The organism is Azospirillum argentinense, assembly GCF_000632475.1.
GTDB classification, from domain to species: domain Bacteria; phylum Pseudomonadota; class Alphaproteobacteria; order Azospirillales; family Azospirillaceae; genus Azospirillum; species Azospirillum baldaniorum.
On sequence record NZ_CP007794.1, the window covers coordinates 756,203 to 868,178 of the forward strand.

Sequence of the window (111,976 nt, forward strand, 5' to 3'; positions counted from 1 at the left end):
TCTCCTCGCTGGGCATCGTCACCGACCGCATCGCGCGGTCCCGTCTGGCCGGCGAGCCGCCGGACGTGCACATCACGCCGCGGCTGGGGCACATCGGCCTGTCGGAGTTCGACCGGGCGGAGGACTGCATCCGCGAGGGGGAGGCGGCGGTCGAGCGCGTCCTCCCCGACCTTCAGGACGCGTTGAGGGTGTTCGGCTACGCGCCCCCTGTATGAGCGGTGTCAGGCGGTCAAGTCGACCGCCGCGCCGCGCCGGTCCTTCTCGCCGGACAACTGGCGCTTCAGCTCCTCGGCGATCTGCTTCTCGACCGCGGCGCGCTTCTCCGCCGGCATGGAGGCGAGGGACTCCTCGTCCAGCTTCATGCGGGCGAGAATCTGGTCCCGGATGCGTTGGGCCGGTGATTTACGCGCCTCCTTGAGGAAGGCGTCGGCGGCGCTGACGCCGCTCGCCTCCTTCTCCGGTTCGGTCTTCTCGTTCTGCGCCGTGAACTTGGCGACGACGCGGGAGACCTCGGTTAAATAGCTGCCGATTTGCATGACGGTTTCTCGTGACCGATGGGTTGGAGATCCAGCAAGCAAGTTTTGTGCAACTTTAAATATGCTTGGCAATCAACCGCATAAGTGGGATGCCTGGGGGCTCCGATGTGCCGGGCGGCAAAATTGACCGGCTCATGATCTGCCGGCTTCCGGTTCCGGCCCCTTCCGCTGAGACGACGCATGGACCCCATCACCACCGACCGCCTGATCCTGAGGCCCTTCCGGGAGGGGGATGCGCCCGACCTGTTCGCCTATCTGCGTCACCCCCGGGCAAGCTGCTTCCTCTCGCTCAAGCTGGACGACCTCGACGCGGCCGCCGCCGAGGTGGAAACGCGCAGCCGAAGCGACGAGCACATCGCCGTGTGCCTGCGCAGCACCGGCCGGGTGATCGGCGACGTGTTCCAGGTGCCCGAACCGCCGGACACCCACACCGTCGGCTGGAACTTCAACGCGGATTTTGCCGGGGCCGGATACGCCGCGGAGGCCGCGCGCGCCCTCTTCGACCATCTGTTCACGGTGAAGCAGGCCCGCCGCCTCTACGCCTATGTCGAGGAGACCAACGTCGCGTCGCAGCGCCTGTGCGAACGGCTTGGCATGAGGAAGGAAGGGCTGTTCGTGGAATTCATATCCTTCAAGACGGATGGCGACGGACATCCCGTCTTCGAGAACACGATGCAGTACGCCATCCTGCGCAAGGAATGGCGCGCCTGAAAAAACGAAAGCGCGCCGCGCCCGGTCGGCGCGACGCGCTTGTCGCAATCGGCAACGGATGTACCCGTTGCGTCCGGTCAGCGATCCAGAGCCGTGCCCAGCGCGGCGCCGCCCAGGCCACCGATGATGGCGCCACGCTTGCCGTCCACCGCGTAGCCGCCCGCGGCGCCAGCCGTGCCGCCAACCACCCCGCCGGTCGAACAGGCCGCGAGCGTCAACAGCGCAATGGCGGTCCCGATCAGGCGCAAACGAGACATATCCAAACCCTCCTTGTGGTGCTTCTCGCCCCTATAAACAGGCGAGAGGGCGATTTGCTTCCACGACATCGCGATTCCGTCGGGAATCCACCCTTGGATAAGGACGAAAGAGGGATACCAGGCCCGTTCGGGCACCGTTTCAGAACAGAACGCGGGTTCCGACGCGCAGCATCGTGCTGTCGGACGGGTCTCCGCTGTAGGTCATGGTGCCCAGATCGGCGGTGACGCTGACCTTCGGCGACATGCGGAACCGCAGGCCCGTGGACCAAGCCTCCTGCGGCGCCTCGGCGCCGACCTGGCTGTGGGCCAGCCGCCCCATCACCGTCCAGCCCCGAACCGGCGTGCCCTGCTCCAGATAAAGGCCGGCGTTGAGCGTCCGCCGCGCCGCGCCGTCGTCGGGTGACTGCTCGCGATAGCCGGCACCGACCGTGACGCCGGGCAGCGTGACCTGCCCGCCGACCACCCAGGACCGGCGGGGCGTGCCGCGGTCCTTGGCGACAGCGGCCTTGCCCGCCCCCGCGGTGATGCGCAGCCGGGCCTTGCCCAGCCGGCCGTCGTGCCGCACCACGCCTTCCACCACATGGCGGGCGAGCGGATCGGCCGCGCCCAGTTCCGTGCGGACAGGGGTGTAGCCGAGGCCGATGTTGAAGCCGTGCAGGCGCGGCGAATAATAAGTCGCCCGCGCGTCCGGCCCGCCGAAGGCGCCGTCGTTCATGAAAACCGGGTCGGAGAACCATTGGTCGCGCACCGGCGTGGTCACCACCATCCGGCGCGACGCGCTTTCCGTCTGGCCGACCTCCAGGGCGCCCCAACCGCCGAGATCGATCGCCTTCTTGTCGAACCGGATCGGCGTGGCACCGCCGCCCGCCGCCGTGCGGTCCAGGTCCGGCAAGGCTCCCGCCGTCGCCGTGGCGGAGGACAGGACAAGGATCAGGGCTGCGAGGGGTGGTGTCGGAATACGCCGTGTACGAAACATGAAATGCCCCTCGCCCGTTGCATTAACCCGGAAGGATTGTAGCCCGCCGCAATGCTGCATTGCGGGAGACATTTCTGTATTATTTTAGGAACATTGGGAAATTTTGGCCGCTGCGTTGCACTCGCGCCCAAGAATTGCCAAAATCGGATGACCGCAAAGGCGGCATCACTCCCTTCCCGGCGCGAGGACTATGGAGACAGCGAGCACCATCATCCTGATCGGGTCGTCGCTGCTGATCGTCAGCATCCTGACCAGCTATCTGGCGCTGCGGATCGGCACACCGCTGCTGCTGATCTTCCTGGGCGTCGGGCTGTTCGCCGGGATCGACGGCATCGGAGGCATCAGCTTCAACGACGCGGACAGCGCCTTTTTGATCGGCTCCATCGCGCTCGCCGTGATCCTCTTCGAAAGCGGCCTGGACACCAAGCTGTCGAGCTACCGCGCCGCCGCCTGGCCGGCGCTCAGCCTCGCCACCTTCGGGGTCGCCATCACCTCCGCGGTCATCGGCGTCGCCGCGCATTTTCTGCTGGGCCTGCCCTGGATTGAATCCTTCCTGGTCGGCGCGGCGGTCAGTTCCACCGACGCGGCGGCGGTGTTCTTCCTGCTGCGGGTCGGCGGCATCACCATCCGCGACCGCGTGCGCTCGACGCTGGAGATCGAGTCCGGCAGCAACGACCCGACGGCCATCCTGCTGACCGCGATGCTGGTGGAGGCGGCGCTGCACGGCTGGGGAACGCCGCTGGAGCTGGCTGGCTTCCTGGTCAAGCAGATCGCCGGCGGGGCGGTTCTGGGCGTGCTGGGCGGGGCCGGGCTGGCCGCCTTCATCAACAAGGCCCGTCTCGACCCCGGCCTCAACCCGGTGGTCACCCTGGCCTTCGCCCTGTTCCTGTTCGCCGGTACGAACGAGCTGGGGGGCAGCGGCTTCCTGGCGGTCTATGCCGCTGGCCTCGTCGCCGGCAACGTCAAGCTGCGCGGGGCGCTGGGCCTACGCCAGTTCCATTCGGGCCTGACCTGGCTCAGCCAGATCGTCATGTTCGTCATGCTGGGCCTGTTCGCCACCCCGCACGACTTCGGAGCGATCGCCCTGCCCGCCCTGGCCCTGGCCGTCCTGCTGATCCTGCTGGCGCGGCCACTGGCGGTGTGGTTGTGCCTGCTGCCCTTCCGCTTCTCGGCCAACGAGAAGACCTTCATGGCCTGGGTCGGGTTGCGCGGCGCGGTGTCGATGCTGCTGGCGCTGGTGCCGATCCTGGGCCAGTTGCCGGGCGGTCAGGTGATCTTCAACACGGCCTTCCTGGTGGTGATCGTGTCGCTGGCGGTGCAGGGCTGGACGATCGGCCCGATGGCGCGCTGGCTGAAGCTGATCGTCCCGCCGCGGCGCGGCCCGGTCGAACGGTTCGAGTTGGAACTGCCCGGCGGGGCCGACCAGGAGATGGTCGCCTACACCGTCCATCCCAAGAGCCCCGCCGCCCGCGGCCAGCGCACGCCACGCTTCGCCCGCCCCTCCCTGGTCATCCGCGACGGGCGCGTGGTGCCGCTGCACAAGGCGCGGACGCTCCAGGCCGGGGACATGGTCTACCTGTTCACCCCGCCCAGCCAACTGCCGCTGATCGACAAGCTGTTCGCCGAGAGCCGGCCGCTGGATCAGGACGACCGAGCCTTCTACGGCGATCTGGCGCTGAACCCCGACGCAACCGTGGAGCAGATCGCCGAGATGTACGGCCTGCCCCTGTCGCTGGCCAACGCCCAGCGGTCGCTGCGCGACCTGCTGCGCAACGAGTTCGGCGGCGCCTGCGAACTGGGCGATCGGATGCGGATGGGCGGGGTGGAGTTGATCGTCCGCGACATGCAGGACGGGCAGATCACCTCGGTCGGCCTCGCGCTGGAGCCGTCGGCGTTGGACAAGCCCCGCGTGCCGCTGTTCCAGGGGCCGGAACGGCTTTGGCAGACGATCCTGTCCTGGTGGTCGAAACGCTCCTTCCGCCGTTGGCAGCGTCGGGAAACCCGCCGCGAGCGCCTGCCCGCCCGCGCCATCGAGGCGCCCGCCTTGGCCGGAAAGGAGCCGGAACGGCTGGAAGGGTGAAACCCGTCCGGCCTCTTCCGCCGGACGCTCAGGCCATCGCGGGCTGCTGGGCGCGGACCATCGCCGCGAAGGCATCCGGGGCGGCCGGGCGGCCGAACAAGTAGCCTTGCAGGAGGTCGCAGCCAACGGAGACCAGGAAGTCCCGCTGCTCCTCCGTCTCGACCCCTTCGGCCACCGTGACGAGGCCGAGGCCGTGCGCCATGCCGACCGCGGCGCGGACCAGCGCCCCGTTCTTCAGGTTGTCCGGGATGTCTTCCATGAAGGCGCGGTCGATTTTCAGCTTCGACACCGGAAGCTGCTGCACATAGCTGAGCGACGAATAGCCCGACCCGAAATCGTCGATAGCCACCTGGACGTCAATGGCCTCCAACTCCGTCAGGGTCTGCACGGCGGCCTTCAGATCGCGCACCGCCGCCTGCTCGGTGATCTCCAGCCCCAGCCGTCCGCGCAACTCCGGATGGCAGCCCAGCAGATCCTCGAGACGGGAGCTGAGGTTGCCGCGCAGAAACTGCGGGCCGGAGATGTTGATGAAGATCTGGTTGGGCAGGGTACCCGCCTCCGCCCACACGGCCATCTGCTCGACGACCGCGGTCAGCACCCAGTCGGTGATGGGGACGATCAGGCCGCTTTCCTCGGCGACCGGAATGAACTCGCCGGGGGAGACCGGACCCAGCGTGTGCTGGTTCCAGCGCAGCAGCGCCTCCGCCCCCACGATCCGGCCGGAGCGGGCCTCCACGATGGGTTGGTAGGCCATGTGCAGCTCGTTCCGCTCGATGGCATGGGCGAGATGCATGGTCAGGAACATGCGCCGGGTCGCCGCCGCGGCCATCTCCGGCGTGTAGAAGCAGACGGTGTTGCCGCCGTTGTGCTGGGCCGCCTGAAGCGCCAGCTTGGCCTTGGCGTTCAGCTCCTCCAGCGTGCGGATATCGGCGTCCTGCACCGCGGCGCCGATGGACAGGCGCAGCCGCACCCAATGGCGGTCGGCGTAGATGGAGGCGGTCAGCCGGTCGTGCAGCAGATCGGCCATCGTCTCCGCCTGCTCCGCGCTCTCCACGCGGGACAGGGCGGCGAATTCGTCGGCGGCGATGCGGCAGACGTAGGTCTGCTGCGGCAGCACCTCGGTCACGCGGCTGACCATCGCCTTCAGCGCGGCGTCGCCGACATGGAAGCCGAACGCCTCGTTGATGTCGCTGAACTGATCGACGTCGAGCGCGTAGAGCGCAAACAGACCCCCTTCCTGACCGGGAAAGGGCGCGGCGAGCACGGCCTCGCACTCCTCTAGGAAGGCGGTGCGGGTCAGAACGCCGGTCAGCGGGTCGTGCCGGGCGAGATAGGTCGCCCGCTGCTCCGCCGCCAGCCGTTCGGAGATGTCGCGGATGATGCCGACGAACACGACCTCGCGCGCCAGCTGGGCCTGCCCGACGCTGAGATGGATCGGGAACACCGCGCCGTCCTTGCGGCGGCCGAGCGCGTCGCGCCCGATGCCGATGATCTTGGCGCGTTCCGTCTCCAGATAGCTGCCGATGTACTTGTCGTGATCGCGGGAAAAAGGCGACGGCATCAGGACGGAGACGTTCCGCCCGATCAACTCCTCCTCGTCATAGCCGAACAGGTCGCGGCAGGACCGGTTGACCGTGCGGATGATCCCATGGCGGTCCGCCACGACCACCCCGTCCACCGCCGCGTCGAGCAGCGTGGTCACGAAGGGATCGCGGCGCAGGACGAAATCGGCGATGCGGGCCGGATCGGTCACGTCCTGAAACAGCCCCAGGAAGCCTTGGCCCCCGTCCCCGGTGCGGTGGGGAAGGACGCAGCCGGTCAGCACGCCGCGCCCGCCGTCCGCCCGTTCGACCTCGCAATCCACCGGGGCGGCCTCTCCGGTCTGGCCGGAGCGGTCCAGCGCCTGCACGACCGCGCGCGCCAGCGGATGGTCGAACTCGGCCAGGGACCGCCCTGCCAAAGCTTCGGGTGACGTCCGCAAGGCGATGGCGAAGGCGGAATTGGCGAACAGGCAGCACCGCCCGGCGTCGGCGTAGACCAACGCGAAGGAGGCCTGATGCATGAGGCTGTCAGCCAGCGATGCCAGAAACGCCGATGTGGTCGGCATTGCCGGGGTGGGCGGGCTGTCAGGCCCCTGATGCTCTGCCGGAGACACGTTGGACAAAACCGTACCCGCTCACCAAGGCGCCCCGGATGATCGAGACGAGGCCCGATACCCAGGGGTGCATAGAAACCGAGTTGTCATTATGACGGCTTGCGGAGCATTTTCCAACAAATTGCGGCGAAATCACAACATCTGTTGCATCCACCACTCCCCGTACCACAACTCCAGGCAGGAGAACGCCGCCCCGTCTCACCCGGCGGAACGGCCCCGAGGACGGGAACCAACCCTCCAGGATATACGCCCTTCGATATACACCAGGGAGGATTGGGAGGCAATGTGCCTCCCTTCGCGCCGCCCCCTCAAGCCGCTGCGGCGAGTTCCCGCACCCGCTGCGACAGCTTCTGGAAGGCACGCTCCTCGATCTGGCGGATGCGTTCGCGGCTGACGCCGTAGATGGCGGCCAGATCCTCCAGCGTCTTCGGCGAGGGGCTGAGGCGGCGGGCGGTCAGGATGTCGCGCTCGCGGTCCTTCAACACCGCCATCGCGTCGCGCAGCATGGCGCTGCGGTGCATCGCCTCGTCACGCTCCAGCAGGCTGTCCTCGGCGTTCAGGCGCTCGTCGGGCAGGAAGTCCTGCATCTCCGCGGTCCCCTCCCCGGCGGAGAGCGGCGCGTTCAGCGAGGCGACCGGCTGAACGAAGCGGCGGTTCACCGCCACCACGTCGCTTTCCGGCACGTCGAGTTCCTGGGCGATCCGGGACACGCTTTCCGGCTTCAGGTCGCCGTTGCCGAACTCGCCCAGCTTGCGCTTCAGGCGGGACAGGCCGAAGAAGAGCTTCTTCTGGGCGCCGGTGGTGCCCAGCTTCACAAGGCTCCAGGAGCGCAGGATGTATTCCTGGATGGACGCCTTGATCCACCACATCGCGTAGGTGGACAGGCGGAAGCCGCGGTCCGGTTCGAATTTGCGGACGGCGGTCATCAGGCCGATGTTGCCCTCGCCGACCAGATCGGTCATCGGCAGGCCGTAGCCGCGGAAGCCGGTGGCGATCTTGACGACCAGACGCAGATGGCTGGTCACCAGCTTGCGGGCCGCCTCCATGTCGCCATGCTGGCGCCATGCGGTGGCCAACACATACTCCTCCTCCGCGCCCAGAACGGGGAAGCGGTGGACCTGCTCGATGTAGCGGGACAGCGACTCGCCGGGAAAGGGCGTGGTCAGTGCCAATGCGGTGCTCATGTCACATCCTCTTGAAAGCGATATGACCCAATCCGCCGGCCCCCGTGCTGGGCAACCGGCGCCTTCTCCGTGAAGGCGCCCCCAGTTTACGCGCACGGAACGCCAAGTCAACGCCGTGCGGGCGCGAGTGTAGGGTGCCGTGCCCGGGACGCATGGCCGCCCCTGCATAAACGGGGCATAAACCACCCCGGCCTTATTCAGATCGGCCAACCCCGAACCCAATCACCAATTCACGTGAGGGCAGACTCCGATGGCCGACATCCTTGTCGTCGATGACGACCCGGTATCCCTCAGCATCGTCACCAAGATTCTGGAGAAGGAAGGCAACACCGTGACCGGCTGCACCGACGCGCGGGCGGCCATCGAGTCATTGACCTTCCATGAGTTCGACCTTCTGGTCACCGACCTCATCATGCCGGAGCATGACGGCTTCGAGGTCATCCAAGTGGCCAAGAACCTGCGCCCGGACCTGCGGATCATCGTCCTGTCCGGAATCGACGAGCGGGTGCCGCCGGAACTGACCATGCAGGCGCTGACCAAGCTGGGCGTCGCCCGAATGGTCCGCAAACCGATCAAGCCAACGATCCTCGCCTCCGAAGTGCTCGCGGTGCTGATCGCCGGCTGATGGGCTCTGGCCGGCCGGCGTATGGCTTCCTCACGATTGCGTCGGAGCCGGGCTTCCCTCACCCTGCCCTGGCCGACCCGCCCCTCGTCCCAGGGAAGCCCGCATGATCCGCGCCGCGCTCGCCACCGCCTTCTCCGCAAGCCTCCTTATGGGCGCGCTGGCCTTCGCCGGCCCCGCCGCCGCGGCACCGCCGGCCTTCGGGTCGCCGATCGACTGCCGGATCGGAGAGACCTGCTTCGTCCAGAATTACGTCGATGAGGATCCCGGCCCCGGCTGGCGCGACCATGCCTGCGGACGGCTGAGCTACGACGGCCATGACGGCACGGATTTCCGCCTGCCCGACTACACGGCCATGGACAAGGGCGTCGCCGTGCTGGCCGCGGCCGCAGGAACCGTCCTGCGGGTGCGCGACGGCATGGAGGACGTGAACGTCAACGTCATCGGTCGCGACACGGTGATGAAGGTCGGGGGCGGCAACGCCGTCATCATCGAGCATGGCGACGGCTGGCAGACCGCCTACCTGCACATGAAGCGCGGCAGCGTCGCGGTCACCCCAGGCCAGCGTGTAGAGGCCGGGCAACGGCTGGGAGACGTCGGGCTGTCGGGCCTGACCGAGTTCCCCCATCTGCATTTCGGCGTGCGCCACAACGGCGCGGTCGTCGACCCCTTCGTCGGCCAGCAACCCTTCACCGCCTGCGGCCAGGCCATGAAGCCGCTGTGGGACGCCGCCACGGCCAAGGCGCTGGCCTACCGCCCGACCGCCGGCCTCAGCGCCGGCTTCGCCACCAGCCGCGTTCCGGAAGCCGAACCGGCCCGCCACGGCGAGTTCGCCGGGGAGACGCTGAAACCGGACTCGCCCCTGCTGGTTCTGTGGTCCGACATCATGGGCGTCCGCGACGGCGACACCCAGCGAATCCGCATCCTCGACGGCGACGGCCGGGCCCTGTTCGACAACAGCAAGGCCATCACCGGGGACAAGGCGGCGTGGTTCGCCTATCAGGGGCTGAAGCGCCCGGCGTCGGGATGGCCCAAGGGCCCGTACCAGGGCATCGTGACGCTGACCCGCGACGGCAAGACGGTGGTCACGCTGGAACGCCGGCTGGAGGTTCGCTGAGCCGGCAGCCGGCCGTTATTGGGTTGAGCCGTTACTGGGCTGAGCCGTTACTGGGCCGATCCCGTCTTCATGCGGTCGGGAACGCCCTGGGTCAGCAGCGTGGTCAGCCAGCGGAAGTTCGGCGCGCTTTCGGCCTGGAGCGCGCTCTGCACCACCTGCATGGCCTCCTCGGCGTTGGGCGCCGGCATGTCGGGGGTGTGGCCTTCGGCGCTTTGGCCGTTGGACGCCGCATCCCCTCCGCTCTGCGCGAAGACGCTGACGGCGCCGACACCCAGCCGGTGGGCGATCGCCGAGCCTCCGGTGACCGGGCCCGCCGCGGAAGACGCCATCAGGCCCGACGCACCATCCTCGCCGCCGACGCCGTTCAGCTGCTCCAGCATCGCGGCGAACTGACCGGCGAGTTCCCCCGCCTGCCGGGGCGCACCCGTGCCTTTGCGCTCCAGCAGCTCTTCAGCCCGGATGCGCATCAACTGGGAAGCGTCGGCGTTGGCCGGTATCGACATGGCGCGTGGACCCTGCGGCGTTCGGCTACCGGATCAGGGCAAGCAAGGGATGGGCCATCGTCGAGAGGGGCGGAGAAGCGGGCGGTGCGGCCTCCCCGCCGCCCGCGCGCCCGGCAAAAATTTCCGCCCCACCCGGCAAGAATGACCGCTCGCCCGGCAAGAACGGCCCTGCGGCGTGCCCTTGTCCGCCCTCAGTCCCGGAAGTTCAGATACTGCAGGGGCTGCTCGATCTTCAGCCCGCGCACCAGGGCGATGGCGTCCTGGAGGTCGTCGCGCTTCTTGCCGGTGACGCGCAGCTCGTCGCCCTGGATGGAGACCTGGACCTTCATCTTGGCGTCCTTGATCGCCTTGACGATGGTCTTGCCGAGGTCCTGGGCAATCCCCTGCTTGACGGTGACGACCTGACGCAGCGCATCGCCCGCCGCCCGCTCCGGCGGCTTGGAATAGTCCAGGGCGCCGGCGTCCAGCTTCCGGCGGGTGACGTAGACCCGCAGCAGTTCCTGCATCTGTTCCAGTTTGGGGGCGTCGTCGGCCAGAAGGGTGATGTCGTTCTCGGTGCGGTCCACGGTGCAGCGCGAGCCCTTGAAGTCGAAGCGGGTCTCGATCTCGCGGCGCATGCCGTTCAGCGCGTTGTCGATTTCGTGGATGTCGGTCTTGGACACGATGTCGAAGGACGGCATGGGACTCTCTTTGCTCAGGCGGACGGAATCGCGGAACCGTAGACGAGGCCGCACCCCGCCTTCAAGGGGCCTGCACGGAAGCCATGACGAAAGCGGCCGGCAAGCGCCCTCAGCCCGTCGGGTCTCAGGTCGGCTGGCCCGGGTGCTGGAACTCGATCCCCGGATTGCCGCCCGGCCCGCCGTTGCCGGGCGCGTTCTCATAGGGCTTGTCCGGCATCTTCGGCTGCGGCTGCGCGTAGAATCGCGGCTCCCGGTCATCCCAGGATCGCTCGAAGGGCAGCCGCATCATCGGGTTCGTGCCGTTGCGCTGGGCCTCGCGCTGGGCCTCCTGCAACTGCTCCGCCATGCGGCGGTCCCAAGGCAGGCGGTAGAGGTTGGGCGCCTGCTCCCAGAGAAGGGTGAGGTAGATCGCTTCGTTCTCCACCAGCGTGGCGCTCAGCACCTTCGCCTCTCGCACGTTGGCCCCCATCCATTCCAGCGTGACCGGCTTCGGGCGGCCCAGCAGCGCCGCCGGTGCCGCGTAGGCCGCCGGCAGCAGCAGGGCGAACAGCAGCAGGATCACCACGCGCGCCATCCGGCTGCGCGTCCAGCGCAGGGCCGACAGGACGAGCAGCAGGGCGACGACGGCGACGAAGCCGAAGATGACGGTCAGGCTTTCCATGGCGCACTCTCGATCCGACGGGTCAATTCTTCGCCGAGCGCAGCGGCTTGAACACGGCGTTCAGGGACCCCGGCACAAGCTCACCTCGTTCGTTCAGGTTGAAGCGGAAGGCTGTGATCTCCTGCCCCTCGTGGTCCAGCCGGACGCGTGTGGCGGCGATGGTGGCGGCCCCCGATTCATGCTCCGCCTTGACGCGCGCGACCACCCGGACCCAGATGGGAAACACATTCTCCAGGTTGCGGAACATATGCACGTTGACGGTGTACTCGCCCGGAGGAATGCCACGGGAGTAGGAGGTTTCGAAATTGATTTCCGTGGGATCGGCGTAGGCGCCCAGATCGTCGCGCAGCAGGTTGAAGATCAGTCCCGACTTGTTCGAATAGCCGACCGGCACATCGCCCGGCGCCTGCACCCAAAGATCGACGTCGCTGCGCAGCTTGTCGTCCCAGCGCGCCTCGATGATGACGTTTCCCGGCGGCTCCATCCCCGCCGCCGCGGACGAGGAGGACTCGTTCTGCTGGTTGGCTTCGGTCTTCTTGGCCTCGTTGATGAAGGGGACCGCCAGCACCGCGCAGGCCACGAAGCCGCACAGCAGCAGCGTCAGCAGGTCACGCGCGACGAGCACACCGGTTTGGTCCTCGCCCAGGAAGTCGTTCATGGTGTGGCCTCACCGCCCAGGGCGCCGTAGGGGGCCGTTTGCGGCGTGGTGAAGTCCGGCGTCCCCGTCCGCGGAGCCAGCCGCGAGCGGGCGTGGGCCTCGTCCATGATCAGGGCGCACAGCGACGCCGTGGCCCCGCGCAGAAGCTGCAGGTTGCAGGTGGTCCACAGGCACAGAGCGCCGCCGAGCATCGTGGCGTAGATCGCCACGCCCAGACCGCTCGCCAGCGTGGTCACCATGGCGCCGGCCGAGGCGGCGTTGCCCACCATGTCCGGCGTGATGTTCGCGGCGAACAGGCTGAAGCCCCAGGCGGTGCCGATCAGGCCGAGCATGCCCAGCGCGTTGGCGATGTGCTGAAGATGGGAGATCCGCGAGAACAGGCGGATTTCCAGGGCGCGCTCGCTTTCGACCTTCATCAGCCGCCCGCCGCCGAGCTTGGCCCGGTCCAGCTCACCCCCGATCTTCCACACCCGGTAGGCCGACATCACCAAGCCGACCACGAACACGATCCCGATGATCGCGGTCGCCACGGCGATGTGCCCGGTCAAGACCCGGTCCAGCCACCCCTGCACATAGAGGACGAAAACGAACGCCGAAATGGTCAGGTTGAAGGCAACGAATTTCGCCTTGAGGAGCCACTGTTCTTCCATGGTTTTGACCCTGTGACGGTTGCGTGTGTCTCCGGATCGTCATGTTCAGGCGGCGATGGCGCGTAACGGCGGCGCCTCGGGCAGCCGGGCGGCGGTGGCGGGATCAGGAGAGCGGGGGACGGATTGGCGGCGGCACGCGCCGGCGGCGCCAGCGCGGTTGTCCTGGGCGCTGGTGGCGGGACGGCTCCGTTTCGGCCATCGGTTCATCGGCGCACCTTCGCCGGAATTGCGCGATGACGGAGCCATTCAGGAGTCATCCGTCACGTCATGAACCCCGGCCCCGGCCAAGAGTTCCCGACACCCGGCGACGGCTGTGCCGGGTCGACGCGCGACGCCCTTGGGGGAAACCCCCACCATCGGAGAGAAAAAGCGAACGGTCAGGAACGTTCCGTCCCGTCGACCGGTGCCGGCGATCGGGCCGGTCTTCAGGTGTTTTGCGGCCCGCCCTGCCCGCTCACCGGAAGACGGGCGCGGCCACGGCCGTCCTTCGGGAAATGGCCCTTTACGCCACGCCCTTTTCCTTCAGGAAGGGGCCGTACTTCTTGTCGGTACCCTGGATGTGCTTGATCAGCCAGTTCTTCAGGAAGTTCATCACCTCCATGCTCAGCGTGGCGGTGGCGCCGGCGTGGTATTTGCGCTGCACCTCCAGCACCTGATTGGCCAGCGCGTCGTGTTCCGCCTTGTGGGCGTCGCGGTCCGGGTAGCCGAGGCGGGCGAAATGCTCCTCCTCATGGGTGAAGTGCGACTTGGTGTAGGCGACGAGGCTGTCGAGGATGCCGCCCAGCGCCTCCTTGCTGCGCCCCGCGTGGACGGCGTCGAACAGCTCGTTGACCAGGGCGACCAGTTGCTTGTGCTCCTCGTCGAACTGCGCGATCCCGACGCTCAGCTTGTCGTTCCACACCATCAGCGGCATTGCGCCAATTTCCTTCCCAAACGGACCTCGTTTCCCCCCAACGGCGCGGGCAATGACCACGGCCGGCGCGAGGGTATCCCTTTCCGCACGGCGGTTCAACGCCCGGTGAGCCCCGTGACGAGACGCGACGCTCCGATTTGCCCTCACAACCTCGCGTTCCGTGCGTCCTGCATGTCAAGAGGCGCGCCGCCTCGCCTGTCCACCCGGAGCACAGGACACGGAAGAATGCCCTACAAAAAGGTTCAGTTCGTCGCCCACCTCATCTTCACCGGCCCCGACGTCGTCATCGAGCGCGAGTTCGTGACGTCGTTGTTCGGCAAAAGCGTCAGGACGACGGCGAAGCAGCGCTACCTCGGCCTGGACAAGCCGGAGGACGACATCGCGGAGCGCGTGAAGCTGGTCGGCTGTGCGATCGACGCCGCCCGCGCCTCGACGCAGATCGACACGTCCGACGAGACCCTGAAGATATTCATGATGCCGGAGTTCTTCTTTCGGGGAAAAACCGGCGCCTACGAGATGGACGATGTGCAGACCCTCGTCGACAAGCTGCACGCTCTGGTCGCCGACGCCAAATGGAAGAACTGGCTGTTCGTCTTTGGCACCATCGTCGGCAAGTCGGAGCAGGTCATCGGGACGAGCTTGCTAGCGCAATTGATCGCCAAGCTTTTCCCACCGGACACGGAGGCTTACAATTACAGCCTGATCCAAAAGGGCGGCTTCGGCAACGACAAGGAACTGGGGCAGCGGACCGCCTTCGCCGTGCTCAAGGAAAAAAAGTCCGGAATCGACTTCATCCGGGCTGGAACCATGAAGGACGGCGGCATCGCCCTTGAGCGGGTCAAGCATCTGGCTCCGTCCAACACGACCCGAAGCGAAAGCCAGCGCCGCAATTACGACGGCTCGTCGGTCTTCACCCTGGACGGGCTGATCTTCGGATTTGAAATTTGCCTGGATCATCTGGTCGGCAGGCTGCGCAAGTCCCGAAACCTCGCGCCCATCGATGTCCAGCTCATCCCCTCTTGCGGTGCGGAAGTCGACCCGCTGAACATTGCCGTGAAACCCGGCGGCCTCGTCCTGCACTGCGACGGGCTGGGCTGGGGATGCGACGCGCAGGCGGTGACGCTGCCTCCGGTCGTGGCCGTCCCTGCTGAAATCCTGCCCGTGAACGCCGTCGGCGTCCGCGTAGCCGACATCTTCGCGCGGGGCGCCGGGGACCTCCACGTCTTTCCGGCGCTTGCGCTGCCCTGATCCATCCGCGCCGTCGTCAGCCCGTCCATACGAAAGGCCGTATCATGCCGAGAACAGTTCTGAACATCGCCGCGGGCTACATTCCACTCTTCGCGAGCGATTTCGATCGGTGCGGCGTCACCCGCCTGATCAATTTCGATCCACTCGACCAATCCGAAGCCACCCTCGCGCTCCAGGCAGCTCTCAACTGCCTTGTCGGCGATGTTCAGAACGTCCAAGGTCCGGCGGAGGTCGAGTACTTCACTGCCCGACAAGACACCATTCAAGCGATTGGAAACGATCGGATCGATCTCACGATGTCCGTGTCGCCTTACGGATTTGCGGTGGTGGACGAGTGGAACGACGCCCTCATGAATGTTGGAAGCTACGTGATGGTGTTCGGCAACCAAGCCAACACCTTCATCACCCAGGATCGCGCCTTCACCGTCGCCGTCCGCAACAAGTATCAGGAGCTTACCGAGGGGTTGGTGGATGGCTTGGAGGATTGGCTCGGGGAAATCGCGTCGCATGTTCTCTGGGGATACTCGTCCTACCGGACGGCCCTGAACGGCAACACAGCACTCCAACTCTGCAATATCTTCAAAAAGATCCAATAGGCCGATGCCGGGCTTCACGCCCGGCATCGGACTGGATTCATCCGATCGCCGACGCCCTGCCCTATGCCATCTCCTCGGCAAAGTGGCAGGCGACCAGCCGCTCGTCCACCGGACGCAGGGCGGGCACCTCCGCCGCGCAGCGTTCCGTGGCGTGGGGACAGCGCTTGTGGAACGGGCAGCCCGGCGGCGGGTTCAGCGGCGAGGGCAGCTCGCCCTTCGGGATCACCCGCTCCGCCCGCAGCGCCGGGTTCACCCGCGGCGTGGCGGCCATCAGGATGCGGGTGTAGGGGTGGCGCGGCCGGCTGTAGACCACGTCCTTCGGCCCATGCTCCACCGGTCGGCCGAGATACATCACCATCACCGCGTCGGCGATGTGCCGGACCACGCTGAGGTCGTGGGAGATGAACAGGTAGGCGAGGTTCAGCTCCTCCTGAAGATCCATCATCAGGTTCAGCACCTGCGCCTGGATCGACACGTCGAGCGCCGACACCGGCTCGTCCGCCACGACCACCCGCGGGTTCAGCATCAACGCACGGGCGATGGCGATGCGCTGGCGCTGACCGCCGGAGAACATGTGCGGGTAGCGGTCCACCTGATCAGGGCGCAGACCGACCTTCGCCATCATGGCGACGGCCCGCTCCCGGCGCTCCTGCTTGCCCATCGGGGTGTTGATGACCAGCGGCTCCGACAGGATCGAGCCCACGGTCTTGCGGGGATTCAGCGATCCATAGGGGTTCTGGAACACCATCTGGACGGTGCGCCGCAGCTCCTTCATCTCCGCGGCGGTGCGCCCAACCACGTCGCGACCGTCGTAGAGAAGCTGGCCCGAGGACGGCGGCTCGATCATCGTGACGGAGCGCGCCAGCGTCGACTTGCCGCAGCCGGACTCACCGACCACCGCCAGCGTCTTCCCGGCTTCGAGCTGGAAGGACACGCCGTCCAGCGCCTTGACGGTGGCCGCCGGCTTGAAGGCGCCGCGCTTCACCGCATAGTGCTTGCGCAGGTGGATGGCTTCCAGAACCACCGGACCGGTGGCCGGCATGACGTCGGTGAGGATGTCGGTCATCACAGAACCTCCCCGGCGCCGACCGGAGCGTCGGGACTCAAATTGTCGGATAGCGGATAGAAGCAGCGCGCCTTGCCGGCGTCCACGTCGAACAGGGCCGGCCGCTCGATGCGGCAGCGGTCGGTGGCGAAGCGGCAGCGCGGGTTGAACAGGCAGCCCTGCGGCCGGTCGCCGATGCCCGGCACCACGCCGGGGATGGTCGGCAGCCGGCGCTTGCCCAGCGCCCGCTCCGGCAGCGCGTCGAGCAGCGCGCCGGTGTAGGGATGGCGCGGCGCCTTGAACAAAGCGTCCACCGGACGCGTCTCGGCGACCTGCCCGGCGTACATGACGACCACCCGCTGCGCCGTCTCCGCCACCACGCCCATGTCGTGGGTGATCAGGATCAGCGCCATGCCCCGCTCCTTCTGGAGGCGGACCAGCAGGTCGAGGATCTGCTTCTGGATGGTCACGTCGAGCGCCGTCGTCGGCTCGTCCGCGACCAGCAGGCGCGGGTTGCAGGCGATGGCGATGGCGATCATCACGCGCTGGTTCATGCCGCCGGAGAGCTGGTGCGGGAAGGCCGACAGGCGGCTTTCCGGGGCCGGGATGCCAACCTGCTCCAGCAGTTCGATGGCGCGGTTGCGCAGCGCCTTGCCGGACAGCCCCTCATGCACCTTCAGCGTCTCCATGATCTGGAAACCGACGGTGAAGCAGGGGTTCAGGCTGGTCATCGGCTCCTGGAAGACCATGGCCACGTCCTTGCCGGTGATCTTCCGGCGCTGCGACGGGCTCATAGCCAGCAGGTCCTTGCCGCCGAACTGCATGCGGTCGGCGACCACCGTGCCGTTGGAGCCGAGCAGGCCCATCACGGCGAGCGAGGTCACGGACTTGCCGGACCCGGACTCGCCGACGATGCCCACCACCTCGCCCTCGTCCACGGTGAGGTCGATCCCGTCCACGGCGCGGAAGGTGCCGGCGCGCGTGGTGAACTCGACGGACAGGTTCTTGATATCGAGAAGAGGCATGGCAGCCCAGGAATAGAAGGGTTCAGCGTTTCAGCTTGGGATCGAGCGCGTCGCGCAGCCCGTCGCCCAGCAGGTTGAAGGCCAGCACCGTCACCAGGATGGCCACGCCGGGCCAGGTGACGACCCAGGGGGCGCGCTGGAGGAACTGGAGGGACGAGGCCAGCATGGTGCCCCACTCCGGCGTCGGCGGCTGCGCGCCGAGGCCGAGGAAGCCCAGCGCCGCAGCGTCGAGGATCGCCGTGGAGAAGCCCAGCGTCGCCTGGACGATCAGCGGCGCCACGCAGTTCGGCAGGATCACCACCAGCATCAGCCGCAGCGGCCCGGCCCCCGCCACGCGGGAGGCGACGACGTAGTCCTTGTTGGTCTCCGCCATCACCGCGGCGCGGGTCAGGCGGGCGTAGTGCGGGATGACCACGATGGACACGGCCAGCATGGCGTTGACCAGCCCCGGCCCGAGGATCGCCGCCACCACCACGGCCAGCAGCAGGCTGGGCAGCGACAGCAGGATGTCCATGAAGCGCATGACAAGCGCGTCGGTGACGCCGCCGAAGAATCCGGCAACCATGCCCAGCGCCAGCCCGACCGCCAGCGACAGCGTGACGACGATCAGGCCGATCATCATCGACAGCCGCGCGCCGAAGATCAGCCGCGACAGCATGTCGCGCCCGATGTCGTCGGTGCCGAGGAGGAAGGCCCAGCGCCCGCCCTCCTGCCAGACCGGCGGCACCAGGATGGCGTCGCGGTACTGGATGTTGGGGTCGTGCGGCGCCACCAGCTCGGCGAACACCGCCACCAGGGCGATCAGCAGGATCACGGCGAGGCCGGCCATGGCCCCCTTGTTCTGCCGGAAATGGTACCAGAACTCGACCAGCGGGTGCGGCGGCTGGGAAACCGGCGGAGAAGCGGCCGGAAGGGTCTCCGGAACGCCCGTCGTCGTAGGAGTCGTCATGGCTCACCTCACCGCGAATGGCGGATGCGGGGGTTCAGGACGCCGTAGAGAACGTCCACCAGCAGGTTCACGGTCATCACCGTCGTTGCGATCAGCAGCACCCCGCCCTGGAGCGCCGGATAGTCGCGGCGGTTGATGCTCTCGATCAGCCACTTGCCCACGCCGGGCCAGGAGAAGATGGTTTCGGTCAGGATCGCGCCGCCGAGCAGCGTGCCCACCTGAAGACCGATCACGGTGACCACGGGGATCAGCGCGTTGCGCAGGGCGTGCAGGCCGATCACCCGCTTGCCCGCCAGCCCCTTGGCCTTCGCGGTGCGGATGTAGTCCTCGCCCAGCACCTCCAGCATGGCGGAGCGCGTCATGCGCGCCACGACGGCCAGCGGAACGGTGCCGAGAACGATCATCGGCAGGATGAGGTGGTGCAGCGCCGACCAGAAGGCGCCGTATTCGCCGGCCATCAGCGTGTCGATCAGCATGAAGCCGGTCACCGGCTCCACGTAATAGAGCAGGTCGAGCCGCCCGGACACCGGCGTCCAGCCCAGCCCCACCGAGAAGAACAGGATCAGCAGCAGACCCCACCAGAAAATCGGCATGGAATAGCCGGTCAGGCTGATGCCCATCACGCCATGGTCGAAGATCGAGCCGCGCCGGACCGCCGCGATGATTCCCGCGGGCAGGCCGACCACCGTGGCGAACAGCATGGCGAGCGCCGCCAGTTCCAGCGTCGCCGGGAACAGCGTCACGAATTCACTGAACACCGAATTGCGCGTCACCAGCGACACACCGAGATCGCCCTGAAGCACCCCGCCGATGTAGTCGAGGAACTGATGCCACAGCGGGCGGTCCAGCCCCAGCTCGTGCCGCAGTTCGAGAAGCCGTTCGGGCGGGATCCCGCGCTCACCGACGCGCACCTCGATGGGGTCGCCGGGCACAAGGCGGATCAGAAGGAAGGTCAGGAAGGTGACGCCGAGAAAGGTCGGAATCACCAGGCTCACCCGCGTCAGGATGAAGCGTAGCATCGGATCGTCACCGGGGGCTCGAAACGAAAGCAAGGGGGCCGCGGCCCCCTTTTTTACCTCTGCATCCGCAAAGGGAAGCCGGGAGTTTAATGCCCCGGCCACCGCTTTGTAAAGCCGCTTGCTACGCTGAGTTTATTGTTTCAAATCGACGCCGTAGAAGCGATGGATGCCAAACGGGTCCATCTTGTAATCGACCACATTCTTGCTCAGCGCCATATGCACGACCGAGTGCGCGACGGTCAGCCACGGGGCCTCTTCCTTGAAGATGACCTGTGCCTGCTCGTACAGCTTGGTGCGGGCGGCGATGTCGGTGGTGCGCTTGGCCTGGACGACGAGGTCGTCGAACTCCTTGTAGCACCACTTGGCGATGTTCGACCCGCCCGGACGCGCGGCCTCGCAGCCGAGCAGGACGTGCAGGAAGTTGTCGGGGTCGCCGTTGTCGCCGGTCCAGCCCAGCATGCCCATCTGGTGCTCGCCGGCCTGGAGGCGCTTGCGGTACTCGCCCCACTCGTACTGCACGACCTTGGCCTTGATGCCGACCTTGGCGAGGTCCGCCTGCATCATCTCGGCCATGCGCTTGGCGTTGGGATTGTACGGGCGCTGCACCGGCATGGCCCACAGGTCGGTCTCGAAGCCGTCCGGGAAGCCGGCCTCGGCCAGCAGCTTCTTCGCGCGCTCCGGATCGTAGGGGTAGTCCTCGATCTCCTTGTTGTACGACCACATGGTCGGCGGGATCGGGTTCTTCGCCGGGACGCCGGCGCCCTGGTACACCGCATCGACCACGGCCTTCTTGTCGATGGCCATGTTCAGCGCGCGGCGGACGCGCACGTCGTCGAAGGGCTTCTTGGTGACGTTGAAGGCGAGATAGCCGACGTTCAGGCCTTCCTGCTCCATCAGGGTGATGGCGCTGTCCTTCTTCATCGCCTCCAGATCGGCCGGGTTCGGGTACGGCACGATGTGGCATTCGCCGGCCTTCAGCTTGGCGTAGCGGACGGCGGCGTCGGGCGTGATGGCGAAGACGAGGTTGTCGAGCTGCGCCTTGCCGCCCCAATACGGCTCGAACGCCTTGTAGCGGATGACCGCGTCCTTCTGGTAGGCGACGAACTGGAACGGGCCGGTGCCGATCGGCGCCTGATCGATCTTGTCGATCTGGTTCTTCTTCTGCAGGGTCTCGGCGTATTCGGCGGACTGGATGGGCGCGAAGGGCATCGCCAGATTGGCGATGAAGGGCGCCTCGACCTTGTTCAGCGTGAACTTGACCGTGTAGTCGTCGACCTTCTCGATCGACTTCAGCAGGTCCGGCATCGCCATGTCGTTGAAGTAGTCATAGGCGCCGCCGGACACCTTGTGGAAGGGGTGATCCTTCTTCCACTGACGGTTGAACGACCACAGAACGTCGTCCGCGTTGGCGTCGCGGGTCGGCTTGAAGTCGTTGTTGCTGTGCCACTTCACGCCCTTGCGCAGGTGGAACGTGTAGGTCAGCCCGTCCTCCGACACCTCCCACTTCTCGGCGAGGCCGGGGATCACCTTGGTGCCGCCGTACTCGAACTGCACGAGGTTGTTGTACACGGGCAGCGAGACGTCGAAGCTCGTTCCGGTCGTGTTAACCATCGGGTTGAAGTTTTCGGGGCTGCCCTCGGAGCAATAGACGAGGGTCTTGGCGGCCTGGGCCGGCGCAGCAAGCGCCAAGGTGGCGGCAACGCCGAGCCCGGCACCCAGCAGGATGCGCTTCATTCCTAACAACCTCCCGTGTTCGGTCGAATGGCCGCCGGTCTCTTTTGGCGGCCGGTGATGCGGGTTCATTTGGCGCGTGGCCGAATCGTCTGTCAACACGCAACCAAGCGGCATCCCGCAAGCTCCACGGCCGGTGTCAGGCCAAGCGGAATTTCAATCGCGGACCGATCTCCGTGAAGCCCTCGCGCTGGTAGAATCGCAGGGAATCCGGCCAGTCCGCGGCAGACGGAGCGCCCACCTCGACCCGCGTCCAGCGATGGGCGCGGCCATGGTCGAGAACGGCCCGGATCAGCCGCCGCCCCACCCCGGCGGAGCGCGACTCCGGCGTCACGTACAATTCCCGGATCGTCCCGAACCGACCCAACGTGGAGATGCAGGCCCCCTCCGACAGGGTCGCGACGCCGAGCGGACGCCCCGCCCCGTCCTCGGCCAGGAAGACCGTGCAGGACGGGCCGTCGCCGCTCAGCAGGGATTCGGCGACGGCCAGCATGACGGCCCGCGGCGTGTCGTTCTGCCCGGCGGAGAGTTCGGAGAGCAGCGCCGCCACGAGGCCGGTGACCGTGCCCGCATCGGAAAGCCCGGCCTTTCGCACATGAACGTCCCCCATCGCCGCCCCTCCCCGATCTTTTCTTGTGGTCAGCAAGCCTCCGCTTCGATGGTCAGGCTGTCCAGGAGAAAGCTGCCGTCCTCCAGGATGTCGAAGTGGCGGCGCACCTCGTCGGAGGCGAGGTCCTGGAGGGCCCGGATGGCCTGGGCGCGCAGCTCCGGGGTGGAGGTGCGGGCGGTCCAGACGGCGAACTCCATGCGCAGGCGGCGCGGCGTCAGGCCGGTCACCGCGAAGCCGGCGCGCGACAGGGCGGCCATCCATTCCGCGGCGCTGTAGTTGCGGACGTGGGAGGTGTCACGCAGCAATTCCACGGACTGGAGATGGGTGTCCAGCAGCGGGTGCCCTGGCGACACGATGTCCACGAAGACCGCCCGCCCGCCGGGGGCGAGCACCCGCCTCGCCTCGCGCAGGCCGGCCTCGGCGTTCAGCCAGTGATGGGCGCTGAAGCGGCTCAGCACCACGTCGAAATGGCCGTCCGCGAAGGGCAGGCACTCGGCGGGGGCCTGGGTGGTGGTGATGTTGGCCAGCCCTCGCTCCGCCGCGTTGCGGGCCACCGCCTCCAGCATCGGAGCGGTGACGTCCACGGCGACCACCTCGGCGGCGTGGGGTGCGGCGCGGTAGGCGACATGGCCGCCGCCGCAGCCGAGATCCAGCACGCGGGCGGCGTTCCTGCCGCGCAGCGTGTCCTCGATCTGGTCCAGGTCGGCGCCCGAGGCGTGGACGGCGCTGGTCACATAGGCGTCGGCGCGCTGGCCGTACTGCGCGGCGACGACGCCGTGGTGGCTGTTGGTCATGGTGGCGATTCCGTTCGTGTTTGTTGGGGCGTGTCCGTTGTGAGGCCCCAGCATCGGCCGTTCGGCAAACTGGTACAAGGCAAGCGCTTATCCTGGTATAAGCGCTGCCACCATGAGTTCCGACGACGATGCCCGGCACCGGCTGGGCGCCTTCCTGCGCGCCCACCGGGAGCGGCTGACCCCGGCGGAGGCCGGCATCCCGCAGACCGGCTCCGCCCGCCGCCGCACGCCCGGCCTGCGGCGGGAGGAGGCCGCCCAGCTCTGCGGCCTCAGCCCGACCTGGTACACCTGGCTGGAACAGGGGCGCGAGGTCTCCGTCTCGCCGCAGGCGCTGGCGCGCATCGCCGGGGCGCTGCGGCTGACCGCGGCGGAACGCGCCTATCTGTTCGAGCTGTCGCGCAAGCGCGATCCCGACGCCGACGCGAAAGACGGACCGGACCCTCGCCCGGCCACGCTGCTGGCCGCGCTGGAGGTTGTGGCGGCACCGGCCTACCTGCTCGACCGCGTCTGGACGGCGGTCGGCTGGAACGCCGCGGCGGCGCATCTCTTCTCCGGCTGGCTGGGCGGGGCGGAGCGGAACCTGCTGCGCTACGTCTTCCTCGACCCCACCGCGCGGGGCTTCATCGCCGACTGGGAGGACCGCGCCCGCCGGCTGCTCGCCGAGTTCCGTGCCGACACCGCCCGCCGCGCCGGGGATGCGGAGGTGACCGCCCTGGTCGACGGCCTGCGCGCCGCCTCCCCCCGCTTCGCCCGGCTGTGGGAGGACCAGGGCGTTCTGGAGCGGGAGGGCGGCACCCGCGGCTTCACCCATCTCCAGGACGGGACGCTGGTCTACGAACAAGTGACGTTGTGCCCCGCCGGACGATCCGACTACAAGCTGGTGATGCTGCTGGGGCCGCAGGCTCCGTAAGACGCCCACCGACCTTCCCCGGACGCCCCATGGACCGCCAGCCGCGCAACGCCGTCTTCATAGCCTACAGCCTTTATCTGCTCTCCTCGGCCTTCTTCGCCTCCAACGTGGTGATCGGGCGGGCCGCAGCGGCCATCGTGCCGCCGGTTGGGCTGGCCTTCTGGCGCTGGGTGCTGGCCTTCCTGATGATCCTGCCGCTGGCCCTGCCCGGCCTGATCCAGCACCGCCACGCCCTGCGCGCCTCGTGGAAGCGCTTTCTTCTGCTGGGCGCGCTGGCCCAGGGCGTGTGCGGCGCCGTCGTCTACATGGGGCTGGAGCGCACCAGCGCCACCAACGCCGCCCTCATCTACGCCACCAGCCCGGTCATCATCCTGATGATCGCCGCCCTGTGGCTGCGCGAAAAGGTGACGCCACGGCAGGCCGCGGGAATCGCTGTCGCGATGGCCGGCGTGCTGGTGATCCTGACCCGCGGCGACGCGCAGGCGCTGCTGCATCTGTCCTTCAACGCCGGCGACCTGCTGATCCTGGTGGGGTCGGCGACCTGGGCGGTCTACACGGTGCTGCTGCGCCAGACCCGCAGTTCGCTGCCGGTGGTGACGGTGTTCGCGGCGAACGCGCTGGCCGGTGTCGTCGTGCTCGCCCCCTTCTACGCGTGGGAGACGCTGGCCCTGCGCCCCGTCCCGCTGAGCCTGGACGCCGCCGTCCGCATCGCCGGGGTGGCGCTGTTCGCCTCGGTCCTGGCCTTTCTGACCTACCAGAAGACGATCAACCTGATGGGGCCGGCGCGAGCCGGCACCTCGCTCTACGTCATGCCGCTGTGGGCGGCGGTGGCGGCCTGGGCGCTGCTGGGCGAGCAGTTCCAGATGTTCCACCTGCTCGGCGTTCTGCTGGTGCTGCCGGGGGTGGCGCTGGCGACCCTGCCGCCGCGCGCCGCCCCCGCCAAGCCCGCCCCCGGCAAACCCGTCAGCGGATCATCGGAAGCGTGAGCCCCTGCTCCTTCGCGCAGTCCTTGGCGATGTCGTAGCCGGCGTCGGCGTGGCGCATCACGCCGGTGCCCGGATCGTTGGTCAGCACCCGCCCCAGCCGCCTGGCCGCGGCGTCCGTCCCGTCGGCGACGATGACCATGCCGGAATGCTGGCTGAAGCCCATGCCGACGCCGCCGCCATGGTGCAGCGACACCCAGGTCGCCCCCGAGGCGCAGTTCAGCAGCGCGTTCAGCAACGGCCAGTCGGACACCGCGTCGGAGCCGTCGATCATCCCCTCCGTCTCGCGGTTCGGGCTGGCGACGGAGCCGCTGTCCAGATGGTCGCGGCCGATGACGATGGGGGCCTGCAGCTCGCCCTTCGCCACCATCTCGTTGAAGGCGAGGCCGAGCCGCGCCCGGTCGCCCAGACCCACCCAGCAGATGCGCGCCGGCAGGCCCTGGAAGCGGATGCGCTCGCGCGCCATGTCCAGCCAGTTGTGCAGGTGCGGGTTGTCGGGAATCAGCTCCTTCACCTTGGCGTCGGTTCGGTAGATGTCCTCGGGGTCGCCGGACAGGGCGGCCCAGCGGAAGGGGCCGATGCCGCGGCAGAACAGCGGCCGGATGTAGGCCGGGACGAAGCCGGGGAAGGCGAAGGCGTCGGCCACCCCCTCGTCCTTGGCGACCTGCCGGATGTTGTTGCCGTAATCCAGCGTCGGCACGCCCATGGCGTGGAAGTCCAGCATGGCGCGGACATGGACCGCCATCGACGCCTTGGCCGCGGCGACCACCGCCGCCGGGTCGCTGCGGCGCTTTGTCTCGGCCTCCTCCATTGTCCAGCCGGCGGGCAGGTAGCCGTTCAGCGGGTCGTGGGCGCTGGTCTGGTCGGTCACCGCGTCGGGGCGGAAGCGCGGATCGGTCTTGGCACGGCGCACCAGTTCCGGGAACACCTCCGCTGCGTTGCCGAGCAGACCGACCGACACCGCCGTGCCGGCGGCCTGGGCCTCCCACAGGATCGCCATCGCCTCGTCGAGGCTGGTCGCCGAGCGGTCGAGATACTTGGTCTCCAGCCGCCGCTCGATGCTGCGGGCGGAGCATTCCACCGCCAGCATGGACGCCCCGGCCATGGTCGCGGCCAGCGGCTGCGCGCCGCCCATGCCGCCCAGCCCGCCGGTCAGGATCCAGCGGCCTTTCAAGTCACCGCCGTAATGCCGCCGCCCGACCTCCACGAAGGTCTCGTAGGTGCCCTGCACGATGCCCTGGCTACCGATGTAGATCCAGGACCCGGCGGTCATCTGGCCGTACATCATCAGGCCCTTGGCATCCAGCTCCCGGAAATGGTCCCAGGTCGCCCAGTGCGGCACGAGGTTGGAGTTGGCGATCAGCACGCGCGGCGCGTCGGCGTGGGTGCGGAAGACGCCGACCGGCTTGCCCGACTGGACCAGCAGCGTCTCGTCCTCGTTCAGGGTCTTCAGCGACGCGACGATGGCGTCGAAGCAGTCCCAGTTCCGCGCCGCCCGCCCGATGCCGCCATAGACCACCAGCTCGTCCGGGTTTTCCGCAACGTCGGGGTCGAGGTTGTTCATCAGCATGCGCAGCGGCGCCTCGGTCAGCCAGGACTTGGCGGACAGGTCGGTGCCGTGCGGCGCCCGGATGACGCGGCGGTTGACCGGCGGCTTGGTGTCGGACATGTGACTCGTCCCTCTCGAATTTTGCTTGATACGCTTGTTGTTTTCAGACGGCAACAGTGCCGCCGCCCAGGAGGACGGTCAACGTCTCCCAAGGGGTGGAGCGGGTGCGGGCGTGCAGACGCTTGTCCAGCGTGACGAGCGGCGCGCATCGCGCTTCGGCGAGCGCCAGATAAGCGCAGTCATACACGGGGTGATCCAGTTGGCGGGCAATGCGAAGCGCCTGTGACCACAAAACGTTTGGCGGCACCAGCTCGGTCAATGCGCGGGGAATACGCTCCACAATGCCTTCGGCCTGCTCTCCCTGGATGCCGCCGCGTCGCGCGATCTTCCAGACGGCGTTGGCAACCTCGATCAGGATAAAGTCCGGTGCGATCAAGGGCCGGGATGACAGAAGAAGGGCCTCCGCCGTTTCCGCCATTGGGTCCTCGACACCCCAGAGCACCGCGACACTGGCATCCACCACCAGAGTCATCGCTCGCGTCCCTCACGAATCACGGCCGCGACATCAATGGGTGCGCCGGGTGGCGTCAACGCGCGGATGCGCCGAAACTCCTCGACCAACGCCCTGCGGTCGGCAGGTGGCGCCGCCGTCGCTTCTTCGACAATCCTGCCAATTTCCTCTTCGACGGACCGACCGGCGATGCTGGCCCGCATCTTCAAGCGGTCGAGCACATCTTCCTCAATCCTGAGCGTGATCTCCCCCATCGCCGGCTCACCTCCGTCCGCGTTGTCCCGATGATAGCCTACGCTTGGAGCGATTTCACCAGCCGCCCGCTCCGCACCACCGCGCTGCAGGGGTTGGCGCCCAGCCAGTAGCACAGCTCCGCCGGGTCGCCGACGTCCCACACCGCCAGATCGGCAGCCTTGCCAAGCTCCAGCGTGCCGTGGGTGGCGGCCATGCCCAAGGCCTGGGCGGCGTTGCGGGTGACCCCGGCCAGCGCCTCCTGCGGGGTCAGGCGGAACAGGGTGCAGGCCATGTTCAACATCAGCAGGAGCGACACGGCGGGCGATGTGCCGGGGTTGCAGTCGGTGGAGACCGCCATCGGCACGCCATGGCGCCGGAACAGCTCGATGGGCGGCAGCTTGGTCTCGCGCAGCATATAGAAGGCACCGGGCAGCAGCACCGCCACCGTCCCCGCCGCGGCCATCGCCCGCGCGCCCTCCTCGTTTGTGTGCTCCACATGGTCGGCGGACAGCGCGTCGTAGCGCGCGGCCAGCGCGGCCCCGCCGCCGTCCGAGAGCTGATCGGCGTGCAGCTTCACCGGCAGGCCGAGCCGCCGCGCGGTGTCGAACACGCGGGCTGTCTGCTCCGGCGAGAAGGCGATCCGCTCGCAGAAGGCATCCACTGCATCCAGCAGCCCCTCCGCGGCCAGGGTGGGCAGGATGTCCTCGCAGACCAGCGCGATGTAGTCGTCCGCCCGCCCAGCGAACTCCGGAGGCAGGGCGTGCGCGGCCAGTCCGGTCGTCCGCACCGTGACGGGAAAGCGCTCACCCAACGCCCGCGCCGCCCGCAGCATCCGCCGCTCCGTGGCGAGGTCGAGACCGTAGCCGGACTTCACCTCCACCACCGTCACGCCCTCGGTCAGCAGCCGTTGCAGGCGCACGGCGGCGCTGACGATCAGGCTCTCCTCGTCGGCGGCGCGGGTCGCGGCGACGGTCGAGGCGATGCCGCCCCCGGCGCGCGCGATCTCCTCGTAGGTCGCGCCCTCCAGCCGCATCTCGAACTCGCGGGCGCGGTTGCCGCCGAAGACCAGATGGGTGTGACAGTCGATCAGCCCCGGCGTGACCCAGCGCCCTCCTAGGTCATGCTCCTCGGCGGCGCGACCGGCGGGGCGGTCCTTGGCGGCGCCGATCCAGGCGATCCGCCCGTCCTTCACGGCGATCACCGCGTCCCGCAGGACGCCTCCCGGAGCCATGGTGGCCGCATGACCGTTGAACCACAGGCTGTCCCACTCCATCATCCCCTCCCCGGCTTCCCGCCGCTGTCCGTCCCACCTTACATCGCCATGCCCGACACCGACACCACCCCAGCCCCGCGTTCCATGCATCCGGTCCTGCTCTGCGCCGATGACTACGGCCTTGCACCCGGCGTCAACGAGGCCATCCGCGACCTCATCGCCGCCGGACGCCTGACGGCGACCTCGGCCATGACGCTGTGCCCCTATTGGGCGGAGGGAGCGGCGCCGTTGAAGGAACTGGCCGACAAGGCGGACGTCGGGCTGCATTTCACCCTGACCGACCAGCCGCCGCTGGGTTCCCTGCCCAAGCTGGCGCCGGACGGGAAGCTGCCGCCGCTGGGGCGATTGATGAAACTGGCCTACACCAGCGGCCTCGATCCCAAGGAGATCCGGGAGGAGTTGGCCCGCCAGCTCGACGCCTTCGCCGCGGCATGGGGCGGCCCGCCCGCCTACATCGACGGCCACCAGCACGTCCACCAGCTTCCCACCGTGCGCGATGCGGTCGCCGACGCTCTGGCCACCCTGCCGGGCGCCTATGTCCGCCTGTGCGGGGAGCCGGTGGGGGCCGTCCTGCGCCGCGGCGTGGCGGTTCCGAAGACGCTGCTGATCGGCGGGCTCGGCGGCGGGCTGGCGCGGCTGGCACGGGCGCGCGGCATTCCCGCCAACGACCGCTTCGCCGGGGTCTACGACTTCTCCGGACGCCAGCCTTTCCCCGATCTGATGGCGCGCTTCCTCGACCGTCCCGCCGGGCGGCTGCTGGTGATGGTCCATCCCGGCATCCCGGACGAAGCCCTGCGCCGCGCCGACCCGCTGGTGGAGCAACGCCGGGTGGAGCACGACTATCTGAGGAGCCCGGCCTTCGCCGCCCTGCTCGCCGAGCGGAACATTCGGCTCGCCCGCTTCGCCGGGTTCCCGGCGCCCTGACACAACCTCCCGCTTCTCCGCCCCCTCCGGCGGCATAGTCCCGCCGGTCATTCTTGACCGCTGCGATTGTTCGCCCATACCATCATTACGACACGGTCGGATCGGGGGGCTCTTCCTGGCGAAGAGACGAACAACAAAATCCCCTCGGCAAGAAACGGCCCACAAAAAGGGATGCGGGACATGCAGAACAACAGGGTGTCGTCCGGTTCATCGGGCGGCCAGGGTTCCAGCGGCTGGGTCGACTTCTGGAACCGGCCCAACGCCATCTACGCGAACCAGCGCAATCTGGAGGCGCATTTCGCCTGCCTGCAGAACGATCTCGACGCCCATCTTCCGGAAGGGGGGACCGTCCTGGATTTCGGCTGCGGCGACGCGCTGGCGGCGGAGGCCATGGCCAAGCGCTGCCGGAACGTCTGGCTCTACGACGCCGCGCCCGCGGTGCGGCAACGCCTGCGCGACCGGCTGTCCGGCCATCCGGGTATCCGGATTCTCGACGACGACGATCTCGCCACCCTGCCGACGGGCAGCGTCGATCTGGTGCTGGCCGTCTCCGTGCTGCAATACATCCCGCGCGAGGAGCTGGAAGGCGTCCTTCACCGCTGGCGCCATCTGATCGGAACGCGGGGGCGCATCCTGATCGCCGACGTGGTGGAGCCCGACACGCCGATGCTGCGCGACATCGCCAGCCAGCTCAGCATGGCGCGCCGGCACGGCTTCCTGATGGCGGCGCTGATGGGGCTGGGGCGCATGGCCCTGTCCGACTACCGCCGCATCCGGCGCGAGGCCGGCTTTTCCACCTACACGCCGGCGGAGTTGCAGGCCCGGCTGTCCGCCGCCGGGTTGCGGGGTGATCGTCTGGCGAAGAACATCGGCCCGACGCCGCACCGCCATTCCTTCGTCGCCCAGCCCCTTCAGGCGGCCGGTGATCCGGCCTTGAAGGTCCAGTAGCGGTTCGCGCCGAAGCTCCACAGCATCACCAGCGCCGTGGCGGTGAGCTGGGCCAGCAGGTAATGCAGGCCCAGCTTCTGCGCCAGGGCCCACATGATGGCGCTGTTCACGCACAGCCCCACTGCCGCGACGGCCACGAATTTCGTGGCGGTGGGCAGATGATCCTGCTCGCTGCGGAAAACATGGCCGTAGTTCAGCAAATAGCTGATGACGCCGCCGACGAGGAATCCCGCCGCCGAGGCCAGGACCGGCGGGGCCGCCGCCAGCTCCGACAAGGCGATCAGCACGCCGTAATGGCCGACCGCCGCGGCGCAGCCGACCACCGCGAAGAGCAGGAACTGCACCAGCGGCGCGTGCGCCGCCCGGTCCCTGGCGAGTCTTTCCCCGGTCAATCCTCGTTCTCGACCCATTCCCTCTGCCGCAGCTTGTAGCGCTGGATCTTGCCCGTTTCCGTCCGCGGCAACTGCTCCAGGAACTCCACCGCGCGGGGGTACTTGTAGGGGGCGATCCGGTCCTTGACGTAGCATTGCAGCCGTTCCGCCAGATCGTCGCTGGGCCGCACGCCGTCGCGGGTGACGATGAAGGCCTTGGGGATGGAACCGCGCAGCGGGTCGGGCGCCGCGATCACCGCGCATTCCTCCACCGCTTCGTGGCCGAGCAGGACGTCCTCCACCTCCAGGCCGGAAATCTTGTAGCCGGCGGAGACGATCAGGTCGTCGGTCCGCGCGTGATACCAGAAATAGCCGTCCTCATCCATGCGGAAGGCGTCGCCGGTCAGGTTCCAGCCGCCCTGCACGTAATTCTCCTGGCGCGGGTCGTCCAGATAGATACAGCCAGTCGGCCCGCGCACGGCCAGCCGCCCGATCTGTCCGGGGGGCAGCGGGGTCAGGCTGTCGTCGACCACGCGGGCCTCGTATCCCGGAACCACCGTTCCGGTGGCGCCGGGCCGGACGGCGCCGGGCGGCGAATGGAGGACCGCGTTCAGCATCTCCGTGGTGCCGAAGCTGTCGAGGATCTCCATCCCCGTCACCGCCTGCCAGCCCTCCAGCGTGGTCGCGGGCAGCGGTTCCCCTGCCGAGACGCAGGCGCGCAACGTGCGCAGCCCCTCGGCCAGGGCCGGGTCCTCCTCGATCCGCGCGGTCATGGCGCGGTAGACGGTCGGCACGGTGAACATCACCGTCGCCTTGTGCTTCGCGGTCACCTCCAACAGCCGTTCCGGCGTCGCGCGGTCCAGCAGCACCACCGACGCCCCCACCCGCAGCGGGAACAGCAGCATCCCCCCCTGCCCATAGGCGAAGGCGAGCGACGGCGTTCCACAAAACACGTCGTCGCCGCCGGTTTTCAGCAGCGATTGCGGCGACAGGTCGGCCACCGCCAGAAGGTCACGGTGGAAATGCGCGGTCGCCTTGGGCTTGCCCGTGGTGCCGGAGGTGAAGGCGATCAGCGCCACGTCGTCGGCGGCGGTGTCCACCGCGGCGAAGCCGGTTTCGGTTTCCTCCAGCCGCCCTTCCAGGTCGCCGCCGTTGAAGGTCACGACGGGCATCCCCCCGCCCATCGATTCCGCCGCTGCGTTGAGATCCTTGGCGAAGCGCGCGTCGCACAGCGCCAGCGAGACGGCGGCGCGTTCGAGGATGCTTTCCAGCTCCGTCGCGCGCAGCAGCGGCATGGTCGGCACCACCACCGCGCCGGCCTTCAGCACCGCCAGCCAGCAGGCGGCGAGCATCGGCGTGTTGGTCCCGCGCACCAGAACTCGGTTGCCGGGAACGATGCTGAACCGCTCGGTCAGGAGGCGCGCGATGCGGTCCACCGTGTCGCGGAATCGGCCATAGCTCCACACGTCGCCGTTTCCGATGACGCAGGGGCGGTCGTCCCAGCCGCGCTCCCGCCAGACGTCCAGCAGGGCCGCGGCAGCGTTCAGGCGCTCGGGATAGGTGAGTTCGGGCCGGTCGTAGGAAAAGTCGGGCATCTGCTCCGGCGGCGGCAGCCGGTCGCGCGTGAAACTGTCGATATGACCGGACCGAATCATCCCCTGACGCCTCCGCCACGCACCGTGTTCTTGAGCTTTCCCAACAGCCCCATCAGCTGGACCACGTCGCCGTGGGGCATCCCCTCGATCAGCTCGGCCAGCCAACGGCGTTGCGCCGCCGCGATGGCCTGCGCCAGGGCGCTGCCTTCGGGGGTGATCCGGACGAACTGCATGCGCCGGTCGTTCGACGCCGCGGCGCGCGTGACCAGCCCGTCCGCGGACAGCCGTTCTACAATGCCGGTGACGTTGCCGTTGGTGACCATCATGCGCTTCGACAACTCGCCCATGGTCAACCCTTCCGGCTGGCGGTCGAGCAGGCACAGCAGGTCGAAACGCGGCTGGGTGGTGCTGAACTCGTCGCGCAAACGGCTGCGCAACCGGGCGCCGATCAGAACGGCGCACGCCGAAAGACGCAACCAGAGGCGCATCTCCGGGGAGGCGGCAAGGTCAGCCGCAGCCTCCACATCGACCGACACGTCCCCCTGCGCCTCGGCCGATGTCTCGGCCGCTGCGGTGGCGGGTCCCTTCACGGTCTGTCTCCACTCCCGGTGGGAGGCATCCGCCGCAGCGCCGCCTCCTCTTCGTTCGAAGGCTTACTGTAGTTGGACGCTCGGCCTTTGAGCCATGCAAGGAACGAATGCTTGGTGCACAAGCAATAATCATCTGCGCAGAGATCGGGCGCTTGTGCCCTTGAGAGCGGCACAGGCTATTCGGCGCTCAGATACAGGTCGATTTCGCCCTGCTCCATGACGTGGGCGGTGCCGTGAATGATGCCGTTGGCGACCTGGATGATTCGGTGGATCATCGCGACGGAGGTCTGGCAGTCCATCCGCAGCTTGTCGGCCGCCCCATCCTGGATGTCGACGGACACACGCTCCAGCGTGTGGCGGACCACCTGATGCGCCTGGGCGATGGTGTCCTCGAACGGCCGCTTGAACTTGGCGGGAACGTGGCCGTACGCCTCGATGGCCAGTTCCTTGTCCGAGAAGCCGCTGTCGCGGAAATGCTCCTGGTAGCTTTTGGGCTGCCAGATCAGGCATTCCTCCAGCATGTCCGGCATGTCCGGAATCATCTCGATCAGCATCACGATTTCGTTGAAGTGATTGAGATAATCGGTCGCCAGCAGGGTCTTGTCGGAAATGTTGGTGCCAACCACGCGCTGCCGCCAGGCATGGAAATCCGCAAGTTCATCCGGCGGCACGCCATCGGTCACCACCGGATCGGAATCTGGCGGATCCGGGTCCGACGGGTCGAAGTCTGATTCGGTCATACGCGACTCTGGCATGCGCGGCCCTGGCATACGCGGTTCGACAGGCACGGGTCTGGCGAGACGGTGCCGGGCGGCTTTGACGCCGTTCCGCCACCGGTGCGCGACGCCGGGGACAGTCAGTAATATCGCACTCATCCCTGCGCAAGCCCATGGGCGTGCTTTTTTTTCGGTGCTGCGCAAAAAAACGCCGCCGGCGCGTCCCGGAGGGACAGGCGCTGCGGCGGCAGTGACTGGCGGTTCAGGGAGGAATCACACCATTGGCAGTCCCAACAACCGCCGCTTGCCGATTGTTCCGTCAGATTCGCATGTGCAGCGGACTGAACGGCGGTGAGCGCCCGGAAGGACCCGGAGCCCAAGCGGACGAAGTATGACGTCGCCCGACCGGTTACCGGATTTAATCCGATCAAGCTATCCCGAATAACCCTTTCGTCGTCACTCCCGATACGGCGCGAACTGCGCCATATGAAATTAACTTTGTAAGGGATCGGACGGGAACATTCGGCACAGTCCGGAAAACGCGGCAGGCAAGCCAGCGCCCCTCGGCGGTCCGCACTGGCTGGAGGTACGGGGAAAAAGTCATGGATCAGAACACCCGCCACCTGATGGAACATCTGCCTTATCTGCGACGCTATGCGCGGGCCTTGACCGGTACGTCGACGCAGGGGGATGCCCTGGTGACGCGCACGTTGGAATGGTATCTGGACGGGCCGGGCGGGTCGGCGCCGGCGGTGGACCCGTCGCGCGGTTCGCTCTACCGCTACCTGAACCAGTTGCAGGACAGTTCCGGCGCCCGGGCCGGTGCGCCCGGCGCCCATCCGGTCGAGGCGGCGCTGCACAGCCTGGACGAGATGGATCGTCGGCTCTACCTGCTGGTCAACCTGGAGGATCTGCCGGTCGCCGACGCCGCCACCGTGCTGGGCATTGCCCCGGAAGACGCGGTGGAGCGTTTGAATTTCGCGCGCGAGCGGGTGCGCTCGAAGCTGACCGCGACGATCCTGATCGTCGAGGACGACGCCATCATCGCCTTCGATCTGGCGGAGACGGTGCGCGGTATGGGCCACACCGTCTGCGGCAACGCCGCCACCATGGACGAGGCGCTGTCGCTGGCTGGCCGCCATGCGCCGACGCTGGCGCTGATGGACATCCGTCTGGCCGAGGGTGACAACGGGATCGAGGTGGCGCGGGAACTGCGCCGTCAGCGCTTCCTGCCGGTGATCTTCGTCACCGCCTTCCCCAACGAGCTGGCCAAGCAGGGGCTGGAGCATCTGGGCCCGGTGATCCCCAAGCCCTTCACCCGCGAGCAGATCGAACAGGCGATCACCCGCGCCGTTTTCACCCCCCACCCCGAGGAAGCCTCGCTCGCCATGAAGCACTGAGGTTCCGCGGAGGGGTGGAGCAGGCCAGCCGGCCCTACTTGAAGACTGCCTTACTTGAACACGACGGTGCGTCCGCCGTTCAGCAGGACACGGTGCTCGACGTGGTAGCGGACCGCCCGAGCCAGCACGATGTTCTCGATGTCGCGCCCGATGGCTACCAGGTCGTCGGGCGTCATCGTGTGGTCGACGCGCTCCGCCTCCTGCTCGATGATCGGCCCCTCGTCGAGGTTCGAGGTGACGTAGTGGGCGGTGGCGCCGATCAGCTTCACGCCGCGGGCGTGCGCCTGATGGTACGGCTTGGCGCCCTTGAAGCTGGGCAGGAAGGAATGGTGGATGTTGATGACCCGCCCGGCCATCCGCTCGCACAGGGCCGGGGACAGCACCTGCATGTAGCGGGCGAGCACGACCAGGTCGATCTTCTCCTGCTCCGCGATCTCCAGCAGCCGAGCCTCCTGCTGGGCCTTGCTGTCGTTGTTCACCGGCAGGTAATGGAAGGGAATGTTGTGCCACGCCGCGAGCTGGTAGAAGTCGCGGTGGTTGGACACGATGGCCGGGATTTCGATCGGCAGATAGCCGGTGCGGTAGCGGTACAGCAGGTCGTTCAGGCAGTGCCCGAACTTTGACACCATGATCAGCACGCGCTGGCGCCGCCCGGCGTCGTGCAGCTTCCAGGTCATGCCGAAGCGCTCGGCCACCTGCTCGGCGAAGGCCGCCTGAAGCTCCGCCTGCGACGGCCCCGACGCCTCGGCGGAGAAATGGATGCGCAGGAAGAACAGATTGGTCCCGCGGTCGCCGAACTGCGCGCTGTCGATGATGTTGCACGACCGCTCGGCCAGGAAGCCCGACACGGCGTAGACGATGCCCACGGCATCGGGGCACGAGACGGTGAGGATGTATTCAGAAGCGGTGCCGGACATGCGCGCCTACCGTTGCGACCTGGAATCGAGGGCGGATTCCCTAGCACGATCGTCCGCGGGATGCATCGTGCAATGTGGGAATACCGGAACGCCCTTCCGGCAGCATTTGGTAAGGATTCCCATGCGATGATGAGCCGTTTCGGCATTGGGCCGACCGCAGGGGCGAGCTAGCGGAGGCGAACCATGGGCATGGGCGGCAAGATCATCGGCGAATACGCCAAGGGCAAGGTTGACAAGCTGCTGACGCCGGAAGCGGCGGAGAGCACGTCACGGCACCGGATTATGCACTTCCTGGAGAACATGGAAGCGGCGGTGCTGGAAGCGAACTGCGAGGTGATGGGGCGCGAGCTGCCCAACCTCGACCAGACCTCCTTCCTGCGCATGGCCGTGCGGGTGGCGGAGCTGCGGGCCGACTATCTGCGCGCCGGGCTGAAGGTGGCGGATCACCGGCACCCCAACGCCGCCGCCATCGAGGAGCTGGCCCGCGTCCGCCGCGCCTACGAGGAGATGCAGGCGGTCTTCGAAGCGGCGGAACGGGTGATCGAGCGGGGGTACGTGAAGCTGGGCTGAGGGGTCGCCTCCCCAGCGTCACGGCCCGGTCGATTCCAAAGCATCAGGCATCCATGCCGGGGTGGCGGTAGACCATCGGCCCCGGCCCGCCCTCCTCGCCATTCTTCTCCGGAAGCTGGGGCTGCGGCAGGGCGTAGAATTTGGGCTTGTCGGGGTCCAGCGTCTTCTCGAAGGGCAAGGTCATGGCCATGCCGGACCGGTTCCTCTCCGCCTCGCGCATCGCTTGCTGAAGCTGCTCGGCCAGCTTCTGGTCCCAGGCCAGCTTGTAGTAGCGCGGCTCGGCCCCGCCCTCCAGCTGGAGCCACAGGTAGATCCCCTGCCCCTCCTTGATCTGGGCGCCCAGAATGGTGGCCTGGGCGGTGGCGCTTTGCGCCCACTCCATGCGGACCGGCTTCGGCTTGCTCAGCAGATCGGCCATGCCGGCGTAGGCGACGGGCATGAAGCCGATGGAGACGGCGACAGCCGACACCTTCACCCACAGCCGTCGCGGCGCCCAGATGGCGATGGTGGCGAGCGTGGCGGCCAGCGCGACCGCGGCGACCTGGAAGTCGAGCAGTTGGGTCATGATTTCCTCCCGCTGCGCAGGGGCTTGTAGAGGCTGTGCACGCTGTCGCCGACCAGTTCGCCGGACTCCGTCAGCTTGAAGCGGAAGACGGTCAGTTCCTGCCCCTCCCGGTCCAGCTGGACGGTGGTGGCGAGGAGCTGGCGTGCGTTGTCGCCGTCCGGCCGCTTGGCGCTGACCACCACGGTGACCGGCACCGGGAAGACCATCGCCTTGTTCCGGTAGAGATGCAGGTTCACCGCGTATTCGCCGGGCGGGATACCGCGGCTGTAGCTGGCCTCGTAGTTCAGCTTCGTCGGGTCGGCGTTGCGGCCGAGGTCGTCGCGCAGCAGGTTAAAGATCACGCCGGACTTGTTGGAATAGCCGACCGGCACGTCGCCCGGGGCCTCCACCCAAAGATCGACGTCGGCATCCAGCTCGTCGGGCCAGCGGGCCTCGACCATCACGTTGCCGGGCGCTGCGACGCCCGCCGTGTCGGCCTGCTTGGCCTCCGGCCGGATGTGGGGAAGCAGCAGGATGACCACCGCCACGAAGCCGCAAAGCGCCAGCGTGATGACGTCGCGGAAGACGGTGCCGGCGTCGTCCTCCTCGAACTGGTCAAGGGCCTGCATGGCGTTCCCCCACGGCGACGATCTCGGTGATCAGGTTCACCGTGGCGCCGGACAGCAGGCCGATGTTGATGTTCAGCCAGATGTTCAGGACGCCGCCGACCAGCGTGGTGTAGAGCGCGACGGCCATGCCCTCGATCAGCTTCGACACCATCGGGCCGATGGCGGCGACATCGCCGGCCTTCTCCGGGTCGACGCCCGACAGGGCCATGATGAAGCCGATGACCGTACCGATCAGGCCGAGGATCACCAGGGTCGAGGAAATCTGACGCACCGTACCGATGCGCGCCGACAGCTTGAACTTCAGGGACGAGGCGGCGATCGACCGCGCCCCGGAATCCCGTCCGCGGACCTCCGCCAGATAGCGCGCGGCGCGCGACGGGACGGACGGGTCGAATTCCTTGGCGCGGTTCAGTTCGCGGCTGGTGCGCAGGATGCGCTGCGCCGACAGCCCCAGCCCGGCCAGGAAGACCAGAAAGATCAGCAGGCAGAGATGCGTGCTGTCGGTGGCGATGATGGGGTCGATCAGCCCCTCCGCCCAGGCGGCGGCGAGAAGGGTGAAGCCCGCGGCGTTGACGACCGCGAAGCGCAGAAGCAGCAGGTAGCGTTGCGACACCAGCGACAGGCCGGCGGTCAGTTGGCCGCCACGGCGGCGGCGCACGGTGGGCACGAGGGAATGAACGGGGACGTTCTGGGCGTCTTCGGCCATGGCGTCCGAAACAGCGTCCGACATCGGGCAGCCCTCCATACAGGGAGCAGGGAGCGTTCGGAATGGCACTCCGCAACCGGCGTGCCAGCGGTTCGTCGTCGGTCTCGCCCAATCCCGCAGCCCGCCGCTCCAGTCCGTTCATGTGCTTGGCCGGATAGGATAAATCGCCCCTGTGACAAACAGGCTACCCCGGAAGTCTGAACGGCATCGCCGCAGCCTCCATTGCTTTGGATCAACCGGTTCCACGATTTCGGTCGGCCCCGTGATTAAATTCTGGTCAAAGCTCAGGACCCGATCCATTTGCTGCTTACGAAATAAGCAAAATTATGCTGCATCGCAGCATTGGAATGTTGCATCGCCATAGGCGTCGAGAACACGCGCGCGAATACAGAAAACCCCTTTCCCGCCATTGCGGAAAAGGGGCTTGCGGATGGATTCGTTCGTATTCGTGCGATCAGGCGTCGCGGTAATGTTCCAGTTCGCGCCGCAGGTCGGTAACTTCGCGCTGCAATGCAACCACCCGGCCGACGTCGGGAGCCGTGCGGCGCTCTTCCTTTTCGAGTTCGTCTTCGACCTCGCGCTGCTCCTGCCGGATGATGTTGAACAAGGCTTTCCTCAACATCGCCACCTCCCGAGCTTATTTCTAAAATTTTAGCGCTTTCGACCATCATCATCAAGGAATTCTTGGAAAGAGTCGAATCTTCATAGGGTGGCGACGCCCTCCATGACGGCTTGGCCGCGACAATTGGCGGAGCTAACCCGCCCGGCCTTGACAACCCTTTTGCGCGTCCCCATTGGTTAACGCTCACACCTTGGGCTCAACCTCAGGCCTGTTCGGGCCGGACGCCGCCTTTCCGATCGCGCTCAGGACTTTTGGTTTCGGCGGCCCCAACTCCTTGCGGAATCAGGGGCGAATGGAACGCAGACGTCTTCTCCAGCTGGCGCTGACCGTCCCCCTCGCCGGGGCCGGCGCCTTGCTGTTCCCGCACGCCGCGGGCGCCCAGACCAAGCCCCGCCCGGCGGCGCGGCAACGCATGGTGGTGCTCGACCCCGGCCATGGCGGTATCGACCCTGGAGCCATCGGCGCCCGCGGCACCCAGGAAAAAGAGATCACCCTGCACATCGCGCAGGAGGTGGGACGCCTGCTGTCGCGGCAGCACAAGCTGGGAGTGACGCTGACCCGCGACGGCGACCGCTTCCTGGCCCTGGGCGAGCGGGTGGACGCCGCGCGCGCGGCGCGGGCCGACCTGTTCGTGTCCATCCACGCCGACAGCGCCCCCAACCGCGAGGCGCGCGGCCTGTCCGCCTACACCCTGTCCGAGAAAAGCTCCGACTCCTTCGCCGCGGCGCTGGCCCGCAAGGAGAACGCGGTGGACCGGCTGGGCGGCGTCGACGTGAAGGACGCTAAGAAGGCCGTGAAGGAGATCCTGCTCGACCTGACGGCGCGCCACACCAAGCACGCGGCGCTGGTGGCCCGCCACGCGATCGTGAAGGGGGCGGGGAAGGACATGCTGCTGCTCGACAACCCGATGCGCTCGGCCAACTTCGCGGTGCTCAAGGCGCCGGACATCCCGTCCGTTCTGCTGGAGACCGGCTTCCTGTCGAATCCAAAGGACGAGGCGATCCTGCGCGACCCCAAGGCGCGGCAGAAGATCGCCCGCGTTCTCGCGCGCGAAATCGCCGGGCTGGTGACGCGCGCGCCCTTTGCCTAGCCCGGATTCCTTCGCGCTCGCAGCGAGTGAAACATTCGTGCATCACCCCGGGACAAAACCACGATGAAGCCTGACACTCCCAAGATTCCCCATTGCCAACGCACCTGCGGCATGACTTTTTCCGCCCGCCCGTTCTTTCGGCGGGCCGGGGATCGGAGGCAGAGCGTGTCGGGGTTTGGCCGCCTTTGGGCGCTGGTCGGGATGGCCGCTGTCGCGGGTCTTGCGTCTGGCTGCGCGCCCGTCGTGCTGGGCGCCGCCGGGGGCACCGCCGTCGTCGCGGCCAGCGAGCACCGTGGCCTATCCGGCTTCGCCTCTGACACCGAAATCAAGGCCCGCATCAACCATCTGTGGTTCCAGCATTCGCTGGAGATGCACAGCCGCATCGGCCTGACCGTCGATCAGGGCCGCGTGCTGCTGACCGGCCGCGCCACCGACGCCCAGATGCGCCTCGACGCCGTGCGCCTGTGCTGGCAGGTGGAAGGCGTCAAGGAAGTCATCAACGAGATCCAGGTGGACACCGACTCGGGCATCATGGACAGCGCCCGCGACACCTGGATCACCACGCAGCTGCGCACCAAGCTGACCTTCGATTCGCAAATTCATAGCCAGAATTTCAGCATCGATACCGTCAACGGCGTCGTCTATCTCATGGGTCTGGCCACCCACCAGGGCGAGCTCGACCGCGTGATCGAGCACGCCCGCACGCTGCCGAACGTCCAGCGTGTCGTCAACTACGCCCGCGTCCTCTAGCGCACCAGGGTCTCCGCACCGCCATGGCCATCCTGCCCGCCCCCGCCCGCCGTCTTGCCGCCTCCGCCGCCATGAGCCTGTTCATGGCGCTGGCGGCGTTCACCGTGGCGGTGGGGGGAACCGGCACCCCGGCGGCGGCGCAGCAGCCGCTGCCCGACCAGGGTCCGGCCAACCGCCTGTTCGTCCAGGCGATGCAGATGATCCGGCAGGCGGACAACACCTATGACATCGCCGAGGAAAGCCGTTTCCTGAAGGAGGCAGACCGGCTGCTGAACGAAATCGTCGTCAAGTATCCGGACAGCGCGCTGGCCGTCCAGCTCGTCACCAACCAGTTCGTCGGCGATTTCGACTTCTTCGAGTTCCGCTCGCGCATCCGCTCGCTGGTCTGCAACGAGCCGATGACCTCGCTGTGCTTCCTGCACCGGGTGGCGGAGATGCTGCCCCCGGTGGAGACGCCGATCACCGCCGCCCGCTGGGACTGGCTGTCGCTGGCCGTCGCCTACAACACCATCGGCGACACCGCGCGGGCCAAGGAGATCATCGCCCCCTTCGTCAGCGCGGTGCGCCGTGGTGCCGCGTCCGACGGGGCCGGTCAGGATCTGTTCGTCGCCCGCGCGCTCGCCCTGATGGGGCAGAACCAGCTCGCGCTCGACATCACCCGGCAGATCCCGGAATGCTCGACCCGCATCTACAACCTTGCCGACATCGCCAAGGCGGCGGCGTGGCGCGGCGACATGGCGCTGGCCGGGCAGCTCGCCGAGGAGGCCAAGGCCTACGCCACCGCCCGCAACTGCAGCTGGGAGCTGGGTCTGGTCGCCCAGACTCTGCTGCGCGCCGGCAAGGAAGGGGCGGCCCGCACCCTGTTCCTGAACACGGTGGAGACGCAGTTCTCCAAGTTCCGCGAGACCAAGACCGACTGCTGCCCGCCGGAGCTGGCCGTCGCCGCGTCGGAGCTGGGCGACACCAATCTGGCGCTGGGCCTTCTGCGCACCGTGCAGGACGAGAACCCCTGGACGATCCCGGCGGTGCTGGGCCGCATCGCCCGCCGCTCCGACGCGTCGGTGGCGCTGTCCTACGCCGAGCAGGTGCAGGACCTCGACATCCGCGGCGAGGCCCTGGCCGAACTGATCGAGGCGGCGCTGAAGCGCGGCGACCCGACCAGCGCCAACGAGCTGATGAAGCGGCTGACCCGTCTGGTGGACGAATCCGCCGGCCGCCGCCCCGGCCTGCTCGCCCAGAAGGCCAAGGCGGAAAAGGTGATGTACGGCGACGACCGCTGGCGCAAGAGCTTCCAGGGCTCGCTCAACGCCGCGGACCGGGCGAGCAACTTCGTCCGACGCGACATCGGCGCGCCGCTGCTCGCCGCCCTGGTGCGGATCGAGACCGGCCTGCCGATGCTCGACTGAGGCTGGCTAACGGCCCCGTCAGGGCCGCGTAGCCAGCACCACCAGCCCGGCCACCGGCGCACCGCTCTCGTGGCGCAGGGTGTCCGGGGCGAGGCGCAGGGTGGTCAGCCCCGCGGCGCTCAGCCCGTCCCGCACATGGTCTTCCGTATGGGCGTAGCGGCCGTGCGGGCTGACCCGCCAGGGCGCCCCGCCCTCCTCCAGCCGCTCCACCGTGAAGGCCAGACGCCCACCGGGACGCAGCGCCGCGGCGGCCTGTGCCAGCACTCCGTCCAGAGCACCGAAGTAGCACAGCACGTCGGCGGCCACGATCAGGTCGAAGGCCGCCGGGCGTTCCGACAGGAAGGCGCCGAGTTCCGCCTCCTCCAGCGCGTCGTACAGGCCGCGGGCGGCGGCGCGCTCCAGCATGCCGGGGGAAAGGTCCACCCCGACCAGCCGGCGGGCCGGGCCGCGCAGGAAGGGGCCACACAGGCCGGTGCCGCAACCGGCGTCCAGCACGTCCAGGCTTGAGTCCTGCACGATTCCCACGTCGGCCAACGCCGCCGCGAGCAGCGTCGGCGCGCGGTAGCCCAGCTCGCCCAGCAGCTTGTCGTCGAACTCCCCAGCGAACAGGTCGAACACCTGCCGGACATAGGCATCGGACGCCCGGTCCCCGGCGTCCAGCCCGGCGACGGCGGCACCGATGTGGCGGGCCACTGGATGGTCGGGATGGTCGCGCAGCCACAGCCGGCCGAACCGCGCCGCCTCCTCGTGCCGTCCCTCCTCGTGAAGCAGGTAGAGGGCGCCGGACAGGTTGTCGTGCGCCTCGTCCCAGCCGGGCCGTAAGGCCAGCGCCCGGCGGTAGGCCATGGCGGATTCGGTCAGCCGGTCGCCGTCGCGCAGCAGGTTGGCGAGGTTGTTGAACGCCTCGGCGTAGGCCGGTTCCTCGACCAGCGCCCGGCGGAAATGCCGCTCCGCCGGCGCCACGTCGCCCGCCGCCTTCAGGGCCGAGGCCAGATTGTAATGGACCAGCGGATGGTCGAGGCCGCAGGCCAGCGCCTCGCGGTAGGCGGCGACCGCCTCCTCCGCGCGGTCCAGGGCGCGCAGGACGTTGCCCAGGTTGTTGTGCGCCTCCGCGAAACGCGGGTTCAGCGCCAGCGTGCGTCGATAGGCGGCCTCCGCCTCCGCGGCCAGCCCGTCCGAGGCCAGGGCGTTGGCCTCCGCATAGAGGCGCATGGCCTGAGCGGCCAGACCGCCGAGCCTCCCCGCGCCACGGGCGAGCAAGCCCGGACGCGGCGACGGGGGGCGGGGCGGGTCGCTCGGCTCGGACACGGATCGGCTCCTGAATGGGGCATGGGCTGACAGCATCTTTCTAACAGCATCTTTACCGGGAAGCGGTGAACATGGCACTCCCTTCCAGCAAAGGACCGGCGGCAACAGACCGGCGGGAGGCCCCGCAACCCGGGGCCGGATCGGGCAAACGGAAAAGGCGAACCCCATGAACCAGCCCCCCGACCAGGCTTCGCCGGCGACACCCGACGACGTCGCCGCCCGGCTCGGCCGCGCCGTCGCCCACCATCGGGCGGGGCGGCTGGCCGATGCGGAGCGCGACTACCGCGCTGTCCTGGCCGCCGCCCCGCGCCACCCCGACGCGCTGCACCTGCTGGGCGTGCTGGCGCTCCAGGCCGGGCATCCCGGCCCCGCCGTCGAGCTGATCGAAGAGGCCATCCGGCAGGCCGGCGGCGTCGCCGATTACCACGACAATCTGGGAAGCGCGCTCGCCGCGCTGAACCGTCACGCCGAGGCGGTGGACGCGCACCGCATGGCCGCCGCCCTGAATCCCCTGTCCGCCCAGCCGCGCTACAATCTGGGCAACGCCTTCCAGGCGCAGGCGCTTCCGGGGTTGGCGGCGCTGGCCTTCACCGCGGCGGTGGAGCTTGAGCCCGGCTACGCCAAGGCCTGGTACAATCTCGGCAACGCGCTCCGCGCCCAGAACCGCCTCGCCGACGCCCTGCGCGCCTTCGCCCGTGCCACGGTGCTCACGCCCGCGATGGTCGAGGCCCACATCAACCTCAGCGACGCGCTGTCCACCGCCGGACGGCTGGACGAGGCGCTGGCCCAGGCCCGCGCCGCGTTGCGTCTGCGGCCCGACGATCCCAAGGCCCATCACACGCTTGGCGCCGTCCTGCAGCGCAAGGGCGCCTTCGAGAGCGCGGAGATCGCCTACCGTGAAGCGCTGAAGCGCGCGCCCGACAGCCTGACGACGCTGAACAATCTGGGCAGCGTTCTCCTGAAGCTGGGACGCCCCTCCCAGGCCGAGCGGTGCTTCCGTGAGGTGCTTGGCCGGAACCCGCACGCTGTCGAAGCCATCCACAATCTCGGCAACGCGCTTCGGGCGCAGGGGCAGTTCACCAAGGCGGAAGCCTGCTACGAGGAGGCGCTGGCCCACGACCCGAACCTTGCCAGCGCCAGCGACAACCTCGCCGTCATCGCCCTTCTGCACGGACGGCTGGAGCGCGGCTGGGAGGGCTACGAACGGCGTTTCGCCGCCGGCCGGGTCCGGCCCGACCGGCGCATCGACGCGCCGCGCTGGCGCGGCGAAGGGCTGCGCCGGCGCCGTCTGCTGATCTGGCGGGAACAGGGGATGGGCGACGAGATCCTGTTCGCCTCCTGCTATGGCGATGCAATCGCCTGGGGCGGCGGGCCTGTGACCATCGAGACCGACCCGCGGATGGTCAGCCTGTTCGCCCGCTCCTTCCCGCGCGCGACGGTGCGGGCGGAGACGCTGGACGCCGAAGGGCAGGAGACGGTTGCTCCTCCGGATGCCGACCTCCAGGTGCCGGCGGGCAGCCTGCCCAGCCTGTTGCGAGGGACCCTGGACGCCTTCGACCAGTTCGTCCCCTGGCTGAAGCCCGATCCAGCCCGCACCGCCCTGTGGCGGGAGCGGCTGGACGCGCTGGGGCCGGGCCTGAAGATCGGTGTTGCCTGGCGCAGCCATCTGGCAACGCCCGAGCACAAGGGCGCCTACACCACACTCGACCAGTGGGGGCCGTTGCTCGCGTTGCCGGGGGTGGTTTTCGTCAATCTGCAATATGGCGACTGCGCGGCGGAGATCGCCGCGGCGGAGGCGCGGTTCGGCGTAACCATTCGCCGCTGGGACGATCTCGACCTGAAGGATGATGTCGAGGGGGCGGCGGCGCTGACCGGCAACCTGGATCTCGTCATCACACCGGCGACGGCGGCGGGCGAACTGGCCGGCGCCCTCGGCGTGCCGGTCTGGCGCTTCGGACACCGCGACTGGACGCAGCTCGGCACCGGGGTCCGTCCCTGGTTCCCGTCGATGCGCCTGTTCCAGCCGCGCCCCGGCGAAACCTTCGACGACGTGTTGGCGGGCATGGCGCGCCGCCTCGCCGCGATGCGGCCCGCTCCCGCCCCCGAGCGCGTGGCCGCTCCGCCTCCACCATCGGCGCCCCCCGCCGATCCGGAAGCCTTGCTGAATCACGCCATCCTCTCGCACCGGTCCGGGCGGCTGGGCGACGCCATGGCGGCCTACCGCGCGGTCCTCGATCTGGCGCCGACGCACGGCGACGCCCTTCATCTTCTCGGCCTGACCCAGCATCAGGCGGGCCACCACGCGGAGGCGGAGCACCACATCGCGGCGGCGCTGCGGACCGATCCGGACTTCCCCACGGCCTGGAACCATCTCGGCCTCGTCCGGCAGGCCCTGGACCGTCCGGATCAAGCCCTCGCCTGCTTCCGCCGCGCCATCGCCCTGCGCCCGGACTTCCCCGAGGCGATGACCCATATGGGGCTGAGCATGAACCGGCCGGACCAGCGGGCCGAGGCCAAGCGCTGGCACCGCCGGTCCATCCATCTCGCACCGGCCAACCCGGCCGCCCACACCAACCTGGGCTACGCCTGCGAGGTCGAAGGACAGTTCGACGCCGCCGCGCGGCATTACCGGCGCGCGCTGACCCTGCGGCCGGACTCCGCCGACACCCTGAACAACCTGGGCACTCTCGCCAAGTTGGCGGATCGGCCGGCCCTCTGCCGACGCTTCCTTGACCGTGCCCTGCGGGTGGCCCCAGGCTTGGCGCTCGCCGCCTGGAACGTCGGGCTGCTGGCCTTGGCCGACGGCGACCTCGCCACCGGCTGGGCCGGTTACGGCCGCCGCTTCTCCGCCCGCCAGCTTCAGCGGGCGCGCCGCATCGCGCTGCCGGTCTGGGCCGGCGACGCACTGCGGGGGCGCCGCCTGCTCGTCTGGCCGGAACAGGGCTTGGGCGACGAGATCCTGTTCGCCTCCGTCTTCGAAGACCTGAAGGACAGCGGCGGGCCCGTGGTTCTCGAATGCGACGCGCGTCTGGTGTCCCTCTACGCCCGCGCCTTCCCCTGGGCGACGGTGCGGGCGGAGTCCGTCACCGCCGACGGAAGCGAACGCCTTGACCCGCCGGACTGCGACCTGCAGATCGCCGCCGGCTCCCTGCCCGCCCTGTGGCGCGACCGGCTGGAGCGCTTCCCGGTTCGCCCATCCTTCCTGACGCCCGACCCCGAGCGGGCCGCCTTCTGGCGGAGACGGGTGGACGCGCTCGGCCCCGGCCTGAAGGTGGGCATCAGCTGGCGCAGCCAGATCGTCACGGCCCATCGCGAAGGCGCCTACACCCGCATCGCCGACTGGCTGCCGTTGCTGGAGGTGCCGGGCGTCCGCGTCGTCAACCTGCAATATGGCGACTGCACCGCCGAATTGGCGTCCATCGAGCCCAACGGCGTGCGGCGGGTCCATCGCTGGGACGATCTGGACCTGAAGAACGACCTGGAGGGGGTGGCCGCCCTGATGGCGGCGCTCGACCTCGTCATTCTGCCGGCCACCGCCGCGGGGGAACTGGCGGGTGCCCTGGGGGTGCCGGTCTGGCGCCTGGGCGGCCGGGACTGGACATGGTTGGGCAGCGGCGCGCGGCCCTGGTTCCCCACCCAAAGGCTGATCGCCCCATACCCCGGCGAGACCTCCGCCGACGTGGTCCATCGGATCGCCCGGATGCTGACCCGGATGGCTGGGAACACCCTCCCCAACGAGGTATGACGACGCGAGGACGTCCAACCGTTCGATATAATCCCGCAACGAACGGAAAAAGGCAGGCATATGCGGCGAATTGTCCTACCCTCCATCGTAAGGGGCGGTCACTCCCCGTCTTTGGAGTACTAGGACAAAAGTTTGGGGTTGTTTGGCGGCACGGATGAGTGAACACTATGGTTTCCGGCCTGCCGGACTTGGCAGGAGCCGGTTCGATCTGACGGAGAGCAGCCCATGCACACTGATGCTCGCCTATCTTCCTTGCAGGAAAAGCACCTGCGTCTCGACCGCGCCATCCTCGACGAGGAGAAGCGTTCGTGGCCTGACGATAGTGCCATCAAGCGGATGAAGCTTGAGAAGTTGCACCTCAAGGAGGAAATTGATCGTTTGGCAAGAACCAGTCACAGGGTGAATTAACACCCTTCCGGATCGATCCGATTCGTAAAGTCGGGGGCGACAGACGGCTCGCTCCCGGCTTTCTTTATCCGCTTGGCTTGGTGGACGGTGCAGGCGCCGGTCCGGATGTGGGGCGAAGCGCAGCCAATCGGCGCGCGATCGCCGGCAAGGCGCCGGAGGCCGGCTCTCCCGGTGGCGCGGAAATCAGCGCCATGGTCGGAAACCAGGGCCGCACCCCGGTGCCGAGCGCCGTCCAGTCCCCCCGCGGCCCGAACCGCCACACCGGCACGCCCAGCGCCCCCGCCAACTCCCCCACCGAACTCGCCGGGGTGATGACGAGGTCGAGCGCCGTCATCAGGGCCGCCACGCCGTCCAGATCGTTCTTCAGGTCCAGATCGTCCCAGCGGTGGATGGTCACGCCGAACCGGTGCTCCGCCGCGGCGATCTCGGCGATGCAGTCCCCATATTGGAGGGTGACGAAGACGACCCCCGGCAACGCGAAGACCGGCCCCCACGCGTCGAGCGGTGCGTAGGCCCCGCGACGCTCCGCCGTCATCAGCCCGCTGCGCCACGCGATTCCCACCCTCAGGCCGGGACCGAGCGCGTCCACCCTTTTCCGCCATTGGACGGCGCGCTCGGGGTCGGCGGTCAGGAAGGACGGACGCGATGGAAAGCGGTCGAAGCGGGACCGCAGCCAGCGCGGCAACGATCCCATGGCGACGTGACGGTCGATTCCGGCGCAGGGCGCGTCCGGGTCCGCCGGGGCCGGGCGCCACTGCGCGCGGGGAAAGGACCGCGCGAACAGCGGCACCAGCCGCCGGTCACACTCCACCACCACGGCGGCGGCCCGCGCGATCAATTCGTCCAGGCAGCCGGCGAACAGGATCTCGTCACCCAGCCCCTGCTCGGCCCAGACCAGCAGGCGCAGGCCGGAAGGGTCCTCCCCCTCCCAGGCGGGGACGGGGACGGCACGGGCGGCACCGGACAGCTCACGGCCGCGGAAGCGGGCGTCATAGCCGAGCCAACCCGCTTCCAAGCGGCCACGGGCCAGATCCAGCAGGCCGAGATTGAACGCCGCCGCGGGGTGCCCCGGCTCCACCGACAGGGCCCGGCGGCACCAGCGCTCCGCCGCCGCGGATTCGCCGCGGTCGCGCAGCAGGCGCCCCAGATTGGCCAGCCCATCCCCTTGCGCCGGCGCCAGGGCCAGCGCGCGGACCAGCGCGCGCCGCGCCTCGTCCAGCCGTCCCGCCCGGCGCAGCGCCACCCCCAGATTCAGCCAGCCACCCTCGCGGTCCGGAGCCAGACGCAGGGCGCGGCGATGGCATCCTTCGGCCGCCTCCAACGCGCCGAGGCGGGTCAGCACGGCGCCCCAATTGTCGTGCGCCTCCGCCAGCGCCGGATCGGCCAAGGTCGCCCGGCGGTGGGCCTGCGCGGCGGCGGGCAGATCGTGCGCCGCCTCCAACGCGTTGCCGAGGTTGGTCAGAGCCGCCGCGGCGGCGGGTTGCAGGGCGAGCGCCAGCCGGAACCGGCGCACCGCTTCAGGCGCCTTCCCAAGCGCCAGCAGCACGCTTCCCAGGCTCGATTGGGCGGCACCGTACGCGGGCAGCACGTCCAGGGCGCGGCGAATGCGCGCCGCCCCCGCGACGGAGTCGCCCGACTGGTGCGCCAGCAATCCCGACAGGTGGAGAGCGACCGGATGGTCCGCCCGCGCCTTGAGCACGCGCTCGTACAGAGGAGCCGCTTCGGCCAGCCGGCCATCCCGGTGATGGGCGGCGGCGGTCTCCAGCAGCGTGTCAGGGTCTTCCGCCCCACCCTGCGGGCGTCCGCCGGACGGTGGTTCCTCGTCGGCGGGCATGAGCTGGCGCAGCGCGGACGCCATCCGCTCCACGACGGCGGAAAGCCCTTCGCCGGAGCGCGGCTGGAAGAGCCGCATCGACGGGAACCAGGGGCGGACATCGGTGCCGAGCTGCGTCCAGTCGCGGTGCCCGAGCCGCCAGACCGGCACGCCCAGGGCGCCGGCCAGCTCCCCGGTGGAGACGGCGGGCGTGACGACGAGATCCAGGTTGGCGGTCAGCGCCGCCGCCCCCTCGAAATCGTCCTTCAGGTTCAGGTCGTCCCAGCGGTGGATGGTCACGCCGAACCGCGCCTCCGCCGCCGCGATCTCCGCTGCGCAGTCGCCATATTGCAAATTGACGAACACCACCCCGGGGACGGCGAACAGCGGCGCGAAGGCGTCCAGAGTGACGTAGGCGGCCCGGCGCTCCCCATCCATGATCTGGCTGCGCCACGCGATGCCGACCCGCAGCCCCGGCCCCAAAGCGGCCAGCTGCCCCCGCCAGCGCTCCAGCCGTCCGGGTTCGGGCACCAGCCATGGCTGGGCCGGGAACCGTTTCCAGTCGGACCGCAGCAGCCGCGGCAGGGACGCGGCGGCGACCTGCACGTCCACGTCGCGCGGCTCCACGGTCGGCGGTCGGACCGTCGCACCGGGGAGGGAGCGCGCGAAGAGCGACACCAGACGACGGTCGCACTCGATCACCACATGACCGGCGCGGCGCAGCAGATCGGGATAGCAGGACGCGAAGAGAATTTCGTCGCCCACACCCTGCTCCCGCCAGACCAGCAGGCGGGCGGAGGCGATGTTCTCACCCCGCCAGGGTCTCGCGGCGAAGCGCCGCTTCTGGTCGCGGAACTGAGGGGTGTCGAATCGCCATTCATGCTCCGCCCACCCGGAGCGAAGCTCGCCCTGTTCCAGGAGAAGGAGCGACAGGTTGTAGTGGGCGGTCGCCAGCGCCGGATTGATTCGGACGGCTTGGCGATAGGCGACGATGGCTTCGGCCGGGCGCTGCCGCCGCGCCCAGTGCATGGCGACATTCGCCTGAACCTCCGCTATCTCCGGCGCGCGGTCGACGGCCCGGCTGTGGCAGGAGAACGCCTCTTCGACGCGCCCGAGCCGGTCGAGCGCGCTGCCCCGATGGCTCCAGGCGGTCGCGGCGGCCGGTGCGATCACGGTGGCACGGCGCAGCAGCCGCTCCGCCTCCCCGGGCTGATCGGCCTTCAGGCGGAAAGCGCCGAGATTGACCAGCGCGTCCACCTCCGACGGCGTCAGGGCAAGCGTCCGCCGGTGGCTCCGTTCTGCCCCCGCACGGTCCCCGCGCTCGGCGAGCAGGTGGCCCAGATGGCTGTGCGCCAGGGCGAGCGAGGAGCGGACCCGCAGGGCGCGCCGCGCGCAGGCCTCCGCCTCTTCCCCCTCGCCCCGTCCCCGCAGGAGAACGGTGCGGTTGAGCCAATGCTCCGCCCCGTCCGGACGGAGCAGGACAGCGTTGCGTTGCGCCTCCAGAGCCGCATCACGCCGGCCCATCGCCTGGCAGGCGTCGGCAAGGGCGGCGTGCACGGCGTCGTTGCCGGGGGCGGCCCTCACGGCGAGGGACAGAACCGTTGCCGCCTCCCCGGCGTCGCCTTGGCGAAGCCGCAGGATTCCCAGCAGGTGGAGGGCCACCGGATGGTCCGGCGCGGAGTCCAGGGCCGACCGGCAGAGGTCTTCCGCCTCCCTCAGCGCCCCGGCGCGGTAGCGCGCGACGGCCTCGGCGATCTGCGGCGCGACATCCACGGAGGCCACGGGCGCCACGGGTGGACAGCTCGGCCCGGCCTCGACCGGCCGCGCCAGATCGCACAGGGTTCGGGCGATGCGCGCCATGACGTCGTCCAGCGTCTCGCCGGGGCGGGGCTGCAACAGGCGCATCGTCGGATACCAGGGGCGGACCTCGGTGCCGAGTTGGGTCCAGTCGCGGGCGCCGATGCGCCAAGCCGGCACGCCCAGGGCCCCGGCCAATTCGCCGGTGGAGACGGCGGGTGCGATGACCAGATCGAGCGAGGCGGTCAAGGCGGCCGCGCCTTCGAAATCGTCCTTGAGGTTCAGGTCGGCCCAGCGGTGGATGGGCACGCCGAACCGCGCTTCCGCCGCGTCGATCTCCGCCGCGCAGTCGCCATACTGAAGATTGATGAGAACCACCCCGGGGACGGCGAACAGCGGCGCGAAGGCGTCCAGAGTGATGTAGGCGGCCCGTCGTTCGGTCGTCATCAACTGGCTGCGCCAAGCGATGCCGATCTTCAGGCCCGGCCCGAGGGCGGCCAGCCGCTCCCGCCAGGTCGCGAGGCGTGCCGGGTCGGGCACCAGCCAGGGACGGGCTGGAAAGCTCTCCAAATCCGGACGCAGAAGGCGCGGGAGGGCGCCCGCGGCGATCTGGGCGTCGCAATCCGCCGGGACCAGCGTTTCCGTCCCGTCGGCGGCGGTGGTTTCCGCCCGCACCATCGCCCAGGGAAAGGAGCGGCTGAACAGGCTGACCAGCCGACGGTCGCATTCCAGGATGACCTGACCGATCCGGCCCGCCGTCACGCGATCCTCCAGAGTGGGATAGCAGGATGCGAACATCAGCTCGTCCCCCACCCCCTGCTCGCGCCACACCAGAAGGCGTGAAACGGCCGCTCCGTCATCGCGCCAGAGCGGTGCCGCAATGGATCGCTCCCGATACTCCTTGGCCTTGAAACGGTCCTGATAGGCGTCCCAGCCTTCCCGCAGGTTGCCTGTGGCGAGGCTGACCAGGGCGAAGTTCAGCCGGGCCGCAGCCAGGACCGGGTCGATGCGCAGGGCGCGACGCAGGGTTCGCTCCGCCTCCACCACGCCCGCCGATTGCCATTGCAGCAGACCGAGGTTAGCGTAGGCCTCCGCATGCCCAGCATCGATGGACAGGGCGCGCCGGTGCGCGGCCTCCGCTTGCGCGTTCTGCCCCAGCACATTCAAGGCAAGGCCGAGGGTGGTCAGCGCGATGGCGCTCTGCGGCGCCAGACGCACCGCGTGCCGGTGCAGGCGCAGCGCACCCTGCCAGTCGTCCCAGTCCTTTAGGACGTTGCCGAGGTTGGTGTAGCTGTCGGGATAGTCCGGCTGGACGATCAGCGCCCGCCGGTACAGCGCCGCGGCGGTCACGGCCCGGCGGGCGACCCGGTGGGAGTTGCCGAGATTGTTCAACGCCTTGCCGTAGTCCGGCTGGATCGTCAGGGCACGCTGGAAGACGCGCGCGGCCTCCCCCGGCCGGTCCACGCCGTCAAGGCCGGTGCCCAGGTTGTTGAAGGCCACCGCATCGGCGGGACGTAGCGTGATGCACCGCCGCAGCGCCCTCACCGCGGCGGCATGGTCGCCCAGGTCGAGCAACGCCACGCCCAGATTGTTCCACGCCCCCGCCACCAGCGGGTCCCGAAGAAGCGCGTCGCGATAGCGGGCAACCGCCTCCGCCAGCCGCCCGTCCCCCTGAAGCGCGCTGCCCAAATGAAAGAGCAGCCGCGCGTCCCGCTCGGTGTCGGCATCCACCGCCGGAGCCAGAACCGCCGCCGCCTCGGCAAAGGCGCCACGCTCGTTCAGGAGCGCCCCCAGGTCGCGCGCCACCTCGCGGTCGGTCGGGTCATCGGACAAGGCGCGGCGCAGGCACAACTCCGCGTCGGCATGGCCCAGGGCGCGCAGCACGAGCGCCAGGCTGCGCCACGCCTGCGCATGGTCCGGCTGCGTCTGGACGACCCGGTAGAAGGCCATCGCCGCCTCGTCGAGACGGCCATGGCGTCGATACAGAACCGCCAGATCGAAGCGGGTCGCCGTGCGTCCGGGATCGGCGCGCAGCGCCTCCTCATAAACCGCGATGGCGTCGCCGATCCGCTCTTGCGTCTGCAGAAGCAGACCGAGATTGCCGAGCGCCTCGGCATAGCCGTCCTGAAGCGCGATGGCGCGGCGGTAGGCGCGTGCCGCGCCCTCCGGATCGCTCCGGTCGGCGAGAACATTGCCCAGACTGTTGTAGGCAGGGGCGAAGGCAGGGTCGGCCGCGAGGACCATCCGGAAGCACGCCGCCGCCTGCTCGCCTTGACCGGCCTGATAGGCCGCGATGCCAAAGAGGTGCCGGGCATCGGTGTGGGCCGGATCGGCGGAGAGGATGCGGCGGTAAAGTTGCCGCGCCTCATCCAGATCACCCGCCCGGTGCCGGGCGATGGCGTCGCTCAAAAGCGCGGCCGCCACTTGGTCGTCCCACCCCTCAACGACCCTGTCGATCACGGCGCCGGATCGGTCGCCGGGCTTTCCGCCGCCCCATCGGAGGTGCCGGACGGACCCTCGGAGCCGCCCTTGAACATCTTCCGGCAGATTTTCAGCGCACGGTAATAATTGCGGGCTTCGACCAGCCGCTCGATCTCGTCGAGGTCGTCGCCGCAATCCGGACGGGCATCGCGCGTCTCGGCCAGGATCGAGGCGAAGCGTTGCAAATTAAGAACCGCGTCTTCCGGAAAAATGTAGATGAGCTGGATGACGAAGTAGAGCTTCTTCTCGATGCAGTCGATCTGCTCTTCCTTCAACACCTCACGCCCGCGAAGGAAGTTGGCGGTGTTGTAAAGAAAGAACGAGCCGGGACGGTCACCAGCCCCGATGACCGCGCCGTTGATGATGACCTTTTCATTGGGGCGGAGAACGAACTTCAGAGGCATGAAACGGACCCGGTCCTTGTATCGGCAGCGCGCGGAAGCGGAAGTCCCCATCCGGATGGCGCCGCACCAAATGGAACGGGCGGCGGCTTGCGCCGCCGCCCGCCGGGCGTGATCCTACCCGAAGTCTCAGGCTTAGAACAGACGCAGGATCGACTGCTGCGACTGGTTGGCCAGCGAGAGGGCGATGGTGCCGAGCTGCTGACGGGTCTGCAGCATCAGCAGGTTGGCGCCTTCCTCGTTCTGGTCGGCCAGCGTCAGCTTGCTCGCGCCTTCCGTCAGCACGTCGCTGAACTCCTTGGTGAAGTTCTCACGGGTCGTGATGACGTTCAGGTTGGTCGACAGCGTCTGCGAAGACGACCGCAGGGTCTGCTTCGCGTAGTCGATGCTGGCGACCGCCTTGTCGATGTCGGCGCGGTCCGTCCAGTCGTTCTGCGCGTAGTCCAGACGCAGGCCCTGGCCGCTGGTGGTCAGGTTCTGGGCCTGCACCGTGATCGCGTTGGTGTTGCGCTCGTTGAGCTGCACCGTCAGATCGTTCGCGGTGTTGGCGTCGGTCACCTGCACCGAGACCAGGTTGGCCGCCGAGTTGGCCGCCGCCGCCTGCTTGATGCTCTTCTGGTCGACGTTGAAGCGCACCGTGCCGGTGTCGAACGCGAAGGCGTTCTCGCCTTCCGACAGCTTGCCCTCGCCGCGCTTGGACATGCCGTCGCGGGTCACCGTGGCGCCGCTCAGGTTGCTGACCTGGATCTGGATGTCGACCTTCTTCTCGATGGTCGAGATGCCGTTGCCGTTGTTGGCGGCCTGCTCCAGAAGATTGCGGTCCACCGTGAAGGACACCACGGTGCCCGACGCGAAGCTTTCGGAGATGCGCTTGGTCAGGGCGTTCTCGGCGGAGGCCTTGACGGTCATCTCGCGGGCGGCGTTGGTCGTCGTCGCGCCCGACAGGGTGATCGTGCCGGTGCCGTTGACCGTGACGGTATCGACGTCCTTGCCGCTGAGGCGGCCGTTGGCGCCCAGCGCGTTGTTGATCGACGCCGTAAGCTGATTGGCAATGTTGACGCGGGCGGTCTGGCCCGTCGCCACGTCACCGGCGGTGGCGGTGTAGGTGAAGGTCTGGTCTTCGACGGTGATGGTGAAGCTGTCGCCCGCCTCGATCGTGCCGCCCAGCGTCACCTGGGTGAGCTGCGCGGTGCCCGACTTGGCCGGCGTCGTCGTGTTGGCGGCGATGGTCTGGCTGTTGTCGAAGTAGGAGACCGTGCGCGACTCGTTGCCGTCCGTGACGATGAAGGACCGCTCGCGGCCCTTCGCGCCGCGGACCTCGATCTGCACGTCGGAGAAGCTGCCCGCCGTCGTCGTCATCGTGCCGGACAGCTTCAGGCCGACCAGGCCGTGGGCCATTTCGGCGCTGTTGATCTCGCCGGCCGCGCCCTCGATGGAGCCGTCGCCCTTGACGCGCACCGTGTAGGTGTCGGTCGACACCACGTTGGTGACGCTGGCGTTCTCGATGCCCTGGATGGTGTTGACGGCGCGGCGCGAGTCGCTGGTGGAGTCCAGGCGCAGGCCGTTGCCCGCCAGCAGGTTCTTGCCACCGTAGGCCGAATCACCGGCCAGCTTGTCGATCTGGTCCTTCAGCCCGTTGAACTGCTTGGCCAGCGACTTGCGGGTGGCGACGGAGCCGGCGTCGGTGCCGAGCGCGGAATAGGCGGCGGTGGTCAGGCCGCGCGCCTGCTCGATCATATCGTCGATCGAGGTCAAGCCCTTGTCGGCGGCCTTGATGGTGCTGATGGCCTGACCCATCGTGTCCTTCAGCGCGGTCAGGTCGCCGGCGCGCTGGCTCAGGTTCTTCGCGGCGAAGAACGACGTCGGGCCGTCGAGCGCCGAGTTGATCTTGTTGCCGGTGGCGAGAATGTTCTGCTTCTTCGCGATCGAGTCCTGAACGCCCTGCAGCTGCAGCAGGTTCGTGCGCATCGACGACGAGAGGGAGATGTCGCTGGTAGCCATGGAGTCACTCCTTTTGGAGGATGTCGATCCGCACGACGTTGCGCGCACGGAGAGGGACTAATTCCCTCGGGCTACCGCTAGGCAATAAATGGGCCAGATCGAATTTGCCGGTCGGCCGGGGAAAATCCTGCCTCCGGGCAAATCAGGGATCGGCAATTTTTACCGGGCACTCGGCAAAAATTGCCTTCCGCCCGGCACCCTTTGCCGGTTGTCCGCCCGGCTCGGCAGATTCTGCCGGGTTTGCAGGAAGCACCATCACCTCGCAGACGGCGAGCGGGCCGGCGGTCAGCGCAACACTCCCCCACGACCAGCCGACACCGAAGCCCGAGAGAAGGAGACGCAACGGCCCGCCGCGCAACGCCCCCTCCAGTTCGGAGGCGAGCGCCAGGGGAATGGAGGCGGAACTGGTGTTGCCGAACCCGGCGAGCCCGACCACCGTCTGGCCGGGCGTGGCCCCAAGCTTCTGCGCGAGATGGCGGATCATCTGGGCGTTGGCCTGATGCAGGACCAGCCGGTCCACCGTCCCCATCGTCCAGCCGGCGCGTTCCAGCACGGCGCGGATGTTGCCCGGCACCTCGCGCAGGGTGAAGGCGAAGACCTGGGTGCCGTCCATGAACAGGTGCGCGGGCTCGCCGGGCCGCCGCAGACCGCCGCCGGGAACGGCGAGGTAGGGGGCGCCGGCGCCGTCGCTGCCCAGCGCGAAGACCATGGGCGCCGCACCGTCCTCCGCCACCAGCGCCGTCGCCGTCGCGGCGTCGCCGAACAGAGGCGCCACGGCCCGGTCGTCGGGATCGATCACGCGCGACGTCGTGTCGCCCGCGATCAGAAGCGCGCGCCGCCCGCCCGCCGCCTTCAGCATCGCCGACGCGGTCCACAGGCCGTGGACGTAGCCCGAGCAACCGAGCGTCAGGTCGAGCACGGCCGCGCCCTTGCCCAGCCCCAGCCGATGGTGGAGCCGATAGCCCGAGGCCGGCAGGATGTGGTCGTGGGTCTGGGTGACCATGACCAGCAGGTCGATGCTGTCCGCCGCCCAGCCCAGCCGGTCCAGCAGGCGCCGCGCCGCGGCCTCACCCAAGTCGGACGTGCATTGATGAGGGGGCACGAGGTGGCGGGCTTCGATGCCCGTCGCCTTGGCGATCCGGCGGGCGGCGTCCTCGCCGAAGCGGGCGGCCAGATCCTCCACCGTTTCGCGCCGTTCCGGAACGCAGGCAACGACTCCCCTCAGGGCGACGCCTTCGATCACACTGGCCACCATGGGGCGTCTCCTTCCGTCAGCCGGTGATGCCGCCATCGACGACGATGGTCTGGCCGGTCACGAAACCCGCCCCGTCGCCCAGCAGGAAACGCACCACCGGAACCACGTCGGCCACATCGCCCAGCCGGCCCAGCGGGGTGCGCCGCACGATCTGGTCGCGCTGCCCGTCGGCCAGCGTGCCGGACATCTCGGTGGCGAGATAGCCGGGCGCAACCGAATTGACGGTGACCTGGAGCCGGCCGACCTCGCGCGCCAGGGCGCGGGTCAGCCCGTCCAGCCCCGCCTTCGACGCCGAATAGGCGGACAGCCCATTGTAGCCGCGCTGCCCGATGATCGAGGAGATGTTGACGATCCGCCCCGGCCCCCGCTTCACCAGCTTGGCGCGCAGGAAGGCGCGGGCGACCTGGATGGCGCCGGTCAGGTTGACCTGGATGACCTCCTCCACGTCGATCTCGGGGAAGGTCGCCAGCACGCCCTCGCGCGCGATGCCGGCGTTGTTGACCAGCCCCCACAGCGGCGCCCCGCCGCCCCAGTCGAGAGCGGCGTCCATGAAGGCCCGCACCGACTCCCCGTCGCCGATGCGGCAGGGTTGCCAGAACAGGTCGGGACCGGCCAGCCGTTCCAGCGCCTCGCCCGGCGCGCGGCTGCAGGTGGAGACGCGATAGCCCTCGGCCAGCAGCGCCTCGACGATGCCCAGCCCCAGCCCGCGGCTGCCGCCGGTGACGATGACGTGCCGCTTGCCGCTCATGCCGTTCCCTTCCGCGTCTTCTTGCCCGCTGCGCCCAGGGCGATGCTCCCGGTCATGGTCACCAGACGGGGGCGCGCGGCCGGCGGCAGATCGGCCACGGCGGTGCGGATCGCGGCGCGCAACGCGGTTTCCTCCGTTCCAGGCGCCGGAACCACCAGAGCGGTCAGGATGTGGCCGGTCACCGGGTTGGCCGCGGCCTGGACCAGGGCGTCCCGCACGCCCGGAACATCGAGCAGCACCTGCTCCACCACCTCCGGGGAGACCTTCACCCCGCCGACATTGACCCGCCCGTCAAGCCTCCCGGCGAACAGCGCGCGGTCGCCGCGCACCTCCACGACGTCGCCGGTGGACAGCCAGCCACCGTCATGGCCGAGCATCGCGCGGGGGCTGTTCACCTCCAGCACACCGTCGCTCAGGCGCAGCCCCACCCCGTCGATGCCGTCATTCAGCCAAGCGGCGGGGAAGCCGGCCTTGCCGTCGCCCACCGCGAAGAGGGCGCCGGCCTCCGTCGAGGCGTAGATGTGCCGAAGCTTCGCCGTCGGGAACCGCGCCGCCAGCCGGTCGAGCAGCGGCTGGTCGGCCACCTCGCCGCCCAGCGTGACGGCGACCAGCGGCGGCGCCTCGCCGTCGAGCGCCAGCAGGAAGGCGCGCCAGAAGCTGGGGGTCGCGCTGATGTGGGTGACCGCGTGCCGCACGGCGAGGCGCGCCAGGTCCACCGCCCCGGCGCCGGGCGCCGACACCAGGGTCGCCCCCGCAGCGAGCGCCGTCAGGATCACCTGAAGCCCGGCGAAGGCCGCCGGCTCATAGGCCAACAGCCAGCGCGCGTCCGGATCGGCCGCGCCGCGCAGCCGCCCGCGCAGGCGCCGGAAATCGTGCCGGATCAGTTTCGGCATGCCGGTGGTGCCGGAGGTCTCCAACAGCACCGCGAAGCCCGGCTCGTGGGGCTTGGCCGCCGCCTCGGCGGAGGCGCGGCGCGACAGATGCAGTTCCACCCCGGACCGCTCGGCGGCGACCAGGGCGGCGACCAGGGCCGGAACACCGTCGGGCGGCAGAACCACCCTCCCCCCCGCGGCCCGGAACGCCGCTTCGAAGGCGTCGGCCTGCACGGCGATCTCCGCCCAGCCGACGCTGCGCTCCGCCTCGATCAGGCGAACGCCGGGATGAACCCAGGGGGGCGGGGATGGCGGGCTCATGCGGACCCGGCGGGCAGGCCTGGTTGGCAGAGGGCAGGACGGTAAAGGGCCGCAAGCTCCCCGACCGTGTTGAACTGGACGAAGCCGGCGCGGAACGGGTCCTGGCCGGTGCGCTGCTCCAGCACCACCAGCAGCGTGGCAAGGTCGAGGGAGTCGATCGGCAATTCCCCGCCGAGGAAACGCGTGTCCGGGCCGAGGGCCGGCAGGGTTTCCCCCTTGTCGGCGGCGATGCGGGCAAGCTCTTCGGCGATCAGCGCGAACATGGAGTCGGTCATTGGGGGTCGCATGCGGAAAGGAAGTCGCGGAGGATGGCCGTGACAGGGGTCGCCGCCTCACTATGCGGCAAGTGCCCGGCCTTGTCGAAGAGATGAAGCGGCGCGCCGGGGGGCAGTCGGTCGGCGGTCGGCACCGGGATGATGCGGTCCTCCCGTCCCCACAGCAACTGGATCGGCATCGGGAAGGCCGTCCAATCCACCGGGCCGGTCGAGCGGTGCGCCTCCGCGAAGGAGCCGGCGATGATCCGCTCCAGGGCGGCGCGGCGCCGGGGGGCGGCGGCTTGGGCGTGCATCACCTCGCCGACGCGCCCGGCCAGCAGCCAGGGCCGGGCGAACAGGCGCGCGGCGCAGTCCCGCCCCTCCTCCACCGTCTCCAGCGCGGCGACCCGCCGCAGGAACTCCAGATCGAAATCGGGGCCGAGGCCGGCGCTGGCGACCAGCGACAGGCTCGCCACCCGATCCGGGGCCAGCCGCGCCAGCTCCAGCGCGACGCAACCGCCCATCGAATGGCCGACCGCGTGGACCCGCGGAATCTCCAGCGCGTCCAGCAGGCGCAGCAGCCACGGGGCGAAGGCGCCGACCCGCCCGTCCCCGACCTCCAGGGTCGAGGCGCCGTGCCCCGGCAGATCGACCGCCAGAACCCGGCGGTCGGCGGCCAGCGCCGCGGCGTTGAACTGCCAGGTCAGCGAATCCCCGGCGAAGCCGTGCAGGAGCAGCGCCGGAACGCCACCCCGCCCCATCGACAGATAGGCGGCGGGACCTCCGTCGATGTCGGCCCGCCCGCGCCGCGGAGTGCGCTCAATCCGTTCGGACACCTGAGAGTCAGGCGGCCACGGCGATGCCGGCCAGACCGAGCAGGTCGTCCACCGTCTTCGCCTTGACGAGCTTCTCGCCCTCCACGACATGGCCGAGCTTCTCGTCGACCAGGGCGATGAAGCTGATGACGGCCAGCGAGTCCCAGCTGTCGATCGATTCGAGGTCTTCCGCGCCCGTCAGGGTGCCGGCGTCCAGCTCCAGCATCTCGTCGAGCGCGAGCAGGAATTCCTTGCGGTCCATGGTGGTGTCTCCGTTTCAGTGGAGCGTGTTCTGACGCACGCTGCCGTTCAGGTCGGCCCATTCAGGGTTCTGGCGCAGCAGATTGCAACAATCCTGCCAGCCGAAGCCGGGATTTTCGGGGAGCAAGGCGCCCAGCAGGCGGCGCACCAGTTCCAGGTCGGCCGGCTCGTCCACGCACCAGCGCTGGTCGAGGACGGTGCCGTCCTCCGGCGCCAGGGGAATGCCGATGCGGAAACGCTCAGGACGGCGGTAGATATGGGCGGTGACGTGTTCGCGCTCCGCCGGATCGGCGGCGGTGGCGGCGGCCTCCACCAGAGCGGCGCGGGGGAAGACCTCCGCATCCAGCCCGCGTGGGAAACGGGTGACGTCCAGGCTGAGATAGTCGAGCGGCGGCACCGTCTCCAGAAAGGCAGTCACCAAGCGGTCCACCAGCGCCGGGTCGATCAGCGGACAGTCGGCGGTGACCCGCACCACCACGTCCGCCCCGGCCATGGCGGCGGCCCCGGCGAAGCGCCCGAGCACGTCCTGCTCGTCGCCACGGAACACCGGTACGCCGAGCGATCCCGCCAGCTCCGCCACAGGGTCGTCGGTGCCGTTGACCGTGGTCGCCAGCACCAGCGCGTCGAGCGTCCGGCAACGCGCCAAACGCTCCAGATGATGCGCCAGCAGCGGCCGCCCCGCCGCTTCCATCAGCACCTTGCCGGGCAATCGGGTCGAGGTCATGCGGGCCTGCGAGATGCAGACCACGCGCGGCTTGGCCGTGGCGGCGCTCATTCGTCCTCCGGGGCCAGCATGTCCCAGCGCAGCGGCTCGCCGCGCTTCAGCGCGCGGGCGGCGCGGCGGCCGAGCACGGCAGGGAGATGCTTCGGCTTCATTCCGAAGCCGGGACGGATGGAGCGGACGCTGTCGGCGCTCAACGCCTCGCCCACCGCCACGTCGGCGGTGACGTAGAGGGAGCGACGATAGTCGCGCCCTCCCGCCTCGCTCGGCTTCACCCCGTAATGGACGCGGCCCAGAGCTGCCCAGGCTGTGCGCACGGAATTGGCCATCGCCTTGAACTCCGCCGGCTCCAGGGAAAAGGCGCTGTCCACCCCGCCGTCGGCGCGGGACAGGGTGAAGTGCTTCTCGATCACCACCGCCCCCAGCGCCGTCGCGGCGACCGGCACCGCCACGCCGTGGGTGTGGTCGGACAGGCCGACAGCGACGCCGAAGGCCTGCGCCAGATGCGGGATGGTGCGCAGGTTGCAGTCCTCCGGCGGCGTCGGGTAGCCGCTGACGCAATGAAGCAGGACGAGCGGCGCGTCGCCCACGGCCTCCACCGCCTCGCCGATCTCGCCCAGCGTGGCGAGGCCGGTGGACAGGATCAGCGGCTTGCCCGAGCGGGCGGCCCGGCGGATCAGCGGCAGGTCGTTCACCTCGAAGGAGGCGATCTTGAAGGCCGGGGCGTCCAGCCGCTCCAGCAGATCCACCGCCGTGTCGTCGAAGGGGGAACTGAAGATGGTCAGGCCAATGGCGCGCGCGCGCTCGAACAGCGGGCCGTGCCACTCCCAGGGGGTGTGGGCCTCGCGGTAGAGGTCGTGCAGGGTGCGGCCCTTCCACAACCCGCCCTCCAGCAGGAAGCCCGGCCCGTCATGGTCGATGGTCAGGGTGTCGGCGGTGTAGGTCTGCAGCTTCACCGCGTCGGCGCCGGCCTCCTTGGCGGCATCGACCAGGGCCAGCGCCCGGTTCAGGTCGCCCTGGTGGTTGCCCGACATCTCGGCGATCAGATACGGCGGGTGGCCGGGGCCGATGGGACGGCCGTTGATGATGACGTCGCGCGGCACGGAGGGCGGTCTCGCTGTGATGGTCGGGTGTCACTCTGCCACGGAAGCGGACGGCGGGTCTTCCCTTTGTGCGTCCGCCTTGGCCGCAGCCCGCAGAAGGTCCCGCGCCTCCTCGCCATAGGCCAGCAGCCGTTCGGTGCAGCGGTGGCGGTCGCCGACGGTCTGGAAACGGATGCGCGACAGCTCCGCCTGCCGCTCCCGCAGCGCGGGGTCGGCGAACAGGCCGGCGGCCCGCTCCACATAGGCGGCGTCGTCCGGCACGGGGATGCCCGCTCCGGCCACGCTCGCCACGTCGCCCCAGGCCAGCGTGACCACCGGAAGCCCTTCCGCGATGGCGTAGGCGGCGCTGCCGCCGCCGCCCTGCCGCGACGGGTTGAGGTAGGCGTGGCAGCGCCGGTAGAAGGCGCGGATGTCCTTGAGATGGCCCAGGCTGCGCATCCGCGCGCCGTTGCGCGCCGCCTTCAGCCGGGCCGGCAGTTGCTCAACCTCCCCTGCGAAGACGACCACCGCGCCGGGGCAGCGGTCGAGGATCGAGTCGGCGAGCGCAAGGAACTCCGCGGTTACCTCGAGGTCCAGACGGGTGCCGACCACCGCGAAGACGAAGGCCGCATCGCCGAGATCGAGAGTGCCTCCGGCCCCCGCCGTGGGGGGCGGGGAGAAGCCCAGCGTGAAGGGCCGGAAACGCCGCGCGAAGGGACCACGGTAGAGCGCCGGCATGGCGGCCGTGTGATTCCCCTCCTCATACCCCAGCACCAGATGGGCCAGCGAGATGGTCATGCCCGAGGTGGTGGGCAGGCAGACCACCGGCCGCGCGCCGGTCGCCGCGAACAGGTCGCCCACCACGTTGGCCCCGCCGAAGGTCACCAGCAGATCGGGGTCGTAGCCGTCGATGGCCCCGACGATGGTGGACAGCTTGTTCTTGGAGAAGGCGCGGTCGGTGAAGGAGGCCGTCTTCACCTGCCGCCCGAACATCGTCAGGGCGAAGACGCCCTCGTAATCGGTGACCAGTTCCGCGACCATCGGCGGCACGAACAGGCTCTCGGCCCGCAACGGCATGGTGTTGCAGTTGATGATGGCGACATCGAGCCCGAAGTCGTCCTGGAGCCGGCTGGCGTAGTCGAAGCAGTCGCGCGAGGGCTGGTGCTGGTCGTTGGTGAACTGGTTGGTCAGCACGGCCACCCGGCGGATCGGCCCGTTGCGCGGCGTATGGCGCGGCGGAACGATGCCCCAGCGCCGCGTCACCGCCAGCACCAGCTCCTCATAGAAGCGGAACAGGTCGCAGGGGCCGAAGGCGGCCAGCTTCTCCGGCGCCGAGGCCGCCAGGAACAGCTGCCGCGCCATGCACCAGTAGGTGTAGTGCATCAATTGCGGCCCGACCCGCTCCCCGCCCAGCAGCAGGTAATGGAGAATCCGCTCGTAGTGGTAGAGGTCGCCGGACAGCTGGAACAGCACGGAGTGGAGCAGCACCGTCTCCGTGGTCGGCGGGTCGCGGCGCAAGTCCTCGGCGATGGACAGGCGGGCGTCCAAATCCAGTTCGCGGCGCATGCGCTCGCAATGGGCCGTCAGGGCGTTGAGGCGGTCGGCGTTGAACTGGCGCTCGGCCAGCAGCGCCTTCAACGTGGCGGCCTGTTCCCCGGCGATGTCGGACATGCGGATCCCCCAACCGGCGCCTGTGGTGCGCCCCGCCTCCTGATAGCCCCGGCGTGGTTAAGGTTTCAAGAATGCGCCGCACGCTCGGCCAGAGCCGCCGCGACCTCGCCCACCGCCGTGGCCCAATCGCCGGGGCGGGGCTGGCGGAACAGGCGGGCGGTCGGGTACCAGGGGCTGTCGGCGCGGTCGAGCAGCCAGCGCCAGTCCGGCGCGTGGGACAGCAGCACCCACAGCGGAACGCCCAGCGCTCCGGCCAGATGGGCGGGCGCGGTGCAGGAGGACACCACCAGATCCAGCGACGCCATGATCGCCGCGGTGTCGGCGAAGTCGCGGATCTCCGGCGCCAGATCGGTGAAGGAGGGCGGCATCGCCCACCGCGCCAGCTCGTCGTGTCCGGGGCCGAGTTGCAGGCCGAAGAAGCGGCAGCCCGGCACCACCAGCAGCGGGGCCAGCGCCGCCAAGCCCGGCGACCGCTCGCGGTCCCCGGCGAACTGCGGGTTGCCGGCCCAGACCAGCCCGACCGTGAGACTGTCGCCGGCCAGCCGTCCCCGCCACGCCCCAATGCGCGCCGGATCGGCGCTCAGGTAGGGGACGGCGGCGGGAATGGTCTCCAGCCGGGTGGCGAAGGCCCGCGGCAGGCTGAGCAGCGGGCACTGCCAGTCGAAGGCGGGTAAAGCCTCGCCGCGCGCGAAGACCCGCTCCACCCCCGGCAGGCCGCGGAACAGCGGAACCAGATCGGCACCGACCTCCAGCAGCACGCGGGCACCACGGGCGGCCACCAGGGGGGCGTAGCGGACGAACTGGATGGCGTCGCCGCGGCCCTGCTCCTCGTGCAGCAGGATGGTTTGCCCGGCGATGCTCTCGCCGCTCCACAGCGGCTGCGGCAGCCCGCGCGGCTTGGTCGGGAAATCGGCGACGCCCCAGCGCGCCTCGTAGTCCTCCCAACCGCCGGTCAGGTCGCCGGCGAGCAGCCGGGCCAGGGAGCGGTTCCAGCGCGCCTCGGCGCTGGCCGGCTCAAGGCGGATGGCGCGATCGTGCAGGCGCAGCGAGGCGGCGATCTCCCTCTGGTCGCGCAAGCGGTTCGCCAGCCCGCTCAAAGCGTTGCGGTGATCCGGTTGAAGGGCAAGCGCGCGGCGGAGCGACCCCAGGGCGCCGTGTTCGGCAAGCGACAGCGCGTACCAGCCGTTCGCCGCGTCCGGACGCAGCCGCAGCAGACGGCGCAAAGCCGTCACGGCCTCCCCTTCCCCGACCGGCCCCTCTCCGCCCGCCCCCTCTCTGCCCGCCTTGTGCCGGGCGGCGGCGAGAAGCTCCAGCGCGCCGTCGTTCGCCGGGTCGAGCGCCAGCGCGCCGCGCAGGGCCGCAACGGCGGCGCCCCACCGCCCCGCGTCGTAATGGGCGCGGCCAAGATTGAGCCGGGGCGTCGCGTCCTCCGGCAGCAGAGCCACGGCCTGCACCAGCGCCGTCACCGCGTCCGGCTCCCTGGTCCGCTGGAGCGCCACGCCGAGATGGTGCCACGCCTCGCCATGGTCGCGGCGCAGCCGGACGGCACGGCGCAGGGTCGACACCGCCTCGCCGGTCCGTCCCGCGTAGCGCAGCAGGATGCCGGCCTGGGCCATCGGCTCGGCAAGGTCGGGCTGCATGAGGGTGGTGCGGCGATAGGCCGCCAGGGCGAGCCCGCTGTCCCCCATCTGCCGCGCCGCCCCCGCCAGCGGGAAGGCGAGCGCCGCCGAATCGGGGCAAAGCCGCAGGGCGGCCCGGTATTCCGCGGCCGCCGCGGCGAGGTTGCCGCGGGCTTGATGCAGGGTCGCGAGGTTGGCGCGGTATTCGGGCTGGCCGGGGCGTAGCGCCACCGCTTGGCCCAGCAGCTCGGCGGCCTGCTCCAGCCGCCCACACTGGGCGCAGAGAAGCCCGTAGAGGTGAAGGGCGTTCGGCTCGTCCGGAACGGCGTCGAGGATCCGCCCGTAGATGGTTTCCGCCTCCTCCGTCCGCCCGGCGGTGTGGAGGTCGAGCGCGATGGCCAGCGCTTCGTCCAGCGTCGCCACGGCGCCCGCTCCGCTCAGGTCTCGCGGCCGCCGATCACGCTGGCGGCGACCGCCAGACTCTCCGGCGTGCCCATATCGATGAAGCGCGCCTTGGCGATGTGGCCGTGCAGCGTGCCCGGCGGCATCTTGTGCAGCACGTCGCGGGTCAGCGAACTGGCCCCGGAGGCGGCGATGCGGTCGAGGAAGGCCGCGGAGAAGAGGTAGACCCCGGCGTTGATGACGCCGCGCCCCGGCGCCTTGTCGAGGAACTGGCGGACCCGGCTGTCCGGCCCGACCTCCACCCGGCCGAAGCGGGCGGCGTCCTCGACCTCCACGCACAGCACCGACGCCTCGGCCCCCGACAGGCGGTGCGACGCGACGAAGGCGCGCAGGTCGGCGTCCAGGAAGGTATCGCCGCTCATCACCAGGACGGTGCCGGCCTTGAGGTCCTTGCGGATGTAGGCGAGCGCCGCGGCGGAGCCCATCTGGCTCGGCTCGATCTGGCAGACGACGTCCAACGACCGGTTGGTGTCGCCCTGGGCCAGCCACGCCGTCACCCGGTCCGCCAGATGGCCCAGGCACAGCACCACCCGGCGCGCGCCGTAGGCGGCCAGATGGTCCAGCAGATGTCCGAGAAAGGCGCGGCCCGCGATGGGAGCCAGCACCTTGGGCGTGTCGCCCGAGACGCCCCGCATGCGCGAGCCGAGACCACCGGCAAGCAGCGTGACGTCGATGTCCGTCAAGGCTTCCTCAGGCCGCACCGTGCTTCCCCTCATGCTCCCGGCGCCGCGGCGCCGCCCCCACCCCCGCCGCATACCGCGTCGGCGGTGGATTGGTCAAACATTCGGTGGGGGTGACGGCGAACTTTCCCGGCCGACCGCCCAACGTAAGCCCCCAGCCGCCTGGCCTATTCCGCGAAGGCGGCCAGCGTGGTTTCGCGCGCGAAGATATGGGGGTGCCCCTCCCAATCGCTGCGCAGCGTCTCGAACACATGGACGTCGTGGAAACGGCCGTATTTCTGGACATGTTGACGCAGCACCCCGACCTCGCGCGCTTTTACAACCCTCTGGATGCGGATGACCGTGTCGTTGCCCTCCAAGAAATAATTGAAGAGCTTGTTCATCCCCAAACCGTAGAAGCAATAATCCATGATGAAGCAGTGCAGGAAGCCGGCGAGCTTCCGCCTGTCCTTCTCCTCCACGATGTACGAGCCGGAGGAGCAGCGCAGATGCACCCGGTCGATGTCATAGTAGGAAAGATAGCCGACCGGGCGGCCCTCATGCTCGATGATGAAATGGCGGAAGTCCGCGCGGGCGTCCATCGCGGCCAGCCACGCGCGCTGCCGCTCGACGTCCGGGTTCGCCAGATCGGTGAACATGAAGCGGGTGATCGACGGCTCGGTTCGCCAGCGCAGCAGCATCTCGGCATCGTCGGTCGTCGGTCGGCGGAAGCGGAACATGGACCCTTACCCTTCGAACACCTGCGGCGTCACGTCGCCAGATAGCCGCCATCCACCGGCAGCATCACACCGTTGATCCAGCCGCTGGCCGGCGACAGCAGGAAGGCGATGGCCGAGGCCACGTCCTCCGGCTTGCCGAAGCCCATGGGATGGGCGGCGCGGATCGCCTCGAACTGCTCCGCCGTGGTGGTGCGGCGGAAGCGCTCCATCATCTCCGTCTCGACCATCGCCGGGGCGACGCAGTTGACGCGGATGCCGTCGCGCAGGAACTCCATGGCCAGCCCACGGGTGGCCGAGACCAGCCCGCCCTTGGCCGCCGAATAGACCACGTTGCCCGGCTGCCCGATCTCCGCGGCGACGGAGGACACCAGCACCAGCGCCGCCGTTTCGGCGTGGCAGCCCTTCTGCCGCAGGCCGCGGGCCAGCGCCAGAGCGCTCAGCAGGTTGGCATGCAGGATGCCGTCGAAGAAGGCGCGGTCGACGCCGCGCACCGGCTTGCCGACCTGCACGCCAGCGCAATGGGCCAGACCGGCGATGGGACCGCCGGCGTCCGCCTGCGCCTTGACCCAGCCGGGAACGGCGTCGCTGTCCGACAGGTCGAAGGCCGCCGTCCGGTGCCCCTCCCCCGGCAGAAGCACCAGCGTCTCGGCCAACCGCCCGGCGTCGCGCCCGTTGAGCGTGACCCGTGCGCCGAGCCTCGCGGCCAGCAGAGCGGTCGCCCGCCCGATGCCGGCCGACGCGCCGGTGACCAGGACATGCCGTCCGGTGAGATCGACGAGCGGGCTCATGTCCCGGCTCATTCGGCGGCCATGCGGGCGAGCCACGCCCGGTGGAAGGCGGCGATGCGCTCCTCGCAGGAGCCGAGGACGGCCGGGGCCTGGACCTGCTTCAGCCCCTTGTGGGTGGCTTCGGCCACGCGCTGGTCCTCACCCAGGATGGTGCGGTTGAAGCCGGCGACGTTGGCCTCCACCGCCTTGCGCGCGGCCCCGCCCTTGGTCTGCGGCTTGGAGGTCTCGCCCACAAACAGGCGGAAATGCAGGTCGCAGCGGTCCGGCCCGACCGGGTCGTAGGTCTGGACGCTCATCAGCGCACCATGGGAAACTCCGATGGCGAGGTTGGGGAAGATCAGATAGTGGTCGTAGCTTTCCAGCCGGTCGCTGCGCGGCAGCCCCATCTTCTGGCTCACCCCGTCCCACCAGCGCGCCGAGCCGTCGGACAGCTGGCTGACGCCCCGCGAATGCTCGCCCTCGTAGGAGCAGACCCACACCTTCTTCACGTAGCCCTTGAAGGTCTCCGGGTGGGTGGCGTCGACGTGGTAGACCTCCAGGGCGCTTTCCAGCGCCGCCTTCCAGTTGGCGTTCCAGGGCAGAACGCCCTCGTCGATGCGGTCGGTGAACAGCTCCGACAGATGGTCGAGGACGGCGCCATAGGCGCCCAATTGCTCGTCCAGCCCCGGCCCGGCCGGCTCAAGCCGGACGAAGACGAAGCGGCCCCGCACCGCCACCTCGAAGCGCCGCAGGGCGAGGCGTTTCTTCGCGGCGTCGTCCAGCCCGAAATGCTCGCGGTTGCCGGGAATGCCGACCGGAACGCCGTCGCGGTTGAAGACCCAGCCGTGATAGGGGCAGACCGGCTTGCCGTTGCCGCAGGGCCGAAGGTGGATCAGCGAATAGCGGTGCGTGCAGACATTGTGATAGGCCCGCAAGTCACCGTCGAAATTCTGGACCAGAACCGAGGTGCCGGCGATGTCGGCGGTGATGAAGTCGTTGTCGTTGCGCAGGTCGTCCGTAAATCCAACGAACATCCAGCAACGGCGGAAGACTCGCGCCGCCTCTTCGGCGTGATTGGCCTCGCCGGAGTAACGCTGGGGCGGAATCACCATGTCGGGCGGGAACGAAAGCCGGCTTTGCTGAACCCGGTCATCCATGGCTGATTCCATTTATCGGTTCGTTAATCATTCGACCCTAGCGTTCTTTCGGTTAATAGTCTCCGAATTCGCCCAAGTCCAGGACGGACGCAGCGGCGGCGGAGGGAGGGAGCAGCCGGTGAAGGCCATCATCGAGGGCGTGCGCATCGCGGGATTCCGGGCCGCCGTGCCGCCGCACCGCCATTCCTTCCTGGAGGACCACTCCCTCTTCACGGCGGAGGAAGCGGAGAAGCTGTTCGCCACCACCGGCGTCTACGAGCGGCGCATCGCCCCGCCGCACATCTGCGCGTCGGACATGTGCGTCGCGGCGGCGGAAGGGCTGCTCGCCCAGCTCGGCTGGGACCCGGCCAGCGTCGACGTGCTGGTATTCGTGTCGCAGGACCCCGACTACAACGTGCCCGCGACCTCCTGCGTCATGCAGAAGCGGCTGGGGCTGGGGACGGGGGCAGCCTGCTTCGACGTCAATCTGGGCTGCTCCGGCTTCGTCTATGGGCTGTGGATGGCCGGGCGGCTGCTCGGCGGGTCGACGGGCCGGCGGGCCATCGTGCTGTGCGGCGACACCAGCTCGCGCCACCTCGTGCCGGGCGACCGCTCCACCCTGCCGCTGTTCGGCGATGCGGGCGGGGCCGTGGCCCTGGAGGTCAGCCAGGGGGCCGCGCCGATCCATGTCGTCGTCGGCACCGACGGCGGCGGGGCCAAGAACATCTGGGTCAAGGCCGGCGGGCGCCGCAACTCGCTGGTGCCGGGACGCGAGCCCTGGCCGGCGGAGAAGCAGGAGCAAATGTTCACCGACTCGCGCCTGTCGCTGAACGGGGCGGAGGTCTTCGCCTTCACGCTGCGCGCCGTGCCGCCGCTGATCCGCGAGACGCTGGAGTTCGCCGGCGTGGGGGTGGAGGACATCGACCTCTGCGTGATGCACCAAGCCAACGCCTTCATGCTGGAGCATCTGCGCAAGAAGACCAAGTTCCCGTCGGAAAAATTCCTCGTGGACATGCACGATTTCGGCAACACCAGCTCCGCCTCGATCCCGCTGGCGGTCAGCCACCGGCTGGGCGAGGCGCTGTCCACCGGCACGCGCAAGATGCTGCTGGCCGGTTTCGGCGTCGGCTGGTCCTGGGGCGCCGTGGTCGCCGACGTCGGGCCGATCCCCGCCCCGGCGGTGCAGGAGATCCCCGACGACTTCCCCTTGCTGACCCCCTGAGCCGCCGGACCATGCGCAACCCGCTCGACCTCACGGGACGGCGCCTGCTGGTGACCGGAGCCTCCGCGGACAGCGACATCGGGCGGGAGATTTGCCGGACGCTGGCCGGGCTGGGCGCGGCCCTCACCCTGGTCGGCCGACGCGCCGACGCTCTGGAGGCCACCCGCGCCCTGCTGGACGGGCCGGAGCGGCACAGCGTCGCCCCCTTCGACCTGACCGACCTCGACGCCATTCCCGGCTGGATGAAGGGGCTGGCGGAGGCCGGTGGTCCCTTCGCCGGTCTGGTCCATTCCGCGTCGGAGCAGGGTTACTCCGTGCTGAGGCAGGTCAACCGGGCGCAGTTCGACCGCTATTTCACGCTGAACGTCGGGGCGTCGCTGATGCTGGCGCGCGGCTTCCACCAGAAGGGCGTCTTCGCGCCGGGCGGCGGGTCGATCGTCTATGTCGGCTCGGTCGCCGGGCTGAAGGGTCAGAAGGGCCGCTCACTCTACGCCGCGAGCAAGGCGGCGCTGGTCTCGATCGCGCAGTCCTTGGCGCTGGAACTGGCCGACAAGCGCATCCGCGTCAATGTGGTGGCCCCGGCGGTGGTGCTGGGCGCCAAGGCGGAGAAGCAGTTCGCCATGCTGCCGGTGGAACAGAACGCCGCGCTCGCCGCCGCCCACCCGCTGGGCTATGGCGCACCGCAGGACGTGGCCGACGCCGTGGCCTATCTGCTGGCCGACAGCGGACGCTGGGTGACCGGGACGGTGCTTCCGGTGGACGGCGGCTTCACCGCGGGGTGACCGCGTATCGCCATTCTTTCCCTCGCCCCTCCGGGGAGAGGGTTAATTTGAACTCCGGACCGCTGCTATGGCCTCCGCCAGAGCCCGCGCGATGCGCAGGGCGCCCTGACCATCGACGATCCCCGCCAGCTTGCCCGCCATGGCCCGCCGCCGCGCCGGATCGGTCCATAGCGCCAGCGCCACGTCCGCGATCCGCTCCGCCGCCCCTGGGGTCTGCCCGGCCACCAGGGCGCACCAGCCCAGCGCCTCCGACTGGCGCGCGGCCTCCAACTGGTTGTCGGCGATGGTGACGAGGACGGCGGGGGTGCCTATGGCCGCCAGTTCCCCCGTCGTGGTGCCCGCCGCCGAGACGGCCAGCCCGGCCTGCGCCATCAGCTGCCCCATGCGCGGCGTGTCGCGGTGCAGCCGGACGCTGTCTTTGAAACGCTCCGCCACGGCCTCCACCACCCCCGTGTCGCGCACCGCCCCGCCGACCGCCACATCCATCCGGACACCCGGCGGCAGGCGGGGCGCGAGCCGTTCGATCACCGGAGCGGTCAGCCCCAGCGGGTCGGAGCCGCCGAAGGTGACCAGCAGGCCGCGGCGTTCCTCCAGCGGTGGCTTGACCGCCGCCGCGGCCTCCCGCACCTCCCGCCGCAACGGCGCGTGGGCGGGGCCAAGCAGCAGCCGGGCGTCGGGGTTGCCCTTGCGGTAGGGCAGCGATGCGGCGTCCGGCGCGGCGTTGACGATCAGTCCGGCGTGGATCGGCTCCCCCGTCCCGGCGTCGTCGAAGGCCAGGATGGGCAGCCCCGCCTCGGCCAGCCCGGCCCGCCAGCCTTCGGAGAATCCGTAACCATCCAGGACGATGGCGGCGGCGCCGGCTTCCCCCGCGATGGCGCGCGTCGCGGCAAGGTCGGCGGCGCTGCCGGGAGCCGCGTCGATCCGGTGAACGGCCATGTCGGCCGAGCGCAGACGCACTTCCAAAGCCGATGGCAGGCTCGCCGCGGCGAACAGGGCGTCGCCTCCCAGCTCCTGCACGGCCTCCGCCACGGCGAGGCAGCGCATGACGTGCCCGGCCCCGATGGAGGCCCCGGCGTCGGCGCGGAACAGCACCCTCACGGGCCGTCTCCCGGCCTTCAATGCAGGGTCGGCGCGTTCGGCCCGGTGGGGCGCAGCCGCGTGCGGGCCGAGGACAGGCAGAAGGCGTGCCAGTAGAGCGCGACGAGGGCGCCCGGCATGCTGTCCAGCTCATGCCCCGGCAAAGCGGTGATGTTCGCCGCGTGGGCCATGGCGGCGTTGGCGGCGTTGAGGCTGTGCTGCGCCGCCGGACCGATCAGCGCCAGCGTCTCCGCCAGCGCGCGGGCGTCGAGGCGCAGGGTCGCCGGGGCGACGGTCACCTGGGCGGTCCCGTCGCGCAGGCGCCCGATGGCGAGGTAGGCCTCCAGAAGGTCCGGCCGGTCCTCCGGACGAATCACCGCGGCGACCACGCGGTTGCCGGTCAGCGGGCCGGTGCCGTCGAACTCGAACACCACGGCGCGCTCGGCTTGCCGGGCCTCGGCCAGGGCGGCGGCGCGCTCCCCGGCGGAGACTCCGGCCAGCCGCATCGCCTCCTCGAACATCTCCGGACGCCCGCCGCCCTCGGCGTGGACAACCAGCGGAGCGTCCATCGTCGCGGCGATGGCAAGACGGCGCGCCATGATGTTCACCGCCTCCTCGGCCGCGTCCTCCGGAAGCGTGTCCTGCAGAAGCTCCGCTCCCTTGCGCAGCATCACCTCGGCGAAGCTGATGTCCGGGGCGGTGTCTGGGGTCATGGCGCGGTCTCCGTCGAAAAGGGGTCGGCTGTTGTACGCCAGCGTCGGGCGGGTTCTCAATGATCGCCGCCTTCAATGATAACCGCCATCAATGATAACCAATGGCGCCCGTCACCTTGCCGCGGAAAACCCAGTAGCTGTAGGCGGTGTAGATCAGGATCGTCGGAATCAGGAAGGCCATGCCGATCAGCAGGAAGACCTGGGTTTCCGGAGGGGCCGCCGCCTGCCACACGGTGATTCCCGGCGGGATCAGCACCGGCCACAGGCTGATCGCCAGCCCCAGGTAGGACAGGGCGAACAGCCCCATGGCAAAGGCGAAGGGCAGCACCTCCCGCCCCTCGTCCAGCGCCCGCCACAGGCCGAAGGCGAGGAAGCCGACCATCAGCGGCACCGGCGACAGCAGCAGGATGTTGGGAACCGAGAACCAGCGCGCGGCGATGGAGGCGTCCAGGAAGGGCGTCCACAGGCTGACCGCCGCGACGAGAACCAACACCACGATCAGCAGCCGCCGCGCCACGCGGAAGCACCAGTCCTGCAAAATCCCGATGGTCCGCCAGATCAGCCACGTGCTCCCCAGCAGCGCGTAGCCGGCGATCAGCGCCACGCCGCAGAACAGGCTGAAGGGGGTCAGCCAGTCCAGCATGGTCCCGGCGAAGTTGCGCCCTTCCACCTCGATCCCCTGGATGAAGGAGCCGAGAACCACCCCCTGCGCGAAGGTGGCGAGCAGCGAGCCCAGAAAGAAGGCCTTGTTCCACAAATGGCGGCTGCTCCGCGCCTTGAAGCGGAACTCGAAGGCGACGCCGCGGAAGATCAGGGCGATCAGCATCAGCAGCAGCGGCAGATACATCGCCGGCAGGACGATGGCGTAGGCGATGGGAAAGGCCGCGAACAGCCCCGCCCCGCCGAGGATCAGCCACGTCTCGTTGAAGTCCCAGACCGGCGCCACCGAGTTCATCATGACGTCCCGCGCCTCCTCGCTGGGGGCGAAGGGGTAGAGGATGCCGATGCCAAGGTCGAAGCCGTCCATCAGCACATACATGAAGACGGCGAAACCGACGATGGCGACCCAGGCGAGGGTCAGCAGGCTGCCTTCCATGGACGTCACTCCGCGGGTTCGATGGATTCACCGGGCACCGACAGGGGCCGCTTCGGCTGGTGGCCCTGCGCCACCGCCGGAACCTCCAGATCCTCGTCGTTCAGCCGCGCCGGGCCGATAGTCAGCAGACGGAACAGATAATAGGTCCCGGCCCCGTAGATGATCGCGTAGACCACCATGAACACGATCAGCGAGGTCAGCACCGCGCCGCCGGTCAGGGCCGGGGTGACCGCGTCCGCCGTGCGGATCATCCCGTAGACGACCCAGGGCTGGCGCCCGATCTCGGTGGTGAACCAGCCGGCGAGTATGGCGATGAAGCCCAGCGGCATGCAGCCGACCAGGACCTTGTGGAACCAGTGCGGGCTGTAGAGTTTCCCGCGCACCCGCTGCACCAGATGGATCAGCGCCACCGTCAGCATGACCATGCCGATCCCCACCATGATGCGGAAGGTCCAGAACAGGATTTCCGGGTTGGGCCGGTCCGCCACCGGGAAGTTCTTCAGACCGGGAACCACCCCGTCCCACTCGTGGGTCAGGATCAGGCTCGACAGGGCGGGAATGGCGATTTCCGCGTGGTTGGTCTCCGCCTCGTTGTCGGGGATGGCGAACAGGATCAGCGGTGCCCGCGCCCCGCCCTCCCAATGGCCCTCCATCGCGGCGATCTTGGCCGGCTGGTGCTCCAGCGTGTTCAGCCCGTGCAGGTCGCCGAGGAATATCTGCAAGGGCGCCAGAATGGTGATGAGCGCCAACGACATGCTGAGCCCAACCCGCGCGTGTTCCAGGAAGCGGTTGCGCAGCAGATAGAAGGCGCTGATGCCCGCCACCACGAATCCGGTGGTCAGGAACATCGCGGTCAGCATGTGGGCCAGCCGGTAGGGGAAGGAGGGGTTGAACACCACCGCCCACCAGTCGGTGACGAAGAACCGCCCGTCGCGCAGTTCCGCCCCCGCCGGGGTGTGCATCCAGCTGTTCGCCGAGAGAATCCAGAAGGAGGACAGCACCGTCCCGGTGGCCACCAGAACCGCCGCCAGGAAATGGATGCCCCGCGGCACGCGGTCCCGCCCGAACAGGAGGATGCCGAGGAAGGCGGCCTCCAGGAAGAAGGCGGTCACCACCTCGTACTGGATCAGCGGCCCCAGAACGTTGCCGACGATGTCGGACCAGCGGCTCCAGTTCGTGCCGAACTGGTAGGTCATCACGATTCCCGACACCACGCCCATGCCGAAGGAAATGGCGAAGATCCGCGTCCAGAATTCCGACAGGCTGCGGTACAGCGCCTTGCCGGTGATCAGCCAACGCGCCTCCAGAACGGCGATCCAGCAGGCCAGCCCCACCGTAAAAGATGGGAAAAGAATGTGAAAAGAAATCACGAAAGCGAACTGGATTCGTGACAGAAGCAGCGGATCGAGGTCCATGGCCGCGGCCCTCCATTGACGCTCACAGGGCCGATTCCAGGCGGCCCAACCGACCCCCAACGCGGCCTGTCCCGGGGAGTTCCCATTTTCCGGCTGCGGATACTTTCTTTCCCCCCACCCCTTGAACCGCCGCCGCGACCTCTTATTTCTAAGCTCTTGCCGACATCCACACATTTACGGCCGGCCCTGGGCCACAGCCGATCTCAATCCCGCTCCGATGGCCCCGCCGGCCAGCCGGGCCGGGGTCCATCGGTCCATTGCAGGGTGTTTCCCGAGGATGCCGGAATCAGGAGAAGCTCTTTGACGGAACTGGCAGTTTCTGGCGAACCCCTCACCCTCTTTCTAAAAGAAACCCGCAAGTACGACTACCTCACTCCCGAGCAGGAACGCGACCTCGCCATCCGCTGGCGGGAGCGGCAGGACCGCCGCGCCCTCGACAAGCTGATCGGCAGCCACCTCCGGCTCGTTTTCAAAATGGCCCGCGGCTACCAGGGCTACGGGCTGCCGCTGTCCGACCTGATCGCCGAGGGCAACGTCGGCGTCATGCAGGCGGCGCAGAAGTTCGACCCCGACAAGGGATTCCGCTTCGCCACCTACGCGTCCTGGTGGATCCGCGCGGCGATCCAGGAATATGTGCTGCACAACTGGTCGCTGGTGAAGATCGGCACCACGGCGGCCCAGAAGAAGCTGTTCTTCAGCCTGCGCCGGCTGAAGGCGCAGTTGCAGGACGCCGAGAACGGCACCTTCGGCGGCGATCTGTCTCCGGAAGCGGTGGAGAGCATCGCGACGACGCTGGACGTCTCCCAGGCCGACGTGATCGAGATGAACCGCCGGCTGGGCACCGACCGCTCGCTCAACGCCACCCTGGCCGAGGATGGCGACAGCGAATGGTTGGACCTTCTGGCCGACGAGGGTCCCGACCAGGAGGCGATCCTGGCCGGTGCGCAGGAGCGCAAGCGCCGGCAGCAGTTCCTCAAGCTGGGGCTGGGCGTTCTCGACGACCGCGAGCGGCAGATCCTGGTGGCCCGCCGCCTGCGCGACGAGCCGCTGACCCTGGAGGAGCTGAGCCAGCACTTCCACGTCTCGCGCGAGCGCGTGCGCCAGCTCGAGGTGCGCGCCTTCGAGAAGGTCCAGAAGGCGGTGATGGCCCAGGCCCGGCAGGTTCCGGGCACCACGGGCAAGGCGCTGCTGCCGGTGTGACCGGCGGCAGCCTCCCCACGGTGCGTTACGGCGTGACGAAGCGCGGCGGTTCCGGCAGCACGGAGGACCGCCGCCGCACGCCGCGCAACGCGTGATCCACCGTCGCGATCTGCTCCTCCACCGAGATCAGAATCTGCGACGTGACCTCCAGCGTCCGATCCTCGTAGACCCAGCCGTCCGGATGGCGGTCGCTCCAGGCGGCGACCGTCCGGTCGCGCTCGTGCAGCAGGCTGATGATCTGCGGCCGGAACAGCCGAAGCATCGCAGTAATCCAGCGGTTCGCCGGCCAGGACGGGCGGGCGTGATCGACGGTGAAGCTGTCGAGCATGCGGATCACGTCCTCGGCCCCGTACCACGTCTCCCCCGTCACCCAGCGGTTCGTCGTGAACAGGCGCACCGGCTGCCCCGCCACGTCCATGGCGATTCCCACCAAATGGGACAGCGCGTCGTTGGGGTTGTCCGGCTCCTCATAGTCCCGAAGCGGCACCGGCTCCATGCCCGGCGGCATCCCGAGCGGGCGCAGGAAGGTGTGGAAGTGCCCGTGCTCACCGTCGGGCCGCTCGTCCTCGGGATGGCAATGGTAATAGTACTGGGCGTGATACTCGGCGTCGTAGACGTCGCCCGGCGGGTAGTGGCGCCATTCGTAGAGCGTGCCATGCCCGCGCAGAAGCTCCCCCACCACCGTGTCGCCGGTCTTGGCGAGCACGCGCTGGCATTGCCGGACCTCCCGCGCGGCCTCCGACATCGCCTGCAATTCGTCGCGCGAAAGCTCCGAAAGCTCCATCATCGGATGCTCTGCCCCGTCAGCCCCTGCCCTTCCTGGATCCCTATTACGTATGAGGCTTTGTACGCATAGCAAGCGCTTTCCTTAACGGACGCCCGCCGAACGGCCACGGCCGGCATCCGCACGGAACACCGCCTCGCCGCGCCGCAGGGTCCAATCCACCAGCGCGCCTTCCACCTGACCCAGCGCCGTGTTGAAGGCGGCGATCACGTCGGTGAAATCCGACCCGCGCACCGGGACCACGGCGTCGAAGGTCTCGCCCGCCTCGATGGTCCGGTTGGGCATGGCGACCAGCTTGGCCGACAGCCGTACCCGCACCCGGTCCGGCGCCGCGGCGCTGGAGTCGCCGAATTCCGCCTGGAAGTCGCGCAGTTCGGTCTTCAGCAGGAAGTCGGAGCGCAAGCCCGCGGAATCCCGTCCGACCGAGACGATCCGCCGGCTGTCCTCGAAGGATTGGACGATCAGCCCCTGCACCATGTTCGGCGCCCGGTCGGCCCAGGACACCCCGGCGAAGTAGTCGAGCGCAGTGGCCGAGCGGGTGACCGCGATGCGCGGCGTGTCGATGCCGGCGCTGGCCGCCGGAGGCTCCACCAGCAATTGCCAGCTCACCGGCGGCAGCCCGGACTCCGCCACGGCCCCCGGCGTCAGCGTGTAGAGGCTGGGCGCGGTGGGGTTCAGCGCCGCGCAGCCGGTCATCAGGCCGACCGCCAGCAGCGCCGTCGCCGCCCCCTTCATCAAACGGCTCGTCACCAAGCGGTTCGTCATCGTCCACGCACCTCCACGCCCTGGCGGGTTCCGCCGAACAGGAAGTTCGACGGGTCGTTTTCGATCCGCGTCACGACGCGGGACAATTGCCCCGACAGGTCGCGCAACTGCGAGATCAACAAAGTCAGCTCATACAGCCCGCCGCCGGTGAAGTCGCGGATCGCCCCGCGGTTCTCCCCGATCATGGCGTTGAGCTGGTTGGCGGTCTTGTTCAGCGATCCGGCCAGCGTGTGCAGATCGCCGCTCACCGTCTTCATGCCGCCTTCCACCGCGGCCAGCGTGCGCTGCGCCTGGTCCATGGTCTCGCCGATCTGCGGCCCGACCGTCTCGAAGCCCTGGAGCGTCCGGTTGGCCTGGGCGAGCGTCGTGTCCAGCCCCTGGCTGGCGCGGGCCAGCTCACCGGTCAGGTCGCGGGTGTTCGCCAGGATCTCGGCGATGGCCGCTTGATTCTGCGGGGTCAGCAGGTCCGCCACCCGGTTGGTCAGGTCGAGCGCGCGGTTCAGAAGCTGCGGCGCGGCGTCGACGAAGACCGTCAGCGACGACGGGCGCGACGGGATCACCGGGATGCCGCCGTCATGCGCGGTGCGCAGAAGCTCGCTCATCTCCGTGCCGCCGGAAATCTGGACGTAGGCGCCGCCGGTGATGCCCTGGACCTCCAGCGAGGCGATGGAGTCGGTCTTGATCGGCGTGCCTTCCTGCACCTCGATCCGCACGCGCACGCGGCTGACGTCGTTGGGGTCCAGGCGGATGTCGGTCGCCGTGCCCACGGGGATGCCGCGGTAGCGCACCGGGCTGCCCTCCTGAAGGCCGGTCACCGAACCGGTGAAGTAGATGTAATAGGGCTGGCGCGTCTCCTCCAACTGGATCTTGGCGACCCAGACCGTGAAGACGAAGAGGCCGGCGAGCAAGGCCAACACGAAGCTGCCCACAAGGATGTAGCTGGTGCGGGTTTCCATGGCGTCCGGTCAGCTTTCTGCATGGCGCGCGGCGCGGCCGCGCGGTCCGTGGAAATAGTCGTGAATCCAGGGGTGCGGGTCGCGGAGATGCTCCTCCAGCGTGCCCACGCGAATCTTCTTGTCCACCAGCACGGCGATGCGGTCGCAGATGGAGGTCAGGCTGTCCAGGTCGTGGGTGACCATGAAGACGGTCAGCCCCAGGCTGCGCTGGAGGTTGCGGATCAGCTGGTCGAAGGCGGCGGCGCCGATGGGGTCCAGCCCGGCCGTCGGCTCGTCGAGGAACAGGATGTCGGGGTCGAGCGCCAGCGCGCGGGCAAGACCGGCGCGCTTGATCATGCCGCCCGACAGCTCCGACGGGAACTTGGCCCCGGCGTTGGCCGGCAGGCCGGACATGGCGATCTTGACCCGCGCGATCTCCGCCGACAGCGCCGCCGAGAGGTCGGTGTGCTCGCGCAGCGGGACCATGACGTTCTGCGCCACGGTCATCGAGCTGAACAGAGCGCCGTTCTGGAACAGCACACCGGTGCGCGCCTGGAGCGCCACCCGCTCCGATTCCGGCAGGCCGGCGGTGTCGCGGCCCAGCAGCTCGATCCGGCCGTCCGCCGGGCGGATCAGGCCGAGGATCTCCTTGAGCAAGACCGACTTGCCGGTGCCGGAGCCGCCGACCACGCCCAGCACCTCGCCCCGCCGCACGTCGAGGTCGAGCCCGTCATGGACCACCTGCGGGCCGAAGCGCGTGACCAGCCCGCGCACGCGGATCACCGCGTCCTGCGCACCGGTCCGTTGGTCATCGTCGAAAGGCGCCACGGTCCCTCACAGCCTGAGGAAGGAGAACAGGACGGAGAAGACCGCGTCCAGGACGATCACCAGGAAGATGGACTCGACCACCGACTTGGTGGTCAGCGTGCCCACGCTCTCGGCGCTGCCGGAGACCTTCAGACCCTCGTAACAGCCGACCATGGCGATCACCAGCGCGAAGACCGGCGCCTTCACCAATCCAACCAGGAAATGCGGCAGCGTGACGGCGCCGTGAAGCTGGCGGATGAATTGCCCGAAGGTGATGTCCAACGTCGCGTAGCTCATCACCGCACCGCCGAACAGCCCCATGATGTCCGCGTAGAAGGCCAGCAGCGGCAGGGTGATCATCAGGGCCAGCGCGCGCGGCACCACCAGAAGCTCCACCACGTCCAGCCCCAGCGTGCTGATGGCGTCCACCTCCTGGTTCACCTTCATGGTGCCGATCTGCGCGGTGAAGGCTGAGCCGGAGCGCCCCGCCACAATGATGGCGGTCATCAGGATGCCGATCTCGCGCAGGATCGACACGCCCAGCAGGTTGACCACGAACAGCTCCGCCCCGAAGCGGCGGAGCTGGTCCGCCCCCTGGAAGGCCAGCACCACGCCGATCAGGAAGGACAGCAGCCCGAGGATCGGCAGGGCGTTCAGCCCGGTCTGCTCGATGTGGAACATCACCGAGCGGAAGCGCAGCCGCCGCGGGTTGACGATGAGTCGCCCGAAGGTGATGGCGATGAGGCCGAGGAAGGACAGCAGGTCCCGCCCCTCGCGCAGCCCATCGACGGCGGTGCGCCCGGTGCGCTCCAGCATGTCGAGGATGGGGCGGTGCGTCTGCGCCCGCTCGACCGGCGGGGGGCCGACCTCGCGCACGGCGTCGAACAGGGCGGCGTGCTCCGGGCGGATGGCGGCCAGATCGACGCCGTGGCCCGCCGCCTTCAGCCGGTCGGACAGGGCGGACAGCAGATAGGCGCCGACCGTGTCCATGGCGTCCAGCCGCGACAGGTCGAGGCTGACCGCCCCGCCGCCGTCCAGCGCGAAGCCGTCGAGCGTGCCCGAAAGCCCACCCGCGGCCTTCAAATCCCAATGGCCGAGAGCCGCCAGCCGCCACTCACCGTCGCCGGCGCGCGACGATTCCAACCACGCCCTTTCGCGCGCCATGCCCCGTCCTGCCCTTCCCTTCCGGTGCCGCCATGCGGCGATGCTCATGCTTATGGAGAGGAACTTGGCCGCAAGCCCCCCCGATGGTCAACCTCAAGCCGGGGAAAAACAGCCGCACAGCGGTGGTTTGCACGCGGAGGTCCGCCCCGATAGTATGGCGCCGCCGTTGCACAGGAACCTTTTCACCATGCCGAACCCCATCAACCTGAAGAACCACATCCGCGGCATCGCCGACTTCCCCAAGCCCGGCATCCTCTTCTACGACATCTCTCCGCTGCTGGCTCACGCCGAGGCGTGGAAGGAAGCGGTGGACCAGCTCGCCGAGGCGTTGCGCCCGCACAAGCCGGAACTGCTGGTGGGCATCGAGTCGCGCGGCTTCCTGATCGCCGCCCCGCTGGCCCTGGCGCTCGGCACCGGCTTCATCATGGTGCGCAAGCACGGCAAGCTGCCCGGCGACAAGGTCGCCCATTCCTACGACCTGGAATACGGCACCGACACCATCGAGGTTCAGGCCGACGCCGTGAAACCCGGCCAGCGCGTGGTCGTCCTCGACGATCTGCTGGCGACCGGCGGCACCATGGCCGCGGCGATCAGCCTGCTGCGCCGCGTCGGCGCCGACGTCCGCGCCGCCGCCTTCCTGGTCGAGCTGACCTTCCTCAACGGCCGCGACAAGCTGGACGTGCCCAGCGTCTCGCTGATGAGCTACGATTCGTAAAAGAGCCTTCCGGAAAGGCGTCTGCCCATCGTTTGGGCACCCTCTCCCGCCCCGGGAGAGGGTGGCGCCGAAGGCGCCGGGTGAGGGTCGCCCGAGGATCAGACACCAACCTGTTGCCGGTACCCTCACCCTTCCCGCGCGTTGCGCGGGCCCCTTCCCTCTTCCGGGACAGGAGAGGGAACATCGCGACGGCCATCCATCGGTCATGGCACAGCGCTTGCGAGAGTTGCCGGTCACAGTTGCTCGGCAGGGCGCCCCATGACCCATATGGCCCCGGTGATTCTCGAACAGCCGCCCCTCCTGGCCGTCCGGCCTCCCGAAACCGTTTCCATGCGGACGCGCGACGGTGTGCGTCTGGACGCCGACCTCTACCGCCCCGACGGAGTCGGCCCCTGGCCCGTTCTGCTGCTGCGTCTGGCCTGCGGGCGGCGCACGGCGATGACCAGCCATTACGCGCACCCGCGCTGGTACGCCGCCCGCGGCTACGTCGTCGTGGTGCAGGACGTGCGCGGGCGCGGCACGTCGGAGGGACGGTTCCGCCCCTTCGAGGCGGAGCGCGAGGACGGCGCCGACGCGGTGGCCTGGGCGGCTTCCCTGCCCGGCTCCAACGGCACGGTCGGCATGTACGGCAGCGGCTACGCCGGGATGGCGCAGCTTCTGGCCCTGGCCGAGCGGCCCGCCGCGCTGCGCGCGGTGGTTCCGGCGCTGGCCGGCTGGGATGTCTTCACCGACTGGGCGACGGAGGGCGGCGCCTTCCGGCTGGCCGACGCGATGGGCTGGGCGCTGCACTGCGCGGCGGAGTCCGCCCGCCGGCTGGAGGATGGCGCGGCCTACCGCGCGCTTCTGGAGGCGATCCGCAGCCTGCCGCTGGACGACGAGATTCCGTCCCGCCCGCGGGTGCTGCGGGACTATGCGCGGCACTGCCATTACGACGACTGGCTGACCACGCCCGGCCCGGGCGGAAGCTGGGACGAGCTGTCTCCCCGCCACGCTCTCTCCGGCGGGATCGGTGAGGTCTCCGTCCTTCAGATCGGCGGCTGGTACGACCCGCGCCTGACCGGCACGCTGGAGGCGCACGACGCCTTGTCCGCCGGCTGCGATGGCACCGTCCGCCTGCTGGTCGGTCCCTGGGATCGCCATGGGGTGGCGGTCCATGCCGGGCTCGACAGCCCGAAGCCGTCTGACGTGCCGTCCTTCGACGCCCTGCAACTCGGCTGGTTCGAGCGCTTCCTGAAAGGGGAGATGAACGGCGCGGAGCGCGGCGGCCCAATCCGCCTGTTCGACGTTCTGGAGCGCCGCTGGCGCGACCTGCCGGCCCTGCCGCCCGCCGCAAGGCCCCTGCATCTGTCGAGCGACGGACTCGCCACGCGGCGCGGCGGCGCCCTGCGCGACGACGCCCCGGACGAAGCGTTCCTCGACGTGCTGGTCCACGATCCGCGCGATCCGGTGCCCACCGTGGGCGGTCACGCGGTACCGGACGCCGGCCCGCGCGACCGCGCCGCCGCCGACGCCCGCCCCGACGTGGCGGTCTACGACACCGCTCCACTCTCGGCGCCGCTGACATTGTCGGGATTGGCCGCCCTGGAAATCTGGGTGGAGGCGGACGCCCCGTCCTTCGACGTCAGCGCCGTCCTCTCCGCCGTGCTGCCCGACGGGCGCGTCCTGCCGCTCAGCCAGGGCCACGCGCGGGTGGAGCCAGGCGGCGAGCAGCGTCCCATGCCGGTGGCCCTGCGCGCGCTCTGCGCGACTCTGCCCACCGGAAGCGCGCTGCGCCTCAGCCTCGCCGGGTCCTGCTTCCCGGCCTATCCCATCAATCCGGGGACGGGGGCGGAGCCGGGCGAAACCCGGCTGGTCGACGCGCAGCCCATCACCCTGCTCATCCACGGCGGCGGCGCCCGCCCGTCGCGCCTGCTGCTGCCGGCCCGAGGCTGACCGTCAGACCCCGTCAGGGGCGCCGGCCGTAGCCCTCGTCATGGTCGCCGCCGAAGCCGTGCTCATCCTCGTCGGCCGGCTCGAAATCGCGGAGGGCGCGGGCGGCGCTGCGCAGGCACAGGTTCAGGCTGCGGTCGAGCAGGCGCATCATCAGGTCGCGGAACGGCGTCTTATCGCCGAGCGACCAGGCGCGCTCGACCATCGCGGCGTACATTTCGCGATCCTCTTCGGTCACCACCACCGGCGGGAAGCCGGCGCGGTTCAGGATCAGGTTGCACAGCAAAAGCGCGGTCGCGGCGTTGCCCTGGAAGAAGGGGCGAACGCTCATCAGCCGGTGGTGCGCCTCGAAGGCGGCCTCCGGCCCCGCTTCCGTCCGGCGCAGCCAGCCCGACAGCGCCGACATCGACACCCGCACCTTCGCCGGATCGGGAGAGGCCCCGGCGTCGTCCTTGAGCGCGCCGTCCCGGTAGCGCCCGGCGTTCGTGTCGATCCCCTGATAGAGCACGCCGTGGAAGGCCGCGATCGTGCGCTCCGTCACCACCCCACCACCCTGGAAGGACAGGCGGGCCATCAGTTCCAGCGCGGCGCGGTGGTTGAGCGCGAGGCGCTGCGGCTCGGCCGGACGGCTGCGCAGCACCGCGCCGCGGTCCAGCACCATGCGGATGTCGTCGGGGGACAGCTCCACCCCCTCGACGAGGAGGCAGGCGGTGGTCAGGCCGCGCTCGAAGCGGTCGGCCAGATCGCGGACCACCGTCAACGGCATCGGCCGGGCGTCGTCCAGAACCCGCTTCTTTTCCAGAATATCGTCCAGCAGCGCCATCGTCCCGAACTCCGCAGATCCCGTGCATTTTCATAATGCCTGGACGGCGCGCGGGGAAGCACATCCTTTGCCGGCCCACAAGGTCAACAGGGTGCGGCGCAACCTCCGGCCTGCGGTTTTTTGCCGCTTGTGCCGCCGCGGTTGCCGGTTTTAACATCGCAATACAAGATTTCCGCGCCCCCTATACTCGCCTGACCCGGCCCTCTGAAAGGATTGATCCGATGCAACATGTTGCCTGGGATAAATCGATGAGCGTCGGCGTCGAAATTCTCGACGACGACCACCGAAAATTGCTCGACATGTTCAACCGGCTGCTGAAGGCCGGCATCGCGGAAAAGGACCGTGCCAGCCTGTCCGGGCTGCTGAGGGGCTTGCAGGAATACACGACGGTGCATTTCAAGCGGGAGGAGGCGCTGATGGAGCAGCAGGGCTATCCCGGCCTCGACGCCCACCGGGCCGCGCACCGCTATTTCATCGACGAGGTGCACAAGCTGACCTTGGACGATGACGACAGCAACGAGATGATGCTGCGCATCGACCTGATCCTGCTCCTGAAGGAATGGTTCATCGAGCACATCCAGTCGGTGGACAAGCAGTACAGCCCCTTCATGGCCGAAGACGCCGGCACCACCGCCCGCAGCACCACCGCCCATTGAGCGCACGCGCGAAAGCCCCCGCACCGGGTGGAGCGGGGGCGTCTCGTCAGTGCCTTGGAGGCCGCACCCGATCAGAAGGCCGTATCAGAAGGCCGCCGTATCAGAAGGCCATGGTGCCGCCCGGCTCGCGAAGGCGCAGGTTGTTCTGAACGTGACGGACCCCGGAGATGGCGTCGGCCAAGTCCTCGGCCCGCCGCTTCGCCATGCGATCGTCCACCGTGCCGTCCAACGTGACCTCGCTGCCCGACACGGACACCGTGATGTCCGAGGCGTCGAGATAGGGGTCCTCGGTCAGCCGGTCGTTCAGATCGTCGCGGATACGCTCGTCCGACCGGGTGTAGCCCCGTGGGCCGCGGCCGCGGAACTGGGCGCGCCGCTCGTCCTCCTGACGGCGGCGTTCGGCATCGTCGTTGCCGAACCAGGAGGCGACCTCGTCACCCGCCTGCTCCCAGAAATTGCGTTCCCGCGCCATGCCGACGGGCTCATCGCGATAGCGCTCATCCCGCATCCTCTCACCCCGCGTCCGGTCATCCCACCCGCGGTCGTCGCGATGCCATCCGCGCTCGGCATGGCCCCAGTCGCTGCCCCAGCGGCGGCTGGGATCGCGTCCGCCGGAACCGCCGCTTTCATAGTCACTCCGGGGATAACCGCCTGCGCCGTAGGCGCCACGCCCAAATTCGTTGCGGTCTCGGACGTCGCGGCGGTCGTCCTCGTCCACGTTGCGGGCCTCGTCCTTCCATCGGTTCTCGTATTGAGACATCGTGCCAGACTCCCGTTCGCCGTTGCCCGCCGCCCCTCCGGACGGCCCTTTTCTCAACAGGACGGCGCTGGGCTGCGTTCCCCTTTCGGCGCATCGCCGGAGTGCCCGCACAATCTGGCACGCGGATTGCTGCATTGCACACAGTCATCCACGCAGCCTTGGCCCCGGTCCTCCCTTCGGACCGGGGCTTCTTTTTTCCGGGAGGGGAGTTAAGCCGCGTTGACCCAGTGGCGGATCGGGCTGCGCGATAGGGCGGAGTTGCTGTAGGCAGCCCGATGCGTGATCTCCGCCCCCACCCAATCGGGAAGCGGAACGACCTGATCGGGATGGGACAGTTCGACCTCGGCGATCACCAGACCGGCGTTCTCGCCACCGAAGACATCGATTTCCCAACAGAGGCCATGATGGTGGGCAAGGTAGCGGGTCTTCTCGATCAGCCCGCGCCGGCAACTGTGGCGCAGCAGGCCCAGGGCGAGGTCGAGGGGTATCTGGTGTTCGACCTCCTCGCGGCACAGGCCGCGGCGGGGGCCTTTGACGGTCAGCGTGGCGTCCGGACCGGCCACCCGGACCCGCACCGTGCGGCCATCGTCGGAGGGCAGATAGCCCTGGACGATGGACAGGCCGTTTCGGCACAGGGGACGGATGTCCCTCCGCACCAGAAAGCGCCGTTCGATCTCAACCGCCATGATATCCGCCTTTCGGCATATCGGACGCCGCTGAGGATAATCGCCCGCAACGCCGCGGCGCAACCATGCCTCATACGCATGAAGTCCATTCCTGCGTTGCGGTATTACCATTTGGACACATCATCGAACAAGCGCCCACGACGCGGTTCCCGACGCTCCGTGGTGGGAGCGGCCACCCGTTCTGGGGTAGCATGCCGCCATGGCACAAGACTTCGCACCCTGGCTGATCCTGTTCGCCCTTTACGGCGCGCCCCTCCTCCATGTGATGCTGTCACGGCGCGGCGGTCCGTGGCGTCCCCCGCCCGGCACGCGCTGCCCCTTCGGCCCGCGGGCCGGCTGGGTGGTGATGGTGTTGATTCTGGGGCCGATCGGCTGGCTGATGTTCGTCATGCGCAACGGGCGCCGTTCCCGTCCCGGCCGCAGCCCCGGAGCGTGACGCCCAGGGGCCGGTGGCGGAACGGGAACGGCGCCCGCGCGTTGGATTGCCCGGACGGGTTGCCCGTCAGATGCGGCCCATCAGCAGCAGCACGATCAGGACCAGCAGCAGCACGCCGAGGATGCCGCTCGGGCCATAGCCCCAACCGCGGCTGTGCGGCCAGGCCGGAACCGCGCCGATTAGAACGAGAATCAAAATGATGAGCAGAATGGTGCCGATGCTCATGATGTCCTCCCAAATGTGGAGCTTTCGCTGAGAAGAACGCGAGCTTGGCCGGCTGGTTCCTGACCTCCTCCTGTTCTTTGGCGCCCGTCATCTCCATTCGGGGAAGCGACGCCCTACCCTTCCGGTCTTTCCTCAAATCACGTTTCCACCGGCCCTCCACCCGCTCAGAAGGGCGGTCCGGCGCGGCGACTCGGGCGTTCCCACACCTTCGCCAGCAGCGCCAGCTTGCTCCGGCCCGGCAGCCGCTCGTCCGACAGCGCCTCCAGGAAGTCGGCCAGACGCTTGGAGCGCATCACGCTGAAGGCGATCAGGCCGACCGTCGCCAGCAGGATGAATAGGAAGAACAGAATGCGCGCCGGCAGCGGGTCGTCGGCCATGGCGAGCAGGTTCATGCCGAGGAAGCCGGTGACCAGCGTGCCAATGGTGCTGACCACCGTGACCACGGTCAGCCGCAGCACCGTGTTGGCCTGCCGCCGCAGCCCGTCGCTGTCGAGGTAATCAGACATGTCCTGAACCTCGTCCCGCACCTCGGCGTAAAGGCGGTCGGTGCCGAGATGCCCGGCCCACAGGCGGAACAGGTCGCGCAGCGGCCCCTGGATCGACAGCTCATGGAACCAGTAGCGGTGGGTGAAGCGCAGGAAGATCTCGAACACCTGCCGGATGTCGCGCTTGAACCGCTTCACCGACTCCACGGTGCCGATGTCGAGCTGGCTGACCGCCAGCACCAGCCGGTCGGACAGCATCACCAGCGCCGCCCGGTGGAAATGCACGACCAGCCCCAGCAGGAAATACTGGTGCCGGAACTGGCCGAGCAGCCCGGTTTCCGCGTCGGTGAAGAAGGCGTCGCCCTCCGGCCCCACCATCACCAGCGAATGGCCGCAGCACAGGATGCGGCTGCGCGTCCAGGCGCCGGGCGCCCGCGGGTCCCAGTAGCGGTCGTAGCAGTAGCGCTGCTCGAACCCCTCCAGGAAGGCGGGGGCGAAGGGCATCACCTCGCTGGGTCCTAAGCCAGGGGACGTTGCGAAGCCCAGCCGCACCCAGTCCGCCCGTTCCAGCCGTTCCGGCTCGTCCAGCGACAGATAGGCCATGGCCGGCATCCGCTGATATTCGAGCTGGCGGTAGCGCAGCAGCCCGGTTTCCTCCGAATGGTGGTGGACCAGGGGGCGCAGAAGGAACGACCAGTGGGCGGCGATGCGCGGTGCCCGGTGGCGGCACACGAAGGACAGGTAATCGGCCTTCCGCTCATAGTCGGAAACGGCGAGCACGGCGCCGTCGGTGCCGATCCATTCGACGCGGTGCGGGCATTGCGCGGCGCTGCCGTCCGGTTCCCAGGCGGGGGGATAGGTGCGGCCCAGCCGGAACAGCGTGTCCTGCACGCGGTCCAGCGGCAGGTCCTCGCCGAACAGCTCGACGACGAGGATCGCCACATCGACGTCGTGGAAGAAATGCAGATCGACATGGGCGATGGCGAAGCGCAGCGGCGCCTGCCCCCGCCGCAGGGTGACCGTCAGCGCCGCCACGTCGCGCCGCCGGAAGACGCGGATCGGAGAACCGCCATAGCCGGGCCGGTGGTCGCGCGATTCCCCCTCGCCATAGAGGAAGCGCTGCACATAGGGCAGGAAGGACACAAACTCGCTGTAATGGCGCTCGCTGAATTCACCAGGGTCCTGGGTGAACTCGTCCGCCACCTCCTGCCAGGGGCAGCCCGGCCCGCCCAGCCATTCCCAATGGTTTTGGATCTGCGCGCCCGCCTTCAGCGGCATCAACTGCACCGGCCACAGCAGGATTTCGCGAAACCGGCGCACGCGGATCGGGCTCTCGTCCATGGCGCCCCTCCCCCTTGTCCTTCTTTTCCCACATCCTAGCAGAGTCCGGACCGGCGAAAACGCCGCACCAAGATGGGATTGCCGGGCGTTCGCACCACCCAATCGAACCGGACCATTAACCAGGACGAAAGCCCGGCCCTGGTAGCGTCCCCCGTTCAGATCATGCGCCGGAGGAGGATTCATTTGCCGATGACGCGCCGGATCGGGCTGTTCCTGTTGGTGGCCGGGCTGGGAACGGCCACGTCCGCCCTGGCCGTGGAGGCCTCTGTCTCCAAGGCTGTCTCCGACACCGTCTGCGCCGGCGAGGGCGCCGGGCGGCGCTGCACCGTGTCCGCCGTCCAGCCCTTCCCCGACAACCGCGGCGGCCTCGGCGAGCTGAGCATCAGCGCGGTGCGCGACGCGGCCTGCACCTCCCTCTACATCGTGTTCGACGAGCCCATAGCGCTCGCCCACCCGGTCACCCTGGCGGTGGACGGCGCCCCGCTACAACGTTTCTACACGCCGCGCCAGCTTTCCGACCTCGCCGATGCGCTCGATGACGCAGGCCCGACCGACACGGCACCGGAAGGGGGGCCGCCCGAATTCACCCGCTTCCTGAGTCAGGTGGCCGAGGGCGCCGTCGCCGACGAGGACGCCGGTACGGAAATGCTGAGGCGCTTCGCCGCCATCAAGGAACCACAACGCATCGGCCTGACCTGCGGCCCGATGGAGCGCCTGATGCCGCTGATCCGCTCGGACCGCCCGCTGCGGCTGGAGTTCCAAAAGCAGGCCGGCGGCGCGACGCAGGTCTATCACTGGCCGCGGCTCGACCGGCGGACCGTGGAGTTCCGGTTGGGCGGCCTGCTGGAAGCGCTGGACCGGGCCATGCCCGGCTCCTGACGGCGCCGCCAAGGAACGCCGTTCGGGGTACCCATTCCAGCCGCTTGACCGCACCCACTCTTTGCCGTCCGACTCGCCCCATGAGGATGAATTCGGTGAAGGCGGTCCGGGCAAGCGGCTGTCCGACTTGAGAGCGCGCGCCGTCATCCCCATCCTGTCAAGGCAGGACCCACCCATCGAAGACGGAGGAGAGCGGAGCGTGTTCGGCTTTGCGCGCAAACTGTGGTCGGACCAGGAGCCCGTCGCGAGCCATGTGCCGCGGGGCGTGCGCGTCTACGCGGTGGGCGACATCCACGGACGCCTGGATCTGCTGGACCAGTTGCTGGCGCAGATCGACCGCGACGCCGCGAGCGGCGCCGACCTCGTCAAGTATCTGGTCTTCCTCGGCGACTATGTGGACCGCGGTCCGGACTCCGCGATGGTCATCGAACGGCTGTGCCGGGAGCCCCTGCCCGGCTTCGGCGCCATCCACCTGCGCGGCAACCACGAGGCCGCGATGATGGACTTCATCGAGAAGCCGGAGGCCGGGCCGGACTGGCTGGACTATGGCGGGCGGGCGACGTTGGCCAGCTACGGCGTTCCGGCCCCCGTCGAGGGCGCCCCGCCGGAGCATGTGGACGAAGCCCGCCAGCGCTTCGCCGCCGCCCTGCCGCCCCATCACCGGGCCTTCCTGGCCGGGCTGCGCTCCAGCGTCGCCATCGGCGACTATCTGTTCGTCCACGCCGGTATCCGCCCCGGCCTGCCGCTGCACCGCCAGCGGGACGAGGATCTGCTGTGGATCCGGCGGGAGTTCCTGACCTCCCACCTCGACCATGGCAAGCTCGTCGTGCACGGCCACACCATCGTCGAGCAGCCGGACATCCGCTCCAACCGCATCGGCATCGACACCGGGGCCTACGCCTCCAACCGGCTGACCGCGCTGGTCCTGGAGGGCGGCGAGCGCCGCTTCCTCTGCACCATCTGACGCCTCACGGCGTGGCGGCCTGACGGCGCCAGTCCTTGAGGAAGTCGAGGAAGGCGCGCAGCGACGCCGGAGGCTGGCGGCGCGAGGGGTAATAGAGGAAGGGGCCGGGAAAGCTCTGGCTCCAGTCCTCCAGCACGGCGACGAGACGGCCGGCGGCGATGTGCTCGCGCACATACTCATCGAAGGTCATCAGGAACCCCAACCCGTCCAGCGCCGCCCGCAGCTGGATGCCGGTGTGCCCGGCGTGGAAGGGTCCTCCGGGCTGGATGCGCACGATGCGGCCGTCCTTCTCGAACTCCCAGGGCGGGTGGGCGCCGCTGGCGTAGACGGTGGAGACGCTCGGCTTGCCCAGCAGGTCCTCGGGCCGTTCCGGCACCCCGAAACGGTCGAGCACGGACGGCGCGGCGCACAGCACGAAGCGCTGCGGCGGGCCGAGCGGCACCGCGATCATGTCCTGCGCCAGGTGTTCCTCGTAGCGCACGCCCGCGTCGTAGCCCTGCGCCACGATGTCGATCAGGGCGATGTCCACGGTGATTTCCAGTTCCACATCCGGAAAGCGGGTCAGGAAGGGCGTGACCATCGGGGCCAGCACGAGATCGACCGCCGGGGCCGGCGCGTTGATGCGCAGCCGCCCCGCCGGCCGCCCCTGGCGCTCCCGCAGGTCGGACAGGGCACCGGCCACCTCGCCCAGCGCCGGTTCCAGCCGGCGCAGAAGCTGCTCCCCGGCCTCGGTCGGGGCGACGCTGCGGGTGGTGCGGTTCAGCAGGCGGACGCCGAGATGCTCTTCCAGCTCCCGCATCCGCTGGCTGAGGCTGGAGACGGACACGCGCTGCTCCAGCGCCGCGCGGCGGAAGCTGCGATGGCGGGCGACGGCGGCGAAGGCTTGCAGGTCGCGCAGGTCGGTGTCGTCCATTCCCGGGTTCCGATTGTTCGATGCCGTGAACAGCCCGTTCGGCATTGTCCAGCTTATCGGATCAATGGCGCCGGGTCATCATCCCCGGGTCATCATTCAGGGCAAGGCGGCGCTGGAACGGCGCCGCGACGGACGGAGAGGATCAGGAACATGGAACAGCGCACGCTCGGGGCCGCCGTCCCCGTCAGCTCGGTCATCGGTCTCGGCTGCATGGGCATGTCGGACTTCTACGGCCCCGCCGACCAGGAGGAGAGCATCGCCACGATCCACGCGGCGCTCGACGCCGGGATCACGCTGCTCGACACCGGCGATTTCTACGGCATGGGGCACAACGAACTGCTCATCCGCGACGCCCTGCGCGGGCGCGACCGCGACGGGCTGCTCATCAGCGTGAAGTTCGGTGCCCTGCGCGATCCGCAGATGGGCTGGAACGGCTACGATTCCCGCCCGGCGGCGGTGAAGAACTTCCTGACCTACTCGCTGCGCCGGCTGGGGGTGGACCACATCGACATCTACCGCCCGGCGCGGCTCGACCCGAGCGTCCCCATCGAGGACACGGTGGGCGCCATGGCCGACATGGTGAAGGCCGGTTACATCCGCCACATCGGCCTGTCGGAGGTCGGCCCGGACACCATCCGCCGCGCCGCCGCGGTGCACCCGATCAGCGACCTGCAGATCGAATACTCCCTGATCTCCCGCGGCATCGAGGAGGCCATCCTGCCCACCTGCCGGGAGCTTGGCATCGGCGTCACCGCCTACGGCGTGCTGTCGCGCGGCCTGATCAGCGGTCACTGGAGCAAGGACCGCACGGGCCAGGACTTCCGCAGCCGCAGCCCGCGCTTCCAGGGCGAGAATCTGGACCGGAATCTGGCGCTGGTCGAGCGTCTGCGGGAGATCGCCCAGCGCATCGGCGGTTCGGTCGCCCAGGTCGCCATCGCCTGGGTGGCGGCTCAGGGCCACGACATCGTCCCGCTGGTCGGCGCCCGCCGCCGCGACCGTCTGGCCGAGGCGCTGGGGGCCCTGGACCTCACCCTGTCGGCGAAGGATCTGGCACAGCTGGCCGAAGCCCTGCCTCCCGGCGCCGCGGCGGGCGAGCGCTACCCGGCGGCGCAGCTCGCCCATATGGACAGCGAGACGTACAAGAAGCCGTAAGGTTTGCCCCCACCCCGGCCCTCCCCCGCTTTCGCGGGAGAGGGAGATTTATCCCCTCCCCTGCGAAGCGAGGGAGGGTTTAGGGAGAGGGCACCAGCGCCGACGCTTTACCCCTCGACCTGCACCACGCGCAGGTTGTTGGTGGTCCCCGCCTTCGCGAAGGGAATGCCGGCCACCACGACCATCTGGTCGTTGGGCTTGGCGAAGCCCTCCTCCTTGGCGAAGCCCAGCGCCCGCTCGACCATTTCCTCGTAGGTGTGGATGTCGGCGGACAGGACGCTGTGCGCGCCCCAGAGCAGGGACAGGCGGCGCGACACCGCGGCGTGCGGCGTGATCGCCAGGATCGGCACCGCCGGACGCCGGCGGGCGATGCGCGCGGCCGTGGTGCCGCTGGAGGTGTAGGCGACGATGGTCGATGCGTGGATCACCTCGGCCAGATCGGCGGCGGCGGCGGCCACCGCGTGGGGCGCGGTCTGCTCCTCGCCGGGGTCGGACGCGTCGATGATCGAGCGGTAGAGCTTGTGCTGCTCGGTGCTGCGGATGATGCGGTCCATCATCTCCACGGCCTCCACCGGGAAGGCGCCGCTGGCCGATTCCGCCGACAGCATCACCGCGTCGGCACCGTCATAGATGGCGGTCGCCACGTCGGACGCCTCGGCCCGCGTCGGGGTCGGCGCGTTGACCATGGAATCGAGCATCTGCGTCGCCACGATCACCGGCTTCACGGCGAGGCGGCAGGCGCGCACCAGCTCCTTCTGGCGGCCCGGCACCTCCTCGTGCGGGATCTCGACGCCCAGGTCGCCGCGGGCGACCATGACCGAGTCCGACAGGCGGATGATGTCGTCGATGCGGTCAAGCGCCGCCGGCTTCTCGATCTTCGACATCAGCCCGGCGCGGTCGCCGATCAGCCCGCGGGCCTCCAGCAGGTCGGCGGGCTTCTGCACGAAGGACATCGCCACCCAGTCGACGCCCAGCTCCAGCCCGAAGGCGAGGTCGACGCGGTCCTTGGCGGTCAGGGGCGACAGCTCCAGCACCGTGTCGGGCAGATTGACGCCCTTGCGGTTGGAGATGGTCCCGCCGATCACCACCTTGGCGTCGATGTAGTCGTCGCCCAGCCCGGTCACGGCGACGCGCACGCGCCCGTCGTCGATCAGCAGATTGTGGCCCGGCATCACCGCCGCGAAGATTTCCGGATGGGGCAGCGGGATCGCGGTCTTGTCGCCGTCGGCGCCGGACAGGACGAAGCGGATCGATTCGCCGGCGGCGACGGTGATCTTGCCGTCACGGATGGTGCCGACGCGGATCTTCGGTCCCTGCAGATCCTGAAGAATGCCGATGGGGCGGCCCATCTCGGCCTCCAGGGCGCGGATGGCGGCGTGGACCTTGGCGTGATCCTCGTGCGTCCCATGGCTGAAATTCAGGCGGAAGGTATCGACGCCGGCCAGGAACAGCCGCTTCAGCATCTCGGGCGTGTTGCTGGCGGGACCGACCGTGGCAACGATCTTCGCGCGGCGGTGACGACGCATATAATTTCGGCCTCTTGGGGCCGCCTCCTTGATGGAGTGTCGAACGGCGGGCATGCCGGGTGGGAAGCGGGCGGTCATGGAACCGCCCGGCTGCCGTTCACATTGGTGGGTAACGGCCCGCTGACAACCACCGAGCCCGCAATAATGCCCGGCTGTGGCAGAGCCGCCGTCGCCGGGCCGGTTCCCGCGTCCGTTCGCACCCCAATCATCATCGAACCGTCAACGAACGGTCACGCAAGGCCGCCACTGTGGGCTCGGGCGCTGGGCCGCTTCGCCAACTCCGACGGCGGCGCCGCCGCTCAGCCGAACCAGGCGGCGACGTTGCCGGTCTGGCCGAGGATGGTGATGCGGTTGCCCCCGCCGACGTCGAGCGTGGTGTTGCCGCCCTCCACCCGCGCCGAGCGGATCACCGCGCCGAGGTCGACGCCGGCCTCATAGAAGGCCAGCCGGTCCACTCCCACTTCGAAGTCCATCACCACCGACCCGCCCGAGCTGCGTCCGAAGGCGAAGACGTCCGCCCCGCTGCCGCCCCACAGCGTGTCCGCCCCGCCGTCGGCGAACAGCACGTCGTTGCCGGCCCCGCCGTGCAGCACGTCGTCGCCTGCCCCGCCGAACAGCGTGTCGTCGCCCTCCTCGCCGAACAGCGTGTCGTTGCCCTCGCCGCCCAGCCCCAGGTCGTTGCCCGACCCCAGAGCGATCAGGTCGTTGCCCGACCCGCCCAGCGCCGTGTCGTTGCCCGCCCCGCCGCTCAGCGTGTCGTCGCCCTCGTCGCCGTACAGAAGGTCGTCGCCGTCCTCGCCGAACAGCAGGTCGTTGCCCGCCCCGCCGCTCAGCGTGTCGTTGCCCTCGTTGCCGGTCAGCGTGTCGTCGCCCTCCTCGCCGAACAGCACGTCGTCGCCCTCGCCGCCGAAGCCGCGGTCGTCGCCCGTGCCGCCGCCGATCAGGTCGTTGCCCGACCCGCCGAACAGCCAGTCGTCGCCCTCGCCGCCGTGCACCAGGTCGTCGCCCTCGTCGCCGTACAGCGTGTCGTTGCCGCCGGCGCTGGTGATCGTGTCGTTGCCGCCGCCGCCGTGCAGGAGGTCGTCGCCTTCGCCCAGGTGCATGTACTGCTCGTGGTCGTCGCCGTAGACGATCTGCTCGCCGTCGCCACCGACCAGCGTGGCGTTGCCGACCACCGCCGCGAACTCGACGTTGTCGAGCTGGATGGTCACCGGCCCGGCCAGGCCCGTGGTGTTGAGCACCACCGCGGTCGGCGCCGTGCTGGTCGGGCCGGTGCCGCCCAGCGTGGTGCCGGTCACCTTGGTCTGCACCGCCTGGCCGGCGGCCACGCCGGGCGCGGTGAAGTCGATGGCGCGGACCAGCAGCTGGGCCTGCGCCGGCAGTGTCGCCAGGAAACTGGTTCCGCCGCCGGACAGGCCGATGCGCGAGGGGGAGCCTTCCTCCGTCCAGTCCTCGATGGCGGTGATCAGGCCGTCCCCCGTGTCGGCGGCGCTGACCCGCTCGGCGCGGCCCGAGGCGGTGACCGCAACGCCGGTCTGGACGCTGAGCATCAGGGTGGTGACCGTGGATGTCTGCGCGGTCTGGGCGTCGACTATCTCCTCCTGAACGACCGGCACGTCGGCCAGATCGGGGTTGGGCGTGCTGCCGTCCTCCTGACGGTCCGCGGTCGGCGCTTCGATGCGCACCGTGACGATGCGATTGCCCCCGGCGCCGGTGGTGATCGAACGGTGGACGGTGGTGCCGTCGACAATCTGTTCCGTCGGCCCGTCCACGGCCGCCGTCAGCTTCTGCGTCGTCGCGCCGAGCAGCGGGGATCTGTTGCCGGCAGCATCGGTCAGGCTGAGCGCCAGGGTGAGGGTGCCGTCGCCCAGGCCCGACAGGTTCAGTCCGTCGATTCGGTTCGTACCCGCGTTCAGCAGGCCGCTGCCAGTCACTTGGCCGCCCCCCGAGGAGGTGATCGTCCAGCTGTAGGCCGCCCCGGGCTCGCCGTCGGTGATGGTGAAGGCGGTGCTGGTCTGCTCCACCGCATCGATGCGGTCGTCCTCGAACTGCACCGTCGCCGTGGGTGGCGTGGTGTCGATGGTCACCGTCAGCGCCGTCGAGGCGGTCGAGGTGCCGTCGGCATTGTTGGCCTTGGCGGTCAGGGAATGGGCGCCGTCGCTCAGCGAGGCCGACGTCACCGTCCACTGGCCAGCACCGTCGGCCGTCGCCGTGCCCAGCGCCGTCGCGCCCTGGTACAGCACCACCGTCGCACCCGCTGCCGCCGTGCCGGCGATCGTCGGCGTGGTGATGTTGGTCAGCGTGTCGGCGGTCGAGCCGCTGTTGGAGGCCGCCGTCAGCGCAAGGCCCGTTGGGGCGGCGGGCGGCGGCGGCCCGTTGCGGAGCAGCACGATGGTTCCGTAGTTGACGCCGAGCAGGACGTCGAGGTCGCCATCGCCGTCGATGTCGACGAGGTCCGGCGTGGCCGACAAAATAGCGACGAGGCTCACGGAATACTGAGTGGGCCAATCGCGAACATGGCCGAGGCCAAAGGGGTTGGTGCCGACCAGGGTGAAGCTTGGCGCCGCTGCCGTTCCGACGTTCCGGAAAAGGACCATGTCGCCATTGTCGTTGCCGATCAGCACGTCAAGGTCGCCATCACCGTCAATGTCGGCGAGGTCCGGCGCGGCGTCGCTGCCGACATCGCCGAGACCGAAGGGGTTGACGCCGACCAGGGTGAAGCTCGGCGCCTCCACCGTCCCGACGTTGCGGAAGACGACCGTGTTGCCGCTGCTGTTGCCGATCAGAACGTCGAGGTCGCCATCACCGTCAATGTCGGCGAGGTCCGGCGCGGCAAAGCTGCCGACGTCGCCGAGGCCGAAGGGGTTGGTGCCGACCAAGGTGAAGCTTGGAGCCGTCGCCGTCCCGACGTTCCGGTAGACCACCGTGTCGCCTTGATTGTTGCCGATGAAGACGTCGAGGTCGCCGTCGCCGTCGATGTCGGCGAAGGTGGACGCGGCGTCGGCATAGGAACCGACGTTTCCGAGACCAAAGGGGTTGGTGCCGACCAGGGTGAAGCTCGGAGCCGTCGCCGTCCCGACGTTCCGGTAGACCACCGAGTCGCCTCGGTCGTTGCCGACCAGAACGTCGAGGTCGCCGTCGCCGTCGAGATCCGCGAAGTCCAGAGAGACACGGATGCCGAAGCCGCTGATCCCGAAAGGATTGATCGTCTCCAGGGCGAAGGTCGGGTCGCTCATGTCCTTACTCTCCTTCGCGATCGGACGGCAGGGCGACGCCCCCCGACCCCGCGGTGGTTCTTCAAATCATGGAGGATGTGACGGGGTGGGCCGGTGGCCCTGTGACGATGTCCACCGCGGCGAAGCCCCGGCCGGGGGCGGAACGGGCCGACCCGAGCCGATCACGGCAGGGTCGACCGTGGCCGGACCACCGGTTCCGGCGGTCAGCGGCCACGGCGATCCGTCTTCGAGGTGCAGCGAGTGGAGCATTGCCGAACCGGCGCGGATGGATTCGCCGGGTGCCATGTCGATCACCAGCCGTGCATAGAAATCTCCCATGTGGAGCAACAGGCGCTTGATCGCCTGGCGGCCATGTTGGCAAACGTGCAGCGCTCAAACAATTGGGGGGTTTTCCCCAGGAGTCCGCGGCGCCACAGGCCTCGTTCGGGCTTTGTCTAATCCGACCGGGGGGCGTCAGGCCCTTCCGGAATCGCCACCGCGGCGTTCAAGCGCGCCCCACGATGGCCGCGCCGACGAGGCGGTTTCCGGGGATTACGCCCGCTGCGGCAAACCAAAAACGTTCCTCAACGCCCGGATCACAACAGGCGCAGGAATTTCATCCACGAAGCCGGCTTCATGGTTCGAAACAAGCACATCACCAGTGCGCTTATGCGGGGAGACTTCTCCTGACGCCTCGGCGGGCGAGCGTGAGCGCGGCGTCCGCGCACTGGCTGCGCAATTCGGGAACCGCGGTCATTTCCCAGAACGGCGCGCGGCTGACCGGGCCGAGCGCGAAGAGGCGGTCGGACACCGCCCCGTCCTCCCCGATCAACGCCCCCTCCTCCGTCACGTCGAGGCCGAGGCGCAAGGGATCGGGACGGGCCAGACCCTGCTGGAGCAAGGCGCGCATCAACGGATGGCGGATGCGCCCGAAGTCGCATTCGGTGCCCGTCGCGTTGACGATGGCGCCAACCGTCCGCGTCCAGAACGCGTCTTCGGCGCCCCGCGCGCGGACCGTCGCTTCCACCCCGTCGGGGGTCGGGGCCAGCGACTGGAGGCGGCCGGCACGGACGGTCAGCTGTCCGCTCTCACGCAACGCCTCGATGCGCGCGGCCACCTCCGGCGCCATGCGGTGGCGGTGCACCTCCCAATAGGGCCGGGCGTGGCGCAGGAAGCGCTGCCGCTCCTCCAACGGCAGATGCTTCCAGATCAGCGGGTGGAAGGGCCGCAGGGAATCGAAGGCGGCCCGCCAGTCCAACCCCTCCTCCCGCGCGCGGCGGACGTCGGCCTTCAGGGCGATCAGCACGTCCAGCACCGTGCCGGGCATCGTCTGGGGATGGACGAAGCTCTTGAAGGGCCGCGTCTCCAGATGGGTGGTGGGCAGCAGGCCGCGACGCGACAGCGCCAGGATCGGGCCGCGGTGGCCCTGGTTCTCCAGGGACAGCACCACGTCGACCATCGTCAGCCCGGTGCCGAGAATCAGCACCGGCGCGTCCGGATCGATGGCGGCGACGGCCTCGCGGTTCCAGGGATCGCCGATGAAGCGCTCCGACGCAAAGACCTCCGGCGCCGCGATGCGCGGCGGCGACGGCGGAAAATGCCCGACGCAGAGCACCGCCCGGTCCACCGCGAGGCTTTCCCCGCTGGTGAGCCGAAGACGAACGCCGCCGTCGGCCGAGCCATCCACCGCCGCATCGACCACCTCCGCCCGCACCGTGTCGAGCGTCACATGGGCAGGAGCCTCCGCCTGCGCCTCGCGCAGCACGTCCTGGATGTACGCGCCGTAGAGCCGGCGCGACACGAAGGCGTGGCCGCTGGGCGGCACGTCGCCGCCGAGATCCTTCGCCCACAGCCAGCGCAGGAAGTGGCGCGGGTCGTCGGGATAGGCGCTCATGTTGTAGGCGCGCACGTTCAGCAGATGCGCCGCGCTGTCGGTGGAATAGGCCAGCCCGGTGCCCAGGGTCCCGGCGCGCTCGATCAGATGGATGCGCGTCGGCTCCTCCGCCTTGCGCAGAAGGTGGGCCGCCAGGATACTGCCGGTGAAGCCGGCGCCGACGATGGCGATGCTGTGCGCGGTGTCGTGGGACGGCATGCTCGTCGTTCCTCTCCCTGTGTCCAGCACCCCGCGGGGCGCCCCCGAATTGACATCATTAGAGCACCATGAATCCCTATTTAACAAGTTGGCTTTTGCCGTATCGCATGTGCTTTCATATGCCGTGCATCGGAAACAACTTGTAAAACTTGTTGATTCCCCTCGACCATCAGGACCCGGACCGCAGAATGACCATGGGCAAGCGTGCACCCTTCGTCGTCGGAATCACCGACCACATGATCCCCCCGCCGGACCTTGAGGCGGCGGTTCTGGACGGCTGTGCCGAGGTGGATTTCCTCGACACCCGCCGCGAGGAGGATCTGGACCCGGAGCGTCTGGCCCGGCTGGACGCGCTGCTGGTGTGGAGCACCCGCATCGGCCCGGCGACGGTGGCCAAGCTGCCGCGCTGCCGCGTCGTCGTGCGGTTCGGTGTCGGCTACGACAAGGTCGACGTGGCGGCGCTGGAGGCCGCGGGCATTCCCTTCTGCAACAACCCGGACTACGGGACGGAGGAGGTGGCCGACCACGCCGTCTCCCTGCTGCTCTCCCTGCAGCGCCGCCTGTGGGAGCATGACGCCCGCGCCCGCGGCTACAGCACGACGTGGCAGGCCAACACACTGACCCCGCTGCGGCGGTCGAGTGCGGCGACGGTCGGCGTCGTCGGCGTGGGGCGGATCGGCACGGCGGTGGTGAACCGGCTCAAGCCCTTCGGCCACCGCATCCTCGGCTACGATCCGCAGCAGCCCGCCGGGCACGAAAAGGCCGTTGGCTACCGCCGCGTCCGCCGGCTGGACGAGTTGCTGGCCGAATCCGACATCGTGACCTTCCATTGCCCGCTGACGCCGGAGACCCGCGGCCTGATCGACGCGGACTTCCTGGCGAAGCTGAAGCCCGGCGCCCTGCTGGTCAACACGGCGCGCGGCGAGATGTTCGCCGGGCTGGACCCGCTGGAGGAGGCGCTGCGCAGCGGCCAAATCGCCGCGGTGGGGACGGACGTGCTGCCGACCGAACCGCCCGCCCCTCACCCGCTGCTGGACGCTTGGCGCCGGCGGGAACCCTGGCTGGAAGGCCGTCTCGTGGTCACGCCGCACAACGCCTTCCATTCCGACGAGGCCGCGGTCGAGATGCGCCGCAACGCCGCCGAGACCGCCCGCCTGTTCCTGGAGGACGGGGTTTTGCGCAACCGCATCCTGCCCTGACCCCACCCGGTCAGGCCCCCAGGAAAGCCGGAACGTCGAGGCCGAGCGCGCCCCCGATGTCGTGCAGGGCGCGCACGGTGTCGGGGTCGAGCGTGATGCCGTGCTCCGCGGCCAGCGCCCGGCTCCGCCGCTCCGGCTCGCCGGGCACCAGCACGCCGTCACCGCCCGGCACCGGCGGGGTGTCCTGGATGTGGTCCAGCACCGCGTCGGTCAACGCCTGCCAGCCGCCGTTCTCCGCGTCGCCCCCAGACTCGGCCACCCGCGCCGGGTCGATCAGGAACGCCAGCGCGTTGTTCACCACCCGGCCCGGACGCAGGTTCTCCGGCAGGGCCGGCAGCCCGCCGGCCAGCGCTCCGGCGAGGATCTCGCAGGCGAGCGCCAGCCCGTAACCCTTATGCCCGCCCAGTGGTCCGCCAAAGGGCAGGATGGCGCCGGTCGGGTCGCGGAACATCACACCGGGGTCGCGCGTCGGCACGCCCCGCTCATCGATCAGCAGGCCGTCGGCGACCTCCTTCCCGGAAGCCGCGGCGACACGGCACTTGTTGGCCGCCACCGCGCTGGTCGCGAAATCCAGCAGGAAGGGCGGATGGCCCGGCGTGGCGGGAACGGCGATGCAGATGGGGTTGGTGCCCAGCCGCGGCCGCCCGCCGCCATGGGGTGCGGCCAGCGGACGGCTGACCACGTTGACGAAGAAGACCCCGATCAAGCCGGCCGCGATGCACTGCTCGCCGTAGGAGCCGACCCGCCCGATGTGATGGGCGTTGCGCAGGGCGAGCACACAGGCCCCGCCGGCCTTGGCCCGCGCAATGGCGAGGTCCGTCGCCTCCCGCGCAATCACCTGCCCGTAGCCGACCTCCCCGTCCACCACCAGGAACGGCGCCTCGTCGCGGACGACGCGGGCGTGCCGGTTGGGTTGCAGATGGCCCAGCTCCAGGCTCTTCGCGTAGACGGCGATCTGGCACACGCCGTGGCTGGCGTGGCCGGTCGCGTCCGAATCCACGAGGTTGGCGGCGACGATGGCCGACTCCTCCGGGCTGCTGCCGGACCGTTGCAGGATGGCGTCCACAAGGGCCACCAGACGGTCCGCCGCGTAAGGACCATTCATCCTCAGAACACCGAATAGTCGATGGGCTGGTGACGGTCGAGCGTCCGGTGGACGGGCGGCAGCGGGTATTTCAGCCCGGTCGCGCAGTTGAACAGCACGGCGCGCTCGTCGCGGCCCACCCGCCCGTCGGCCAGCGCCTGCTTGTAGGCGGCGTAGGTGGCGGCGCCTTCCGGGCAGAGCAGGAATCCCTCCTCCCGCGCCGCCTCGTCCAGCGCCGCCTGGATGGCCTCATCCGGCACGGCGACGGCGAAGCCGCCGCTCTCCCGCACCGCGCGCAGGATCAGAAAGTCGCCGACCGCCTGCGGCACGCGGATGCCGGACGCGATGGTGTGGGCGTCCGGCCAGCGCGGCGCGTGCTCCTCCCCCGCCTCGTAGGCGCGGACCATCGGGGCGCAGCCGGCGGCCTGCACGGCGACCATGCGCGGACGCTTCGAGCCGATGAAGCCGATGGCCTCCAACTCGGCGAAGGCCTTCCACATGCCGATCAGGCCGGTGCCGCCGCCGGTCGGGTAGAAGATGACGTCCGGCACCTCCCAGCCGAGCTGCTCGGCCAGCTCCAGCCCCATGGTCTTCTTGCCCTCGATGCGGTAGGGCTCCTTCAGGGTGGAGACGTCGAACCAGCCGGCCTTGGCCTTGCCCTCCCCCACGATCTTGCCGCAGTCGTCGATCAGCCCGTTGACGCGGTAGACGGTGGCGCCCTGGAGTTCGATCTCGGAGACGTTGACCTCCGGCGTGTCCTCCGGGCAGAAGATCGTCGTCTTGATGCCCGCCCGCGTCGCATAGGCGGCCAGCGCCGCGCCGGCGTTGCCGTTGGTCGGCATGGCCATGTGCGTGATGCCGAAAGCCTTCGCCATGGACACCGCCATGACCAGCCCGCGCGCTTTGAAGGAGCCGGTGGGCAGACGCCCCTCATCCTTCACCAGCAGTTCCGCCCCCCCCAGCTTGGCGGCGAGCTTGGGCAGCGCGACCAGCGGAGTCACCGCCTCGCCCAGGCTGACGATGTCCTGCACCCGGCGCACCGGCAGCAGCTCGCGGTAGCGCCACAGATCCTGCGGGCGTTCGGCCAGCGCGCCCTTGGTCAGCGCACCGCGCACCCCCTCCAGGTCGTAGCGGACCAGCAGCGGCTTGCCGGCCTTGGACAGGTTGTGGACGGTGTCGGCCTCGTACCGCTCGCCGGTGTAGGCGCATTCCAGATGCGTGACGAAGGTCGGGCGCTCGGTGGTCAGGTTGCTGTCGAAAGGCACGGATGGATTTCCTTGCTGAAGGCTCACGTCAATTCCCTCTCCCCTCCGGGGAGAGGGTTAGGGTGAGGGGGATGCGCGGTTTGGTGCGTTCGGCAAAAGCACAACCCCCTCACCCGGCCCTTCGGGCCACCCTCTCCCCAGAGGGGAGAGGGCTTATCGGACCATGCCCCACTTGCGGACGGTGTGGGTCTCGATCCAGCGGAAGACGACGTTCTCGACGACGAGGCCGATCAGGATGACGGTAACGAGGCCGGCGAAGACCTTGTCGATGTACAGCTCGTTGCGGTTCTGGAAGATGAACCAGCCCAGCCCGCCCTTGCCGGACGACACGCCGAACACCAGCTCCGCCGCGATCAGCGTGCGCCAGGCGAAGGCCCAGCCGACCTTCAGCCCGGTCAGGATGGCCGGAAAGGCCGCCGGGATCAGCATGGTGACGACGTAGCGGATGCCGGTCAGCCCGTAATTCCGCCCGGCCATGCGCAGCGTCTCCGACACCGACGTGAATCCGGCGTGGGTGTTCAGCGCCAGCGGCCACAGCACGGCATGGACCAGAACGAAGGTCAGGCTGACCGCCCCCAGCCCGAACCACAGCATGGCGATGGGCAGCAGTGCGATGGCCGGCAGCGGGTTGAACATCGAGGTCAGGGTGGACAGCACGTCATTGCCGATGCGCGTGGACACCGCGAAGCTGGTCAGCAGCACGGCCAGCACCACGGCGATGGCGTAGCCCTTCAGCAGAACCGACAGCGACACCCAGGCCATCGACAGCAGGTTCTCCCGCCAGATCGCCTCCCACAGGGCCGCGACGGTGGCGGTGAAAGTGGGGAACATCAGCGGGTTGTTCTGCCACGTCGCGGCGACCTGCCAGAGCAGCGCCACCGTGGCCAGAACGGCGAAGCGGCGGAGCGCGGTGATGTTGCCGATCCGCTCCCACAGGGACAGCGGGCGGGCCACGTCGCCGATCGGCCCGGTGGTGGCGACCGTCCGTTCATACTCCGGGCGGACGGGCGGCACGCGGCGGCCCTGTGGGGCCAGGGACAGGCCGGTCATGACGGCAGCCCCTTCACCGTTTCCACCTCGTCGGCGAACAGCATGGTGTGGATGCGTTGGGCGGTGTCCTGGAACGCCGGGCTGCCCACCGCGAAATGGTCGTAGCCGTCGCAGTTCAGCTCCGCCTTCACCTGCCCGGGGTGCGGCGACAGCACCAGGATGCGCGAACCGACGACCAGCGCCTCCTCGATGGAGTGGGTGACGAACAGGACGGTGAAGCGCAGATCGTCCCAGAGCTGGAGCAGCTCCTCCTGCATCTTGCGGCGGGTCAGCGCGTCCAGCGCCGCGAAGGGTTCGTCCATCAGCAGGATGTCCGGCTCCATCGCCATGGCGCGGGCGATGGCGACGCGCTGCTTCATCCCGCCCGACAGCATGTGCGGGTGCACGTCGGCAAACTTGGACAGGTTCACCCGCGCGATGCAGTCCAGCGCCTTCTCCTCGGCCTCCCGGCGCGACGCCTTGCCGCTGGCGAGCAGCGGAAACATGACGTTCTGCTTCACCGTCTTCCAGGGGGGCAGCTGGTCGAACTCCTGGAACACCATCATGCGGTCCGGCCCCGGCCCGGTCACTGTGCGGCCGTTCAGGCGGATGGCGCCCTCCACCGGCTGGAGGAAGCCGCCCACCGCCTTCAGCAGCGAAGACTTGCCGCAGCCGGACGGCCCCAGCAGGACGTAGCGTTCCGCCTGGAACACCTGGAAATCGACCCGGTAGGTCGCGGTCACCAGATGGCGGCGCGTCTTGTACTGGAGCGTCACGCCGGACACGTCCAGCAGCGGGCGTTCGGACACGCTGGCGGTGCCCACGCTCTCGGTGTCCACGCTGGCGGGATAGGTGAAGGCGTTCATCGGATCAGCTCCCGGTTTCGCCGTGCAGGTCTTCGAAGAACAGGTCCTTCCAGGAGGCAGGCTTGTTCTTCATGGCGCCGACCTTGTGCATGAAGTCGGCGAAAGCCCCGACGCGGGCGGGGGCGACGGTGAACTGGTTGTCCGGGTCGTCGAGGATGCTGACGACGAAGGCCTTGTCGAGGTCGCCCCGGTTCTGCGCCAGATAGATGTCCGCCGCCGCGGAATGGTCGGCGTTGATGACGTCCATCGCCTCCTTCAGCGCGCCCAGGAAGGCCTGATAGGTCTTGGGATTCTTGGTCCGGAAGGCTTCCTTTGCCCAGATCAGGTTGAAGGTGTGCGGCCCGCCCAGCACGTCGTAGGAGCTGAAGACCTTGTGGATCTTCGGATCGCGGAGCTGCTGGTACTGGAACGGCGGACCGGAGATGTGGCCGGTGATCTCCGACGAGCCGGACAGCAGGGCCGCGGTGGCGTCGGGGTGCGGCAGCGAGACGGTCAGCTTGTCGAGCGCGTCAAACTTGCCCTCCCCGAACTCCTTCTCCACGGCCATCTGGAGGACGCGGGCCTGGACGCCGACCTTCACCGCCGGCAGAGCGATCTTGTCCTTGTCGGTGAAGTCCTTGAGCGTCTTGACGGTCGGGTTGGTGGTGGTCAGGAACAGCGGCATGCTGTTCAGGGCGGCGATGGCCTTGACGTTGGCGTTGCCCTTGGTGCGGTCCCAGATGGTCAGCAGCGGACCGACGCCCGCCGACCCCAGATCGATGCTGTCCGACAGCAGCGCGTCGTTCATCGCGGCGCCGCCGGAGAGCTGCACCCACTCCACGGTGACGTCGAGACCCAGCTCCTTGCCGTGCTTCTCGATCAGCTTCTGGTGGCGCAGCACATGCAGCGGCAGATAGCCCAGCCCGTATTGTTCGGCGATCCGTATCCGGCCTTCCGCCGCCGCCGGACCGGCCAGCGCTGCGGCGGCAAGCCCCAGCCCGGCCAAGGCGCAGAGCGCGTGACGGATGACACGTCCAGGGTGGAACATACGAACCTCCGAAAATTTTACCTAATCTCTAGTAGGAAAATGACATCATGATTCCACGAATGATTCAACAGCGAAAATAGACAATATATACATATGTATCATGTTATTTATGCACGAAAGAGAATCGCGGAACCCGCGCCAGCCCGCCGGTTCCGCGATTCTCCGGTCCGGCACGGAGGGCGTGGACCCCCATGCCGGACCCGGCAGGATGTCAGGCGGCGAGGCTCGGCTTGCGGCCAAGCACGCGGGTCACACTGGGACGGCCATCGACGCCGACCACCACATCGCCGGCCACCGTCGTGCGGCGGACGACGCGGGGACGGTCGCCGTAATCGTCGACGGCGCGGTGGATGGTGGCGCGGTTGTCCCAGATCGCCACATCGCCCGGCGACCAGTGCCAGCGCACCGTGTTTTCCGGACGGGTGGCGTGGTCGGTGAAGATGCCGATCAGCCGGTTGGAATCGGAGGTGCCAAAGCCGACCAGCCGTTGCAGGAAATGCCCGACCAGCAGGGTGCGCTCGCCGGTGACCGGGTGCACGGAGACCAGCGGATGCTCCGTCTCGTAAACGGTGGAGGTGAAGACCTCGTTGAAGCGCTTCAGCCCGTCCTCACGGACGTTCCCGCGGTCGCCCACGTAATCGTACTGGTTGGTGTGGATCGCCCGCAGCTTGCCGGCCAATTCGCGCAACGGTTCCGGCAATTCGGCGTAGGCCGCCGCCGTGTTGCCCCACAGCGTGTCGCCGCCGCGGTCCGGCAGTTCATGCGGGCGCAGGATGGTGATGCTGGGGTAATCGCCGAGAAAGGTGATGTCGGCGTGCCAGGAACTGGCGCGTTCCCCGCGGGAGCCGTCCACATCCAGGATGCCTTCGGTCCCGCCGAGCGACGGCACGGTCGGATGGCCGACCAGCTTGCCCCACAGCCGTCCGAAGGCTTCCTGCCGGACGTCGTCGATGTGGTGCTGATCGCGGACGAAGATCACCTTGTACTCATAGACGGCGTCCTGGATCGCCTTCAGCACCGCCGGGTGCAGATCGCCGGACAGGGTGACGCCGCGCAGTTCGGCGCCGATGTTGCCGTTGATGGGCTTGATGTCGAAACCGCTGGGAAGGCTCATCGGACAGACTCCTGTGGGAAGGAAGGGATGGACAGGCGGGCAGGAGGGCGGAGAGTGGCCGGCGTCATGCGGCGTGGAACCAGGCGAGCAGCGCGACGGCGCCGAAGGCCAGCAGCACGAAGGCCACCGAAAGGGTGTGCAAAAGCCGGAGGTCGAGCGACGGATCGGTCTCGCCGGGATTGGACATCAGCAGCCACAGCGCCATGGCCTCGGGAAACGGCAGGCAGACCAACTCCTCCGGCGGTTCACGGTCGCTGCTCATGGATCAGCTCCCCGTTTCGCTGTGCAGGATCGGAAGGGTGTAGTCCTTCCATGAGGCCGGCTTGGTCTTGATCGAGCCGATGCGGTGCATGTAGTCGGCGATCACGCCGGTGTTGTGGGGGATCTGGGAGTAGCTGATGTCCGGGTTGTTCAGCAGCGCCACGACCTCGTCCTGGGTCAGTTTGCTGCGCTCCTCCGCCAGATAGATGCGGGCGGCCTCGGTCTTGTCGCGCTTGATGAGCGCGAAGCCGTCACCCATCGCCTTCACCACGGCGGCGGTGAGCTTCGGGTTCTCGTCGTAGAATTTCTGCGTGGTGTAGCTCAGCACCAGCGTCGCCTCGCCGATGACGTCGCGCGAATTGAAGATGCGGTGGACGTTCGGGTGGGCGAGTTGGAGGGTGCCGTAGGTCGGCGTGGTGACGTGGCCGGTGATTTCCGTCTTGCCGGACACCAGGGCCGCGGTGGCGTCCGGCGGGCTGAGCGGCGTGGTCAGCGCTTCGAAATCGTAATGGTGCCCCGGCCCGAACTCCTTCTCCGCGGCGATCTGAAGAACGACCGAGTTGATCGAGACCTTCACCGCCGGCACCGCGATGCGGTCCTTGTCGGTCAGGTCGCGGATGCTGCGGACGTTGGGGTTGTTGCTGTTGATCCAGAAGGCGGAGGAGTCCAGGCCCGAAATGGCCTTCACGCCGATGCCGCCCCGCGTCCGGTCCCAGGCCGCCAGAAGCGGCGAGATGCCGGCCGAGACGATCTGGGCGTTGCCGCTCAGCAGAGCGTCGTTGGCGGCCACGCCGCCGTTCAGAACGAGCCAGTTGATCTTGACCGGCCCGATTCCCTCCGCCGCAGCGTATTTTTCGATCAGCCCGTGGTTCTTGGCGACCATCAGCGGCAGGTAGCTCAGCCCGTACTGGATGGCGATGGTCAGGTCCGTCGCCTCGGCCCGCGCGCCACCGGACGAGAGGAGGGCCACACCCGCCGCCAGGGTCATGCCGAGGAAAGCCCGTCTTGCGGTGGACCCAACCCGTTTCACACCCGCTGCCATCGAAGCCTCCCGAAATAGCATCGCCAAGGTTGATTTTCACCTCGATCACACCAATCCGAGAGCAGCCTGTCAAACAAAATCTACTTAATAAGTAGTTTTTGAAAATCTAAAAATACTGAATTTTTATGTTAATAATGCCATGGGGGTTTGGAACGGCATCGCTCTTACGAGAGCACTCGAGCCGCCTCAGCGTGACGTCATGCCCTCATGCACGCCGCGCCGTGAGACCTGACGCAGCCTTGGCGGTTTGCCCGATCAGCCATCGGTCAGCGCACGACCAGCCTGTCCTTTTCCTGCAGTCCATCCAGCACCTCGACACCATCCTCCGTCGGCCGCCCCAATGTGACCCGCGTCTTGCGCGGCTGTTCCGTGCGTGGATCGAGAACCATCACGAACGGTCCCTGGCCATCCTTCGACAGGGCCTCCGGGGAAACCACGAGCGCGTTCGGCTTCTCGTACACCATGATCGTGACGACGGACGACATGCCGACGCGCATGCGCTGCGCCTGCTCGTCGGTCGGGGTGATGTCGACTTTGATCTCGAAAAGCGCCCCCTGCCCCGACGTGGGCGGCAACGCCTGGGCCGAGACATGGGCGATCCGGCCGTTGATGGCGGCGTTGCCGAAACTCTCGCCGGTGACCTCCACCGCCTGACCGACACGCAGACGGTTGATGTCCGCCTCGTCCACTTTGGCCGTCACCACCAGCCGCTCCACATCGGCAACGGTGAACAGCGACTGGCCCCGGGACAGCCGCGCGCCAATGTCCAGGGGCGGCTGGAGGGCTTGACTGGATGGAGTCTGGATCGGGCGCAGGATGATGCCGGACACAGGGGCTTCGATCGCCGTGCGGTCACGCTGCTCCTGATACTCCGCCACCCGGACCTGCGCGTTCTTCAGCTCCAGTTCGGCGATCTCCCGATGGGACTGGCCACCCCTGTCCAGAACGGTCTTCAGCTCCTGTTCCGCCGCCTCAAGCTGGATCTTCAGGGTTGCCGTCTGTTGCACCTGGGTTTCCCATTCCATCCGCGGCACGATCCCCTGATCGAGCAGAAGCCGCGTTTCGGCCGCTTTGCGGCGGCTGTCGTCGAGCGCCAGCTTCGCCGCGGCCACGCCGCGCCGCGCGCGGGAGACCTCTGCACCGGCGGCCCAACCCTTCAACTCGTCCACCGCCCGGCTGGCCCGCAGGAGCCCAACCTGAGCCTCTCGCAGCCTCACATCCAGTTCCGCCGTGTCCATGACCAGCAGCACCGCCCCATGACCGACATGGCCACCGTATTCAAAGCGCTTTTCCTTGATCGAACCATCGAAGGGCGCCACGACGTTGACGGTCGTCCCCGGCTCCACGACGCCGACCACGCTGATCCGCGAGACCAAGGGCTTGGCGGTCACCACGACGATGCGGGGTTGGCCGGAGTCGGCGGGACCGGCCACCGTTGACCAGACGCCCGAACCGACCACAGCCACCGCGGCAACGCCAGCCGATGCGGCCAAAAAGGCGGCGCGGCGCCAGGAAAGACGCATCCGGCGGTCCGGGACATCACTCGGGCCGCTAGTCATTGATGGAGATTTGCCAGGTATCAAGCGTCGTCCCCAATTGCTGGTCCAGAATGGTCAGCGCGTTCAGGTAGGCGATCACCGCGGACAGCAGGGCGTTCTCGGCATTTCTGAGGTCCGCTTCGAAGCTCAGCACCTGAAAGTTCGAGGATCGGCCCACCTTCAGCTTCTGATTCTCCACGTCGATCTTCCGGCGCGCCAGATCACGGGACCGGCGCGCCAGTTCGAGCTGCCGCCAGCGGGTCTGCGCGTTGCGGACGGCGTCCCGGACCTCCTTCTCGATCCGCTGGCGAAGCGCCTCCAACCGCAGTTCGGCCTCGCGCCATGCCACGTTGGCCCCCACCTCCGCCTGCTCCAGCGACAGGTCGCCCAGCGGCACGACGAGTTGCAGCCCGCCATAGACACCGCTGTCCCGCGCCCGGCCCAGCGGAGCGCGCGTCCGTCCCAGATTGGCCCCCCCGATGGCCGCGAGATCCCATTGGCGCTGGTTGCGCGCAACCGCCAGGGTGATTTTGCTCCGTTCGATGGCGAGAAGTTGGGCCAGATGCTCCGGCTGGTTGTCGAAGGCGATGACCAGGGCCTTTTCCACGTCGATCCGCATCGCGCGGGACTCCAGCGTGTCCATTGCGCTGATGTCCGTGCTGGCGCTGACCGCCAATACGCCCAGAAGCGCCAGCCGGGCGCCGTCCAGCTGGTTGGCGGCTTCCTCAACCGCGTATTCCTGGGCCGCCACGTCCGCCTCGTTCTGCACCAGCTCGACCTCGGCCATGCGCCCGGCCCGGATCAGGGAGCGGCTGACATCCAGCAGGTCGCGCGAGCGTTTGAACGACTCCCGCGCGATCCGCAGCTGTTCCCGCGCCCTCAGAAACTCCCGGTAGGTGAGGATGACCTCGCTCACGGTGCGTGACACGGTGAGCTTGAGCTGAAGGCGGTTGATCTGCTCGTCGATGCGGGCGATGCGCACCGACGCGGTGTTCACCTCGATGCCGCCATCCCGCAGGAGCGGCTGGATCACCGCCAGGTTGAGGGCCGATGAAAAGGTGGACGCCCCGCCGTCCCGGACATGGCTGGTGGGGGCGGCAAGAACGATCTGCGTCCCCAACGGCGTCGTCATGTCGATGATGGGGGTGATGTCGGCGCTGCGGGAACCGAGGCCGTTCGCCCGGCGGGCGATGGCCGTGCCCGACACCGTTAAACGCGGCGAGAACTTGTCCTCCGCCACCCTCAGATCGAACTTCTGTGATATCCGCTGCAAATAGGCGCTCTTGATCGTCCGGTTGTCCCGCAGGGCAAGAGCCACCGCGTCGGGAAGCGTCAGCGCGATGGTGGGACCGTCGGGAGTTGCCGGCGGCGCCAGGGTCACTCCGCCATGCGGCTCCTGGGCTCGAGTCCGAACCGGAGACTGAGCCTCGGCCGACGGA

Annotated in this window: 106 protein-coding genes (2 of these 106 cut by a window edge); 29 read left to right on the top strand and 77 right to left on the bottom strand. The window is 68.9% G+C overall.

Annotated elements, in window-relative coordinates; translation table 11 throughout:
- Positions 1–215 carry the end of a patatin-like phospholipase family protein gene (locus ABAZ39_RS17575; protein ID WP_040134180.1) on the top strand. Its footprint begins 802 nt before the window's first position, so the window shows 215 of its 1,017 coding nt (coding positions 803–1,017); its start codon lies off the left edge, out of view; its stop codon occupies positions 213–215.
- A gap of 6 nt (positions 216–221) precedes the next feature.
- Here ABAZ39_RS17575 and ABAZ39_RS33135 read toward each other — a convergent pair whose 3' ends face one another.
- Positions 222–536, bottom strand: coding sequence for a hypothetical protein (locus ABAZ39_RS33135; RefSeq protein WP_051658213.1), 315 nt, complete (start codon positions 534–536; stop codon positions 222–224).
- A 180-nt stretch (positions 537–716) separates the two neighbouring features.
- Between ABAZ39_RS33135 and ABAZ39_RS17585 the strand changes: the two genes are divergently transcribed.
- Positions 717–1,247: a GNAT family N-acetyltransferase gene (locus ABAZ39_RS17585; protein ID WP_040134181.1), complete on the top strand. Its 531-nt coding sequence runs from the start codon at positions 717–719 to the stop codon at positions 1,245–1,247.
- A 77-nt stretch (positions 1,248–1,324) separates the two neighbouring features.
- Here the strand turns inward: ABAZ39_RS17585 and ABAZ39_RS17590 are convergent, their stop codons facing one another.
- Together ABAZ39_RS17590 and ABAZ39_RS17595 are read right to left on the bottom strand one after the other, a co-directional pair.
- Positions 1,325–1,504, bottom strand: coding sequence for a hypothetical protein (locus ABAZ39_RS17590; RefSeq protein ID WP_014198692.1), 180 nt, complete (start codon positions 1,502–1,504; stop codon positions 1,325–1,327).
- A 139-nt stretch (positions 1,505–1,643) separates the two neighbouring features.
- Positions 1,644–2,480, bottom strand: coding sequence for a porin (locus ABAZ39_RS17595; RefSeq protein WP_081863124.1), 837 nt, complete (start codon positions 2,478–2,480; stop codon positions 1,644–1,646).
- Between the two features lie 190 nt (positions 2,481–2,670).
- Between ABAZ39_RS17595 and ABAZ39_RS17600 the strand changes: the two genes are divergently transcribed.
- On the top strand, positions 2,671–4,560 hold the full coding sequence (locus ABAZ39_RS17600; RefSeq protein ID WP_040134183.1) for a potassium/proton antiporter: 1,890 nt from the start codon (positions 2,671–2,673) through the stop codon (positions 4,558–4,560).
- 28 nt (positions 4,561–4,588) lie between these two features.
- Here the strand turns inward: ABAZ39_RS17600 and ABAZ39_RS17605 are convergent, their stop codons facing one another.
- Positions 4,589–6,622, bottom strand: coding sequence for a putative bifunctional diguanylate cyclase/phosphodiesterase (locus ABAZ39_RS17605; protein WP_247881713.1), 2,034 nt, complete (start codon positions 6,620–6,622; stop codon positions 4,589–4,591).
- A gap of 401 nt (positions 6,623–7,023) precedes the next feature.
- A complete protein-coding gene (rpoH, locus tag ABAZ39_RS17610) occupies positions 7,024–7,899 on the bottom strand; it encodes an RNA polymerase sigma factor RpoH (RefSeq protein WP_040134185.1) in 876 nt (291 codons plus the stop codon).
- A gap of 250 nt (positions 7,900–8,149) precedes the next feature.
- On the opposite strand from rpoH (ABAZ39_RS17610), the gene ABAZ39_RS17615 reads away from it, so the two are divergent.
- Both ABAZ39_RS17615 and ABAZ39_RS17620 read left to right on the top strand, forming a co-directional pair.
- A complete protein-coding gene (locus tag ABAZ39_RS17615; protein ID WP_040134186.1) occupies positions 8,150–8,524 on the top strand; it encodes a response regulator in 375 nt (124 codons plus the stop codon).
- A gap of 103 nt (positions 8,525–8,627) precedes the next feature.
- Complete coding sequence (locus ABAZ39_RS17620) at positions 8,628–9,638, top strand: M23 family metallopeptidase (RefSeq protein WP_040134187.1); 1,011 nt, start codon at positions 8,628–8,630, stop codon at positions 9,636–9,638.
- A gap of 47 nt (positions 9,639–9,685) precedes the next feature.
- On the opposite strand, the gene ABAZ39_RS17625 is transcribed toward ABAZ39_RS17620, so the two are convergent.
- The 6 genes from ABAZ39_RS17625 to ABAZ39_RS17650 all read right to left on the bottom strand — a co-directional run bounded on the left by ABAZ39_RS17625 (position 9,686) and on the right by ABAZ39_RS17650 (position 13,703).
- Positions 9,686–10,141 carry a hypothetical protein gene (locus ABAZ39_RS17625; RefSeq protein ID WP_051658214.1) on the bottom strand — a complete coding sequence of 152 codons (456 nt, stop codon included), beginning with the start codon at positions 10,139–10,141 and terminating at the stop codon, positions 9,686–9,688.
- 191 nt (positions 10,142–10,332) lie between these two features.
- Positions 10,333–10,821 carry a YajQ family cyclic di-GMP-binding protein gene (locus tag ABAZ39_RS17630; protein ID WP_040134188.1) on the bottom strand — a complete coding sequence of 163 codons (489 nt, stop codon included), beginning with the start codon at positions 10,819–10,821 and terminating at the stop codon, positions 10,333–10,335.
- Positions 10,822–10,945: 124 nt separating this feature from the next.
- Entirely contained in the window at positions 10,946–11,482 is a 537-nt protein-coding gene (locus tag ABAZ39_RS17635) for a hypothetical protein (protein WP_040134189.1), read from the bottom strand.
- A 22-nt stretch (positions 11,483–11,504) separates the two neighbouring features.
- A complete protein-coding gene (locus ABAZ39_RS17640) occupies positions 11,505–12,140 on the bottom strand; it encodes a DUF2135 domain-containing protein (RefSeq protein WP_040134190.1) in 636 nt (211 codons plus the stop codon).
- Positions 12,137–12,790: a MotA/TolQ/ExbB proton channel family protein gene (locus tag ABAZ39_RS17645; RefSeq protein ID WP_040134191.1), complete on the bottom strand. Its 654-nt coding sequence runs from the start codon at positions 12,788–12,790 to the stop codon at positions 12,137–12,139. The genes ABAZ39_RS17640 and ABAZ39_RS17645 overlap by 4 nt, the downstream gene beginning before the upstream one ends.
- Before the next feature lie 502 nt (positions 12,791–13,292).
- Positions 13,293–13,703, bottom strand: coding sequence for a bacteriohemerythrin (locus ABAZ39_RS17650; RefSeq protein WP_040134192.1), 411 nt, complete (start codon positions 13,701–13,703; stop codon positions 13,293–13,295).
- A 114-nt stretch (positions 13,704–13,817) separates the two neighbouring features.
- Here ABAZ39_RS17650 and ABAZ39_RS17655 point away from each other — a divergent pair, with 114 nt between their 5' ends.
- Together ABAZ39_RS17655 and ABAZ39_RS17660 are read left to right on the top strand one after the other, a co-directional pair.
- Positions 13,818–14,951 (top strand): hypothetical protein, encoded by a 1,134-nt coding sequence (locus tag ABAZ39_RS17655; protein ID WP_144243581.1) that lies wholly within the window; start codon positions 13,818–13,820, stop codon positions 14,949–14,951.
- Between the two features lie 44 nt (positions 14,952–14,995).
- Entirely contained in the window at positions 14,996–15,547 is a 552-nt protein-coding gene (locus tag ABAZ39_RS17660) for a hypothetical protein (RefSeq protein ID WP_040134194.1), read from the top strand.
- Positions 15,548–15,608: 61 nt separating this feature from the next.
- On the opposite strand, the gene ABAZ39_RS17665 is transcribed toward ABAZ39_RS17660, so the two are convergent.
- The 7 genes from ABAZ39_RS17665 to ABAZ39_RS17695 form a co-directional block, all read right to left on the bottom strand.
- Positions 15,609–16,613 (bottom strand): peptide ABC transporter ATP-binding protein, encoded by a 1,005-nt coding sequence (locus tag ABAZ39_RS17665; RefSeq protein WP_051658215.1) that lies wholly within the window; start codon positions 16,611–16,613, stop codon positions 15,609–15,611.
- Complete coding sequence (locus ABAZ39_RS17670) at positions 16,613–17,617, bottom strand: ABC transporter ATP-binding protein (RefSeq protein ID WP_040134195.1); 1,005 nt, start codon at positions 17,615–17,617, stop codon at positions 16,613–16,615. The genes ABAZ39_RS17665 and ABAZ39_RS17670 overlap by 1 nt, the downstream gene beginning before the upstream one ends.
- 22 nt (positions 17,618–17,639) lie before the next feature.
- Positions 17,640–18,566: an ABC transporter permease subunit gene (locus ABAZ39_RS17675; protein ID WP_040134196.1), complete on the bottom strand. Its 927-nt coding sequence runs from the start codon at positions 18,564–18,566 to the stop codon at positions 17,640–17,642.
- 8 nt (positions 18,567–18,574) lie between these two features.
- Entirely contained in the window at positions 18,575–19,585 is a 1,011-nt protein-coding gene (locus ABAZ39_RS17680) for an ABC transporter permease subunit (protein ID WP_014198674.1), read from the bottom strand.
- A gap of 132 nt (positions 19,586–19,717) precedes the next feature.
- On the bottom strand, positions 19,718–21,319 hold the full coding sequence (locus ABAZ39_RS17685; protein ID WP_040134197.1) for an ABC transporter substrate-binding protein: 1,602 nt from the start codon (positions 21,317–21,319) through the stop codon (positions 19,718–19,720).
- Positions 21,320–21,455: 136 nt separating this feature from the next.
- The gene (locus ABAZ39_RS17690) at positions 21,456–21,926 is read right to left on the bottom strand and encodes a GNAT family N-acetyltransferase (RefSeq protein WP_040134198.1); all 471 of its coding nucleotides are present in this window, start codon (positions 21,924–21,926) and stop codon (positions 21,456–21,458) included.
- A gap of 29 nt (positions 21,927–21,955) precedes the next feature.
- Entirely contained in the window at positions 21,956–22,720 is a 765-nt protein-coding gene (locus ABAZ39_RS17695) for a class I SAM-dependent methyltransferase (protein ID WP_040134199.1), read from the bottom strand.
- 112 nt (positions 22,721–22,832) lie between these two features.
- Here ABAZ39_RS17695 and ABAZ39_RS17700 point away from each other — a divergent pair, with 112 nt between their 5' ends.
- Both ABAZ39_RS17700 and ABAZ39_RS17705 read left to right on the top strand, forming a co-directional pair.
- Positions 22,833–23,630 carry a helix-turn-helix transcriptional regulator gene (locus ABAZ39_RS17700; protein WP_040134200.1) on the top strand — a complete coding sequence of 266 codons (798 nt, stop codon included), beginning with the start codon at positions 22,833–22,835 and terminating at the stop codon, positions 23,628–23,630.
- 29 nt (positions 23,631–23,659) lie between these two features.
- Positions 23,660–24,616, top strand: a complete 957-nt coding sequence (locus ABAZ39_RS17705) for a DMT family transporter (protein WP_051658216.1) — start codon at positions 23,660–23,662, stop codon at positions 24,614–24,616.
- Here the strand turns inward: ABAZ39_RS17705 and hutU are convergent.
- Genes hutU through hutI form a run of 4 tightly spaced genes read right to left on the bottom strand, consistent with a single transcriptional unit; the run spans position 24,594 to position 28,240 of the window.
- Complete coding sequence (hutU, locus tag ABAZ39_RS17710) at positions 24,594–26,282, bottom strand: urocanate hydratase (protein WP_040134201.1); 1,689 nt, start codon at positions 26,280–26,282, stop codon at positions 24,594–24,596. The two genes, ABAZ39_RS17705 and hutU, sit on opposite strands and share 23 nt — an antisense overlap.
- A gap of 43 nt (positions 26,283–26,325) precedes the next feature.
- Positions 26,326–26,754: a type II toxin-antitoxin system VapC family toxin gene (locus ABAZ39_RS17715; protein WP_051658217.1), complete on the bottom strand. Its 429-nt coding sequence runs from the start codon at positions 26,752–26,754 to the stop codon at positions 26,326–26,328.
- On the bottom strand, positions 26,751–26,987 hold the full coding sequence (locus tag ABAZ39_RS17720; protein WP_040134202.1) for a FitA-like ribbon-helix-helix domain-containing protein: 237 nt from the start codon (positions 26,985–26,987) through the stop codon (positions 26,751–26,753). Before ABAZ39_RS17720 ends, ABAZ39_RS17715 begins: the two co-directional genes overlap by 4 nt.
- A 38-nt stretch (positions 26,988–27,025) precedes the next feature.
- Entirely contained in the window at positions 27,026–28,240 is a 1,215-nt protein-coding gene (gene hutI / locus ABAZ39_RS17725) for an imidazolonepropionase (RefSeq protein ID WP_081863234.1), read from the bottom strand.
- On the opposite strand from hutI, the gene ABAZ39_RS17730 reads away from it, so the two are divergent.
- Both ABAZ39_RS17730 and ABAZ39_RS17735 read left to right on the top strand, forming a co-directional pair.
- Positions 28,208–29,164 (top strand): ChbG/HpnK family deacetylase, encoded by a 957-nt coding sequence (locus tag ABAZ39_RS17730; protein ID WP_247874695.1) that lies wholly within the window; start codon positions 28,208–28,210, stop codon positions 29,162–29,164. The genes hutI and ABAZ39_RS17730 overlap by 33 nt on opposite strands.
- 180 nt (positions 29,165–29,344) lie before the next feature.
- Complete coding sequence (locus ABAZ39_RS17735) at positions 29,345–30,112, top strand: class I SAM-dependent methyltransferase (RefSeq protein WP_063922698.1); 768 nt, start codon at positions 29,345–29,347, stop codon at positions 30,110–30,112.
- Here ABAZ39_RS17735 and ABAZ39_RS17740 read toward each other — a convergent pair.
- The 4 genes from ABAZ39_RS17740 to ABAZ39_RS17755 form a co-directional block, all read right to left on the bottom strand.
- Entirely contained in the window at positions 30,076–30,504 is a 429-nt protein-coding gene (locus tag ABAZ39_RS17740; RefSeq protein ID WP_247874696.1) for a GtrA family protein, read from the bottom strand. The two genes, ABAZ39_RS17735 and ABAZ39_RS17740, sit on opposite strands and share 37 nt — an antisense overlap.
- Complete coding sequence (locus ABAZ39_RS17745; protein WP_040134205.1) at positions 30,501–32,138, bottom strand: AMP-binding protein; 1,638 nt, start codon at positions 32,136–32,138, stop codon at positions 30,501–30,503. Before ABAZ39_RS17745 ends, ABAZ39_RS17740 begins: the two co-directional genes overlap by 4 nt.
- On the bottom strand, positions 32,135–32,668 hold the full coding sequence (locus tag ABAZ39_RS17750; protein WP_040134206.1) for a MarR family winged helix-turn-helix transcriptional regulator: 534 nt from the start codon (positions 32,666–32,668) through the stop codon (positions 32,135–32,137). The genes ABAZ39_RS17745 and ABAZ39_RS17750 overlap by 4 nt, the downstream gene beginning before the upstream one ends.
- A 176-nt stretch (positions 32,669–32,844) precedes the next feature.
- On the bottom strand, positions 32,845–33,408 hold the full coding sequence (locus ABAZ39_RS17755) for a hypothetical protein (protein WP_051658220.1): 564 nt from the start codon (positions 33,406–33,408) through the stop codon (positions 32,845–32,847).
- A gap of 578 nt (positions 33,409–33,986) precedes the next feature.
- On the opposite strand from ABAZ39_RS17755, the gene ABAZ39_RS17760 reads away from it, so the two are divergent.
- Positions 33,987–34,784: a response regulator gene (locus tag ABAZ39_RS17760; RefSeq protein WP_040134207.1), complete on the top strand. Its 798-nt coding sequence runs from the start codon at positions 33,987–33,989 to the stop codon at positions 34,782–34,784.
- Between the two features lie 50 nt (positions 34,785–34,834).
- Here ABAZ39_RS17760 and purU read toward each other — a convergent pair whose 3' ends face one another.
- Positions 34,835–35,701, bottom strand: a complete 867-nt coding sequence (purU, locus tag ABAZ39_RS17765) for a formyltetrahydrofolate deformylase (RefSeq protein WP_040134208.1) — start codon at positions 35,699–35,701, stop codon at positions 34,835–34,837.
- 183 nt (positions 35,702–35,884) lie between these two features.
- Here purU and ABAZ39_RS17770 point away from each other — a divergent pair, with 183 nt between their 5' ends.
- Positions 35,885–36,271 (top strand): hypothetical protein, encoded by a 387-nt coding sequence (locus ABAZ39_RS17770; RefSeq protein WP_051658221.1) that lies wholly within the window; start codon positions 35,885–35,887, stop codon positions 36,269–36,271.
- A gap of 43 nt (positions 36,272–36,314) precedes the next feature.
- Here the strand turns inward: ABAZ39_RS17770 and ABAZ39_RS17775 are convergent, their stop codons facing one another.
- The 4 genes from ABAZ39_RS17775 to ABAZ39_RS36430 form a co-directional block, all read right to left on the bottom strand.
- Entirely contained in the window at positions 36,315–36,836 is a 522-nt protein-coding gene (locus ABAZ39_RS17775; protein WP_040134209.1) for a hypothetical protein, read from the bottom strand.
- Positions 36,833–37,444, bottom strand: a complete 612-nt coding sequence (locus ABAZ39_RS17780; RefSeq protein WP_040134210.1) for a DUF2135 domain-containing protein — start codon at positions 37,442–37,444, stop codon at positions 36,833–36,835. Before ABAZ39_RS17780 ends, ABAZ39_RS17775 begins: the two co-directional genes overlap by 4 nt.
- On the bottom strand, positions 37,431–38,174 hold the full coding sequence (locus tag ABAZ39_RS37005) for a MotA/TolQ/ExbB proton channel family protein (protein ID WP_051658222.1): 744 nt from the start codon (positions 38,172–38,174) through the stop codon (positions 37,431–37,433). The genes ABAZ39_RS17780 and ABAZ39_RS37005 overlap by 14 nt, the downstream gene beginning before the upstream one ends.
- A gap of 430 nt (positions 38,175–38,604) precedes the next feature.
- The gene (locus ABAZ39_RS36430; protein ID WP_162473411.1) at positions 38,605–38,757 is read right to left on the bottom strand and encodes a hypothetical protein; all 153 of its coding nucleotides are present in this window, start codon (positions 38,755–38,757) and stop codon (positions 38,605–38,607) included.
- Between the two features lie 307 nt (positions 38,758–39,064).
- Between ABAZ39_RS36430 and ABAZ39_RS17790 the strand changes: the two genes are divergently transcribed.
- The 3 genes from ABAZ39_RS17790 to ABAZ39_RS17800 all read left to right on the top strand — a co-directional run bounded on the left by ABAZ39_RS17790 (position 39,065) and on the right by ABAZ39_RS17800 (position 42,018).
- The gene (locus ABAZ39_RS17790; RefSeq protein ID WP_040134211.1) at positions 39,065–39,862 is read left to right on the top strand and encodes an N-acetylmuramoyl-L-alanine amidase family protein; all 798 of its coding nucleotides are present in this window, start codon (positions 39,065–39,067) and stop codon (positions 39,860–39,862) included.
- Positions 39,863–40,063: 201 nt separating this feature from the next.
- Positions 40,064–40,612, top strand: coding sequence for a BON domain-containing protein (locus ABAZ39_RS17795; RefSeq protein WP_244621374.1), 549 nt, complete (start codon positions 40,064–40,066; stop codon positions 40,610–40,612).
- Between the two features lie 23 nt (positions 40,613–40,635).
- Positions 40,636–42,018 (top strand): hypothetical protein, encoded by a 1,383-nt coding sequence (locus tag ABAZ39_RS17800; protein WP_040134212.1) that lies wholly within the window; start codon positions 40,636–40,638, stop codon positions 42,016–42,018.
- Between the two features lie 18 nt (positions 42,019–42,036).
- Here the strand turns inward: ABAZ39_RS17800 and ABAZ39_RS17805 are convergent, their stop codons facing one another.
- Positions 42,037–43,326 carry a methyltransferase gene (locus ABAZ39_RS17805; protein ID WP_040134213.1) on the bottom strand — a complete coding sequence of 430 codons (1,290 nt, stop codon included), beginning with the start codon at positions 43,324–43,326 and terminating at the stop codon, positions 42,037–42,039.
- Between the two features lie 166 nt (positions 43,327–43,492).
- Here ABAZ39_RS17805 and ABAZ39_RS17810 point away from each other — a divergent pair, with 166 nt between their 5' ends.
- A complete protein-coding gene (locus ABAZ39_RS17810; protein ID WP_040134214.1) occupies positions 43,493–47,071 on the top strand; it encodes a tetratricopeptide repeat protein in 3,579 nt (1,192 codons plus the stop codon).
- 225 nt (positions 47,072–47,296) lie between these two features.
- Positions 47,297–47,479, top strand: coding sequence for a YdcH family protein (locus ABAZ39_RS17815; RefSeq protein ID WP_040134215.1), 183 nt, complete (start codon positions 47,297–47,299; stop codon positions 47,477–47,479).
- 64 nt (positions 47,480–47,543) lie between these two features.
- Here ABAZ39_RS17815 and ABAZ39_RS17820 read toward each other — a convergent pair whose 3' ends face one another.
- The 17 genes from ABAZ39_RS17820 to ABAZ39_RS17900 form a co-directional block, all read right to left on the bottom strand.
- Positions 47,544–53,549: a tetratricopeptide repeat protein gene (locus tag ABAZ39_RS17820; protein WP_081863127.1), complete on the bottom strand. Its 6,006-nt coding sequence runs from the start codon at positions 53,547–53,549 to the stop codon at positions 47,544–47,546.
- The gene (locus ABAZ39_RS17825) at positions 53,546–53,974 is read right to left on the bottom strand and encodes a flagellar biosynthesis repressor FlbT (protein WP_040134216.1); all 429 of its coding nucleotides are present in this window, start codon (positions 53,972–53,974) and stop codon (positions 53,546–53,548) included. Before ABAZ39_RS17825 ends, ABAZ39_RS17820 begins: the two co-directional genes overlap by 4 nt.
- 132 nt (positions 53,975–54,106) lie before the next feature.
- Complete coding sequence (locus ABAZ39_RS17830; protein ID WP_040134217.1) at positions 54,107–55,972, bottom strand: flagellin N-terminal helical domain-containing protein; 1,866 nt, start codon at positions 55,970–55,972, stop codon at positions 54,107–54,109.
- 142 nt (positions 55,973–56,114) lie between these two features.
- Complete coding sequence (locus tag ABAZ39_RS17835) at positions 56,115–57,227, bottom strand: 3-oxoacyl-ACP synthase III family protein (RefSeq protein WP_040134218.1); 1,113 nt, start codon at positions 57,225–57,227, stop codon at positions 56,115–56,117.
- A 16-nt stretch (positions 57,228–57,243) separates the two neighbouring features.
- Positions 57,244–57,975 carry an SDR family NAD(P)-dependent oxidoreductase gene (locus tag ABAZ39_RS17840; protein WP_040134219.1) on the bottom strand — a complete coding sequence of 244 codons (732 nt, stop codon included), beginning with the start codon at positions 57,973–57,975 and terminating at the stop codon, positions 57,244–57,246.
- Complete coding sequence (locus ABAZ39_RS17845) at positions 57,972–59,168, bottom strand: ANL family adenylate-forming protein (RefSeq protein ID WP_040134220.1); 1,197 nt, start codon at positions 59,166–59,168, stop codon at positions 57,972–57,974. Before ABAZ39_RS17845 ends, ABAZ39_RS17840 begins: the two co-directional genes overlap by 4 nt.
- Entirely contained in the window at positions 59,165–59,443 is a 279-nt protein-coding gene (locus ABAZ39_RS17850; RefSeq protein ID WP_040134221.1) for an acyl carrier protein, read from the bottom strand. Before ABAZ39_RS17850 ends, ABAZ39_RS17845 begins: the two co-directional genes overlap by 4 nt.
- Positions 59,440–60,258, bottom strand: coding sequence for an alpha/beta fold hydrolase (locus tag ABAZ39_RS17855; protein ID WP_040134222.1), 819 nt, complete (start codon positions 60,256–60,258; stop codon positions 59,440–59,442). The genes ABAZ39_RS17850 and ABAZ39_RS17855 overlap by 4 nt, the downstream gene beginning before the upstream one ends.
- A gap of 7 nt (positions 60,259–60,265) precedes the next feature.
- On the bottom strand, positions 60,266–60,499 hold the full coding sequence (locus tag ABAZ39_RS17860; protein WP_040134223.1) for a hypothetical protein: 234 nt from the start codon (positions 60,497–60,499) through the stop codon (positions 60,266–60,268).
- A 15-nt stretch (positions 60,500–60,514) separates the two neighbouring features.
- The gene (locus tag ABAZ39_RS17865) at positions 60,515–61,273 is read right to left on the bottom strand and encodes a cytidylyltransferase domain-containing protein (RefSeq protein ID WP_040134224.1); all 759 of its coding nucleotides are present in this window, start codon (positions 61,271–61,273) and stop codon (positions 60,515–60,517) included.
- Positions 61,270–62,322 carry a pseudaminic acid synthase gene (pseI, locus tag ABAZ39_RS17870; RefSeq protein ID WP_040134225.1) on the bottom strand — a complete coding sequence of 351 codons (1,053 nt, stop codon included), beginning with the start codon at positions 62,320–62,322 and terminating at the stop codon, positions 61,270–61,272. Before pseI ends, ABAZ39_RS17865 begins: the two co-directional genes overlap by 4 nt.
- Before the next feature lie 30 nt (positions 62,323–62,352).
- Positions 62,353–63,972, bottom strand: coding sequence for a glycosyltransferase (locus tag ABAZ39_RS17875; RefSeq protein ID WP_040134226.1), 1,620 nt, complete (start codon positions 63,970–63,972; stop codon positions 62,353–62,355).
- 65 nt (positions 63,973–64,037) lie between these two features.
- A complete protein-coding gene (locus ABAZ39_RS17880; protein ID WP_040134227.1) occupies positions 64,038–66,014 on the bottom strand; it encodes a tetratricopeptide repeat protein in 1,977 nt (658 codons plus the stop codon).
- Positions 66,015–66,028: 14 nt separating this feature from the next.
- Positions 66,029–66,736 (bottom strand): sugar phosphate nucleotidyltransferase, encoded by a 708-nt coding sequence (locus ABAZ39_RS17885; RefSeq protein WP_247874214.1) that lies wholly within the window; start codon positions 66,734–66,736, stop codon positions 66,029–66,031.
- A 164-nt stretch (positions 66,737–66,900) separates the two neighbouring features.
- Positions 66,901–67,452, bottom strand: a complete 552-nt coding sequence (locus ABAZ39_RS17890) for a GNAT family N-acetyltransferase (protein ID WP_040134229.1) — start codon at positions 67,450–67,452, stop codon at positions 66,901–66,903.
- Positions 67,453–67,481: 29 nt separating this feature from the next.
- Positions 67,482–68,240, bottom strand: a complete 759-nt coding sequence (locus tag ABAZ39_RS17895) for an SDR family NAD(P)-dependent oxidoreductase (protein ID WP_247874699.1) — start codon at positions 68,238–68,240, stop codon at positions 67,482–67,484.
- An 8-nt stretch (positions 68,241–68,248) separates the two neighbouring features.
- Positions 68,249–69,376, bottom strand: coding sequence for an aromatic ring-hydroxylating oxygenase subunit alpha (locus ABAZ39_RS17900; RefSeq protein ID WP_040134231.1), 1,128 nt, complete (start codon positions 69,374–69,376; stop codon positions 68,249–68,251).
- A gap of 118 nt (positions 69,377–69,494) precedes the next feature.
- Between ABAZ39_RS17900 and ABAZ39_RS17905 the strand changes: the two genes are divergently transcribed.
- Positions 69,495–70,577 carry a 3-oxoacyl-ACP synthase III family protein gene (locus ABAZ39_RS17905; protein WP_040134232.1) on the top strand — a complete coding sequence of 361 codons (1,083 nt, stop codon included), beginning with the start codon at positions 69,495–69,497 and terminating at the stop codon, positions 70,575–70,577.
- A gap of 11 nt (positions 70,578–70,588) precedes the next feature.
- Positions 70,589–71,359, top strand: a complete 771-nt coding sequence (locus ABAZ39_RS17910) for an SDR family NAD(P)-dependent oxidoreductase (protein ID WP_040134233.1) — start codon at positions 70,589–70,591, stop codon at positions 71,357–71,359.
- A 42-nt stretch (positions 71,360–71,401) separates the two neighbouring features.
- Here ABAZ39_RS17910 and pseG read toward each other — a convergent pair whose 3' ends face one another.
- The 4 genes from pseG to ABAZ39_RS17930 all read right to left on the bottom strand — a co-directional run bounded on the left by pseG (position 71,402) and on the right by ABAZ39_RS17930 (position 75,660).
- Positions 71,402–72,457 (bottom strand): UDP-2,4-diacetamido-2,4,6-trideoxy-beta-L-altropyranose hydrolase, encoded by a 1,056-nt coding sequence (gene pseG, locus ABAZ39_RS17915; protein ID WP_081863129.1) that lies wholly within the window; start codon positions 72,455–72,457, stop codon positions 71,402–71,404.
- A 17-nt stretch (positions 72,458–72,474) separates the two neighbouring features.
- Entirely contained in the window at positions 72,475–73,149 is a 675-nt protein-coding gene (locus ABAZ39_RS17920) for a hypothetical protein (RefSeq protein WP_051658223.1), read from the bottom strand.
- Between the two features lie 88 nt (positions 73,150–73,237).
- Positions 73,238–74,245, bottom strand: coding sequence for a cytochrome d ubiquinol oxidase subunit II (gene cydB, locus ABAZ39_RS17925; RefSeq protein WP_040134234.1), 1,008 nt, complete (start codon positions 74,243–74,245; stop codon positions 73,238–73,240).
- 5 nt (positions 74,246–74,250) lie between these two features.
- Positions 74,251–75,660: a cytochrome ubiquinol oxidase subunit I gene (locus tag ABAZ39_RS17930; protein ID WP_040134235.1), complete on the bottom strand. Its 1,410-nt coding sequence runs from the start codon at positions 75,658–75,660 to the stop codon at positions 74,251–74,253.
- A 300-nt stretch (positions 75,661–75,960) separates the two neighbouring features.
- Here ABAZ39_RS17930 and rpoH (ABAZ39_RS17935) point away from each other — a divergent pair, with 300 nt between their 5' ends.
- Positions 75,961–76,860 carry an RNA polymerase sigma factor RpoH gene (gene rpoH / locus ABAZ39_RS17935; protein WP_040134236.1) on the top strand — a complete coding sequence of 300 codons (900 nt, stop codon included), beginning with the start codon at positions 75,961–75,963 and terminating at the stop codon, positions 76,858–76,860.
- Positions 76,861–76,885: 25 nt separating this feature from the next.
- On the opposite strand, the gene ABAZ39_RS17940 is transcribed toward rpoH (ABAZ39_RS17935), so the two are convergent.
- The 5 genes from ABAZ39_RS17940 to ABAZ39_RS17960 all read right to left on the bottom strand — a co-directional run bounded on the left by ABAZ39_RS17940 (position 76,886) and on the right by ABAZ39_RS17960 (position 81,315).
- A complete protein-coding gene (locus ABAZ39_RS17940; RefSeq protein WP_040134237.1) occupies positions 76,886–77,647 on the bottom strand; it encodes a DUF6969 family protein in 762 nt (253 codons plus the stop codon).
- A gap of 81 nt (positions 77,648–77,728) precedes the next feature.
- On the bottom strand, positions 77,729–78,409 hold the full coding sequence (locus tag ABAZ39_RS17945; protein WP_040134238.1) for an ABC-type transport auxiliary lipoprotein family protein: 681 nt from the start codon (positions 78,407–78,409) through the stop codon (positions 77,729–77,731).
- Positions 78,406–79,365 carry an MlaD family protein gene (locus ABAZ39_RS17950; protein WP_014198614.1) on the bottom strand — a complete coding sequence of 320 codons (960 nt, stop codon included), beginning with the start codon at positions 79,363–79,365 and terminating at the stop codon, positions 78,406–78,408. The genes ABAZ39_RS17945 and ABAZ39_RS17950 overlap by 4 nt, the downstream gene beginning before the upstream one ends.
- A gap of 9 nt (positions 79,366–79,374) precedes the next feature.
- Positions 79,375–80,172, bottom strand: coding sequence for an ABC transporter ATP-binding protein (locus ABAZ39_RS17955; RefSeq protein ID WP_014198613.1), 798 nt, complete (start codon positions 80,170–80,172; stop codon positions 79,375–79,377).
- Between the two features lie 6 nt (positions 80,173–80,178).
- Positions 80,179–81,315, bottom strand: coding sequence for an ABC transporter permease (locus tag ABAZ39_RS17960; RefSeq protein ID WP_040134239.1), 1,137 nt, complete (start codon positions 81,313–81,315; stop codon positions 80,179–80,181).
- 199 nt (positions 81,316–81,514) lie between these two features.
- On the opposite strand from ABAZ39_RS17960, the gene ABAZ39_RS17965 reads away from it, so the two are divergent.
- Entirely contained in the window at positions 81,515–82,030 is a 516-nt protein-coding gene (locus ABAZ39_RS17965; RefSeq protein ID WP_040135479.1) for an adenine phosphoribosyltransferase, read from the top strand.
- A gap of 330 nt (positions 82,031–82,360) precedes the next feature.
- Positions 82,361–83,962, top strand: coding sequence for a CocE/NonD family hydrolase (locus ABAZ39_RS17970; protein WP_247881714.1), 1,602 nt, complete (start codon positions 82,361–82,363; stop codon positions 83,960–83,962).
- A 13-nt stretch (positions 83,963–83,975) separates the two neighbouring features.
- Here ABAZ39_RS17970 and ABAZ39_RS17975 read toward each other — a convergent pair whose 3' ends face one another.
- A complete protein-coding gene (locus ABAZ39_RS17975) occupies positions 83,976–84,782 on the bottom strand; it encodes a Fic family protein (RefSeq protein ID WP_040134240.1) in 807 nt (268 codons plus the stop codon).
- Positions 84,783–85,003: 221 nt separating this feature from the next.
- Here ABAZ39_RS17975 and ABAZ39_RS17980 point away from each other — a divergent pair, with 221 nt between their 5' ends.
- Positions 85,004–85,438: a bacteriohemerythrin gene (locus ABAZ39_RS17980; protein WP_040134241.1), complete on the top strand. Its 435-nt coding sequence runs from the start codon at positions 85,004–85,006 to the stop codon at positions 85,436–85,438.
- 100 nt (positions 85,439–85,538) lie between these two features.
- Here ABAZ39_RS17980 and ABAZ39_RS17985 read toward each other — a convergent pair whose 3' ends face one another.
- Together ABAZ39_RS17985 and ABAZ39_RS17990 are read right to left on the bottom strand one after the other, a co-directional pair.
- Positions 85,539–86,198, bottom strand: a complete 660-nt coding sequence (locus ABAZ39_RS17985; RefSeq protein WP_051658226.1) for a BON domain-containing protein — start codon at positions 86,196–86,198, stop codon at positions 85,539–85,541.
- A gap of 209 nt (positions 86,199–86,407) precedes the next feature.
- Complete coding sequence (locus ABAZ39_RS17990) at positions 86,408–86,884, bottom strand: CYTH domain-containing protein (RefSeq protein WP_040134242.1); 477 nt, start codon at positions 86,882–86,884, stop codon at positions 86,408–86,410.
- A 199-nt stretch (positions 86,885–87,083) separates the two neighbouring features.
- Here ABAZ39_RS17990 and ABAZ39_RS17995 point away from each other — a divergent pair, with 199 nt between their 5' ends.
- On the top strand, positions 87,084–87,320 hold the full coding sequence (locus ABAZ39_RS17995; protein ID WP_014198603.1) for a hypothetical protein: 237 nt from the start codon (positions 87,084–87,086) through the stop codon (positions 87,318–87,320).
- A 66-nt stretch (positions 87,321–87,386) separates the two neighbouring features.
- Here the strand turns inward: ABAZ39_RS17995 and ABAZ39_RS34390 are convergent, their stop codons facing one another.
- Together ABAZ39_RS34390 and ABAZ39_RS18005 are read right to left on the bottom strand one after the other, a co-directional pair.
- A complete protein-coding gene (locus ABAZ39_RS34390) occupies positions 87,387–87,545 on the bottom strand; it encodes a DUF3309 family protein (protein ID WP_014198602.1) in 159 nt (52 codons plus the stop codon).
- 164 nt (positions 87,546–87,709) lie between these two features.
- On the bottom strand, positions 87,710–89,371 hold the full coding sequence (locus tag ABAZ39_RS18005; protein ID WP_040134243.1) for a CorA family divalent cation transporter: 1,662 nt from the start codon (positions 89,369–89,371) through the stop codon (positions 87,710–87,712).
- Positions 89,372–89,560: 189 nt separating this feature from the next.
- Between ABAZ39_RS18005 and ABAZ39_RS18010 the strand changes: the two genes are divergently transcribed.
- A complete protein-coding gene (locus ABAZ39_RS18010) occupies positions 89,561–90,250 on the top strand; it encodes a hypothetical protein (protein WP_040134244.1) in 690 nt (229 codons plus the stop codon).
- 199 nt (positions 90,251–90,449) lie between these two features.
- Positions 90,450–91,214, top strand: a complete 765-nt coding sequence (locus ABAZ39_RS18015) for a metallophosphoesterase family protein (RefSeq protein WP_063922676.1) — start codon at positions 90,450–90,452, stop codon at positions 91,212–91,214.
- Between the two features lie 4 nt (positions 91,215–91,218).
- Here the strand turns inward: ABAZ39_RS18015 and ABAZ39_RS18020 are convergent, their stop codons facing one another.
- Entirely contained in the window at positions 91,219–92,127 is a 909-nt protein-coding gene (locus tag ABAZ39_RS18020; RefSeq protein WP_040135487.1) for a LysR family transcriptional regulator, read from the bottom strand.
- A gap of 150 nt (positions 92,128–92,277) precedes the next feature.
- Here ABAZ39_RS18020 and ABAZ39_RS18025 point away from each other — a divergent pair, with 150 nt between their 5' ends.
- The gene (locus ABAZ39_RS18025) at positions 92,278–93,279 is read left to right on the top strand and encodes an aldo/keto reductase (RefSeq protein ID WP_040134245.1); all 1,002 of its coding nucleotides are present in this window, start codon (positions 92,278–92,280) and stop codon (positions 93,277–93,279) included.
- Positions 93,280–93,386: 107 nt separating this feature from the next.
- On the opposite strand, the gene pyk is transcribed toward ABAZ39_RS18025, so the two are convergent.
- The 3 genes from pyk to ABAZ39_RS18040 all read right to left on the bottom strand — a co-directional run bounded on the left by pyk (position 93,387) and on the right by ABAZ39_RS18040 (position 100,112).
- The gene (gene pyk / locus ABAZ39_RS18030; protein WP_014198596.1) at positions 93,387–94,805 is read right to left on the bottom strand and encodes a pyruvate kinase; all 1,419 of its coding nucleotides are present in this window, start codon (positions 94,803–94,805) and stop codon (positions 93,387–93,389) included.
- A gap of 299 nt (positions 94,806–95,104) precedes the next feature.
- Positions 95,105–98,041, bottom strand: coding sequence for an FG-GAP-like repeat-containing protein (locus ABAZ39_RS33145; RefSeq protein ID WP_051658227.1), 2,937 nt, complete (start codon positions 98,039–98,041; stop codon positions 95,105–95,107).
- Positions 98,042–98,687: 646 nt separating this feature from the next.
- On the bottom strand, positions 98,688–100,112 hold the full coding sequence (locus ABAZ39_RS18040) for an FAD/NAD(P)-binding protein (RefSeq protein ID WP_040134246.1): 1,425 nt from the start codon (positions 100,110–100,112) through the stop codon (positions 98,688–98,690).
- 194 nt (positions 100,113–100,306) lie between these two features.
- Between ABAZ39_RS18040 and ABAZ39_RS18045 the strand changes: the two genes are divergently transcribed.
- The gene (locus ABAZ39_RS18045) at positions 100,307–101,311 is read left to right on the top strand and encodes a C-terminal binding protein (RefSeq protein ID WP_081863237.1); all 1,005 of its coding nucleotides are present in this window, start codon (positions 100,307–100,309) and stop codon (positions 101,309–101,311) included.
- A 10-nt stretch (positions 101,312–101,321) separates the two neighbouring features.
- Here ABAZ39_RS18045 and ABAZ39_RS18050 read toward each other — a convergent pair whose 3' ends face one another.
- The 10 genes from ABAZ39_RS18050 to ABAZ39_RS18095 all read right to left on the bottom strand — a co-directional run.
- Positions 101,322–102,416, bottom strand: coding sequence for a malate/lactate/ureidoglycolate dehydrogenase (locus ABAZ39_RS18050; RefSeq protein WP_040134247.1), 1,095 nt, complete (start codon positions 102,414–102,416; stop codon positions 101,322–101,324).
- Between the two features lie 2 nt (positions 102,417–102,418).
- The gene (locus tag ABAZ39_RS18055) at positions 102,419–103,660 is read right to left on the bottom strand and encodes a threonine synthase (RefSeq protein ID WP_040134248.1); all 1,242 of its coding nucleotides are present in this window, start codon (positions 103,658–103,660) and stop codon (positions 102,419–102,421) included.
- A 153-nt stretch (positions 103,661–103,813) separates the two neighbouring features.
- A complete protein-coding gene (locus tag ABAZ39_RS18060; protein WP_051658228.1) occupies positions 103,814–104,710 on the bottom strand; it encodes an ABC transporter permease in 897 nt (298 codons plus the stop codon).
- The gene (locus tag ABAZ39_RS18065) at positions 104,707–105,555 is read right to left on the bottom strand and encodes an ABC transporter ATP-binding protein (RefSeq protein WP_051658229.1); all 849 of its coding nucleotides are present in this window, start codon (positions 105,553–105,555) and stop codon (positions 104,707–104,709) included. The genes ABAZ39_RS18060 and ABAZ39_RS18065 overlap by 4 nt, the downstream gene beginning before the upstream one ends.
- A 4-nt stretch (positions 105,556–105,559) precedes the next feature.
- The gene (locus ABAZ39_RS18070; RefSeq protein WP_040134249.1) at positions 105,560–106,582 is read right to left on the bottom strand and encodes an ABC transporter substrate-binding protein; all 1,023 of its coding nucleotides are present in this window, start codon (positions 106,580–106,582) and stop codon (positions 105,560–105,562) included.
- 211 nt (positions 106,583–106,793) lie between these two features.
- The gene (locus ABAZ39_RS18075; RefSeq protein ID WP_040134250.1) at positions 106,794–107,696 is read right to left on the bottom strand and encodes a TauD/TfdA dioxygenase family protein; all 903 of its coding nucleotides are present in this window, start codon (positions 107,694–107,696) and stop codon (positions 106,794–106,796) included.
- A gap of 64 nt (positions 107,697–107,760) precedes the next feature.
- Positions 107,761–107,958 carry a hypothetical protein gene (locus ABAZ39_RS18080; RefSeq protein WP_040134251.1) on the bottom strand — a complete coding sequence of 66 codons (198 nt, stop codon included), beginning with the start codon at positions 107,956–107,958 and terminating at the stop codon, positions 107,761–107,763.
- 3 nt (positions 107,959–107,961) lie between these two features.
- Positions 107,962–108,945 carry an ABC transporter substrate-binding protein gene (locus ABAZ39_RS18085; RefSeq protein WP_040134252.1) on the bottom strand — a complete coding sequence of 328 codons (984 nt, stop codon included), beginning with the start codon at positions 108,943–108,945 and terminating at the stop codon, positions 107,962–107,964.
- Between the two features lie 320 nt (positions 108,946–109,265).
- Entirely contained in the window at positions 109,266–110,522 is a 1,257-nt protein-coding gene (locus ABAZ39_RS18090) for an efflux RND transporter periplasmic adaptor subunit (RefSeq protein ID WP_051658230.1), read from the bottom strand.
- A 28-nt stretch (positions 110,523–110,550) separates the two neighbouring features.
- Positions 110,551–111,976, bottom strand: the 3' portion of a protein-coding gene (locus ABAZ39_RS18095; protein ID WP_247881715.1) for a TolC family protein. It continues 80 nt past the right edge of the window; only the last 1,426 of its 1,506 coding nucleotides appear in the window; its start codon lies beyond the right edge, outside the window — the gene reads right to left on this strand; it ends in the stop codon at positions 110,551–110,553.

Bases quoted from the DNA above. Each gene is read 5' to 3' on its own strand.
- ABAZ39_RS33135 (WP_051658213.1), bottom strand. From the start codon at position 536: ATGCAAATCGGCAGCTATTTAACCGAGGTCTCCCGCGTCGTCGCCAAG.
- ABAZ39_RS17585 (WP_040134181.1), top strand. From the start codon at position 717: ATGGACCCCATCACCACCGACCGCCTGATCCTGAGGCCCTTCCGGGAG.
- ABAZ39_RS17590 (WP_014198692.1), bottom strand. From the start codon at position 1,504: ATGTCTCGTTTGCGCCTGATCGGGACCGCCATTGCGCTGTTGACGCTC.
- ABAZ39_RS17595 (WP_081863124.1), bottom strand. From the start codon at position 2,480: ATGTTTCGTACACGGCGTATTCCGACACCACCCCTCGCAGCCCTGATC.
- ABAZ39_RS17600 (WP_040134183.1), top strand. From the start codon at position 2,671: ATGGAGACAGCGAGCACCATCATCCTGATCGGGTCGTCGCTGCTGATC.
- ABAZ39_RS17605 (WP_247881713.1), bottom strand. From the start codon at position 6,622: ATGCATCAGGCCTCCTTCGCGTTGGTCTACGCCGACGCCGGGCGGTGC.
- rpoH (WP_040134185.1), bottom strand. From the start codon at position 7,899: ATGAGCACCGCATTGGCACTGACCACGCCCTTTCCCGGCGAGTCGCTG.
- ABAZ39_RS17615 (WP_040134186.1), top strand. From the start codon at position 8,150: ATGGCCGACATCCTTGTCGTCGATGACGACCCGGTATCCCTCAGCATC.
- ABAZ39_RS17620 (WP_040134187.1), top strand. From the start codon at position 8,628: ATGATCCGCGCCGCGCTCGCCACCGCCTTCTCCGCAAGCCTCCTTATG.
- ABAZ39_RS17625 (WP_051658214.1), bottom strand. From the start codon at position 10,141: ATGTCGATACCGGCCAACGCCGACGCTTCCCAGTTGATGCGCATCCGG.
- ABAZ39_RS17630 (WP_040134188.1), bottom strand. From the start codon at position 10,821: ATGCCGTCCTTCGACATCGTGTCCAAGACCGACATCCACGAAATCGAC.
- ABAZ39_RS17635 (WP_040134189.1), bottom strand. From the start codon at position 11,482: ATGGAAAGCCTGACCGTCATCTTCGGCTTCGTCGCCGTCGTCGCCCTG.
- ABAZ39_RS17640 (WP_040134190.1), bottom strand. From the start codon at position 12,140: ATGAACGACTTCCTGGGCGAGGACCAAACCGGTGTGCTCGTCGCGCGT.
- ABAZ39_RS17645 (WP_040134191.1), bottom strand. From the start codon at position 12,790: ATGGAAGAACAGTGGCTCCTCAAGGCGAAATTCGTTGCCTTCAACCTG.
- ABAZ39_RS17650 (WP_040134192.1), bottom strand. From the start codon at position 13,703: ATGCCGCTGATGGTGTGGAACGACAAGCTGAGCGTCGGGATCGCGCAG.
- ABAZ39_RS17660 (WP_040134194.1), top strand. From the start codon at position 14,996: ATGCCGAGAACAGTTCTGAACATCGCCGCGGGCTACATTCCACTCTTC.
- ABAZ39_RS17665 (WP_051658215.1), bottom strand. From the start codon at position 16,613: ATGACCGACATCCTCACCGACGTCATGCCGGCCACCGGTCCGGTGGTT.
- ABAZ39_RS17670 (WP_040134195.1), bottom strand. From the start codon at position 17,617: ATGCCTCTTCTCGATATCAAGAACCTGTCCGTCGAGTTCACCACGCGC.
- ABAZ39_RS17675 (WP_040134196.1), bottom strand. From the start codon at position 18,566: ATGACGACTCCTACGACGACGGGCGTTCCGGAGACCCTTCCGGCCGCT.
- ABAZ39_RS17680 (WP_014198674.1), bottom strand. From the start codon at position 19,585: ATGCTACGCTTCATCCTGACGCGGGTGAGCCTGGTGATTCCGACCTTT.
- ABAZ39_RS17685 (WP_040134197.1), bottom strand. From the start codon at position 21,319: ATGAAGCGCATCCTGCTGGGTGCCGGGCTCGGCGTTGCCGCCACCTTG.
- ABAZ39_RS17690 (WP_040134198.1), bottom strand. From the start codon at position 21,926: ATGGGGGACGTTCATGTGCGAAAGGCCGGGCTTTCCGATGCGGGCACG.
- ABAZ39_RS17695 (WP_040134199.1), bottom strand. From the start codon at position 22,720: ATGACCAACAGCCACCACGGCGTCGTCGCCGCGCAGTACGGCCAGCGC.
- ABAZ39_RS17700 (WP_040134200.1), top strand. From the start codon at position 22,833: ATGAGTTCCGACGACGATGCCCGGCACCGGCTGGGCGCCTTCCTGCGC.
- ABAZ39_RS17705 (WP_051658216.1), top strand. From the start codon at position 23,660: ATGGACCGCCAGCCGCGCAACGCCGTCTTCATAGCCTACAGCCTTTAT.
- hutU (WP_040134201.1), bottom strand. From the start codon at position 26,282: ATGTCCGACACCAAGCCGCCGGTCAACCGCCGCGTCATCCGGGCGCCG.
- ABAZ39_RS17715 (WP_051658217.1), bottom strand. From the start codon at position 26,754: ATGACTCTGGTGGTGGATGCCAGTGTCGCGGTGCTCTGGGGTGTCGAG.
- ABAZ39_RS17720 (WP_040134202.1), bottom strand. From the start codon at position 26,987: ATGGGGGAGATCACGCTCAGGATTGAGGAAGATGTGCTCGACCGCTTG.
- ABAZ39_RS17730 (WP_247874695.1), top strand. From the start codon at position 28,208: ATGACCGTTGAACCACAGGCTGTCCCACTCCATCATCCCCTCCCCGGC.
- hutI (WP_081863234.1), bottom strand. From the start codon at position 28,240: ATGGAGTGGGACAGCCTGTGGTTCAACGGTCATGCGGCCACCATGGCT.
- ABAZ39_RS17735 (WP_063922698.1), top strand. From the start codon at position 29,345: ATGCAGAACAACAGGGTGTCGTCCGGTTCATCGGGCGGCCAGGGTTCC.
- ABAZ39_RS17745 (WP_040134205.1), bottom strand. From the start codon at position 32,138: ATGATTCGGTCCGGTCATATCGACAGTTTCACGCGCGACCGGCTGCCG.
- ABAZ39_RS17755 (WP_051658220.1), bottom strand. From the start codon at position 33,408: ATGACCGAATCAGACTTCGACCCGTCGGACCCGGATCCGCCAGATTCC.
- ABAZ39_RS17760 (WP_040134207.1), top strand. From the start codon at position 33,987: ATGGATCAGAACACCCGCCACCTGATGGAACATCTGCCTTATCTGCGA.
- purU (WP_040134208.1), bottom strand. From the start codon at position 35,701: ATGTCCGGCACCGCTTCTGAATACATCCTCACCGTCTCGTGCCCCGAT.
- ABAZ39_RS17770 (WP_051658221.1), top strand. From the start codon at position 35,885: ATGGGCATGGGCGGCAAGATCATCGGCGAATACGCCAAGGGCAAGGTT.
- ABAZ39_RS17775 (WP_040134209.1), bottom strand. From the start codon at position 36,836: ATGACCCAACTGCTCGACTTCCAGGTCGCCGCGGTCGCGCTGGCCGCC.
- ABAZ39_RS17780 (WP_040134210.1), bottom strand. From the start codon at position 37,444: ATGCAGGCCCTTGACCAGTTCGAGGAGGACGACGCCGGCACCGTCTTC.
- ABAZ39_RS37005 (WP_051658222.1), bottom strand. From the start codon at position 38,174: ATGTCGGACGCTGTTTCGGACGCCATGGCCGAAGACGCCCAGAACGTC.
- ABAZ39_RS17790 (WP_040134211.1), top strand. From the start codon at position 39,065: ATGGAACGCAGACGTCTTCTCCAGCTGGCGCTGACCGTCCCCCTCGCC.
- ABAZ39_RS17795 (WP_244621374.1), top strand. From the start codon at position 40,064: ATGGCCGCTGTCGCGGGTCTTGCGTCTGGCTGCGCGCCCGTCGTGCTG.
- ABAZ39_RS17800 (WP_040134212.1), top strand. From the start codon at position 40,636: ATGGCCATCCTGCCCGCCCCCGCCCGCCGTCTTGCCGCCTCCGCCGCC.
- ABAZ39_RS17810 (WP_040134214.1), top strand. From the start codon at position 43,493: ATGAACCAGCCCCCCGACCAGGCTTCGCCGGCGACACCCGACGACGTC.
- ABAZ39_RS17815 (WP_040134215.1), top strand. From the start codon at position 47,297: ATGCACACTGATGCTCGCCTATCTTCCTTGCAGGAAAAGCACCTGCGT.
- ABAZ39_RS17825 (WP_040134216.1), bottom strand. From the start codon at position 53,974: ATGCCTCTGAAGTTCGTTCTCCGCCCCAATGAAAAGGTCATCATCAAC.
- ABAZ39_RS17830 (WP_040134217.1), bottom strand. From the start codon at position 55,972: ATGGCTACCAGCGACATCTCCCTCTCGTCGTCGATGCGCACGAACCTG.
- ABAZ39_RS17835 (WP_040134218.1), bottom strand. From the start codon at position 57,227: ATGGTGGCCAGTGTGATCGAAGGCGTCGCCCTGAGGGGAGTCGTTGCC.
- ABAZ39_RS17840 (WP_040134219.1), bottom strand. From the start codon at position 57,975: ATGAGCGGCAAGCGGCACGTCATCGTCACCGGCGGCAGCCGCGGGCTG.
- ABAZ39_RS17845 (WP_040134220.1), bottom strand. From the start codon at position 59,168: ATGAGCCCGCCATCCCCGCCCCCCTGGGTTCATCCCGGCGTTCGCCTG.
- ABAZ39_RS17850 (WP_040134221.1), bottom strand. From the start codon at position 59,443: ATGACCGACTCCATGTTCGCGCTGATCGCCGAAGAGCTTGCCCGCATC.
- ABAZ39_RS17860 (WP_040134223.1), bottom strand. From the start codon at position 60,499: ATGGACCGCAAGGAATTCCTGCTCGCGCTCGACGAGATGCTGGAGCTG.
- ABAZ39_RS17865 (WP_040134224.1), bottom strand. From the start codon at position 61,273: ATGAGCGCCGCCACGGCCAAGCCGCGCGTGGTCTGCATCTCGCAGGCC.
- ABAZ39_RS17875 (WP_040134226.1), bottom strand. From the start codon at position 63,972: ATGTCCGACATCGCCGGGGAACAGGCCGCCACGTTGAAGGCGCTGCTG.
- ABAZ39_RS17890 (WP_040134229.1), bottom strand. From the start codon at position 67,452: ATGTTCCGCTTCCGCCGACCGACGACCGACGATGCCGAGATGCTGCTG.
- ABAZ39_RS17895 (WP_247874699.1), bottom strand. From the start codon at position 68,240: ATGAGCCCGCTCGTCGATCTCACCGGACGGCATGTCCTGGTCACCGGC.
- ABAZ39_RS17900 (WP_040134231.1), bottom strand. From the start codon at position 69,376: ATGGATGACCGGGTTCAGCAAAGCCGGCTTTCGTTCCCGCCCGACATG.
- ABAZ39_RS17910 (WP_040134233.1), top strand. From the start codon at position 70,589: ATGCGCAACCCGCTCGACCTCACGGGACGGCGCCTGCTGGTGACCGGA.
- ABAZ39_RS17920 (WP_051658223.1), bottom strand. From the start codon at position 73,149: ATGACCCCAGACACCGCCCCGGACATCAGCTTCGCCGAGGTGATGCTG.
- cydB (WP_040134234.1), bottom strand. From the start codon at position 74,245: ATGGAAGGCAGCCTGCTGACCCTCGCCTGGGTCGCCATCGTCGGTTTC.
- ABAZ39_RS17930 (WP_040134235.1), bottom strand. From the start codon at position 75,660: ATGGACCTCGATCCGCTGCTTCTGTCACGAATCCAGTTCGCTTTCGTG.
- ABAZ39_RS17940 (WP_040134237.1), bottom strand. From the start codon at position 77,647: ATGATGGAGCTTTCGGAGCTTTCGCGCGACGAATTGCAGGCGATGTCG.
- ABAZ39_RS17945 (WP_040134238.1), bottom strand. From the start codon at position 78,409: ATGACGAACCGCTTGGTGACGAGCCGTTTGATGAAGGGGGCGGCGACG.
- ABAZ39_RS17950 (WP_014198614.1), bottom strand. From the start codon at position 79,365: ATGGAAACCCGCACCAGCTACATCCTTGTGGGCAGCTTCGTGTTGGCC.
- ABAZ39_RS17960 (WP_040134239.1), bottom strand. From the start codon at position 81,315: ATGGCGCGCGAAAGGGCGTGGTTGGAATCGTCGCGCGCCGGCGACGGT.
- ABAZ39_RS17970 (WP_247881714.1), top strand. From the start codon at position 82,361: ATGCGGACGCGCGACGGTGTGCGTCTGGACGCCGACCTCTACCGCCCC.
- ABAZ39_RS17975 (WP_040134240.1), bottom strand. From the start codon at position 84,782: ATGGCGCTGCTGGACGATATTCTGGAAAAGAAGCGGGTTCTGGACGAC.
- ABAZ39_RS17980 (WP_040134241.1), top strand. From the start codon at position 85,004: ATGCAACATGTTGCCTGGGATAAATCGATGAGCGTCGGCGTCGAAATT.
- ABAZ39_RS17985 (WP_051658226.1), bottom strand. From the start codon at position 86,198: ATGTCTCAATACGAGAACCGATGGAAGGACGAGGCCCGCAACGTGGAC.
- ABAZ39_RS17990 (WP_040134242.1), bottom strand. From the start codon at position 86,884: ATGGCGGTTGAGATCGAACGGCGCTTTCTGGTGCGGAGGGACATCCGT.
- ABAZ39_RS17995 (WP_014198603.1), top strand. From the start codon at position 87,084: ATGGCACAAGACTTCGCACCCTGGCTGATCCTGTTCGCCCTTTACGGC.
- ABAZ39_RS34390 (WP_014198602.1), bottom strand. From the start codon at position 87,545: ATGAGCATCGGCACCATTCTGCTCATCATTTTGATTCTCGTTCTAATC.
- ABAZ39_RS18005 (WP_040134243.1), bottom strand. From the start codon at position 89,371: ATGGACGAGAGCCCGATCCGCGTGCGCCGGTTTCGCGAAATCCTGCTG.
- ABAZ39_RS18010 (WP_040134244.1), top strand. From the start codon at position 89,561: ATGACGCGCCGGATCGGGCTGTTCCTGTTGGTGGCCGGGCTGGGAACG.
- ABAZ39_RS18020 (WP_040135487.1), bottom strand. From the start codon at position 92,127: ATGGACGACACCGACCTGCGCGACCTGCAAGCCTTCGCCGCCGTCGCC.
- ABAZ39_RS18025 (WP_040134245.1), top strand. From the start codon at position 92,278: ATGGAACAGCGCACGCTCGGGGCCGCCGTCCCCGTCAGCTCGGTCATC.
- pyk (WP_014198596.1), bottom strand. From the start codon at position 94,805: ATGCGTCGTCACCGCCGCGCGAAGATCGTTGCCACGGTCGGTCCCGCC.
- ABAZ39_RS33145 (WP_051658227.1), bottom strand. From the start codon at position 98,041: ATGAGCGACCCGACCTTCGCCCTGGAGACGATCAATCCTTTCGGGATC.
- ABAZ39_RS18040 (WP_040134246.1), bottom strand. From the start codon at position 100,112: ATGCCGTCCCACGACACCGCGCACAGCATCGCCATCGTCGGCGCCGGC.
- ABAZ39_RS18045 (WP_081863237.1), top strand. From the start codon at position 100,307: ATGGGCAAGCGTGCACCCTTCGTCGTCGGAATCACCGACCACATGATC.
- ABAZ39_RS18050 (WP_040134247.1), bottom strand. From the start codon at position 102,416: ATGAATGGTCCTTACGCGGCGGACCGTCTGGTGGCCCTTGTGGACGCC.
- ABAZ39_RS18060 (WP_051658228.1), bottom strand. From the start codon at position 104,710: ATGACCGGCCTGTCCCTGGCCCCACAGGGCCGCCGCGTGCCGCCCGTC.
- ABAZ39_RS18065 (WP_051658229.1), bottom strand. From the start codon at position 105,555: ATGAACGCCTTCACCTATCCCGCCAGCGTGGACACCGAGAGCGTGGGC.
- ABAZ39_RS18070 (WP_040134249.1), bottom strand. From the start codon at position 106,582: ATGTTCCACCCTGGACGTGTCATCCGTCACGCGCTCTGCGCCTTGGCC.
- ABAZ39_RS18075 (WP_040134250.1), bottom strand. From the start codon at position 107,696: ATGAGCCTTCCCAGCGGTTTCGACATCAAGCCCATCAACGGCAACATC.
- ABAZ39_RS18080 (WP_040134251.1), bottom strand. From the start codon at position 107,958: ATGAGCAGCGACCGTGAACCGCCGGAGGAGTTGGTCTGCCTGCCGTTT.
- ABAZ39_RS18085 (WP_040134252.1), bottom strand. From the start codon at position 108,945: ATGACCCTGGCGGCGGGTGTGGCCCTCCTCTCGTCCGGTGGCGCGCGG.
- ABAZ39_RS18090 (WP_051658230.1), bottom strand. From the start codon at position 110,522: ATGCGTCTTTCCTGGCGCCGCGCCGCCTTTTTGGCCGCATCGGCTGGC.